Annotated in this window: 96 protein-coding genes and 1 other annotated feature; of the genes, 12 read left to right on the plus strand and 84 right to left on the minus strand. The window is 29.3% G+C overall.

From position 1 onward, the window contains the following. Positions 1-150 precede the first annotated feature (150 nt). The 7 genes from L1S46_RS14765 to sufC form a co-directional block, all read right to left on the minus strand. Positions 151-1,887 (minus strand): S8 family peptidase, encoded by a 1,737-nt coding sequence (locus L1S46_RS14765; protein ID WP_017209645.1) that lies wholly within the window; start codon positions 1,885-1,887, stop codon positions 151-153. Between the two features lie 266 nt (positions 1,888-2,153). Further along, positions 2,154-5,669: a pyruvate:ferredoxin (flavodoxin) oxidoreductase gene (gene nifJ / locus L1S46_RS14770; RefSeq protein WP_238900338.1), complete on the minus strand. Its 3,516-nt coding sequence runs from the start codon at positions 5,667-5,669 to the stop codon at positions 2,154-2,156. A gap of 393 nt (positions 5,670-6,062) precedes the next feature. Next, positions 6,063-6,488 (minus strand): Fe-S cluster assembly sulfur transfer protein SufU, encoded by a 426-nt coding sequence (sufU, locus tag L1S46_RS14775; RefSeq protein ID WP_011969175.1) that lies wholly within the window; start codon positions 6,486-6,488, stop codon positions 6,063-6,065. Positions 6,489-6,493: 5 nt separating this feature from the next. Further along, positions 6,494-7,723, minus strand: a complete 1,230-nt coding sequence (locus L1S46_RS14780) for a cysteine desulfurase (RefSeq protein WP_238900339.1) — start codon at positions 7,721-7,723, stop codon at positions 6,494-6,496. After that, a complete protein-coding gene (gene sufD, locus L1S46_RS14785) occupies positions 7,716-8,813 on the minus strand; it encodes a Fe-S cluster assembly protein SufD (RefSeq protein ID WP_238900340.1) in 1,098 nt (365 codons plus the stop codon). Before sufD ends, L1S46_RS14780 begins: the two co-directional genes overlap by 8 nt. A gap of 9 nt (positions 8,814-8,822) precedes the next feature. Then, entirely contained in the window at positions 8,823-10,232 is a 1,410-nt protein-coding gene (sufB, locus tag L1S46_RS14790; RefSeq protein ID WP_065416574.1) for a Fe-S cluster assembly protein SufB, read from the minus strand. Between the two features lie 15 nt (positions 10,233-10,247). After that, positions 10,248-11,000, minus strand: a complete 753-nt coding sequence (gene sufC, locus L1S46_RS14795; protein WP_011969171.1) for a Fe-S cluster assembly ATPase SufC — start codon at positions 10,998-11,000, stop codon at positions 10,248-10,250. Between the two features lie 245 nt (positions 11,001-11,245). Here sufC and L1S46_RS14800 point away from each other — a divergent pair, with 245 nt between their 5' ends. After that, positions 11,246-11,638: an Rrf2 family transcriptional regulator gene (locus tag L1S46_RS14800; RefSeq protein ID WP_065416573.1), complete on the plus strand. Its 393-nt coding sequence runs from the start codon at positions 11,246-11,248 to the stop codon at positions 11,636-11,638. Between the two features lie 242 nt (positions 11,639-11,880). Here the strand turns inward: L1S46_RS14800 and L1S46_RS14805 are convergent, their stop codons facing one another. The 25 genes from L1S46_RS14805 to L1S46_RS14925 form a co-directional block, all read right to left on the minus strand. Further along, complete coding sequence (locus L1S46_RS14805; protein WP_238900341.1) at positions 11,881-12,432, minus strand: hemerythrin domain-containing protein; 552 nt, start codon at positions 12,430-12,432, stop codon at positions 11,881-11,883. 133 nt (positions 12,433-12,565) lie between these two features. After that, positions 12,566-13,204 carry a hypothetical protein gene (locus L1S46_RS14810; protein WP_238900342.1) on the minus strand — a complete coding sequence of 213 codons (639 nt, stop codon included), beginning with the start codon at positions 13,202-13,204 and terminating at the stop codon, positions 12,566-12,568. A gap of 340 nt (positions 13,205-13,544) precedes the next feature. Then, the gene (locus tag L1S46_RS14815; protein ID WP_077829514.1) at positions 13,545-15,467 is read right to left on the minus strand and encodes a fructose-specific PTS transporter subunit EIIC; all 1,923 of its coding nucleotides are present in this window, start codon (positions 15,465-15,467) and stop codon (positions 13,545-13,547) included. A gap of 124 nt (positions 15,468-15,591) precedes the next feature. Continuing rightward, the gene (gene pfkB, locus L1S46_RS14820) at positions 15,592-16,494 is read right to left on the minus strand and encodes a 1-phosphofructokinase (RefSeq protein WP_017209655.1); all 903 of its coding nucleotides are present in this window, start codon (positions 16,492-16,494) and stop codon (positions 15,592-15,594) included. After that, the gene (locus L1S46_RS14825) at positions 16,487-17,239 is read right to left on the minus strand and encodes a DeoR/GlpR family DNA-binding transcription regulator (protein ID WP_017209656.1); all 753 of its coding nucleotides are present in this window, start codon (positions 17,237-17,239) and stop codon (positions 16,487-16,489) included. The genes pfkB and L1S46_RS14825 overlap by 8 nt, the downstream gene beginning before the upstream one ends. A gap of 118 nt (positions 17,240-17,357) precedes the next feature. Continuing rightward, a complete protein-coding gene (locus tag L1S46_RS14830; protein WP_238900343.1) occupies positions 17,358-18,224 on the minus strand; it encodes a pyridoxamine kinase in 867 nt (288 codons plus the stop codon). A gap of 249 nt (positions 18,225-18,473) precedes the next feature. Next, on the minus strand, positions 18,474-18,965 hold the full coding sequence (locus tag L1S46_RS14835; RefSeq protein ID WP_011969163.1) for a mannose/fructose/sorbose PTS transporter subunit IIB: 492 nt from the start codon (positions 18,963-18,965) through the stop codon (positions 18,474-18,476). A 501-nt stretch (positions 18,966-19,466) separates the two neighbouring features. Next, the gene (locus L1S46_RS14840) at positions 19,467-20,954 is read right to left on the minus strand and encodes an altronate dehydratase family protein (protein WP_238900344.1); all 1,488 of its coding nucleotides are present in this window, start codon (positions 20,952-20,954) and stop codon (positions 19,467-19,469) included. A gap of 92 nt (positions 20,955-21,046) precedes the next feature. Continuing rightward, entirely contained in the window at positions 21,047-22,495 is a 1,449-nt protein-coding gene (locus L1S46_RS14845) for a tagaturonate reductase (RefSeq protein WP_238900345.1), read from the minus strand. A gap of 332 nt (positions 22,496-22,827) precedes the next feature. Continuing rightward, positions 22,828-23,778, minus strand: coding sequence for a sugar kinase (locus L1S46_RS14850; protein WP_238900346.1), 951 nt, complete (start codon positions 23,776-23,778; stop codon positions 22,828-22,830). 1 nt (position 23,779) lies between these two features. Next, positions 23,780-24,427, minus strand: coding sequence for a bifunctional 4-hydroxy-2-oxoglutarate aldolase/2-dehydro-3-deoxy-phosphogluconate aldolase (locus tag L1S46_RS14855; protein WP_011969159.1), 648 nt, complete (start codon positions 24,425-24,427; stop codon positions 23,780-23,782). 668 nt (positions 24,428-25,095) lie between these two features. Beyond that, the gene (locus tag L1S46_RS14860) at positions 25,096-26,502 is read right to left on the minus strand and encodes a glycoside-pentoside-hexuronide (GPH):cation symporter (protein WP_238900347.1); all 1,407 of its coding nucleotides are present in this window, start codon (positions 26,500-26,502) and stop codon (positions 25,096-25,098) included. Between the two features lie 52 nt (positions 26,503-26,554). Next, positions 26,555-26,977, minus strand: a complete 423-nt coding sequence (locus L1S46_RS14865; RefSeq protein WP_077856904.1) for an HIT family protein — start codon at positions 26,975-26,977, stop codon at positions 26,555-26,557. A gap of 85 nt (positions 26,978-27,062) precedes the next feature. Next, positions 27,063-28,511 (minus strand): tagaturonate reductase, encoded by a 1,449-nt coding sequence (locus tag L1S46_RS14870; protein ID WP_238900348.1) that lies wholly within the window; start codon positions 28,509-28,511, stop codon positions 27,063-27,065. 87 nt (positions 28,512-28,598) lie between these two features. Beyond that, positions 28,599-29,999: a glucuronate isomerase gene (gene uxaC, locus L1S46_RS14875; RefSeq protein ID WP_023975092.1), complete on the minus strand. Its 1,401-nt coding sequence runs from the start codon at positions 29,997-29,999 to the stop codon at positions 28,599-28,601. Between the two features lie 195 nt (positions 30,000-30,194). Beyond that, the gene (locus L1S46_RS14880; RefSeq protein WP_023975093.1) at positions 30,195-31,193 is read right to left on the minus strand and encodes a LacI family DNA-binding transcriptional regulator; all 999 of its coding nucleotides are present in this window, start codon (positions 31,191-31,193) and stop codon (positions 30,195-30,197) included. A 176-nt stretch (positions 31,194-31,369) separates the two neighbouring features. Beyond that, a complete protein-coding gene (locus tag L1S46_RS14885) occupies positions 31,370-32,611 on the minus strand; it encodes an NAD(P)-dependent oxidoreductase (protein WP_011969153.1) in 1,242 nt (413 codons plus the stop codon). A gap of 190 nt (positions 32,612-32,801) precedes the next feature. After that, entirely contained in the window at positions 32,802-33,347 is a 546-nt protein-coding gene (locus L1S46_RS14890; protein WP_017210043.1) for a histidine phosphatase family protein, read from the minus strand. 45 nt (positions 33,348-33,392) lie between these two features. Further along, positions 33,393-35,174, minus strand: a complete 1,782-nt coding sequence (locus tag L1S46_RS14895; protein ID WP_077868401.1) for a bifunctional homocysteine S-methyltransferase/methylenetetrahydrofolate reductase — start codon at positions 35,172-35,174, stop codon at positions 33,393-33,395. Positions 35,175-35,364: 190 nt separating this feature from the next. Then, positions 35,365-36,483 (minus strand): anti-sigma factor domain-containing protein, encoded by a 1,119-nt coding sequence (locus L1S46_RS14900; RefSeq protein ID WP_238892645.1) that lies wholly within the window; start codon positions 36,481-36,483, stop codon positions 35,365-35,367. 27 nt (positions 36,484-36,510) lie between these two features. Then, complete coding sequence (gene sigI, locus L1S46_RS14905) at positions 36,511-37,176, minus strand: RNA polymerase sigma factor SigI (protein WP_011969149.1); 666 nt, start codon at positions 37,174-37,176, stop codon at positions 36,511-36,513. Between the two features lie 592 nt (positions 37,177-37,768). Beyond that, the gene (locus tag L1S46_RS14910) at positions 37,769-38,272 is read right to left on the minus strand and encodes a J domain-containing protein (protein ID WP_023975095.1); all 504 of its coding nucleotides are present in this window, start codon (positions 38,270-38,272) and stop codon (positions 37,769-37,771) included. A 121-nt stretch (positions 38,273-38,393) separates the two neighbouring features. Beyond that, entirely contained in the window at positions 38,394-40,844 is a 2,451-nt protein-coding gene (gene recQ, locus L1S46_RS14915) for a DNA helicase RecQ (RefSeq protein WP_023975096.1), read from the minus strand. Between the two features lie 84 nt (positions 40,845-40,928). After that, on the minus strand, positions 40,929-41,798 hold the full coding sequence (locus tag L1S46_RS14920) for a methionyl aminopeptidase (protein ID WP_023975097.1): 870 nt from the start codon (positions 41,796-41,798) through the stop codon (positions 40,929-40,931). Positions 41,799-42,109: 311 nt separating this feature from the next. Further along, complete coding sequence (locus tag L1S46_RS14925; RefSeq protein ID WP_054249134.1) at positions 42,110-43,552, minus strand: DEAD/DEAH box helicase; 1,443 nt, start codon at positions 43,550-43,552, stop codon at positions 42,110-42,112. 316 nt (positions 43,553-43,868) lie between these two features. On the opposite strand from L1S46_RS14925, the gene L1S46_RS14930 reads away from it, so the two are divergent. Then, on the plus strand, positions 43,869-45,077 hold the full coding sequence (locus L1S46_RS14930) for a DEAD/DEAH box helicase (protein ID WP_023976832.1): 1,209 nt from the start codon (positions 43,869-43,871) through the stop codon (positions 45,075-45,077). A 464-nt stretch (positions 45,078-45,541) separates the two neighbouring features. Continuing rightward, on the plus strand, positions 45,542-46,120 hold the full coding sequence (locus L1S46_RS14935) for a hypothetical protein (protein ID WP_023976833.1): 579 nt from the start codon (positions 45,542-45,544) through the stop codon (positions 46,118-46,120). Between the two features lie 136 nt (positions 46,121-46,256). Here the strand turns inward: L1S46_RS14935 and L1S46_RS14940 are convergent, their stop codons facing one another. From L1S46_RS14940 to hisC, 9 genes are all read right to left on the minus strand, one after another. Next, positions 46,257-47,000, minus strand: a complete 744-nt coding sequence (locus L1S46_RS14940) for a membrane protein (RefSeq protein ID WP_023976834.1) — start codon at positions 46,998-47,000, stop codon at positions 46,257-46,259. A gap of 52 nt (positions 47,001-47,052) precedes the next feature. Next, positions 47,053-48,051, minus strand: coding sequence for a permease (locus tag L1S46_RS14945; RefSeq protein ID WP_023976835.1), 999 nt, complete (start codon positions 48,049-48,051; stop codon positions 47,053-47,055). Then, positions 48,048-48,716 carry a GTP-binding protein gene (locus tag L1S46_RS14950; protein ID WP_017210054.1) on the minus strand — a complete coding sequence of 223 codons (669 nt, stop codon included), beginning with the start codon at positions 48,714-48,716 and terminating at the stop codon, positions 48,048-48,050. Before L1S46_RS14950 ends, L1S46_RS14945 begins: the two co-directional genes overlap by 4 nt. Positions 48,717-48,758: 42 nt before the next feature. Then, on the minus strand, positions 48,759-49,721 hold the full coding sequence (locus tag L1S46_RS14955) for a GTP-binding protein (RefSeq protein WP_023976836.1): 963 nt from the start codon (positions 49,719-49,721) through the stop codon (positions 48,759-48,761). A gap of 302 nt (positions 49,722-50,023) precedes the next feature. Then, positions 50,024-51,499, minus strand: a complete 1,476-nt coding sequence (locus tag L1S46_RS14960) for a leucine-rich repeat domain-containing protein (protein ID WP_023976837.1) — start codon at positions 51,497-51,499, stop codon at positions 50,024-50,026. Positions 51,500-51,629: 130 nt separating this feature from the next. Further along, positions 51,630-52,286: an HAD family hydrolase gene (locus L1S46_RS14965; RefSeq protein ID WP_011969137.1), complete on the minus strand. Its 657-nt coding sequence runs from the start codon at positions 52,284-52,286 to the stop codon at positions 51,630-51,632. A gap of 53 nt (positions 52,287-52,339) precedes the next feature. Then, positions 52,340-52,528, minus strand: a complete 189-nt coding sequence (locus tag L1S46_RS14970) for a hypothetical protein (protein WP_017212999.1) — start codon at positions 52,526-52,528, stop codon at positions 52,340-52,342. Between the two features lie 145 nt (positions 52,529-52,673). Next, positions 52,674-53,711 carry a M42 family metallopeptidase gene (locus tag L1S46_RS14975; RefSeq protein WP_017212998.1) on the minus strand — a complete coding sequence of 346 codons (1,038 nt, stop codon included), beginning with the start codon at positions 53,709-53,711 and terminating at the stop codon, positions 52,674-52,676. 229 nt (positions 53,712-53,940) lie between these two features. After that, positions 53,941-55,005, minus strand: a complete 1,065-nt coding sequence (gene hisC, locus L1S46_RS14980; RefSeq protein WP_023975343.1) for a histidinol-phosphate transaminase — start codon at positions 55,003-55,005, stop codon at positions 53,941-53,943. A gap of 229 nt (positions 55,006-55,234) precedes the next feature. On the opposite strand from hisC, the gene L1S46_RS14985 reads away from it, so the two are divergent. After that, on the plus strand, positions 55,235-55,861 hold the full coding sequence (locus L1S46_RS14985; RefSeq protein WP_011969134.1) for a VTT domain-containing protein: 627 nt from the start codon (positions 55,235-55,237) through the stop codon (positions 55,859-55,861). Between the two features lie 385 nt (positions 55,862-56,246). Beyond that, on the plus strand, positions 56,247-56,870 hold the full coding sequence (locus tag L1S46_RS14990; RefSeq protein ID WP_023975342.1) for a manganese efflux pump: 624 nt from the start codon (positions 56,247-56,249) through the stop codon (positions 56,868-56,870). Between the two features lie 93 nt (positions 56,871-56,963). On the opposite strand, the gene L1S46_RS14995 is transcribed toward L1S46_RS14990, so the two are convergent. The 12 genes from L1S46_RS14995 to L1S46_RS15050 all read right to left on the minus strand — a co-directional run bounded on the left by L1S46_RS14995 (position 56,964) and on the right by L1S46_RS15050 (position 68,728). Beyond that, the gene (locus tag L1S46_RS14995; protein ID WP_017212996.1) at positions 56,964-58,457 is read right to left on the minus strand and encodes an ABC transporter permease; all 1,494 of its coding nucleotides are present in this window, start codon (positions 58,455-58,457) and stop codon (positions 56,964-56,966) included. Continuing rightward, positions 58,448-59,185 (minus strand): ABC transporter ATP-binding protein, encoded by a 738-nt coding sequence (locus tag L1S46_RS15000; RefSeq protein WP_020372905.1) that lies wholly within the window; start codon positions 59,183-59,185, stop codon positions 58,448-58,450. The genes L1S46_RS14995 and L1S46_RS15000 overlap by 10 nt, the downstream gene beginning before the upstream one ends. 13 nt (positions 59,186-59,198) lie before the next feature. Further along, complete coding sequence (locus tag L1S46_RS15005) at positions 59,199-60,674, minus strand: efflux RND transporter periplasmic adaptor subunit (RefSeq protein WP_039772385.1); 1,476 nt, start codon at positions 60,672-60,674, stop codon at positions 59,199-59,201. Between the two features lie 2 nt (positions 60,675-60,676). Continuing rightward, positions 60,677-61,921: a TolC family protein gene (locus tag L1S46_RS15010; protein ID WP_017212994.1), complete on the minus strand. Its 1,245-nt coding sequence runs from the start codon at positions 61,919-61,921 to the stop codon at positions 60,677-60,679. A 322-nt stretch (positions 61,922-62,243) separates the two neighbouring features. After that, positions 62,244-62,942 carry a response regulator transcription factor gene (locus tag L1S46_RS15015; RefSeq protein WP_017212993.1) on the minus strand — a complete coding sequence of 233 codons (699 nt, stop codon included), beginning with the start codon at positions 62,940-62,942 and terminating at the stop codon, positions 62,244-62,246. Positions 62,943-62,983: 41 nt separating this feature from the next. Further along, on the minus strand, positions 62,984-64,429 hold the full coding sequence (locus tag L1S46_RS15020; protein WP_041895818.1) for a HAMP domain-containing sensor histidine kinase: 1,446 nt from the start codon (positions 64,427-64,429) through the stop codon (positions 62,984-62,986). Further along, entirely contained in the window at positions 64,426-64,755 is a 330-nt protein-coding gene (locus L1S46_RS15025; RefSeq protein ID WP_238900349.1) for a hypothetical protein, read from the minus strand. The genes L1S46_RS15020 and L1S46_RS15025 overlap by 4 nt, the downstream gene beginning before the upstream one ends. Before the next feature lie 217 nt (positions 64,756-64,972). Beyond that, positions 64,973-65,818 carry an RNA pseudouridine synthase gene (locus tag L1S46_RS15030; RefSeq protein WP_017212991.1) on the minus strand — a complete coding sequence of 282 codons (846 nt, stop codon included), beginning with the start codon at positions 65,816-65,818 and terminating at the stop codon, positions 64,973-64,975. 48 nt (positions 65,819-65,866) lie between these two features. Further along, positions 65,867-66,622: a YdcF family protein gene (locus tag L1S46_RS15035; RefSeq protein WP_238900350.1), complete on the minus strand. Its 756-nt coding sequence runs from the start codon at positions 66,620-66,622 to the stop codon at positions 65,867-65,869. A gap of 140 nt (positions 66,623-66,762) precedes the next feature. Then, the gene (hslO, locus tag L1S46_RS15040; protein ID WP_017212989.1) at positions 66,763-67,644 is read right to left on the minus strand and encodes an Hsp33 family molecular chaperone HslO; all 882 of its coding nucleotides are present in this window, start codon (positions 67,642-67,644) and stop codon (positions 66,763-66,765) included. A gap of 26 nt (positions 67,645-67,670) precedes the next feature. Next, positions 67,671-68,408, minus strand: a complete 738-nt coding sequence (locus L1S46_RS15045) for a class I SAM-dependent methyltransferase (protein WP_039772377.1) — start codon at positions 68,406-68,408, stop codon at positions 67,671-67,673. 101 nt (positions 68,409-68,509) lie between these two features. Next, positions 68,510-68,728 (minus strand): small, acid-soluble spore protein, alpha/beta type, encoded by a 219-nt coding sequence (locus L1S46_RS15050; RefSeq protein WP_039772376.1) that lies wholly within the window; start codon positions 68,726-68,728, stop codon positions 68,510-68,512. Between the two features lie 442 nt (positions 68,729-69,170). Between L1S46_RS15050 and L1S46_RS15055 the strand changes: the two genes are divergently transcribed. The 3 genes from L1S46_RS15055 to dapB are packed head-to-tail and all read left to right on the plus strand — an operon-like array spanning position 69,171 to position 71,836. Next, positions 69,171-70,163 carry an aspartate-semialdehyde dehydrogenase gene (locus tag L1S46_RS15055; protein ID WP_011969120.1) on the plus strand — a complete coding sequence of 331 codons (993 nt, stop codon included), beginning with the start codon at positions 69,171-69,173 and terminating at the stop codon, positions 70,161-70,163. A 29-nt stretch (positions 70,164-70,192) separates the two neighbouring features. After that, positions 70,193-71,071 carry a 4-hydroxy-tetrahydrodipicolinate synthase gene (dapA, locus tag L1S46_RS15060; protein ID WP_087702455.1) on the plus strand — a complete coding sequence of 293 codons (879 nt, stop codon included), beginning with the start codon at positions 70,193-70,195 and terminating at the stop codon, positions 71,069-71,071. A 9-nt stretch (positions 71,072-71,080) separates the two neighbouring features. Beyond that, on the plus strand, positions 71,081-71,836 hold the full coding sequence (dapB, locus tag L1S46_RS15065) for a 4-hydroxy-tetrahydrodipicolinate reductase (RefSeq protein WP_039772374.1): 756 nt from the start codon (positions 71,081-71,083) through the stop codon (positions 71,834-71,836). A 234-nt stretch (positions 71,837-72,070) separates the two neighbouring features. On the opposite strand, the gene L1S46_RS15070 is transcribed toward dapB, so the two are convergent. From L1S46_RS15070 to L1S46_RS15080, 3 genes are all read right to left on the minus strand, one after another. Continuing rightward, positions 72,071-72,379: an MGMT family protein gene (locus tag L1S46_RS15070; RefSeq protein WP_039772373.1), complete on the minus strand. Its 309-nt coding sequence runs from the start codon at positions 72,377-72,379 to the stop codon at positions 72,071-72,073. Between the two features lie 305 nt (positions 72,380-72,684). After that, on the minus strand, positions 72,685-73,002 hold the full coding sequence (locus L1S46_RS15075) for a pyrimidine/purine nucleoside phosphorylase (protein WP_077829202.1): 318 nt from the start codon (positions 73,000-73,002) through the stop codon (positions 72,685-72,687). Positions 73,003-73,086: 84 nt separating this feature from the next. Then, on the minus strand, positions 73,087-74,232 hold the full coding sequence (locus tag L1S46_RS15080) for an aminotransferase class I/II-fold pyridoxal phosphate-dependent enzyme (protein ID WP_011969115.1): 1,146 nt from the start codon (positions 74,230-74,232) through the stop codon (positions 73,087-73,089). Positions 74,233-74,387: 155 nt separating this feature from the next. On the opposite strand from L1S46_RS15080, the gene dapD reads away from it, so the two are divergent. Continuing rightward, the gene (gene dapD, locus L1S46_RS15085; RefSeq protein WP_011969114.1) at positions 74,388-75,098 is read left to right on the plus strand and encodes a 2,3,4,5-tetrahydropyridine-2,6-dicarboxylate N-acetyltransferase; all 711 of its coding nucleotides are present in this window, start codon (positions 74,388-74,390) and stop codon (positions 75,096-75,098) included. A 226-nt stretch (positions 75,099-75,324) separates the two neighbouring features. Here the strand turns inward: dapD and L1S46_RS15090 are convergent, their stop codons facing one another. Together L1S46_RS15090 and L1S46_RS15095 are read right to left on the minus strand one after the other, a co-directional pair. Further along, on the minus strand, positions 75,325-75,975 hold the full coding sequence (locus tag L1S46_RS15090) for a single-stranded DNA-binding protein (RefSeq protein ID WP_011969113.1): 651 nt from the start codon (positions 75,973-75,975) through the stop codon (positions 75,325-75,327). A 195-nt stretch (positions 75,976-76,170) separates the two neighbouring features. After that, the gene (locus L1S46_RS15095; protein ID WP_077829203.1) at positions 76,171-76,956 is read right to left on the minus strand and encodes a polysaccharide deacetylase family protein; all 786 of its coding nucleotides are present in this window, start codon (positions 76,954-76,956) and stop codon (positions 76,171-76,173) included. A 167-nt stretch (positions 76,957-77,123) separates the two neighbouring features. Here L1S46_RS15095 and L1S46_RS15100 point away from each other — a divergent pair, with 167 nt between their 5' ends. Further along, positions 77,124-77,648, plus strand: coding sequence for a DUF4364 family protein (locus L1S46_RS15100; protein ID WP_238900355.1), 525 nt, complete (start codon positions 77,124-77,126; stop codon positions 77,646-77,648). A 243-nt stretch (positions 77,649-77,891) separates the two neighbouring features. Here L1S46_RS15100 and L1S46_RS15105 read toward each other — a convergent pair whose 3' ends face one another. Then, entirely contained in the window at positions 77,892-78,770 is an 879-nt protein-coding gene (locus tag L1S46_RS15105) for a YncE family protein (protein ID WP_039772366.1), read from the minus strand. Between the two features lie 226 nt (positions 78,771-78,996). Between L1S46_RS15105 and L1S46_RS15110 the strand changes: the two genes are divergently transcribed. After that, positions 78,997-79,254, plus strand: a complete 258-nt coding sequence (locus tag L1S46_RS15110; RefSeq protein ID WP_011969109.1) for a TIGR03905 family TSCPD domain-containing protein — start codon at positions 78,997-78,999, stop codon at positions 79,252-79,254. 128 nt (positions 79,255-79,382) lie between these two features. On the opposite strand, the gene L1S46_RS15115 is transcribed toward L1S46_RS15110, so the two are convergent. The 14 genes from L1S46_RS15115 to L1S46_RS15180 form a co-directional block, all read right to left on the minus strand. Next, complete coding sequence (locus tag L1S46_RS15115; RefSeq protein ID WP_039772364.1) at positions 79,383-81,362, minus strand: HIRAN domain-containing protein; 1,980 nt, start codon at positions 81,360-81,362, stop codon at positions 79,383-79,385. A gap of 102 nt (positions 81,363-81,464) precedes the next feature. Beyond that, entirely contained in the window at positions 81,465-82,778 is a 1,314-nt protein-coding gene (locus tag L1S46_RS15120; protein ID WP_238900351.1) for a folylpolyglutamate synthase/dihydrofolate synthase family protein, read from the minus strand. Between the two features lie 216 nt (positions 82,779-82,994). Then, positions 82,995-83,846: a TerC/Alx family metal homeostasis membrane protein gene (locus tag L1S46_RS15125; protein ID WP_238900352.1), complete on the minus strand. Its 852-nt coding sequence runs from the start codon at positions 83,844-83,846 to the stop codon at positions 82,995-82,997. A 266-nt stretch (positions 83,847-84,112) separates the two neighbouring features. After that, positions 84,113-86,758, minus strand: coding sequence for a valine--tRNA ligase (locus L1S46_RS15130; RefSeq protein WP_039772359.1), 2,646 nt, complete (start codon positions 86,756-86,758; stop codon positions 84,113-84,115). Positions 86,759-87,022: 264 nt separating this feature from the next. Then, positions 87,023-87,374: a binding site (T-box leader), on the minus strand. A 379-nt stretch (positions 87,375-87,753) separates the two neighbouring features. Further along, positions 87,754-88,944, minus strand: a complete 1,191-nt coding sequence (locus L1S46_RS15135) for a MalY/PatB family protein (RefSeq protein WP_039772357.1) — start codon at positions 88,942-88,944, stop codon at positions 87,754-87,756. A 40-nt stretch (positions 88,945-88,984) separates the two neighbouring features. Beyond that, complete coding sequence (locus tag L1S46_RS15140) at positions 88,985-89,365, minus strand: VOC family protein (RefSeq protein WP_011969103.1); 381 nt, start codon at positions 89,363-89,365, stop codon at positions 88,985-88,987. 136 nt (positions 89,366-89,501) lie between these two features. After that, positions 89,502-89,879 carry a phage holin family protein gene (locus tag L1S46_RS15145; RefSeq protein ID WP_011969102.1) on the minus strand — a complete coding sequence of 126 codons (378 nt, stop codon included), beginning with the start codon at positions 89,877-89,879 and terminating at the stop codon, positions 89,502-89,504. A 320-nt stretch (positions 89,880-90,199) separates the two neighbouring features. Next, a complete protein-coding gene (locus L1S46_RS15150; RefSeq protein ID WP_011969101.1) occupies positions 90,200-91,048 on the minus strand; it encodes a metallophosphoesterase in 849 nt (282 codons plus the stop codon). Positions 91,049-91,087: 39 nt separating this feature from the next. Next, positions 91,088-92,284 carry an Mbeg1-like protein gene (locus L1S46_RS15155; protein WP_011969100.1) on the minus strand — a complete coding sequence of 399 codons (1,197 nt, stop codon included), beginning with the start codon at positions 92,282-92,284 and terminating at the stop codon, positions 91,088-91,090. Positions 92,285-92,460: 176 nt separating this feature from the next. Beyond that, complete coding sequence (locus tag L1S46_RS15160; protein ID WP_011969099.1) at positions 92,461-93,459, minus strand: inorganic phosphate transporter; 999 nt, start codon at positions 93,457-93,459, stop codon at positions 92,461-92,463. Further along, a complete protein-coding gene (locus L1S46_RS15165; protein WP_011969098.1) occupies positions 93,452-94,075 on the minus strand; it encodes a DUF47 family protein in 624 nt (207 codons plus the stop codon). The genes L1S46_RS15160 and L1S46_RS15165 overlap by 8 nt, the downstream gene beginning before the upstream one ends. A gap of 733 nt (positions 94,076-94,808) precedes the next feature. Next, positions 94,809-96,743 carry a [FeFe] hydrogenase, group A gene (locus tag L1S46_RS15170; RefSeq protein WP_011969097.1) on the minus strand — a complete coding sequence of 645 codons (1,935 nt, stop codon included), beginning with the start codon at positions 96,741-96,743 and terminating at the stop codon, positions 94,809-94,811. A gap of 503 nt (positions 96,744-97,246) precedes the next feature. Further along, on the minus strand, positions 97,247-97,912 hold the full coding sequence (locus L1S46_RS15175) for an HAD family phosphatase (RefSeq protein ID WP_039768405.1): 666 nt from the start codon (positions 97,910-97,912) through the stop codon (positions 97,247-97,249). Between the two features lie 99 nt (positions 97,913-98,011). Continuing rightward, positions 98,012-98,671, minus strand: a complete 660-nt coding sequence (locus L1S46_RS15180; protein ID WP_039768402.1) for a nitrite reductase — start codon at positions 98,669-98,671, stop codon at positions 98,012-98,014. Between the two features lie 343 nt (positions 98,672-99,014). On the opposite strand from L1S46_RS15180, the gene L1S46_RS15185 reads away from it, so the two are divergent. After that, on the plus strand, positions 99,015-100,244 hold the full coding sequence (locus tag L1S46_RS15185) for an MFS transporter (protein WP_039768399.1): 1,230 nt from the start codon (positions 99,015-99,017) through the stop codon (positions 100,242-100,244). Positions 100,245-100,372: 128 nt separating this feature from the next. On the opposite strand, the gene L1S46_RS15190 is transcribed toward L1S46_RS15185, so the two are convergent. The 11 genes from L1S46_RS15190 to gpmA form a co-directional block, all read right to left on the minus strand. Continuing rightward, on the minus strand, positions 100,373-101,911 hold the full coding sequence (locus tag L1S46_RS15190; RefSeq protein WP_039768397.1) for a diguanylate cyclase: 1,539 nt from the start codon (positions 101,909-101,911) through the stop codon (positions 100,373-100,375). Between the two features lie 258 nt (positions 101,912-102,169). Next, positions 102,170-102,562, minus strand: a complete 393-nt coding sequence (locus tag L1S46_RS15195) for a zinc ribbon domain-containing protein (protein ID WP_238900353.1) — start codon at positions 102,560-102,562, stop codon at positions 102,170-102,172. A 165-nt stretch (positions 102,563-102,727) separates the two neighbouring features. Then, positions 102,728-103,891 carry an ABC transporter substrate-binding protein gene (locus tag L1S46_RS15200; RefSeq protein ID WP_011969091.1) on the minus strand — a complete coding sequence of 388 codons (1,164 nt, stop codon included), beginning with the start codon at positions 103,889-103,891 and terminating at the stop codon, positions 102,728-102,730. A gap of 281 nt (positions 103,892-104,172) precedes the next feature. Then, a complete protein-coding gene (locus L1S46_RS15205) occupies positions 104,173-104,886 on the minus strand; it encodes an ABC transporter ATP-binding protein (protein ID WP_011969090.1) in 714 nt (237 codons plus the stop codon). After that, the gene (locus tag L1S46_RS15210) at positions 104,879-105,649 is read right to left on the minus strand and encodes an ABC transporter ATP-binding protein (RefSeq protein WP_017212967.1); all 771 of its coding nucleotides are present in this window, start codon (positions 105,647-105,649) and stop codon (positions 104,879-104,881) included. Before L1S46_RS15210 ends, L1S46_RS15205 begins: the two co-directional genes overlap by 8 nt. After that, entirely contained in the window at positions 105,649-106,707 is a 1,059-nt protein-coding gene (locus tag L1S46_RS15215; RefSeq protein ID WP_011969088.1) for a branched-chain amino acid ABC transporter permease, read from the minus strand. Before L1S46_RS15215 ends, L1S46_RS15210 begins: the two co-directional genes overlap by 1 nt. 2 nt (positions 106,708-106,709) lie before the next feature. Continuing rightward, positions 106,710-107,612, minus strand: coding sequence for a branched-chain amino acid ABC transporter permease (locus L1S46_RS15220; RefSeq protein ID WP_011969087.1), 903 nt, complete (start codon positions 107,610-107,612; stop codon positions 106,710-106,712). Between the two features lie 14 nt (positions 107,613-107,626). Next, complete coding sequence (locus L1S46_RS15225; RefSeq protein ID WP_039768388.1) at positions 107,627-108,793, minus strand: ABC transporter substrate-binding protein; 1,167 nt, start codon at positions 108,791-108,793, stop codon at positions 107,627-107,629. Between the two features lie 586 nt (positions 108,794-109,379). Further along, entirely contained in the window at positions 109,380-110,120 is a 741-nt protein-coding gene (locus tag L1S46_RS15230) for a tetratricopeptide repeat protein (RefSeq protein ID WP_011969085.1), read from the minus strand. Between the two features lie 597 nt (positions 110,121-110,717). Continuing rightward, positions 110,718-112,118, minus strand: a complete 1,401-nt coding sequence (locus tag L1S46_RS15235; protein WP_011969084.1) for an MATE family efflux transporter — start codon at positions 112,116-112,118, stop codon at positions 110,718-110,720. A 312-nt stretch (positions 112,119-112,430) separates the two neighbouring features. Then, on the minus strand, positions 112,431-113,129 hold the full coding sequence (gene gpmA, locus L1S46_RS15240) for a 2,3-diphosphoglycerate-dependent phosphoglycerate mutase (protein ID WP_238900354.1): 699 nt from the start codon (positions 113,127-113,129) through the stop codon (positions 112,431-112,433). Positions 113,130-113,527 lie beyond the last annotated feature (398 nt).

A 113,527-nucleotide genomic window follows, 5' to 3' on the forward strand; every position in this document is an offset into this window, starting at 1 on the left:
TTTCGCGAAATTATTATATCACAAAGGGATGACTTATTTATTTTTTACAAATTCTGTTTATTCAACAACCTATAATAAAATAAAAGACTTACTCAATTAAGAATAAGTCTCTAAAAAGATAATTAAAATATTGCTTTAATTACTCTTTCTCTATGTCATATTTTCAAAAATCCTTGGTACATTCAATATGCCATAACCCCAATATGGATTTGGAGTAATATCTCCACTTCTCGCCATTGCTCCTTTTGCAAGATATGCTTTAATAGTTTGTGCATACATATTAGGTTCATTTCCATTTACAATCCCCCATTGAAATAGCATAGCACAAACTCCAGATACAACAGCCGCTGATACACTAGTTCCGCTTACTACTGCCGTTGTGTTATTCGGGGCAACCGTTAGTGCATTTATTCCACCTGCTGCAACATCTATTCTATCAGTGTAGGATTCTAAAAAGGCCATACCAGAAAAATCAACAATATTGTTATTATTTTGATTATATGCCGCTACAGTTATAGCGTATATTGAGTTTCCTGGATTTGTTATAGTTCCAAATGGATCTGAAAAACTAAATCTCGTATCTCCAACTGTTAGCCCCTTTTGTGGTATCCAAGCATTAAATCTTCCATTAGAAATATAATTCGCCTGTATTCTGATTCTCCATATACCAGGCTGCAAATTATAAAATCTTATCCTTATCAACTCATCTCCAGTTACTTCTTCTGGAAAATAAAAATTAACTCTAATTGAGGTCTTCTCAAAAATAAAAGTATGATTTATGGTGTAATTAATTATTAAACTCAATATCCCAGAACTTTCCCCTGATGGTGAAACTATTTCAACCGTCATTATGTTAGGCAAATCAGCCCATATTTGCACCCATATATTTTTTTGTTCAGGTGACGCTTCTAACTCCGCAACCCCAGCACCAGGTGATTGCACTCCAACAATCTGAGTTACTGAACCAGATGTGTGGCCGCCAGCATCCCTCTGATTTCCAGTACCAGTAACTACCGCTATTCCTCCATTGCTTGATATTGCATCTATAAAGTCTTCCAGTATCCCTTCTCCCTTATGATTTCCTAAACTACTTCCAAGAGGAAAATATATAACCATTGGTTTGTTGGTCGTTAAAGCATATTCATACACATATTGCAATGCTGCAAAAATAGCAGTTATATTAAACACAGGAACTATTACGTCTGGAAACTGGACCTCATACGAAAAATCTCTTATAAGTTTTACTACTACAAAATTACAGTCTGGTGCAACACCCCTTAAATTCGGATTCTTTCCACTAGCTCCAATTATTCCAGCCATATTCGTCCCATGTCCAATTTCATCTCTGCTTGGAACTATATCATCTGGAGATCCTCCCTCCCTACTTGCTCTTATAGCATCATTTATTTTATTTCTATCAAATAATACCCCAAACGGTACAGATTCCGAACCGTTTTCGGCATTACTTATCAATGTTTGATCCCAAATATTTTCAATTCTTGTTTCCCCATTAGCATCCATAAACTCTTCGCTAAGATAATCAATACCCGAATCGATAATTGCTACATTTACACCTTTTCCTGTTAAATTCAATTGAGATCCGGTTTGTAAAAAGCTAGCTTGAGACGCATCTACTGGTGAAATATCTTGTAAAGTATAAAATTCTGCAGGAATAACATATACAATTGATGAAATATATGGTTCATTTCCCATATTGATTTCAACATCTTTTTTAACAGATACAACGGCATATCTATCATTGATTACTGTAACATAGTAATCTGGTATTTTAGAAATCTCAGCTTCAATATCTCCTTGATACTGTACAACATAATTATCATAATTAATATCATGAAAAATTCTTTCCATCAATATATTTTTTTTCATTTAAACTCCTCCATGTATCTCTTCGGAATCCTTATGAACGACTTCTATATATAATATTTTAATGTGTACAATATTCAGTTCTTTTAATTTATACACACTTAACTCCTTTATACTATTTATATTTAATAATATTTACATATATAATAAATTATTCGTAAAGAATATTTATAAAAAAAATAACATATCAACTTCTGATTAAGAAGTTAGTATGTTATTTTCTATTAAATTTAAATTACAACCTTTTGTATTTATTACTTTTTATAAAATTATTGTTGATTTGCTAATGTTTTATAAATTTCTAACCTTTCCTTCGCTTCAGATTCTGTTTTCTCGAATAATTTTTCTGACTCCTCTGGAAATGCTTTAGCAAGGGATGCATATCTTACTTCACCCATTAAGAAGTCTTTAAAATCTTCTTTTGGATCTTTAGAATCTAATATAAATGGATTCTTTTCTCCCTTTAATGCTGGATTATATCTATAAAGATGCCAATATCCACAATCAACTGCTTTCTTTTCTTCCTCTTGAGTATTTGACATTCCTACTTTTATTCCATGATTAATGCATGTAGAATATGCTATTATCAATGAAGGACCATCATATGCTTCTGCTTCTGTTATAGCTTTAATAGTTTGATTCTTATCTGCTCCCATACAAACTTGGGCTACATAAACATATCCATATGTCATTGCCATTCTTCCTAAATCTTTCTTCTTCGTCCTCTTCCCAGATGCAGCAAATTTTGCAATTGCTGCTGTTGGAGTTGATTTTGATGACTGACCACCAGTATTTGAGTAAATTTCTGTATCGAATACTAATATATTTACATTTTCATTCATTGCTATCACTTGATCTAGACCTCCATAGCCTATATCATAAGCCCAACCATCTCCTCCAAATATCCACTGTGACCTTTTTACGAAATATTCTTTATCCTTTAATATCTCTTTAGCAATTTCACTATTTTCTTTTTCAAGAACTTCAACTAACCTTTCTGCCCTTTCTCTTGTTCCATCCCCAATATCCTTATTATCTAACCATTCTTTAAGAACAGTTTCAGTTTCCTCTGACATATTACTTTCAAGGGCGATAGCAACATTATTCGCTATTCTTTCTCTTATTGTTTTAACACCTAAATACATTCCATATCCGAACTCAGCATTATCTTCAAACAATGAATTTGCCCATGCTGGCCCATGACCATGTTCATTAATTGTATATGCCATTTCATATGACCCTGCTGCCCAAATTGATGAGCACCCTGTGGCATTTGCAATCATCATTCTATCACCAAATAATTGTGTCACAAGCCTTGCATATGGAGTTTCACCGCAACCTGCACATGCTCCATTAAACTCAAGTAATGGTCTTTCAAATTGGCTTCCTTTAAGAGTGTATTTATTTAGCGGATTTTTAGGTTTAACTCTTTCCATATAATAATTCCAAGCTTCAATTTGCTCGTGTTGACTATCTTGTGATTTCATTACTAATGCTTTACCTGGTGCTGGACATACTTGTGCGCAATTACCACATCCAGTACAATCAAGCGGAGTAACACCAATTGAGAAATATACCTTTTCATTAACTTTTATTCCTTTTGCATCTAATACTTTTAGGCCTTCGGGAGCCTTTTCTTTTTCATCTTCATTTAGCAAGAATGCTCTAATTGTAGCGTGTGGACATATATATGAACATTGTGTACATTGAATGCAGTTTTCTGGTATCCACTCAGGCACATTTACAGCTATTCCTCTCTTTTCATAAGACGTTGTTCCAGACATAAAAGTACCATCTTGTATTCCTGCTTTTACGAAATGGGACACTGGCATTGAATCGCCCTCTAACCTATTCATTGGCCTAGTAATTTCTTTAATGAATTCTGGAAAATTCTCATCAAGCTCAAGTTTATCGTCTAAATCAGTATTCCAACTATAAGGAACCTTAATTTTAGTTATTCCTTCTAACCCTGCATCTATTGCTGCGTGATTCATATTAACAATTTTTTCGCCTTTATTACCATATGATCTAACAACTGCTTCTTTTAAAAATTTAATAGCATCTTCAACTGGAATTATGTTTGCTATTTTAAAGAATGCAGCTTGCATTATCATGTTTATTCTTCCTCCAAGGCCAACATCTTGAGCGATTCTAACTGCATTTATTATATAAAATTCTATATGATTTTGAGCAATATACCTTTTTATAGATGCTGGTAATCTCTCATCCAATTCTTCGGGCGTCCAAATTGCATTTAATATAAATTTACCATTCTTTTTTAACCCTCTAATTACATGATATTTATACACATAAGATTGATTATGACACGCAACAAAATCCGGTCTATCAATTGGATATCTAGATTTAATTGGCTTATCACCAAATCTTAAATGCGAAACTGTAAGTCCTCCTGATTTTCTAGAATCGTAATCAAAGTATCCTTGAGCATACATATCTGTATTATCTCCGATAATCTTAATTGCACTTTTATTCGCACCAACTGTACCATCTGATCCTAAACCCCAGAATTTGCATGATGTAATTCCATCAGGAGTGGCATCTATATGTTCAAATGTTCTTAAAGATGTATTTGTAACATCATCAATTATTCCAATTGTAAAGTTATTTTTTGGTACATCTAAAAATAGGTTATCATAGACCGCAGCAATATGAGCTGGTGTTGGATCTTTTGATCCAAGTCCAAATCTTCCACCAACAACAATCGGAGCATTATCCATTCCGAAAAATGCTCTTGATACATCTAGATAAAGTGGCTCTCCAACTGACCCTGGTTCTTTCGTTCTATCTAAAACTGCAATTTTTCTTACAGTCTTTGGAATAGCCTTCAATAGTTTATCCACTGAAAACGGCCTATATAACCTCACTTTTACAAGCCCTACTCTTTGTTTATTATTATTTAGAAAATCTACAGTTTCTTCTATAACATCATTTACTGCCCCCATAGAAATTATAATTCTATCAGCATCATGTGCTCCATAATAATCAAAACAATGATATGATCTACCTGTAAGCCTAGTAATCTCAGTCATATATTGTTCAACAATTTCCGGAACATCATCATAATATTTATTTACAGCTTCGCGCATTTGAAAGTAAATATCTTGATTCTGAGCAGTTCCTCTTATAACAGGATGATTTGGATTTAAAGCTCTTTTTCTAAATTCATCAAGCGCCTTATAATCTAGTACCTTAACAAGTTCATCTGGTTCAATTACCTCTATTTTTTGAATTTCATGAGATGTTCTGAATCCATCAAAAAAATTCATAAAAGGTATTCGTGATTTTATAGTAGCTAAATGCGCCACTCCACTTAAATCCATTACTTCTTGAACAGATCCTTCTGCAAGCATTGCAAACCCGGTTTGCCTTGCTGCCATAACATCTTGATGATCTCCAAATATACTCAGTGCTGATGTTGCAATTGCTCTAGCAGCTACATGTATGACACATGGCAGCAATTCTCCTGCTATTTTGTACATATTAGGAATCATTAATAGTAATCCTTGGGATGCTGTATATGTTGTTGTTAATGCACCTGCTTGAAGCGAACCATGCAGTGCACCAGCTGCTCCTGCTTCTGACTGCATTTCAACAACTTTTAACGGTTGCCCAAAAATATTTTTTTTCCCTTGTGCAACCCATTCATCCACATGTTCTGCCATTGGTGATGATGGAGTTATCGGAAAAATCACTGCTGCTTCCGAAAATCCATATGACATATATGCAGCAGCTGTGTTACCATCCATAGTTTTCATTTTTCTCATTGTATTTACCTCATTTTCTCTTTGTTTCTATATTGTTAATTATTAATTCTATCTTCATTTATAGTATTACTAAAAAATTTTGATAGTATGTATTTTTCAATGAAGTAATTCCATGTTCTTCAAATGATAATATGATTTTAGATTAAATAAACAAAAGTTATAATATTCTCACTTATTCGTATGTTTCCAACGGAAATACATGAGAGTATTATAACTTTTAAAATGTTCAAATTTATATTTTTCACATACCACAACTTTCATATTAATAAAAAAATAGGCACTAGCTTTTTATATATTTATATACGAATTTAAAGTTTTTACTTGACTGAAAATAACATTTTACATTTCGTTTGATTTTAAATAAGGTCTAGTTTCTATACTATCTAATAATAATTATTTTTCCAAAGCTTCCTTCAAAGTATGCCATGCTAAAACTGCACATTTAACTCTTGCTGGCATGTTTGAAATATTTTTAAAGGCCATAGCATCTTCTAACGCATATAATTCTTCATCATCTTTAATTTCTCTTTTAATCATTCCAATAAAAGTTTCTGTAAGCTTTAATGCTTCTTCGATATTTTTACCCTTTATCAAATCTATCATAATTGATGTAGATGCTTGAGATATTGCACATCCTTGCCCAGTGAAAGCTAAATCTTCAATAACACCATTGTTTAATTTAAGTTCTAAAGTAATTTCATCTCCACAGCTAGGATTATGACCCTTTTCCTTAATATCTGGGTTATCTAAGTTTCTCTTATTATGCTTAGAAGTGCTGTGCTCCATAATAAGTTCTGTATAAATAGCATTTAAATCCATCTAAATTACCTCCATTTTAAAAACATTTCATATGTTTTCTTTGTTGCTTCTATTAACTTATCTACATCTTCTTTTGTATTATAAAAGTAGAAACTAGCTCTGCAGGTTGCATTTATACCCATATATCTCATTAATGGCTGAGCACAATGATTGCCTGATCTTATTGCAACACCATGAGAATCAAAAACTGAAGCAACATCATGAGGATGAACGCCCTCTATGTCAAAAGAAATAATTCCACCTCTATTGCTTAAATCCTTAGGCCCATATAGCTTTACATAAGGCAGTTCTTGGAATTTTTCAAGTGCATAACTTGTAAGTTCTCTTTCCATTTCATCTATTTTATCTATTCCTATATTTTCTAGATAATCAATAGCTGCTGCAAGCCCTACAGCACCCTCAACGTTTTGAGTACCACCTTCAAACTTAGATGGCAATTCTGCAAAGGTTGCTTCCTGCTCATAAACATATTCAATCATATCTCCACCAACTATATATGGTGGCATGCTTTCCAAAAGCTCCTTCTTGCCGTAAACTACGCCAATTCCCATTGGGCCTAAAAGTTTGTGTCCTGAAAATACTAAAAAATCTGCATCTAAGTCTCTTACACTTACCTTCATATGTGGTACACTTTGTGATCCATCTACAATTACTTTAGCACCTTTTGAATGAGCATACTCTATAATCTCTTTTACTGGATTTATAGTACCAAGTGCATTTGATACCTGTGTTATGCTCACTAGTTTAGTTCTTTCAGTAATCTTCTCTTTAATTTCTTCTTCTGGAATTTCTCCGTTTTCATTTACGTACATATATTTTAATGTTGCTTTTTTGGCTCTAGCTACAATCTGCCATGGAATAAGGTTTGAATGATGCTCTGCAATTGAAATAACAATTTCATCGCCTTCATTAATGTTGTTCATTCCATAAGAGGATGCTATAAGATTAAATCCTTCTGTTGCATTTTTAGTAAAAATAACTTCTTTTGAAAATTCTGCATCAATAAAATTTCTAATCTTTTCTCTTGAATCATCATAGGCTTGAGTTGCATCAATACTTAACTTATAAGCACCTCTATGAGGATTTGCATTACTTACTTTATAGTAGTTTTCAATAGCCTCTAAAACTTGAACAGGCTTTTGAGTTGTAGCACCGCTATCTAAATAAACTAATCTTTCTCCATTTTCGTTTGCCCTCAAAACAGGGAAATCTTTCAAAAAATCTATATTATTCATTTTTAAGTCCCCTGTCTACTTCTTGTAATATTTCTTCTATAACGTCATTATCACCAATTGAATCTATTATTGGATTAAATGCAGCTCTAACAATAACAATCTTAGCTTCATCATAACTTAATCCTCTGGACATCAAATAAAATAACTTGTTTTCATCAATTCTTCCTGAAGATGCTGCATGTTCTCCTGAAACATCATCTTCTGCACATAATAGCACTGGCATTGCTTTAGCTCTAGCCTCTTTTGAAAGGAGCATACAATATTCATCTTCTGCACCAACACTTTTAGATGCACCAGTTTTAAAATCCAAAGTTCCTTTGAAAGACTTTCTAGCTTTTCCTTGAAGTGCTCCTTTAACATTTATATTAGAATTACTTCTTTGACCTTTGTGAGTAATAATGTAATTAATGTCTATAAGTTTATCTTTATTTCCTAAATAAATAGAATTTATATTGGCAGCTGATTTATCACCTATTAAATCTCCATGATAATTGTAAATACTATATTGTCCTCCAAGGTCTACTGATATAAAATCAACCTTTCCATCTTCTTCAATATCTGAAACATTAGAATCGAAATGAACGGTATTTTCATTTAAAAAATTCACTTTAGTCAGTTTAATTTCACTATTCTTCTTTGAATATATAGTACAAATTCCATTATGATAACCAATTGAATCGTCCAAAGATTTATACTTTACTATAATAGAAGCTTTAGAATTTTCTTCTCCAACAATTATTAAATTATCTACTAAAGAGCTGTTATCTTTATCCATATTAAATTCTATAATTATTGGTTCTTCAGTTTTTATATTTCTACCTATTGTTATTACATAACCTTGGTTGAAACCTTCTTTACCTTGGTTTATTAAATCTTCACTGACTCCATATTGAAACTCTCTATATAAAGTTAATATTTTATCATTTTCTAACTTTTGAATATCAACGCCTTCTAAGCCCTTGATTTCTACGTTATCGAACTTTTTAATTTCTCCAATATTTAATTTTCCAAGGCTTATATCATTAATATTAACCCAGCTTTTAGTTCTTATTGGAGTTTTATTTAAATTATTAAATTGTATAGCCTTCATTTCTCTCACCTACCCTATGCTTCCTTCTAATTCTATGTTGATTAAATTGTTCATTTCTACTGCATATTCTAATGGTAATTCTTTTGATATAGGTTCCACAAACCCTCTTACTATCATAGATTTAGCTTCATCTTCACTTATTCCTCTAGTCATAAGGTAGAAAATAGAATCATCACTTATCTTACCTATTTTTGCTTCATGACCAATTTCAACATCATCATTTAATAAATCAATTACTGGAATAGTGTCTGATTTTGATTTATTATCTAACATTAGAGATTCACAGGATACCATAGATTTTGAATTATAGGCGTTTGAATTTACCTTTAACACTCCTCTATAAGTAGCTTTTCCACCGTTTCTTGAAATTGATTTTGAGTTTATAGTAGAAGAAGTGTTTGGTGCGGCATGTATAACCTTTGCTCCAGTATCTAAGTTTTGCCCCTTACCTGCAAAAGATACACCTGTAAATTCTGCTCTTGCTCCTTCGCCCTTTAATATACTCATAGGATATAGCATCGATATTTGTGAACCAAAAGAACCTGATACCCATTCTATTGTTCCATTCTTTTCAACAATTGCTCTCTTAGTGTTTAAGTTAAGCATGTTCTTTGACCAGTTTTCTATTGTACTATATCTTAGTGTTGCGCCTTCTTTTACATAGAGCTCAACACAGCCTGCATGTAAATTTGTAACGCTATACTTTGGAGCTGAGCAACCTTCAATAAAATGAAGCTTTGCTCCTTCATCTACAATAATTAGTGTATGTTCAAATTGTCCTGCTCCAGGTGAATTTAATCTGAAATAAGATTGTAGCGGTATGTCTACATTAACCCCTTTAGGAACATACACAAAAGATCCTCCTGACCAAACAGCTCCATGAAGTGCAACAAATTTATGATCATTAGGTGTAACACACTTCATAAAATATTCTTTAACTAAATCCTCATGTTCTCTTAATGCTGTTTCCATATCAGTATAAATTACGCCTTGTTTTACTAAATCTTCTTTTATACTGTGGTAAACTACTTCTGAGTCATACTGTGCTCCAACTCCAGCAAGTGATTTCTTTTCAGCTTCTGGAATTCCTAGTAAATCAAAAGTTTTCTTTATATCCTCAGGCACTTCATCCCAAGAACCAACTAAGCTGCTCTTTGGCCTTACATAGGTTACAATGTTATCCATATCTAACTCATCCAAGGATGGTCCCCATGTTGGTAATTTCAATTTATTATATATTTCTAAAGATCTTAATCTAAAATCTCTCATCCATTTGGCTTCATTTTTTTCTTCTGAAATAGTTTCAATTATATCTTTTGTTAAGCCTTTTTCAGATTTAAAACTAAAGCTGTCTTCATTTTTAACATCATAGATTCCTCTATCCATTTCATCTATATAAGTCTTCTTTTTGTTTTCCATCTTATTTCACCACCTTTATATAGCTACATTTTCTTTAAAAGATTCATAACCCTTTTCTTCAATTTCATTAGCTAAACTTCCATCTCCGGTTTTAACTATTCTTCCATCTACTAATACATGAACATAATCAGGTTTTAAATTTTCTAATATTTTTGTATTATGAGTAATAATTAAAACTCCATTGTTTTCATTTGAGAACATTTTAATACCTTTAGAAACAATTCTTATAGCGTCAACATCGAGTCCAGAATCTGATTCATCTAAAATTGCCAACTTTGGATTTAAAGTTAACATTTGCAGTATTTCATTTTTCTTCTTTTCTCCACCTGAAAATCCTACATTTAAATATCTGCTTGCATAGCTTTCATCTATTTTTAATTCCTTCATATTGTTCTTTAAATCTAAGTCAAACTTAAAATGTTTTAGCACATTTCCATCTGTAGTTCTCTTAGCATACTTTAAGAAATTCTCTACAGTAATTCCTGGAATTTCTTCTGGGTATTGGAATGATAAAAATAAACCTTTTTTAGCTCTTTCATCAGTCTTTAATTCATTTATGTTTTCACCTTCGAATTCTATATCTCCACTCAATCTTTTATATTTAGGATTATTTAAAAGAGCATTGGCTAGAGTAGATTTACCAGCTCCATTTGGTCCCATTATTACGTGAACTTCACCTTTATTTATTTCAAGATTTAATCCTTTTAAAATCTCTTTATCATCTGCTTCAATTCTTAAATCACACACTTTTAACAAACTCTTATCCATAACAATTCTCCTATCTAACTAATATTTAATTAACTATGTTTTTCACAGAACACCTGTCTAAACTCCATAAATGTAATTCTTATATATAATTTCTTTATATGTATAAATTTTAAAGTGCATTTTAAATACACCTTAATATTAGCACAGGTTTTTTTAATGTGCAATACAAATGCACATTTTATTTTTAACCAATTTACTTTTTTTTATTATAAGGTATAATGAAACTAAAGAAGGGATGTGAAAATTTGAACTTATCTAAGTTTTCAGATTATGCTTTTAGAATTTTAATATATTTAGCTAAGAATCAAGATAAAATATGCACTGTGGAAGAATTGGCATCTAACCTTGAAATATCTGAACATCATTTAAAGAAAATCGTTCATAGGCTAGGTAAAACTGAATATGTAATATCAACTAAAGGAAGAAATGGTGGCTTAAAACTTGGGTTGGAGCCTAAAGACATAAACCTTGGAAAAATATTAATAATTACAGAGGAAAGTATATCTGTATCTGAATGTTTTTCAAGTGCAAAACATACTTGTTCCACTTCAAAATGTAAATTAAAAGCAATATTATCATCATCTATTAATTCTTTTGTTGATGAATTTAGCAAATATACTTTAGAGGATATTTTATAGCAAGATAAAGTTTTTATACTTTATCTTGCTATAATTTTTTATTCAAATTCTATCATTAGAAAAATATTTTTTTGTCTAAAGCCTTATCACAAAAACCATATACTTATAAAAAATCAAGAAAATAATTAGGCTGTACTGATTTCTAAATTACATAAATCAGTATTTTTTATGCACCCATTAAATGTATACTTATATATAAAAATAAAGGTGTTACAGTCGCTTCCCACTATAACACCATTTACTTATGAATTGTATTTTTTCTCCAATTCTTCTAATATTAAAATATTATCTTTTTTTATGTGATTATTTACTTCTTCAAAGTCAATACATTCCTTATTTATACCTGTTAATGTGCCTGCATTTAATTCTCTTTTGGCAAATGTATATACAACTTTATCTTCTTTATCAATATGTCTCTCTAATAAATGCGTATAGGAGATAGCATTAGAAATTACGTCTAAAATAGCTTCTTCATCCCCATTTTTTAGATTTTTAAGTGCAGCTTGAAGTTCACTTATGTGTAGTCTTCCAAGATCATGCTCCACAAGCATACCATGCTTAACTATTTTTTCAGCGGTTGGGCCTATTTCTTCAACCATTCTATTAAAAAGCATTACTTCTTCTTTTTTATGATGATGAGAATCAGCAAAGTTTCTAATAAAACCTATCATAGAATTAAAATCATCATAACTTATTTTTTCACCTTTGTATAATCTAAAACAAGCTTTTCTTACAACGACCAACATTCTTTTTATATACTTATGTTCTTCCATCATTAAATCTATAGCATCCATATCTTTTCCTCCTATTACATATTTTCATTACAAATAATAGTGATAAATTTAATCATCGTATAACCAAAAATATAGCTGGGTACTCTATTATTCTTAAATTATTAACCCATAAAAATTCTTAATTCTAAGGATCTTATTTTCTTCTTATCACCATTATATTATCGCCTTGTTCCACATACTCAAAATTAGAATTGATTGCATTTACAAATTCTTTAACCCATAAACTTCTTAACTTGTAGAAATAATCGACGTCACCTTCTTCTTTATTCCAAATATCACTATGAACGCATACTCTTCTCTTCCATTCAACCATATCTTCTTCTGCTTTAATTACTTCATTGACTCTATCACATGGCATTCCATCTAAAATATAATCATTGATACTGTCAAAAATTTCACCTGCATTTGTAAGTTCCATTCCTTTTTCTTTAACTTCGCTGGCAGCTTTAATCCCTTGGCTAGAATAAATCTCTTCTAATTTTGTAGTGACACCTTTATTATTATTTACAAGTTTTGTTGTCCACGCAGCCATTCTTCCCTCTGCTGAATGAATTTTTCCTTGTAACCATCCATGGATATTACTTGTGTCTATCATTTCTTCTAGTGGAAGATTCGGAGTTGGCTCACCATACTTTTCATTAATTTCTTTACGTAACTCTTCTACATTCAAACCATCTTCTTTTGCAAGGTTTATTATCTCACCTTCTAATTTTTCAAACCATAAAATCTTATTAAATAACCAATAATGTATCCTTCCTAAAAATAAACTCATATTTTTTCTCCTCCTATAGCAAAAGTATTTAACTAGAAAATAAAACCTTTATTATTTTTAAACTTAAAACAATTTAAAGATCTATATTTATTTACTTCAAATACTTATTTATATTATGTTTTATTTGTAAATTTATAATACCATATTATTTTATATTTTTACGTAACATATGATACAAATCCATAAAAAAGATATATAAGAAAATCCTATATTTTATCCTTTTTTATAGAAATATTTTTCATTTTATTTTAGAAGTCAATAAAAGAAGCAGTGGCTGTTTTTAACTTCCACTGCTTCCTATACCCTTATATTAACTTACCCTCTTATTTTCCCATAAATCTTATTTTTGTACTGGTTTCTTTATTATTCCTAATATTATTGCCCCAACTACTGCACCAATGATTATTGATGCTAAGTATTGAAGTGGATTAGTTACTATTGCAATAACAAATATTCCACCGTGAGGTGCTCTTAATGCACATCCAAATGCCATTGAAAGAGCTCCAGCAACTGCTGAACCAATTATACAAGATGGTAGTACTCTTATTGGATCTGCTGCTGCAAAAGGAATCGCACCTTCTGAAATAAATGATAATCCCATTATATAGTTTACAAGACCTGCTTGCCTATCTTTTTCAGTAAATTTATTTCTAAATACTGTAGTACATATTGCAATTGCAAGTGGTGGAACCATACCACCAGCCATAACAGCTGCCATTATATCAAAGTTTCCACTAGCAAGTGATGCTGTACCAAAAAGATAAGCTGCTTTGTTAACTGGACCACCCATATCAACTGACATCATACCACCTAAAACAATACCTAAAAGAATCTTACTTGTACCACCCATTGAGTTAAGTGCACCAGTGATACCTGTATTTATTGATCCCATTATTGGGTTTATGAATAACATTATAACACCGATTAAAAATGTTCCTAGTAAAGGATATAAAAATACTGGTTTTATACCTTCTAAACTGTTTGGTAAACCTGCAAATAACTTCTTAAGACCAACAACTAAATATCCAGCAATGAAACCTGCAAGTAATGCCCCTAAGAAACCACCAGAAACTGCTGGAACCTTTGGATCAAAAGCGCTTGCAAAAGTAATACCGGCACTAGCTAAAGCACCACCAACAAAACCTACTGAAAGAGCTGGTCTATCTCCAATACTCATTGCAATAAATCCAGCAAGAACTGGTAACATAAATCCAAATGCAGTACCACCAATCTTCATCAATACGGCTGCAATAGGTGTACCTGAACCAAAACCACTTGGATTAGCCGGATTGAATGTATCAAATAAGAATGCTAATGCTATTAATATACCACCACCAATTACAAACGGTAACATATGTGATACACCATTCATAAGATGCTTATAAATTTGGCGTCCAACTGATTCGTTTGAAACATCTTCGCTGCTATCGGCACCTCCAGCATGATGATATATTGGAGCATTTCCACTTATAGCTTCCTCAATCAATTGTGCTGACTTGTGTATTCCATCTGCAACCTTGGTTTTAATTACTCTCTTACCATCAAATCTAGCCATTTCTACATTTTTATCAGCTGCTATAATTATACATTCTGCATTTGCTATTTCTTCTTTTGTTAAAACGTTTTTAGCGCCGCCAGAACCATTTGTCTCAACTTTTATTGAGACCCCCATATCTTTCCCCTTACTTTCAAGACTTTCAGCTGCCATGTAAGTATGTGCAATTCCTGTTGGGCATGCAGTTACTGCTAATACTCTATAACCACTTTTATTCATCTCTATTTCCCCCTTTACCTCTTCAGGAAACTTTTCCATTTCCTTCTTATCTATTAACCTTAAAAACTCCTCTTTATCAGAACAGTCGATTAAGCTTGTTCTAAATGCTTCATCCATTAATATAGTAGATAATCTTGCCAATACTTCTAAGTGTAAATTATCATTATTATCTGGTACAGCAATCATGAAGAAAAGATGTGCTGGTTGACCATCTAATGAATCATAATCAACACCCTTTTTACAAATTGCAGCTGCAAGAGATGCTTTCTTTACTGCACTCGTTTTTCCATGTGGAATCGCTATTCCATCCCCTATCCCAGTTGTACTTAATTCTTCCCTGGCTAATATTGCTTTTTTATATTCTTCCTTATTATTTAAATTTCCTGTTTTATCCATTAAATCAACTAATTCATTTATACATTGTTCTTTTGTATTTGGATTAAAATTTAAGTTTATGCCTTGTTTGTGTAATAAATCTACAATCCTCATTGTTAGCCTCCTAAAATTTAAATATATTTTTATTCTTTTGTAAAAATCATAATACTAGTTAAACTACTCTTGTCAAAACTTTAAAATATAATAAGATTCAACTCATACTAGCATAAATTCACTATTAAATTTGCTTTAATAATTCATATACTTGTTCTTTAGTTGCCAATTCTTCTGAGAAAGCACTTGCACTTCCTGTAGCAATTCCCATTTTGAACGCTTCTTCTATATTTTTATTTTTCAAATATCCACATAAGAAACCAGCCACCATTGAATCTCCAGCCCCAACTGAATTTTTAAGTATTCCTTTTGGAACAGCTCTTTTTATCGGATCTCCATTTTCAGGTAGTAGAATTGCTCCATCACCTGCCATTGAAATAAGAACATTTTTTGCTCCCATTTCTTGAAGTTTTCTACCATATTTAATTATGTCTTCATCATCTTTTAATTCTACATTAAACATTTCTGCAAGTTCATGATGATTTGGTTTTATCAAAAACGGTTTATATTTTAATACCTTTAATAGCAAATCTTTTGTTGCATCAACTATGAACTCTACACCCTTATCCAATAAGCTGTTCATAATGCTTTCATATATATTATCTGGCACACTATTTGGTATACTCCCTGATAATATTAAATAATCGCCTTTTGTTAGATGTGAAAGTTTTTCATGTAAGAGGTTTAACTCTTCATCAGTTATTGCTGGTCCAGATCCATTAATTTCTGTTTCTCCATCACTTTTAAGTTTCACGTTTATTCTAGAAAATCCACTTTTTAATTTTATAAAATCACAGTTTACGCCATGGCTTTGTATTTGTCTTAGAATTTCATCTCCAGTAAATCCAGCAACATATCCAAGAGCTGTATTAGCTACCCCTAGATTTTTAAGAACTATGGATACGTTAATTCCTTTACCACCCGCATAAATATTTTCTTCTTCAGTTCTATTTAATGAATCAACCTTAAATGAATCAACTTTAACAATATAATCTAAAGAAGGATTAAGAGTTATTGTATTAATCATTTTTTACCACCTCTATTACATTAGTATCATAACTAATATTATTATCAATTTTTGTTGTTATTAATGTTGAATCTGCTATTGCTCCGAAAGTTATAAAACTAACTTTTTCTAATTTAGATTGATCTGCCAATACATATGATTCTCTGCACATTTTCATTGCTTGAGCTTTAACCATTGCTTCATTCATATCTGGAGTTGTATAACCGCTCTCGTTGCTTACGCCATTTACTCCAAAGAAACCTTTTGAGAAATTATATTTTTTCAAATCTTCTACAACAGTACTTCCTACTATTGCTTCAGTTATAGCTTTAACTTCGCCTCCAACAATAAAAGTCTTAAAACCTCTTTCCAAAAGCTTTTTTGCATGAACTATTCCATTAGTTACAACTATTATTTCGTTGGCTTCAATAAAATCTATTAAGATCTCAGTTGTTGTTCCAGCATCCAAGTAGAGTATATCCCCATCTTCAATTAATGCAGCAGCATGCTTTGCTATTTCAGATTTTTCATCTACATTCAAAGATTGTCTAACATTAACTTTATAATCGTGCTTGGATGTACTCTCACCTATTGCAATTGCACCTCCATGAATTTTCTTCAAAAGCCCCTCACTATCAAGTGTATTTAGATCTCTTCTAACTGTAGATTCCGAAGCATCCAGTAATTTTACTAAATCAGTAACAGATACTATTCCTTTTACCTTCAACTCCTGAAGAATGATATTAAACCTTTCTTCTGTAAACATTATCATCACTCCTCTGATATAATAATAACTTATATTTCAATAAAAATCAACCATTTTATTTCAAAAAAAATCACTTTTTTCATGCTTATTGATTTTTATTGATTGTTTTTATTCATATTTAAATATTTTGTTCTTCTGTTGACCGTTTCAAGTTATTTAACTTATACAATATTGGTTCTAAAAGTAATCCTTCTCTTGCCGGGTAATCATAAGAACTGCTTTCTTTAATACAATCTTCAACGAATTTGCATGATTCTTCAACGCTCTTTTCTAATGAGTTACCATCCATAATTAATCCAATCAAAACTGATGTAAAAACATCTCCAGTTCCTGGATAAGATCTTTCTATCCTATCCCTAATTATTAATTTGAAAGAATCGTTTTCTCCATTATATACAGCTATCCCAATCTTCTTTTTATTTGCGACAGGTGCACTTGTGATTATTACGTTTTCACATCCAAAACTATATAATTTTCTAGAAAGCGCTAATAGCTTTTCTTCATTTACTTCATCTACGATCTTTTCATCACATAGAATACATGCTTCCGTAAAGTTAGGTGTAATGATATGCGAGTATCTTATTATCCTTTTTAAGCTATCTGAATATTCCTTATTAAAATTACTATAATATGAACCATTATCAGCGAAAATAGGATCGAGTACTACCAATGATTCATTCTTGTTTACAGATTCTAATAAAAGTAAAGTTTCTTCAATATTATTAGTACTTCCTAAGTATCCAACAAATATACTTTCAAAATTCATGTTCAATTCAAGATAGTGTTGAACTGCCTTACTTATATATCCATCCAATCTTTCTATGTTTGGTCTAAAACCTCCAGTATGACTTGTTAATATCATAGTAGGTATTGGACAAACCTCCACCCCCAAAGTTGATAGAATAGGAATTACATTGGTTAAAGCCGCTTTTCCTATTCCGCATAAATCATGTAAAACAGCTGCTCTTTTTATAGGCTTTATCATAGATTTCTCCTCTCTAAAACATTTTTACATTTAGTTCTTTAATTCTTCGTCATATTCAATAGAAATATAACTTCTTTGTAAAAAATTATAGTATTAATACCTAAATCAGGCAAATTAATTACCATAAAATTGTATTGCATTTGAACTTTTACTTTGTTCTTATTATATTTATCTAATAATTTTAACCTTTAATAAAAAAATGCTATATCCCTATCTATTAAAGGTTATATAGCACTTCACTGTTATTATCTATAAGAATTTCAATTCTTTTAACCTGTCAATTAAATTAATCTTGTTATCTTTCGCTACCTGCCTTATCTCTAGTTCAATGCCTTTCTCGTAAAGTTTCTTGAAACATTCTATATCTTGATTATTTACGGATATAGCACCAGTGATTTGTTTTTTTCCATCCTTATAGCACATTCCTCCAACATTTACAGATTTAATATCAACTCCACCTTCAATCATTCGAAGCACATCTGCTGGATTAGTAAACAAAAATAAAGTTTTAAAATTTTTATATTTAGGATCCTTATAAGCTTTGATAGCGGTTTCTATTGGTATTACATAAGCTTTAATTCCTTTTAATGCTACTTGAAGTAACAACTGTTTTCTCAAATCATCTTTAGCAACTTCATCACTACACGCCATAATTCTGTTACACCCACTTGCTTTTGACCATATGGTTGCAATCTGTCCATGTATTAATCTGTCATCAATTCTTACAAAGCTAATTTCCATGATTTCAAAACCCCTTCAAATTTTATACTATAAAATATTTTATATTAATTCTATATTTATCATGTACATTTAAACGCAGCTATCCCCAACGCTACATTTCATTTTTAAAATTTGTAATTATAATATCACAAAATGTATTCATTTTCAATCACAACAATTCACTTTCCTTCAAACAAAATCGTGATAATCCCACTTAAAGCTCAAAATAAGATTTTCTTTATATTATTATTTATTAAAAAATTAAGCTATAATCATTTACTCTTATTTATGTTATGTTGAAATTTAGTTTCTGCATCCTAGCCTTAATTAATCATTTAACTTGCTAGAATTTTAAATATAGATTTATCTTTGAAGGATTTATACTTAAATTACTCAATTAAATTCATTATATTCAGTAAAATACAAATTATAATTTTTATAACAAAAATAGCATATTAAAGTAATTTTAATATGCTAAATTGTTTATATTTTTTACTCAAGTATACTTTCTTATGCTGAATTTTATAAAGTAACACCTTGTTTTAAAATAGCTAACTCTTTAAATTTATTAATTTCATTATTTACATATTTTCCATTAGCCACTTCAACCACATATTTTATAAATTCTTCTGTTACTTCACTCAAAGTCTTATCTTCAACTAAAGTTCCTGCATTAAAGTCCATCCAATGTGGCTTTAAATTGTATAATGGAGTATTTGTTGATATCTTCATTGTTGGAACAAATGTACCAAACGGTGTTCCTCTACCTGTTGTAAATAAAACCATATGACAACCAGCTGCCGCTAAAGCTGAGGCTGCAACTAAATCATTTCCTGGTCCACTTAAAAGATTTAATCCATTAGTTTTTAAAGTTTCACCATATTTTAATACACCTACAACTGTTGAATCTCCTGATTTTTGTGTACAGCCTAAAGATTTATCCTCTAATGTTGTAATTCCACCAGCTTTATTTCCTGGAGAAGGATTTTCATATATAGGCTGATTATAAGCCATGAAATATTCTTTGAAATCATTTATTAAATGTACAGTTTTATCAAAAGTTTCATTATCTTTAGATCTATTCATAAGAATTGTTTCAGCACCAAACATCTCAGGAACTTCTGTAAGTATTGTTGTTCCACCTTGTGCAACTAAGAAATCTGAAAAACTACCTACAAGAGGATTTGCAGTTATTCCTGAGAATCCATCTGAACCACCGCACTTCAATCCAACTTTTAAATTTGATAGAGATACTGATTCTCTCTTATCATCTTTCATATTTTCATAAAGCTCACGTAATATCTTTGCACCCTCTTCTATTTCGTTAGAAACTTCCTGTGATACTAGAAATTTAATTCTAGTTGAATCATATTCTCCCAATGACTCAATAAATTCAGCCATTGTATTATTTTCGCAACCAAGTCCAAGTACTAACACGCCTCCAGCATTAGGATGCTTTACTAAATTTCCAAGCATAGTTCTTGTATTTGCATGATCATCTCCCAATTGAGAACATCCATAATTATGTTTAAAAATTTCAACACTATCGATCCCAACAGGTTTTACATCTTCTTTGAATTTTTCGATTATTCTTTCACCAATTCCATTAACGCACCCAACAGTTGGCACTATCCAAAGTTCATTTCTTATACCGACATTACCATTTGCTCTTTTATATCCATCAAAAGTAAGATTTCTATTTTCTATAGAAACTTGTTTTAGCTGTTGATTAAAATTATATTCCATAATTCCATCTAAATTTGTTTTAATATTATGTGTGTGAATCCATTCTCCTATTGATATATCTTTAATAGCATGTCCTATTGGATATCCATACTTTATTACATTGTCGTTAACCTTAAAGTCTGATATAGCTACTTTGTGGCCTCTCTTTATATCTTCTTTTATCTCTATTTTTTTATTTTCAACTTCTATAATTTCACTTTTAGACAAATCTCTAAGTGCTACTACAACATTGTCTTTTTCATTTATTTTTATAATTTCTTTCATTGCTCTCTACCTACTTCCATTAAATTATTGTTCACAACTTTAAATTTAACAGCCATATGAATATTCTATAATAATAATTTATAATCTTATTTCTAAATAACTTCTTTTATAGCTTCCTTCATTCCTACTTTTTCAATTATTTCTAAATATCTTGAAACTTCATCAGCTAGATTAGGAATTTCATTCAAATTGCTTCCCCAATTCTTTTCATATGCAAGAATAGAAGTTACAATTTTGTTTAGGCCTTCTTTTGTTCCATCATATTTTTCCCATAATTCCTTGAATAATTCTAATATATCCTCATCATCAGCTAGTTGAATATCTTCGTCTCCTCTTTTTCCTTTGTAGAATTCTATTAAAGATGCAAGGGAGAATACTAATTTCTTAGGAAGTGTACCCTTTCTCTTTAGATATTCAGTCAAACTTGGTAAATCTCTTGTTTTGTATTTAGATAATGAATTTAATGCTATGCTCATTAGATAGTGCTTTACATATGGATTTTGGAATCTTTCTATAATCGCATCTGCAAATTCCACTAATTCTTCGTGAGGCAAATCTAAAGTTTCTATAATTTCATCATATATTACATCATGGACGTATCTTCCTATAACCTCATGATCAACAGCTTCTCCTACAGTTTCTAAACCATAAAGGTATGCTACTGGAACCATTGCTGTATGAGGTCCATTTAAAATTCTAACTTTTCTTGTTCTATATGGTGTCATATCATCTACAACTTTTACATTAAGTCCAGCTTTTTCTATTGGTAATTCATCTTTTATAGACTGAGGCCCTTCAATTACCCATAGGTGGAATATTTCCCCTACATCTACTAAATTATCATCATATCCAAGTTCTTCTCTAACTTCATCAATTGTATCTCTTGGATATCCTGGAACTATTCTATCAACTAAACTACAGCAAAAAGTATTAGCATCATTTATCCAATTCACAAAATCTTGTCCTAAATTCCACATTTCTGCATATCTTAATACTATTTCTTTAAGTTTTTCACCATTTCTATCAATAAGCTCACATGGAATTATAATAAAACCTTTACTATTGTCACCATTAAACACCATAAATCTACGGAACAAAAATGCGGTTAACTTACCCGGAAAACTTTTTTGACATCCTTCATTTAACTTATCATTCTCATCAAAAGCGATTCCTGCTTCTGTTGTATTTGACACTATGAACCTTAATTCTGGATTTTCTGCAACTTTTAAATATTCATTATAATCTGTATATGGATTAATTCCTCTACTTATACTATTGATTATTTTATGTGTTTTTATAGCTCTTTTTCCTTGAACTCCTTGAAGATAAAGTGTAAATAAGCCATCTTGTTCATTTAGCATATTAACTAGTCCACCTTCTTGAGGCTGAACGACTACGACACTTCCATTGAAACCTGCTTCTTCATTCATTTTGTCAATTTGCCAATCAACAAATGCTCTTAGGAAATTTCCTTCCCCAAATTGTAGCACTTTTTCAGGGTAAGTCTTAAATTCTTTATATATTTTCTTATTTAATTTCATTAGTTATTCCTCCTAAGTTTTTTCATTAAAAATATCTTAAACTAATTTCAATGGACAATTAACAATGCAAATGCTATCATTTTAATATTTCATATCTCTTCAATTACCAATATCAACTTTGATATATACATTGTTAAAGATAAGTAAAAGTTTATTTTAAATATTATTTGAAGTTTATAATTTAGAGATAGAATACACTTAAAATTTAATTATCAAAATAATCCTCTTTACTTATCCTTAAATGTAATTAAAATTTTATATGAAGAAAATACTTTTAATAGCGCTAACATTTTCAATTGTTAGAAATATAGTAATATCTATTTCAGAAAATTCTATCTTTCAACGCATTGTCTCTTTCCTATGAATTCCATCAGTTGATCATAATATGGATAACCTTCCATATCTCCTTGTACCAATGTTGCCATAGCTCCAACACCGTTAGCATATTGTCCAATTTCGTTTAGTGATAATTTTTCTAAATATCCAGCTAAAAATCCAGCTGCAAAACCATCGCCTGCCCCAGCTGTATCTTGAATTAAATCTGATACATTATATCCTGCGACCTTGACTCCTTCTTTTTTATCTTTTATATAGCAGCCTTCTGACCCTAATTTTACTGCGACTATTTTCGCTTCCTTATTTAAGAAAAAATCTGCCACATCATCTTTATTAGTTAATCCTAATAAAAGTTCCGCTTCATCTAATCCAGGCATTACAATATCTGCCTTACTAGCAATATCCACCAAGATCTTTCTAGCTTCATCAACCGTCCACAATTTAAGCCTGATATTAGGATCGAATGATACTAATATCTTGTTTTCTTTAGCTATTTCTATTGCTCTGTATACTGCTCTTCTACAACTTTCCGATAAAGCTGGCGTTATACCTGTAATATGAAGAATTTTAGCTTGCTTAATATATTCTTCATCAATATCCTCTGGCGATAAGCTACTAGCAGCAGAATTCTTTCTATAATAATATACATTCGGATTGCTTCGTTGATAACGTTCCTTAAAAAGCAATCCTGTAGGCCTTTCTTTATCAATTATTACTCTTGATGTATCTACTCCCTCTGCTTTTATAGAACTTATAACAAATCTTCCGAATTCATCATCCGAAACTTTTGAGAACCAGCCCGCACTATGATTTAATTTTGCCAGGGCAGTAGCGACATTTGATTCGGCACCACCGAGTGACTTGGAAAAAGTATGAACATGTCTCAAAGGGCCATTAATATTAGGGCTAAATACGACCATTGATTCTCCAAAAGTTAAAACATCCATTTTAGATTCTCTCCTTCGCTTTTCTGTATGCATCCATAAATTCTTTAGCAGTCCTTTGAACTAGATCATAATCGCCTGTTTTTGCACCTTTAGTTAAATCTCCTCCTGTTCCTACTACGAAGGCTCCTGCTTCTATCCACTCATGTAAGTTAGCTATACTAACACCACCTGTTGGCATAAAGTCTCCTTGAGGGAGCGGCCCCTTAAATGATTTAATTACTGATGGCCCATATAGATTGGCTGGGAATATTTTAACCACATCAACTCCATACTCAAAAGCTGTAATAGCATCCTTAACGGTCATTACTCCTGGCATAACCAGAATCTTATACCTATTACAAAGCTTTAAAGTATCAATATCTAAACTTGGGCTTACAATAAATTGTGCCCCTGCTAAAATACAAGCTCTTGCCGTTTCACTGTCTAATACAGTTCCCGCCCCAACAATTACATCGGTATCCTTATATTTTTCAGCAACTTCTTTAATAACTTCAACTGGATTTGGAACAGTCATTGTAAGTTCCATCACTTTTATTCCGCCTTTTGAAACAGCATCTACAATTTTAAGAGCTTCTTCTTTTGAGTCTCCCCTCACAACTGCGACAACACCTGCTTCTTTTATATTTTTCAAAACTTCTTCTCTTCTCATATTACACCTCAAATTCTTTCTTAATTAATATCTTCATAATGAATATATATACAGGTTTTAGATAATAAAATTATTCTTTAGAATATCCATTAGTTTAAAATTCATAGTCTTTCAAACTAATTTTTCAGAATATATATTATAATTTCAAACATTTATTTTTTAACAAATCTATTTTGTGCTATCACTATTAATTAAATACACAGTTCTTAAAATGGTTAACTTAAAATATGATTAATAAATTATAGTATGAAAATTATAGGTTTGAAGAATTCTATATTATTTATTTTCGTATTTTTAAGAACTGTGTTATATATTAAATAAGTTTATAGCTTATTTATATATCAAAACATTTTTTCTTTGATTATCACATCTAAAATATTTATAAATATTTTAATTTAATAAATAACTTTCGTTCACGTTAACAATTAGAGGTCGAACAATTGTTAACGTGAACAATTTTAGTTAAAAATTATTTAAGTTATATTTATATTATAATATCAAACAAAAGAATATGCAATACTTTTTTGTGAACGTTAACAGTTTTTTACAAGTATATCTTTTTTTATTTACTCAATATATAAAGATAAAACACTATCAACTCTCAAAATACAAAGCTGATAGCGCCTTATTCTTCTTAGCTAAACAATAATGATTTATTTATAACATTATTATTCTAAAATTCCTTTTTCCCATTTTCCTTCTTGTAAGTCTTGAGCAACTTTTCTGTACTTGTCATCTGGTAGATTATGTAATATACCTACTACAAGAGCAGCTAAAGCTAAAGCTACTGCTGGATACAATGTCATTGCTCCCTTAATTCCTAGTAATGTTTCTGCACTTTGTTGTGCGTTTGCAACATACCCAGTCATACCTAATACTGCTGCACTAACAAGGGCTGCCATAGATTGTGCAATTTTTCTTGAAAAGTTAAATGCAGCATAAGTTACACCTTCTTTTCTTATTCCAGTATGCCAATGTCCATAGTCAATTGCATCCGTTACGAATGCCCAAGTAACTCCATTTGGAATAGCTAAAGCTACATATCCTATTGTAACAAGAACTGTGAAAGTAGTAGCATTTGTTGGTATTATAAAGTTTAATCCATTAGCAACAATTCCAATCAATAGTCCTGCAATCGCAGTTTTCTTTTTACCAAAATGTTTTACTAAGAATGGAATAGCGAATATACCTATTACAGAACATCCAATCATTATACCATTAACTTTTGGTTGAAGTGCAATATCTCCTAAGTTATATTGGCAGAAGAAAATCATCATTTGATTATTAGTATTCATAGCTGATATTGTAAATAATTGCATAAGAATTAAACATAATAATGGTCTATTTGTAAATACAACCTTGAAATAATCTTTAGCAGATGCCTTTTCTGATTTACCTTCTCTATTAATTACAACATGTTCTTTTGTGTTTGCAAAACAGATAAAGAATGAAATGATCCCTATAACGGCCATAACTGCAGCTGCAACTGGATAACCAACTTTTTTATCACTAAACATCATAAGAATAGGTACAAAAGCTACTCCAGTTATTAATTGTGCTCCTAATGAACCAGCCTGTCTAAATGTAGCCAACTGACTTCTATCCTCTACGTCTCTTGTCATAACTGATGCTAATGATCCATAAGGAACATTAGTGAATGAGTATACAAGACCCCAAATCATATATGTTGCATAACCATATATAATTTTAGATGAAAGTGGCATCTCAGGCATAGTAAAGGTAATAATTGTAAGTAGTGCAAGAATTATACTTGAAATCATCATTACAGGTCTAAACTTTCCTGATTTACCTGCTTTTCTGCTATCTATCAACGATCCTGCTAATGGATCCATGAATGCATCGAATATCTTTGTAAATGCAAATATACCACCAACTGCTCCAGCACTAATTCCACATGTATCTATAAAAAACTTTGTAAGATATGATTGACCTAAGTCAAACATGAATCCATTACCAAAATCTCCAAAACCATAAGAAATTTTTTCTCTTAAACTTAATTTAACGTTTCCATTATTAGCATTAGTTGATGCGTTTTTGTCAACAGAATTTAACATTCTTTTTCCTCCGTATCTTTAATTTAGTTAATTTTTATTCATTAATTCAATACTATAAATTATCTTTTATTTTACAAATTAGGTTTTGGTATTCATCATCGCTTAAATATACTTTTTGTGGATTCATCTCAAAAGTTTTCCCCCAAGATGGACCTCCTTCATATTTAGGTACAATATGAAGATGAAGATGTTTCATCGTATCAGCAAATGCTCCATAATTTACTTTATCAGGGTTAAACGCTTTATGGATTGCTTTAGCTACCTTTCTAGCATCATTTATGAAAGCTGCTGCTTCCTCTTCAGTCAAATCCCCTATTTCACTTTTATGTTCCTTATAAACAACGTTACATCTTCCACTATAAGTTTGTTCCTTAAACAAATATACTGTTGATACATCCAAATCACAAATCTTAATCATTAAAGAATCTAAATCTTGATTCTTCGAACAATAAAAACAATTTTCATCAAAACTCATTTATTTACCTCCTTATTATTCATATTTTATATATATTTATTTATCATGCAATTAAGAAAATTTAATTGCATGATAATAAATTCCATTATAAGACTTCTTTGACAGCGTCTTTCATTCCTACTTTTTCAATTATTTCTAGGTATCTTGAAACTTCATCAGTTAAATTAGGAATTTCATTTAAATTGCTTCCCCAATTCTTTTCATATGCAAGAACAGAAGTTACAATTTTGTTTAGTCCTTCTTTTGTTCCATCATATTTTTCCCATAATTTCTTAAATAATTCTAATATATCCTCATCATCAGCTAATTGAATATCTTCGTCTCCTCTTTTTCCTTTGTAGAATTCTATTAAAGATGCAAGGGAGAATACTAATTTCTTAGGAAGCGTACCTTTTCTCTTTAGATATTCAGTCAAACTTGGTAAATCTCTTGTTTTGTATTTAGACAATGAATTTAATGCTATACTCATTAAATAGTGCTTTACATATGGATTTTGAAATCTTTCTATAATCGCATCTGCAAATTCTACTAGCTCTTCGTGAGGCAAATCTAAAGTTTCTATGATTTCATCATATATTACATCGTGGACATATCTTCCTATAACTTCATGATCAACCGCTTCCCCTACAGTTTCTAAACCGTAAAGGTACGCTACTGGAACCATTGCTGTATGAGGTCCATTTAAAATTCTAACTTTTCTTGTTCTATATGGTGTCATATCATCTACAACTTTTACATTAAGTCCAGCTTTTTCTATTGGTAATTCATCTTTTATAGACTGAGGGCCTTCTATTACCCATAAGTGAAATATTTCACCTACATCTACTAAATTATCATCATATCCAAGCTCTTCTCTAACTTCATCAATTGTATCTCTTGGATATCCTGGAACTATTCTATCAACTAAACTACAACAAAAAGTATTAGCATTGTTTATCCAATCAATAAAGTCTTGTCCTAAGTTCCATACTTCTGCATACTTTAATACTATTTCTTTAAGTTTTTCACCATTTCTATCAATAAGCTCGCATGGAATTATAATAAATCCCTTACTGTCATCTCCATTAAATGCATTAAATCTGTGATATAAAAATGCTGTTAGCTTACCTGGATAACTTTTTTGACATCCTCCATTTAAAGTATCGTTTTCATCAAATGCAATTCCTGCCTCTGTTGTATTTGACACTATAAATCTTAAATCTGGATTTTCTGCAACTTTTAAATATTCATTATAGTCTCTGTAAGGATTAATTCCCCTACTTATACTATTGATTACTTTATGAGTTTTTGATGCTTGCCCATTTTGGACCCCTTGTAAATATAAAGTGTATAAACAATCTTGATCATTAAGCATGTCCACAAGACCATTTTCTAATGGCTGAACAACTACAACGCTTCCATTGAAATCTGCTTCATCATTCATTTTATCTATTTGCCAATCAACAAAAGCTCTCAAAAAGTTACCTTCTCCAAATTGCAATACTTTTTCTGGATATGTTTTAAATTCTTTATATGATTCCTTATTTAATTTCACAGCTATTCCTCCTAAATCTTCACTTCATCTGTATCTTTGCATTATTGTATGAAAATAAGCATCTCACTTATTTTCATACATAAAAGATTACATATTAAAGTATTTGTCTGCGTTATTATAACTAATGTCAGCTACAATTTGTCCTAAATGTTCAATGTCGTTAGGTAACTCGCCATTTTCTACCCATTCTCCAATTACGTTGCAAAGTATTCTTCTAAAATATTCATGTCTTGTGTAAGATAAAAAGCTTCTAGAGTCTGTTAACATTCCAACAAATGTGCTTAGCATACCTAAATTAGCTAAAGTTCTAATTTGATCTTGCATACCAATCTTGTGATCATTAAACCACCAAGCTGATCCAAATTGTATTTTGCCCTTAATTCCGTCTCCTTGGAAGCATCCAAGTAATGTTCCTATTGTAGAATTATCATTTGGATTTAAACTATATATAATAGTCTTAGGTAAAGCTTTTTCACTATTTAACGAATCTAATAACCTTGACAGTGGAATTGCAACTTCTGTATCATTAAGTGAATCAAATCCTGTATCAGGTCCTAATTTTTCGAACATTACTTTGTTATTATCTCTAACGCAATTCATGTGAAATTGCATTACCCATCCTAGATCGTGATATAATTTTCCAAAGAACTTTAATATATATACTCTTAATTTATTTTCATCTTCAAAAGATACTTGTCCATTTTTAAGTACGTTTGCAAAAATTTCTCTAACTTCTTCTAAAGAAGCATTGCCTACTGGAACAAAATCCAATGCATTATCTGACACTCTACATCCAGCTTCATGAAAATATTCCACTCTCTTTTTTAATGCTTCTAAATATTCATCAAAGTTTGAAATTTTAGAACCAACTACTTCTTCTAGTTTGTTAAACCAATCTTTAAATGTTTCTTTATTAACTCCTAGAGCTTTATCAGGTCTAAAAGCTGGTAATACTTTCACATCAAAGCTTTTATCTTCTTTTATTGCTAAATGATATTCTAATGAATCTATAGGATCATCTGTTGTACATATCACTTTTACATTTGATTTCTTTATAAGATTTCTTACTGTAAAATCATCGCTATTTAACAGCTTATTAACTTTTTCCCAAATAGCAGGTGCACTTTTTTCATTTAAAACTTCATCTATTCCAAAGAATCTCTTAAGTTCTAAGTGTGTCCAATGATAAAGTGGATTTCCGATAGCAAATGATATAGTCTTTGCCCAAGCTAAGAACTTTTCATAATCACTTCCATCTCCTGTAATATATTTTTCATCTATGCCCAAAGTTCTCATCTGTCTCCATTTATAATGATCACCATAAAGCCATACTTGAGTTATATTTTCAAACTTTTTGTCTTCTAATATTTCCTTCGGATTAATGTGGCAATGATAATCAATAATTGGCATTTTTTCTGAATAATTATGATATAATTTTTCAGATGCTTCGTTGCTTAATAAAAAATTTTCATCCATAAACTTTTTCATATCAAAATCCTCTTTTCTTTTTTGTTCACGTGAACAAAAATACGTGCAAATCCCTGTTCACGTGAACATTTTCTTGTATCTACTTGATAACTTTATTATAATATCATATTTCAAATAACGCAACACTTTTTTGTGAACGTTAACAACTTTTTTTAATAATTAGTGCTTAAATTCACTAATTATTAAAATCCATTATTAAAGTTTTTTTACTGATTTTCTTACCACAAGCTGAGATTGTATATAAACTTTTTCTTTATCTACTTCTTTATTCTTTATAAGATTTAATAAGTTTCTTCCGCCATATTCGCTCATCGCCAAAGAATCCTTCCTTACACTTGTCAACGGAGGAGTTACATAGTTACAAAAGTTGCTATCATCAAACCCTATAATTGAGATATCTTCTGGAACTTTTAACCCAGCTTCAAATATTGCTTTCATAGCACCCACCCCAATATCATCATTAGCGCAAAATACTGCTGTTGGAACATTCTCTAATTTAAGTAACTTTTTCATATTTTCATATCCACTTTTCAGATCATATCTACCACTTAAAATATATTCCTCATTAATTGGAATATTATTATCCTCCAACGCTCTTATATATCCTCTTTTTCTATATACTGTTGATTCAAATTCCTTATTTCCTTGCAATAATGCTATTTTTCTATGATCGTTCTCTATAAAATAAGTAACTGCATCGTAAACTCCTTTTGTATCATCTGACATTATGTTTACTAATCCTTCATTTTCAATGTATCTATTTATAACTACAGTTGGTATATTTTTTTCTAGAATAGTCTGTATGAATTCATCATCATTTTTACTTTGACTTACAACAATTATTCCATCAAAATTTCTGTTATCAATTAAATGGGAGTATTGATAATCATCTATACCTCTTACAACTAAATTATATTCTTTATCTATGACATTATTGACTCCTCTTATAATTTCGTGAAAGAATGTATCTGATGTTCCTTCGCTAATCGATGAAAAAAATACACCTATAACGTATGATTTTAATAAAACAAGACTCTTAGCACTATAATTTGGTACATAATTCAATTCTTTTGCTAAAGCTATAATTTTAACCTTGGTTTCTTCATTAATATACGGACTATTATTAAGTGCTCTAGACACTGTTGTATGAGAAACATTAGCTAATTTTGCAATATCCTTTATAGTGACACTCATATTTTCTTTACACTCCTTATTAAGTAAACTTTTTTCACCATATACGATAATCACAGTATATAAAAAAGCTTAATCTACTTCTAATAATATTTTAATAATTAAAATTCATTTTTGCAACCTATACGATTTTAATTGTTTTTCCTTAATTTATCAATATTATATTTAATTTTTATTATTTAGTTGTTTTCACAGTAATCTTCAATGGTTTGAGCAACTATTTTGGCTTGCACTACTGCTTCTACTACAGTTTTAGCACCAGTAACAACATCACCTGACGCGAATGTACCTTTTTTAGTTGTATTTCCTTTATCATCTGTTATTAACAATCCCCATTTATTGGTATCTAATTTTGTTGTATTTGAAACTATATTAGTTCTAGGGGTTTGACTTACAGCTACAATTATTGAATCACATTTGAAAAATTCTTCTTTTTCTTCAATAAGTTTGTTTTGAACTTTTCCATCTGACTCTACTACATTCTCAGTATTAACTAACTTTACTCCCTCTTCTGTTATTTCTAATGGCGATTTAAATAATTCAAAATTAATTTTATCTTCCTTAGCTTCTTTTATCTCCTGCTTTGTTGCAGACATTTGATCAAAACCTTTTCTATATATTATTGTAACATCCTCAACTCCATTTCTTTTTGCACTTCTTGCGGCATCCATGGCTACATTACCAGCTCCGATAACAGCTACTTTATTACCTAGCTTATAGTTCTCTGGTGATTTTAAATAATCAATAGCAAAATGTACATTTCCTAAAGTTTCACCTTTAATATTTAATGTTTTTGGATTCCATACTCCGGTACCAATAAACACTGCTTTATAACCATCTTCAAATAGTCTATCTAATGTTATTACAGGACCGATAAGAGTATTAGGCCTAACTTTTACACCAAGTTCTATTAATCTTTCTTCAATGGAATCTACTAATTTTTTTGGAAGTCTATATTCTGGTATTCCATACCTTAGTACTCCACCTATCTTCTCGTGCGCATCAAAAATAGTAATATTATATCCTTTCCTAGCTAGTATAAATGCAATAGTAATTCCTGCTGGACCACCACCAATTATAGCAATTCTGTCTTTCTTTTTAGAAACAGCTTTAAACCTAGTTTCTTCTATGTATCTTTGAGATATTTCCTGTTCTATATCATGAAATCGTATTGGTTCCCCTTTAATCCCTCTTATACAATTTCCTTTGCATTGGTCTTCATGAATACATACTAATGAACATACTGCTGAAAGCGGATTATTTTCAAATAATATTTCTCCTGCTTCTTCAATTTTTCCTTCCTTATACATATTTATAATATCAGGTATAGGTGTTTCTACTGGGCAATTAGACTTACAAGCTGGTTTCTTACATAGCAAGCATCTATTTGCTTCACCAATCAAATTATTATTATTTATCATATTTGTCTTCCTCCTTATCATCATTTGTATATAAAGTATACTAACTTAATTTAGTATTTATTTCAATAATATATATCAAAAAATATGCTATACTTTTTATCATAAAATATAGCATATTTTATTGACTCTGTCCTTATATTTCTTTATATTACATAAAGTTTTGTTCAAACATAAATTTATAGTTATTCTATTATTTTTTATATAAATATAGGATTCCATTTTTAGGGCTGTATATTAACTTGCCTGTAAAGCTCCTCTTCTTCAATTCTTTCTGAAGACTATACATAAAAAAACCATGCGTAACAATTAAAATGTTTTCTGTACCTTCTTTTCTCGCTTCATTTAATAATAAATCAACAAACTTCTCAGCTTTCTCTCTTGTAATAATCTTATTTTCTTGTTGAGATTTATGGTTGAAATACCACGCTATTCTTCCACTAATCGCCCAAAACCAATACGGAAGCTTTAAATTACTTTTAAATATTGGATCAATGATAGTTTCTCTAATTAGATCATTTTGAATTATATCATCCTTATATACATGTTGTGCTGTCGTTATTGCTCTTATAAGCGTACTAGAATAACATTTATCCCAATTTATCCCCATAAGCTCTACATCTTTTCTAATCACACCACTTATATTGTAATTTTCTTCCCAATTTTTAAATTCTTTTGATGTCATAAAAAAACTTTTACGGTAATCAACTTTAAAATGTCTGATAAGACCAACATTCATAAAAATCCCTCTTGTCTTTTATTATTCATATAAGAACTATAATGATTAGGCATTAATCTGCTTAATAATTTCAATTAACATATTAACCCTATTAAAAGGAGTAATGAAATATAATCCATCTGCAATACCTTTTAGTTTCTTTCCTATTTCCACAGTAATTTTTACACCGATTTCTTGTGCCTCTTCTTTGCTCATATTTTCTGAAAACATTTGTACATATTTATCTGGTATAGTTACTCCAGGAAGCTCATTATTTAAAAACATTGCGTTTCTATAACTTACAACGGGAAGTAATCCCGCTAAAATCTTTACATTAGTCCTCTCTTTAATCATTTTCAAGAACTCTATAGCATTGTCATCATAGATAGGTTGCGTTAAAAAAAACTTTGCACCTTTTTCTATCTTCTTCATCATTCTATTATATTCTACTTCTTTATTTAAAACATTCAAATTCAAAGCACCACCTACATAAATACTATCTTCTTTGAATATTTCTTCATTCATGCTTTCTATTAATTCTATTAGCCTAAATGAATTTAAATTAAATACGCTTTTTGTTTCAACTTTACTAGCATCAGATATAGGGTCACCAGTAATTGCAAGGATATTTCTTATATTTTCAATATGAGATCCTATCAGACTTGACCTTATTGCATTAGTATTTTTATCTCTACAGCAAACATGAGGCATAGCTTCAATTCCTATTTCTCTCTTGATTTTAGACGATATAATAGTTGAATCTGCTCTAACCTTCGACATTGGTGAATCCGGAACTGTTACTAAATCAATATTGTTTTCTTTACATATCTTAGCTCCATCTATGATTCTTGATATATCGGTATCAATTGGTGCCGATAATTCTATAGCTACAACAAACTCACCATTTTCGAGCTTATCTTTAAAAGTATTCTTAGCCTTTTTCTCAAAACTTTTAACTTTTGGCTCAGCCTTAGTATTAGCATTGATTACTTTAGAATTCTCATTAATTATTTTGGTTAATTGTTTAATATAGCTTGGATTTGTTCCACAGCATCCCCCTATAATTGAAACCCCAAAAGACCTTATTTCACTAACTTTTTTCGCAAAATATACGGGATTGTTTGGATAAACTGTTCTTTCGTGAATTATCTCTGGATAACCTGCATTAGGCAGTACCGAAACAATTTCATTTTCTATATTAATTTTTTTAACCATTTCCAATATATGTGCTGGTCCAGAACCACAGTTAAACCCAAATGCATCTATATATTCTGTATTTCGTACTTCTTTAATCAATTTAGCCGCACTTATCCCATCTCTTGTAAATCCATCTGGCTTAACAGCAAACTGAGTAAGTATGAAACTATCTATATTCTTGTACTTAATATACTCGCTTATTTTTTTCAGGTAATTATAGTTGCTAAAAGTTTCGAATATAAAAATATCTATACCATTTTTTAAAAAGCAATCTACTATGTATTTATATTCTTCTAAAACTTCATTGCTAAATTCATCTAAATTATCTGTTTTAATAGGTCCAATACTTGCACCTATTAAAACAGAAGTATTTCTTGTTACTTCTTTAGCTAAGTTTATTCCTGACTTAATTATGTCCATTAATGTTTCTAACGATACTCCAAGATCATATGTATTAGCAGAAAAAGTATTTGTTCTAATTAGTTTAGCCCCTGCTTCAATATACTCTTTATGTATTCTTTTTATAGTTTCTTTATCATTTAAGTTACCAAATTCACAATAGGATACATCATTACCTGTTACTTCTGAATAATATGTTCCCATTGCTCCATCACATATTAGTATATCATTTTTTAATATCTCTTTTATCATTTTTAATCTCCCCAAATCCTTGTTAATAATGCTTACTAGTAAGTATACTATAATTTTTTATTCTAGTCCTCTTTTTTAATACGATTTTCCTATTGATAAATTTATTTTTTAGCCAAATTGCATGTAAAAATAAAAAGTAGATCTATCTTTGATACTATGCATCTAGATAAATCTACTCTTAAATAACTCATTAATTTTTAACAGTCTTATTAGCTGTATTCTCGTCAGTTTTTGGTACTTGTATAGTCTTATTAGGATCTTCCTGAATTTTTCCTGACGTAGGATTATTTACAATAGTTCCGTTATCTGGACCTATATTAATAGTATTGTCATCCTTTGCAGGACTTGTCACTGGTGTATTTCCCTTGTTATCATTCTCATTTTGTGCAGGAACCTCTGGTTGTAAATTTAACACACCATCATCCTTTTGTTCTTTTTTAGGGTTATCTGTAGCTTTCCCCGAATCCACATTAGGTAATGAATTGTCAGCTGCTCCATTTATTACAGGCTTATCTACAGTTGTTTTTTCAGGTTTTGCATCTGAATTTGAATTAGTAGCTGGAGTAACGACATCACTATTTTTTTCATCTTTTGCATCCCACTGAGTTACATTTTCTTTATCTTTTATACTTGCAGTAATTTCTTTTACTGGTGCTACATCTATTTTATTCTTTGTACTCTCATCTACCACTAGAGATGCTTCATATCTTCCTAAGCTTATTCCTTTTGTCTTAGCTTCATCAACATCTTCCTTATCACCTTTAACATAAGTAACTTTTTCTGTATTAAAGGTAGATTGAATAACATCCTTTATATCTTTCTCATAAGCACTGTTATCTTCATTTTTTATAAATGCAAATCCAACCAATACTTCCCTATTAGTATCTAAATATTTTTTTTCTATAAGTTTTTCCTTTATTTTTTGTATTCCTTCATCAAGAGATATACCTTTAACATCTGTAAAATCTATATTCTTTCCATCATTGTTTACACCTTCAACTCTAATAATCTTCAATTTATTATCAGCTTCTATTTGTATACTAGGATTAATATCTAAACTAACAACTGCATATGCTGTATCAGATTTCATAGTATGAAAGAAGGTGAATACTATTAAAAACAACGCTGCAATTGCTCCAATTGACTTAATAAAGTTATTATACCTATAAGTCCCACTATTACTAGCCTTAATGAGATCATCTTCAAAATAAAATATTTTTTGCCCTATTTTCATATCTTTCTTAGGTTCAATCTTTTCCATTATGCCATTATCATTTAAAGCTATAGCATAACTTTTTTTAATTTCCATTATTATTCCCCTATTCATTCTTTTCACCTACTTTCTGATCCAATTTTTTAAAGCACTGAGATTTTTATCAATTATTATTACAACAGAAATTATAAATTTTTTGCTTCTTTTTATTACCTTTTCTGTAACTGAAAACTTTAAAACAATCCTTTTGATTGGTAATCTTTTCTTTAAATACATAAAAGATAAAAATTCTTCATCCTTTGATATTTCTTCTGATAAATTAATTGCATTCTTTCTCGTTGCTTGTTGTTTGGGAGCTTCATTCACCAAATCTTCCAAAGTAAAACCAAACGAACTTATTTCATTCTTTAAGGCAGTTATTTCTTCCAGCAACATGCTATTATCTTCCTTAGGCTCAAAATATTCATCTCTAAAATCCAAACCTTTGTCCACTAATTCGTCCAAAGATGAATGATTATGCTTATTTTCACCTTTTAAGTAATTCTTTATTCTACTTCCAATTACTAATTTTGCAAAAGATAAAAAATGTCCCTTCTCATTATCATATCTTTCAATTGCCTCATGAAAACCAAGTAATCCAACGCTAAGTTCTTCATCATTTTCGCAAGATACATAGCGACCTGTCACATCTGAAATACTTTTTATTATAAAAGGCATATGATTTTCAATAAGTTCATTTATACTTGTGTTCTTATCAACATTTAAATCTATTAAAACACATTCGAGCATGACATACGCTCCCTTCTCCGGTCATTATTATATACAAAAAAAAATATAGGTTTTGGTACTTTTTATTAAACAAATGTAAAACTTTAATTTCTAGGCTTAATTTAACATTTAATTGAAAATACTTTCGTAAAATCTAAAGTGATATTTACTATTATATCATGTATTAAATATATTTTTAACTTTGTTGGTTGAAAAATATATTTATAGAACTTTTTTTCTCTTATCAATGTAACTTCTAACACTTTTTTATTAATTTGACAAAAGATATCATTCACATACTTATATTATTAAAACATAAATTTGATTTTTAATTTAATTACAGCTTATTTTACTAAAACAAAAAGGAGCTTAGAGACCGGCGAAGGACACTCTAAGCTCCACATTAGCACTTTACGTACCAACTGCTTATTTAGAATAACATAAATATTTCAAAATTTCAACACAAATTATAAACTTTATCTATATATGTTAAATTTAAAATCCTAATATAGATATATATATATGTTTTAATAAATAAATTTACATTTAAAACTCTAGTAAGCAAAACGCTAAATTAAGAGTAGAATCTTGAAATTTGATTACAACATATATACTAACACATTCCCCCGTTACCACTACTATTATTATCTCCACCGCAAGCATTCATACTATTAGAATTAGGTTTAACATTTTTATTTGCATATTTTTTCATATAATCAATAACTCTTGCCTGCAATTTGTTTAAGCTGTCCAAATATTCATGGTTATTAGGATCTAATTCTACAGCTTTTTTCAAGTAATTAAGCCCACTGTCAAACCATCCCTTTTGAACAGATATAAAACCTTGAAGATAATTCCATTCTGCTGAATTCGCATTATTTATTAAGTTCAATTTTGCTTCAGCCTCAGAAAAGTTTTTATTATCAACTAAATCACGAATTTCTTTATATAGATTACCATTAATAATGAGCTCATATGCCGCACTAAGAGCCAAAACTTTTTGTTTAGTGGTCTCATTTTGATTTTGTGTATATTCTTCTAAAATATCTTTGAATTTATTTTTTATTTCTTCTTCAGAAGCTGTTTTTTCAATGCCTAAAACCTCGTATGGATCCAATTTAATTACACCTCTTTACTCTATCTTCTATTCTACTATTAAATATATTTAATAAAAATTAGTAATATTCTTACATGTAATTAATTTGGTCCAAAATAACCTAATAGATTTTATTAATTGACTACAAATAGTACTTTTTTAAAATTACAGCTCTTATGCTTTCATATTTTATATGTGAAGGTAGTTCTTTTTTTAGTACATTTATCTTATCATATCCATGCTTTTGGCATGCATCTATTATTAGCTTTTCATCTTCTTTATTATAAAATTCTTCCAAATTTATATGAAATGCATTTTCTCCAAACTCTTTTATATAATCTGTTACATATCCTAGGATAGTTGAAATTGAGATCTCTAATTTTTGAGATACTTCATGTATAGTTATGTTCTGCTTAAGCATATCTATTGAGATTTGATCATTCTCCCTAGTCTCTCCATCAATTATAACCTTTCTTCTTTTTCTTTCAATCCATTCTACTTTTCTATCATTTTCTGACAAATATTCGTTTACTATATTTATTATCTTTTCTCCATACAAACTTATTTTCTTAGGTCCCATGCCTGTTATATCTTTTAATTCATCTAAAGAACTCGGGCATCTTCCACTTATTTCCTTCAGAGTATTCATTGTCAGTATTGCTTGGGGTAATGCTCTTTCTTCTTTAGCGAATTCTTTTCTTGCATTGTCTAGTCTCTCGTATAATTCTAAGTCTGTTTTAACTTCTATTCTAGATTCTTCATCTTTATTTATACTCTTTTGTTCGTCTAGCAAGCCTTCATCATGATCAGATATAGCAATTTCATGTTCTTCTACAAAATTCCGTATTACATCTTCAAATACTTTTCCGTATTTATTATATTTAACTTCTCCAACTCCAGAAACTTTAAGCATTTCATATTTTGATATCGGATAATTTACAGTCATTTCTTTTAGTGTAACGTCACCGAATATTATATATGGTGGAACATTGTTTTCCTTTGCCAGTTCTTGTCTTAAATTTCTAAGAATCTCAAAAAGTTCATTTTCTTCACTAGCTTTCTTTTCTACTCTAAACTCTTTTAATTGAACTTTTTCTTGAGATGTTAATACTCTTCTTGATCTATCATTTAAACTCAACACTGGATATGTACCTTCAACCACATTAATATATCCATGAGAAATCAATGTATTAATAAAGTTTTTGAGATCTTCTGCTGAATATTCTTTCATTAATCCATAAGTAGAAAGCTCGTTAAAATGAAATTGAATAACTTTTTTATTTTTAGATCCTCTAAGCACATCTACAAGCATTCCAATTCCAAATTTAACTTTCATCCTGTATATACATGAAAGAACTTTTTGCGCTTCTATTGTCTTATCAACAAACTCTCCTTCACTCAAACAATTACTGCAATTATCACATTGCCCATTATATGTTTCTCCAAAATACTCCAAAACGTATTTTCTATAGCAATAATTGCTATATACAAAATCCATCATTTGTTGAAGCTTTCTATATTGATTGTTCTTTCTCTCTACATCTTCTATTGAGTTTTCTATTAAATACTTTTGGACCTGAACATCTTGAGGCGAAAATAATAATACGCATTCGCTCTTTTCTCCATCTCTTCCTGCTCTTCCAATCTCTTGATAGTAACTTTCAATATTTCTTGGCATATTATAGTGTACAACATATCTTATATTAGGTTTGTCTATCCCCATTCCAAAAGCATTGGTTGCTATCATAATACCAGCTCTATCATATATAAAATTTTCTTGATTTTCTTTTCTAGTATTTTCAGATAATCCCGCATGATAGCAAGTCACATTATACCCTTTCGCTTGCAAAGATTCATATAAATTATTGACTTCTTTCCTAGTTGCAGCATATATAATGCCTGAAACTTCTTTATTGTTTTCTATATATTTATATAAATATTCCTTTTTGTTACCACTTTTAATCACGCTGATAGATAAGTTTTCTCTATCAAAACCTGTTATAAAGACTTTTGGATTATTCAATTTAAGAAGATTTATTATATCTTCTCTCACTTCCTGTGATGCAGTTGCAGTAAATGCTGTTATTATAGGTCTCTTTTGAAGTAAACTTATAAAATTTGATATTTTTCTATAACTTCCCCTAAAATCATGTCCCCATTGAGAAATACAATGAGCTTCATCTATAGCTATTTGAGAAATATTACATTTAGAAATAACACTCAAAAACTCAAAAGATTCTAATCTTTCAGGAGCTATATAAAGAATCTTTATTTCACTATTTTCCAAATTGTTTATTACTTCTTTTTCTTCTATAGCACTCAATGTACTATTTATTAAAGCGCCTTTTATCCCCATATCTTTTAGCGTATCTACTTGATCTTTCATTAGGGATATTAGAGGAGAAATTACTATTGTTATTCCTTCTAGCATCAATGCTGGTATCTGATAACAAATTGACTTTCCTCCTCCAGTTGGCATTATAGCAAGTACATCTTCTCCATTTATTATTTTACTTATTATGTCTTCTTGCCCTTTTCTAAATGACTTATATCCATAATATTTCTCCAAATAATTTAAAGCTACATTATCCATTTAATAATACTCCTTAGATTAATACTTCCATTAAACAAGGTAGTCAAAATTGATTTAAAAACCACTTTTAACTACCTTAATATATTACTTAGCTAAAATTTCTATTCCAGTCTCAGTTATCAACACTGTATGCTCCCACTGCGCTGATAATTTATCATCGGCTGTATAAATAGTCCATTCATTTTCTTCATCAACAAAAACATCATAAGTTCCTTGATTAACCATTGGTTCAACGGTAAGAATCATTCCGGGAACAAGCAACATTCCAGTTCCTTTCTCCCCTATATGAGGAACAAATGGATCTTCATGAAATTCATTACCTATTCCATGTCCACCTAATGCTCTTACTATTGTATATCCATTTTTATGAGCATGTTCCTGACACGCTGCACCTATATCTCCTAAGAATCCCCAAGGTTTTATAGCTTCAATTCCTTTTATCATACATTCCCTAGCTACTTCTACTAATCTTTTAGCTTCTTCACTAACATTGCCAATCATAAACATTCTAGATGCATCTGAATAATATCCATCTAAAATCGTAGAAACATCTACATTTATAATATCTCCATCTTTGATTATAATATTTTCATCTGGGATTCCATGGCACACTTCATTATTTATTGATGTACATAAACTCTTTGGGAAACCTTCAAAATTCAATGGTGCTGGAATCGCCCCATGTTCTATAGTATAATCATATACTAATTTATCTATATCAGCAGTGCTCATCCCTGCTTTAATTTTACTTGCAACTAAGTCTAAAACCCCATCATTAATCTTAGCGCTTCTTTTGATTCCTTCTATATCTTTTTGGCTTTTTATAATATCTCTTGGTGGGACTATATGGCCTTTTCTTTTAAAGCTTTCAATTTTTTCATCAAATTCTAAATGACATTTTTTATATTTCAACCCACTGCCACACCAACATTTTTCATTTCTATCTAAGATCATTGTTTTTATAACACCTCTTTATAATACATTATTATTTATTAATATTTTAGTTTTTTGTCATCAAATATTCAGCTATATATATAATACACCTAAATCAATTTAAATGCTCATCTATATTCTTTCTCTGCCAAAATTTTAACATCTTAAGCTAGCTTCCTTTAAGTAATATGGCATTTATAATTTTATAATGCAACAGACTAGTAATCAATTTACTTTTATTTCCTATATTTAATAAGATTTCATATTCACTATCTATAATACCACTTAATATTATTTATGTTAACATTATTTAAAATTTTATATTAACATACTTACTTTTTTGCTTTTTCAGCTTTAATAATTTTACCTTTTATAGTTATATTTTTTAACTCTTCTATAACTCTTTTTCCTTTTCCATTTAATATATCAACATAGGATACCGAATCCTGGACATCTATTATTCCAATATCTTCAGATCTAATGCCCTCTATTTTACAAATAGCCCCAACTATATCTCCGGCACGAATCTTCTTTTTTTTACCTCCATTTAAATAAATTTTTGTTATATTGTTATTTATGGCTTTTGATTTTTCTTCTTTTCTTTTCGGTTTACTTTTAAGTGTTTTAACCCCTTCATTTTTTTCCTTTTCAACCATTATTTTCTCAGGCAAATTATAGACAGGAATTTTGAATCCAATAAACTCTTCAATTTCACTTAAAAGCTTATCTTTTTCATTAACACAAAAGCTTATTGCCTTCCCTTTTTCCCCTGCTCTTCCTGTTCGGCCTATTCTATGTACATATGCTTCCTTCTCTACGGGAAGATCATAATTTATTACGTGAGTAATTCCTTTAACATCAATGCCTCTTGAAGCTAGATCTGTTGATACAAGTATTCTAAAATCGCCCAATCTAAATCCATCCATAATGCTTAATCTTTCTTTTTGAAGCATTCCTCCATGTATTCTATTAACAGAGTACCCCTTAGATTTTAACCATTGAAACACTGTATCTACATTCTCTTTAGTTTTTGCAAATATAACTACTGTTTCAGGTTTCTCAATTATTAAAATATCATTTAGTTTTTCTATCTTCTCTTCATAATTAGTATAATATAAATTATGATCTATATTTTCGTTAATAAGTTTTTGATTATTAATACTTATATCTACAGGCTTATTCATGTATTTATCACATAATACCTTTATTTCCTCTGGTATTGTTGCTGAAAATAACATAGTAACTTTCTTCTTTGGAAGTCTTCTAATAATTCCTTCAACTTGCCCTATAAATCCCATATTAAGCATTTCATCAGCCTCATCTATAACAAAATATTTAATTTGAGCTAAATTAAGACTTCCTCTATCTATATGATCTAGAATTCTCCCTGGAGTTCCAACCACTACATGCGTCTTCTGTTTCAATTTTCTCTCCTGCTCTGAGATAGGTTCTTTACCAAAAATCGAAACAGATTTTATTCTTTTAAACCTTCCTATATTAGTTATATCTTCACTTACTTGAACAGCGAGTTCTCTCGTAGGTGTTAATACTAAAATTTGTGGGATATTTTCATTCCAATCCACTTTCTCACATAAAGGAATCCCAAAAGCTGCCGTCTTTCCACTTCCCGTTTGTGATTTAACTATGATATCTTTATTTAAAAGTATCTCTGGGATAACTTTTTCTTGAACTTTTGATGGATTTTTATAACCAAGTCCCTCGATTGATTTTAGGATTTCATCACTTATTTTAAATTTAGTGAATTCATTATTCATATATTAAATTTTCACCTCAATTATTTTATTAAATTATATTAATCAGAAATTATATAAATCTTTCTTATTATACCATTCTTATCTATTTTTCAAACACTATTTGTTTGTTTATTTTTTCATTGTTTTAATGCAATTTATACTTTAAATCTAAATTTTGCTTTAGAGAGTAGTTTTTTTACATAAATATATAATCATTCTATATCAGATAATATATCTGTGGGATTATGTAACTTTAACTAGAAAAATGCACATAATAAGGATATAATTAATTAGCAATATATATAGAAAAATTATTCAACTATAAAAGGAGAAATTAATGATTAACTCATTTAGTGATTTAAATTTAAATTCAAGTATAATAGAAGGACTACAAAAACAAGGAATTAATATACCAACTTCAATTCAAGCCAACTCTATTTTACCTGCTCTTGAGGGCAAAGATATAATTGGTGAAGCCTTTACAGGAAGCGGTAAAACATTAGCTTATCTATTGCCTCTTTTTCATAAAATAGATACATCAAAGAGAGAAATGCAAGGATTAATATTGGCTCCAACACATGAACTTGCTAAACAAATAGAAGATCAAATTAAGCTTCTTGCTGAGAACTCATCATTCCCTATAACTTCACTATCTATTATTGGTGATGTTAATATAAATAACCAAATAAAGAAACTCAAAGAAATAAAACCTCACATAATTGTTGGGTCAACAGGTAGAATTCTAGATCTAATTCGAAAGAAAAAAATAACTGCTCATACTATAAAAACAATAGTAATTGATGAGGGAGATAATTTATTAGATCCGAAGAGATCTAACGTTACTAAAGACATTGTTAAATCAACAATGAGGGATAGACAGCTTATGCTATTTTCAGCATCTATAAAACCTGAAACATTGGAAACTGCGAAGTCTCTAATGAAGGAACCAATAATAATAAAAAGTGAAGATAAGCCTTTAATAAATCCTAATATTGAGCATATGTTTATCTTATGTGAAAGACGTGATAAGTTTGAAACCTTAAGAAAAGTTCTTGTGGCTGCAAAACCAGAAAAAGCAATCATCTTTGTTAATAACAATGAGGATATTGAATTAACAACAGCCAAACTTAATTATCATAGCAAAGATTGTTTTGCTATGACCGGAAAGATTTCTAAGGAAGATAGAAAACTTGCAATTGAAAGCTTTAGGACAGGTAAAATAAAAATACTAGTCTCATCAGATGTTACAGCTCGTGGTCTTGATGTTGCTGATATAACTCACGTTTTCCATTTGGATTTGCCATTAAAATTAAATGAATATCTCCATAGATCTGGAAGAACTGCTAGAGGAAACGCTCATGGTACTTCTATATGTATTTTAACTGCTCAACAGCTTAATATAATAAAAAAATATGAGAGAGAATTTAATATACAATTTAAAGAAAAGAAAGTTTTTGGCGGAGTTTTAGAAGATGCTAATTATAACTCTAGTTCAAAGCAATATGAGCAAAAAAATAAATCTTATAGTAGCAAATTTAACAAATAAAATTTTATTATAGTACTTAATAAAACTTAAGCAAATTAGTATTAGGGATACTTATTTTTTCACCCAAATGATTAAAATGAGTATCCTTTCATTTTTATAATAAACTTAAATCTCTGCACACTCTTTTATATCTAATCTAATTATTCTCTATATAACAATTAGTTAATTATTTAATTATTGATGTGCCTTCACTTTAATTTATGATTTTCTTCCATTAATTTTATTAACGATAATAGTTAATAATAACTTATTATTTTATTAAAGTTTTCTTAAGTAAACAATTACCCAACTTAATCGGTGCTATAATCGGTAGTGATGTAACGGTATATATGTTCTAAGAAGTTCAATTCATAAATGTTTATCATAAACTTATCAGGTATTTATAGAACAATGAACTATATTATTTAGGACTTGTATCCAAAAAACTCACTAAAATATACACATAATGTTGGAGGAAAATTTTTATGAAAAAGAAAATCATTAGTCTATTGTTAATTGCAGCAGTTAGTTCAACTGCATTAATATCTTGTGGAAAAACTAAAGATTCTGCAAATTTGAATAATGAAAATACAACGGAGCAGTCTTCCACAACATCTACAACTGAACAATCACCTCAAAGTAATTCTAAGATAGTTGGCGAAAATAACAAACCCACTGTAGAAGTTAAACAAATTGCTTCTTTGACTGATTTTAAAGATAAAGACAAAAGTGAAATTGAAAAACTTTTAGGAAAAGCTATTAGCGAGGAAGATGATAAGGCTACCTATGAAAAAGATGATTATAGTTTTGAAATAAAATATAAAGATTCAAAATGTAATGAAATTAAGATAATTCCTAAGTCAGAAATGAAATTCCCAGCTGATGGAACTAACATCTTAAAATTAGTAGGAATAAACGCAGATGATTCGGATTCTACAATATCTCCAGCTGGACTTGAATGGAATAATAAATTTGATACATTTAAGATCAATGTAGTTTCTAATAATGAACCAAATGGTAAAATTTCTTATGTAACAATTATTTTATCAGATCCTTCTAAATAATGATAAGAGTTTGTGGATTTTGTATATAAAATACTACAGTATTAAAATTTAAACCAAACCATATTAAACGTATATTCATACTTTTTTACCTAACAAATTACTTTTGTTAGTGATTTCCATGAATATACGTTTAACTTTAATTTTCTATCTCTAATTTTTCTATTTTTATAGATGGTATTTTATGCTCTACATTGCTTTCATCTTTAATCACCGAGCTACCTACTTCCCCTATAACTTTAATCTTATCATTTTCTTTTAGTTGATACGATTTATCATAATCTCCAACTATTCCAACGATTTTTGAATCAGCAGCACAGCATGTCATTATAATCCTTCCTATAATTATTTGATCTTTATTTAAGTAATTTTCTTTACATACAAATCCATGTATTTCTAACTTTTTCCCTATATATTTTTCTGGATTAATCCGTATATCATCAAGCATTGTAGGATTATGTTCGTCAATTCTTATAGTTTCTTCATTGTTTCTTATGTTGCTCTTATTAAAATTATACTCAAATTCATGTTCATATAATGACTTTCTATCAATAACACTTGTTTTGTTTTCTAAAATTTCTAAATTCAGCTCTGAATGTTTAAATGTTTGCTGCTTATTAATAGATATGAAACCTATTATTAAGGCTAGTATTATTGGAAACAATTTTATTTTAATATTCATGCTGCCTTTAGGTGTAAATATATTTTTTATTTGAAAAACAGTCATTATACTTATCATTATTATAGTAATATAAAAATATTTAATCATATTACTACCTATATAAAAACCTATACTTCCAGTAGATATTAAATATATTATAGAGAAATCTAACAATATAAGAACAATAAACCATAAAAACTCATCAAAATTAAATCTTTTCACTTATTTTTCAGCTCCTTTTTATATTTAAATTGCTATCATTTAAAGTGCATCTTTATATTCCGCACATCATGAATAAAAAGGAGATTATAAATACAACAACTATTGTACTTATACTTAATTTAAGTACAAAACTTTTTTTAAAGGCTCCAATAATCATAATAAGATTTTTCAAATCAAGCATTGGACCTAAAATTAAAAATGCTGTAACTCCACTAAGTGAATAGTTAGTTAAAAAACTTTTTCCTACGAATGCATCCACTTCTGAACAAAGAGATAAAAAGAATCCAAGCAACATCATTGCAACTATTCCTAGAATCTTATTATTAGAAATAAAGTTTATTTCTCCATGAGATACTGCCACTTGAAATACGCTAGATATAAATGTCCCAAGTATCAAGTATCCCATTATATCCAAGAACTCTCTATTTGTATGTTCAATTATTCCTCTTAATTTGTTTTGATTTTCCACATATGAATTACATCCGCAGTTACAATAGCTATCATTATCTATAAAATCTATCACTAATCCTTTCTTATCTTTTTCAAGCGAATTTACTATCATTCCAATTAGAATTGCAGCTATAAATCCTCCAACTATTCTAAGAAGCACCATAATTTTTTTATCGTAAAATGCATAGTAAGTAGACATTATTACAACAGGGTTAATTATAGGTACAGCAAGCATAAATGTTACTCCGAACCCAACAGGTACACCTTTCTTTATAAGCCGTCTTGTTATAGGAACAATTGCGCATTCACAAACCGGAAAAATAAGACCTATCAAAGCAGCTCCTAAATATCCTAAAATATTTGCTTTAGGTATTATCTTAGCAATAATCCTTTCTGATATACATGTTTGAATTATAGCAGATATGAGAGATCCTATTATGATAAATGGCATTGCCTCAAGAATTATACTTGTAAATATACTTGCAAAATCTCCTATAACTTCAATATATATAAGGGTTGGATATTTATTGTAAATATATATTGATAGTATTACTACACTTATAATAAAGAAAGCTTTAACCTTCTTCTTATAAAGATTCATACATTTTCCTCATTTCCCTCATATTTTATGTTAGTACTTTTTTTGTAGTTTATCATTTTAATTTTTATCTTTTTTAAACACCCATTGTCCAATACCCTTGCTTCCCTAAGTGTAGAATTCAAAATATACTTATTACTAACTCGTAAAATAAATGCTTTAGGATTTATATTCTTAACTTTTTTAAAACCTTCATTTAAAATTTCTTTTTTGCAATAATCTATATTATTAATAACAATCATATTGGCGTTTTGTATAAAAGGTATTATAAAGCCTCCCATATTGTCAATATATTGCTTTAATGTCTTACCATCTGCAACAAAGAATATAGTCGTAATCTTACTACATTCTCTATAAATTCTTTCATTCAATATATCGAATAATTCTTTTAAATCAGAGGTTCCATTATATTCAATTATTATTCTGTTAGGTTTATATTTTTTTATTGAGTATATCATTTTTTCTTTTAAATCTTTAATATCTAAAGCATCCTGGATTCTTACAAAATTACTTATGTTACTAGAATGTACAATATTTTTTTCTCCTTGCTCTAATTGAAAAACCAGTACTTTTTCTCCATCAACTAAACTTTCTTTTAAAAGTGAATTTATAAATGACGTTTTTCCAGCTCCTAAAAAACCTGTCACAATCTCAATATGTATTTTCATAATTCCACCACCTCTCTACAAAGTTTTAATAATTAATAATTCTTATATTTGCCTAATAAATAGACGTTCTAATTCCCTTTTATTTAACTCACTACCAATTATTGAAACCACTTTCTTATTTGACCATCTAATTTTCCTGCTTTTAAATTCATTAGGTACATAATCAAATTGATAATATTCTCCATCGTTTGCTTTAAAAACACCTTTAGCTCTTATTATTCTTCCGAACTTATCATTAGTTGAAATAAATTCGAATTTTTTTTGAATTTCAAGCATACTTATATTTTCTTCAAGATCTATAGGATAGCTTTCAAAAATTTCATTTGCACTATGATTTACTTCTCTTCTCATCTGCTTACTTGCGCTAGAGCTAATACTAGAATTTGCAGCAAAAATTTTTCTTTTTTCATTTATTACATTTGTACTAAGAAAATCACTTCCTTTTAATAACTCCCATGGTTTATATATTATTTTAGCTTTCAAATTTAACTTTCTTATAGAATCTATAGTTGTATCAATTTTTTTATTATCTACAAGTTGACTTCTGCTTAAAACTATAGTTTTTGCTCTTTTTATTTGATTCTCATAAAATTCCTTAAAATTTTTCAAATACATATCATAATTTCTAATATCAATTAAAGTAAAAATATTTCTAATTTCGAGCTCATGCTGAAACTTCTTTTCTTGGAGAATATTTAATATCTCACTTAATTTTGCTACTCCTGAGGGTTCAATTATTATATTGTTCGGATTATACTTACCTATAACTTCTAAAACAGCTTCTCCAAAATTTCCAGATACCTGACAACAAATGCATCCAGAATTTATTTCCTTAATTTCAATATTACTTTCTTTTAATATGTCTCCGTCTATTCCAACTTCTCCGAACTCATTTTCTATAATAACCGTATTGCTATCATAAACCTTTTCTGACAATAACTTTTTGATTAACATTGTCTTTCCAGCACCTAAAAAACCTGAAAATATATCAACTTGAACTTTCATCAAACTTTTCTCCTTCCATTGCAACCATACATTATATTCATATTTTTATTTATACTATAATTGCTCAATATATATGAATAAAATTTATTTACAATTTTTCATAACAAAAAGGTCCTTATAATTAATAAAAAGTTATTAATTATAAGGACCCTCGTTATAGCCTAAGCTAAATGAAATAATTAAATATGTTATGCTACTATTTTATTTAGATATATACTTTAACTTATAGCTATAAATTTATCTAGCATTTATAAAAATCCAAGAAAAATTCACATATATTTCTATTCATATTAACAACAGAATTAATATGGATAGTAGAAGAAATGAGTAGCTCTATCTGTTGTCGCAGTATCTTGAAGAATAAGCCTTTTATGTAATACCGAATTTCCAAAGCTTGTCCTTTGGTTATCTACAATATAAGCATATCCATCTTTATCCCAACCCATAAAAATATAAACATGAGTATAATTATTTGTAAATACAATATCTCCTGGTTTAATCTGAGAGAAATCATAACTATAAACAAATCCCATATTCTTTAATATGTTCTCTAACTGATATGTATTTGCTGTTGAAGTTGGTATATTAACACCTATTCTTCTTAACGCTTCAGATGTAAAGTATACGCAGTTATTACTAGTAATTCCGTCATGCAATGCAACAGCAGTACTATCTACGCTTAATTGATTATTCACATTAGTCATATATTTAAACAATTGATAATTTGTACTTGAATGCGAATAATTAGAGGAAGTATTCACTGTTTCACCTCTAGGATTAACGTATGTATAATTATCTAGCCACACATTCTTAATTAATGAACCATCACTGGAAAATCTATATTTTTTACCGTTTATAACCGTATCCCCTGATGCCATTATACCTGACGTCCCATCCAGATAGTATATCTTATCATTTAAAGTTAACCATCCATATTGCATTGCTCCTGATCCTGAAAAATAATAATAGCTATTGTCTATCTTTATCCATCCAATCGCCATTGAGCCATTATCATTGAAGAAATATTTAATGCCTTTTATTGTTTGCAATCCTTTTTCCATTTTTCCATCTTTATCAAAATAGTACCAAATTCCAGATATCTGTTTCCAGTCATTCTTTATTGCACCGTTCATTCTGTCATAATAGTACCAATTCTTATCCTTATCGCTTTCCCAACCATCTTTTACATTACCATCGTCATTGAACTGATATTCCTTACCATCGATAGTTTCAGTTCCTTTAAGCCTATTTCCATTTCTATCCAGATAGCACCATTTACCCTTTAAAAAATACCACCCCTTATCTAACCTAAACTTATTTCCTTCAACATCGCAATAAGTATAAGTACCATTTACTATTTTTTGAGTTATATTTTTAGGTAATCTCTTTAATTGATTATTTCCTAAATCTAAATAAGTTAATCTAGGTAAATCTCCTAAATAATCAGGAATATCTTCATATATATAGCAAGAATTTAAGTTTAGATACTCTAGATTCTTTAACATCTTTATTTCTTCCGGTATATTATTACCAACTCTCTTATGGCTTAAATCAATTTTTTTGATATTCAAAAAATCTGCTTCTGTTAAGTTGTCCACTTTTTTACTTAACTGCTTGGCCACTTCTTCTGTAAGCCAGTTGTCATTAATTTCAACACCACTCTTTTCTACAACTTCCCCACTAATCCTTGCGTCTTTTGCATAAGTTATTACTGGAATACTATTAATACATAAAAATACTGCTAATATTGCTATTTTTTTTACTCTATTGCGTCGCATCTAATCGTCTCCCTTGATTTTTTTCATATAAATTATACCATTTTAGACGTATAATCTCAAATAATTTTAAAAAAATCAATTTTAGGAAATTTAATAGTATCTGCTTTTTTCTCACTTATTCTATATACTTTTAAATTATATGATTTTCTAGAATATTACTTAAATCTATATCTCGAATTGAGTTAACAATCATATCTGCTTTAGATAAATCTTGATTTCCAGAGTTAATATTTTTAAATCCTATACAATTCATTTTAGCATCTTTTGCAGCAAATACTCCATTCCTAGAATCTTCAATAACGACACATTCTTTTGGCGATATTCCCAATTTTTTTGATGTTTCAATATAAATATCTGGTGATGGTTTCCCTCTTTCAACTTCTTCTCCGCTTATAATATATTTAAAGTATTCTTGTAATTTAAACTTTGATACAACTATATCAATTAAATCTTTAGGTGATGATGATGCTATTGCAGCAGGAATATTTCTATTCTTTAATTCTATTAACAATTCTTTGATTCCATCTATTGGCTCTAAATGAGATTCAATAATCTTCATTTTAGTCAATTCTACTTTATAGTCTATTATTTCTTCCAGTGATTTTTTTATATTGTAATTTTCCTTTATATCCGTATACATATATTCATTTGTTGATCCTACGTATTTTTCCAATTCTTTTTCTGAAATATCACAACCTAATTCTCTTATTGTTTGCATATCCACCTCAAAATGAATTGGTTCACTATCAATAATTACTCCATCCATATCAAATATAAATGCTTTCATAATATACCTCCAAATTAATAAAATACATAAACTTTACATCGCTTTAGAATTTGCTATAATGATCTAAACAATTCCTCAAACGTATCGAATTCAACTATACCTTCATCACTAATCTTATCTTTTTCGCATGCTGTATAAATATATCTAAATGAACTAATTCCACTTAATATCTCATTAAATTCTTCTATTTTCTTTTTAAAAAACTCGCTTGCATTTTTAAATTCTCTATATCCATAATCCATCCCCTCCTTTTGCATAATAGAATTATGCAAAAGTTACTAAAATCGTTTCTTAAATGTATCTATATCACTTATCTTTTATCTCAAAAGCTACTTTATATAACATACATTTAATTTTGCAATCCTACTAATAGATTATGATTATTTTTTAATTAGTTAAGTAAGAATATAATAATTTAATAGTATTTTCAAAAGCACTATAATGAGTCCTTTCCATGCCATGAGATGCGTGGACGCCTGGTCCTATCAACGCTCCGCGTATATCATTTCCACCTCTTAAAGCAGCCCCTACGTCTGAGCCGTACATTGGATAAATATCTACAGCATATTTAAGCTCATTATCCTTTGCAAGATTAATTAGTTTTGTTACCATATTATAATCATATGGTCCTCCTGAATCTTTGGCGCATATTGATACATCATATTCACTGCAAGTTAAATCATCGCCAATACATCCCATATCTACTGCTATCATCTCAACTATATCGCTTGGTATATATGATGCTCCATGTCCAACTTCTTCATAAGTTGAAATTAATATCTTGGTAGTATATTTAGGAACTATTTTTTCTCTATTAAATAATTCCAATAAACCCATTAAACAAGAAACACTACCTTTATCATCAATAAATCTTGACTTTATAAACCCACTCTCAGTAATTGTTGTTTTAGGATCAATAAATATAAAATCTCCTACACAAATACCCAACTTTTGAACATCACTTTTTGAATGAACCTCTTCATCAATTCTTATTTCCATATTTTTTGGATCTCTTGTTTTACTTGAGCTATCCTCAAAAACATGGGCTGCAGGACTTGTGCTTAAGAATGTTCCTGTATATTTCTTTCCTTCCCTTGTTCGTATTGTACAATATTCGCTGTCTAAAGTCGGAACAATTGGTCCTCCAAGTAAGGTAAACTTTATTTTTCCATCTGAAGTTATTGATCTAACCATGGCTCCTAACGTATCTACGTGCGCAGATAATCCTAATATTTTTTCATCCGATTTACCCTTTATAGTTATTATTCCACAACCTTTATTGGTAGTTTCAAAACTATATCCTAGTTCTTTAACTATATCTCTTATTTTATCAATTATCTCAAAGCAGAAGCCAGTTGGACTATCAAATTCTAATATCTCCTTTGCAACATCTAAAACGTATTCTTTATTAACACATAATTCCATAAAATCAACCTTCCTTCAAAAATTAAAATCTCTTTGTTAATTTCAAAAATGCCTAATCATAAATTCAGACAAAAATTTCATTATATCAATATCCTTAACTCTTACTCTATATGACTAATAACATTCTCTAATAAGTAAAATTAGATACAATTCACTAAATAGGATTTCCAAAAGTAATCCTATTTAGCGCATTGCATCCAACTTTGCTATACTTTTATCATAATTCTTTTTAATTATTACTCAAAATAAATCTTAATTTTCCAATTAAAATATCCATTTCTTCATCGGTTCCTATTGTTATTCTCAAAAAATTATCTATTCTTTCTTTATCAAAATATCTTACTAGTATTCCTTGACATTTCAAATTCTCATAAATAAACTTCCCAGAAGCACTGTTATGACTAGCAAAAACAAAATTTGATTTTGACTTTAAAACTCTAAAATCTAATTTTTCTAATTCCTTGACCACTTTTTCTCTTGTTTTTACTATTTTCTTAGTTATTTCCTCAAAATATTTACTATCTTGAATAGCTGCTTTAGCCCCAGCTAAAGCCACTCTATCTATAGTATAAGAATTTATGCTATTTTTAATTCTGTTTAATCCCTCTATTAAATCTTTATGACCTAGCGCAAATCCAACTCTTAATCCTGCTAATGAACGTGATTTTGATAATGTTTGAATTACTAAAAGATTATCATATTCATGTATATATTTAACCATTGACTGGCCACCAAAATCTATATAAGCTTCATCAATAATTACTACTCTATCTTTATTAGCTTCAATTAAACTTTTTAAGCTTTCTGTATTTATATATTTTCCTGTTGGAGCATTAGGATTTGGTATTATTACTCCACCATTTGTCTTTTTTAGCTCTTCCAATGGTATATCAAAATTATCGTCTAATTTTACTAATTCATAATTTAAATCAAAAAGTTCAGCATAAACCTTATAGAAAGTATAACTTATATCTGGAAATAATATTTTTTTGTTCTTTGAAAAGAAAGTCATAAACGAAAATGCCAAAATCTCATCCGAACCATTTCCTATAAATATTTCATTCTCATCTAACTTATAATAATTAGCTATTTCACTTATTAACTCACTACATGTTGGATCTGGATAAAGTTTCAAGTCATCATTAACCGCGTTCCTCATGGCTTCTAAAACTTTATCTGATGGTGGATACGGATTCTCATTCGTATTTAGTTTTATGTACTTTCTATCCTTAGGCTGCTCCCCAGGCACATAAGGCTCTATTTCTCTAACTTTATCATTCCAATATTTACTCATACAACTGCCCCCTAGTATGTTATGTTTTTACTATATTATACCCTAAGTCTAAAATATCTTCTATTACTTTATTATTATTAATAATTCTTAAAATAAACGAAAGATTTCCAATTTTTTAACATTTTCTTATAATTTATTGGTAAAATGGTTTATAGTAAGGTGGAAATATGAGTATTATAAGCTTTTTTTCTACGTCTCTAAGTTCAATATGAAAGGAGTGGTAAATTTAATGAGTAAGCTATTCAAGGGTATTGTTATTATATTTTGGATATCTATCTTATTTGTTTTTCTTAAATATCAATTATATAGTGATGGAGTTAATAAGATAATATTTTTTTTAAATACATATGGAAAATTCAGTGCAATTTTATTTTTCATAATTGCATCACTAAGAATTTTCACACTAATTCCTTGTACAATTTTTATAATTATTGGCGGAATATTATTTAATCCATATGAAGCATTTATTTTAACTGCAACAGCGAATTTATTAAGTGAAATTCTATTATTTTTCTTTGCAAGACTTACGTTTGGAATGAGTTACCAGAATAAAATAGTAAATAAATATCCCAAAATATACAACATGATAAAAAAAAATAATGTGCAACTTCTAGCTTTAGGGGTATCTTCACCAGTTGTTCCCACCGACATTATTTGTTTTTTTTCTGTATTAGCTGAAATTAGCTTTATTAAATATACTTTAACAATATTTTTTGCAGATACACCAATAATTTTGCTTTATACATTTTTAGGAATTAGTATAAAGTATTCGTTATACGTATTTGCTGTTATGCTTTTTATTATCATACTAGTTAATTATTTTAATTTCAAAAAATGGAGTAATCAAACTAATTAAACAAAGATAGCTATTGATTATGTTATTATATTTACATAATCAATAGCTATTATTAATATTTATCAAATTCTATCGTTTATATATGGATCTTACTTAAGCACATCTATAGGCGAATTTCCTATACCTTTATAATCTTACATATAGCCCTTAAACACAACTGAATTTTTACGACAAATCCATTTCTTTATATGTTTGTTGCATCACCTAATATCAAACCTTTATGTTTATAAAATATTAAGCGAAATTTACAACACGACTTTTAATATTTAAATATCTCATTCTTTTTTCAATCAAATACAAAAAATATCTTATAAATTTATCATATTACAATCTTTTTTTAAATAAAATGAATATATTATACTAAAATAATTTTTAGGAGTTCCATATGATTCTTATATCACCTCTTTTACTAGCTATTTCAACAAATATAGTAACATTATCATTTTTTTTATCTTATGGAATTAAGAAAATACATTTATCTAAATCAAATAGTATTTTACTTGCAATAGTAACTTCTGCTAGTACATTTGTTTCTATGTATATTGGTAAATTAATTCTGCCCTTAATAGATCCTAAGGTCAGTAATATATTTGGTGCTATTCTTTTAAGTTATATTGGTATTTCTTTTATAGTTGAGAATATTCGCTTAGAAAAAAAACGTCTTGGTTACGATACTTCCTTTTATTATGAAAGTTCTTTTAAATATAAAAACCTCTTGGAGGATTCTTATATTCTAAATTTAGATAACTCTCATAATATAAATCTAAGAAAATGTTTAGCTCTTTCCATCTCACTATCTGTAAACAATATTTGTACAAATTTTGCTGCAAGTATAACAGGTGTTAATCTTAGTATAAGTGTATTTTTAAATTTTATTATTTCTATCTTATTTGTATATATAGGCTACTTTAATCGAAATATCAATTTTTCAAAATATTTGATTAGATATTCAAATTTTATTTCTGGAATTGTATTAATCGCTTTCGGAATTTATGAAATATTTGTTTAATAATAATATAATAATGCCATGGAGTAGTAATGCAGAATATATCCATGGCATTAAAAATTATTTTTAGAACATTAGCTTATTCTAAAATCCATTCTATTCGTATCTAAGTGCTTCTATAGGATCTAGTTCAGCTGCTTTCTTTGCTGGATAATATCCAAAGAATACTCCAATAAACATTGAAAATGAAAAACTTACTAAAATAACTAATGGCGATACTGTAGTTGCATATCCCATAGCTTTTGAACCAATTGCTCCTGCACCTAAACCAAGTAATATTCCTAAAATACCACCAATGGAGCATATTATAATTGATTCAACTATAAATTGCATCTTTATATGACTGCTTTTAGCTCCAAGTGCCTTTCTAGTTCCTATCTCTCTTGTTCTTTCTGTAACAGATACTAGCATTATATTCATAACTCCAATTCCGCCAACCACTAGCGAAATTCCTGCAATAGCAGATATAGCCACTGCAACTGTAGTCATCATTGATGTCATTGATTCAAGCATACTTTCCATATTGCTTGCTTGAGCTTCAAACTTTGCATTTTTTGCATAAAGCTTAGATAAGTAGTCTGATAATTCATTAGTAAATGACTGAACATTTACTTCATCTTTTGCTTTTATTTGAAATGTCTGGTAATTTTTATTAGTTGCTGTCTTCTTTGTTACAGTAACAGGAATATATAGGTCAGTAGTTAAATTTTCATCAGATGTTGTTCTATTTCCTCCCGAAGCCTTATATTTATATACTCCAACTATTGTGTATGTGTAAATTGCATTTGATGTATAAACTTTTATATCTTGATTTATGGGATCTACATTTGTTCCAAATATCTTGGATACTAATTTATCTGAAACTACTGCAACATCTTTTGCTCCATCAATATCATTTTGTGAAATATATCTACCTTCGGCCATTTCCAAATTTTTAACATCTTTATATCCAACATTTGTCCCTACTGTGCTTACATTAGAATACGTTGAATCATTTTTAACTTTACCTGAGCTACCACTTTCAGATACACTTATAGAACTTATTTCGTCACTAAAGTTTTCCTGTAAATCATTTATCTGTTCCATTGTCATAAGGTCAATATCTTTTGCAGTGCTACTTGATTTTCCTTGTCTTCCTGAACCTCCTGGAGGCATTCCTCCTCCGCTTGCTGCTTTCATTGCACCTGCACCTGGCACTCCACCCCCACCTTGTGGTGCGCCACCGCCTGACTTTGCGCCTCCACTATTATTTGGTGAATTGCCATTTGAGTTTTTCGAGTTTGAACTATTAGAATTTTTCGAACCTGAATTTTTTGAATTCGAATTATTTTTGTCCTTTAAATTCGAATTATCGGAATTCAACGAATTTAATGTACTTGTAGTACTTTTTTCTTGCACGTTAACTGTAATATTAGTTGCACCCATTGAAGACATTGAACTTGTTAAAGAAGAGGTCATTGCATTTCCTACTGAAACAACACCAATTACTGACGCTATCCCTATTATTATTCCAAGCATTGTAAGTAACGCTCTCATTTTATTGGATTTAAGCCCCGCAACTGCAAGCATTATATTTTCTTTTATAAACATACTTTGTCCTCTTTTGGAAATCTTCTGTAGTACATATCATTCTTTTTTTCAGATATTATATTTCCATCCTTCAAAGTTATAATTCTTTCTGTTTCCTCCGCAAGTTCGCTATTATGGGTTATAAATACAATGGTTTTGCCTTCCTGTTCATGAACTTTATGAAACAAATCCATAACCAATCTTCCAGTTGTTGAATCAAGTGCACCTGTAGGCTCATCCGCAAGTATTATACTTGGATCATTAGCTAATGCTCTAGCAATAGCCACTCTCTGCTTTTGTCCTCCTGACAGTTCATTGGGTTGATGAGACATTCTATCTTTCATTCCAACAAGATCTAAAAGTTCTTCTGCACGTATTCTTCTATCTTTTTTACTCATTCCATAGTAAAGCATTGGCAATTCCACATTTTTCAAAGCTGAACTTCTTGGAATTAGATTATATGTCTGAAATACAAAACCTATTTGTTTATTTCTTACTTCAGATAAACCATTATCAGATATTTCATTGATATTTGTACCATCTAAAATATAGTTCCCAGAAGTTGCTCTATCAAGTGCTCCTATAATATTCATTAATGTACTTTTTCCAGAACCAGATGAACCAACTATTGCTACAAATTCTCCTTCTTTTACACTAATATCAATTCCTTTTAAAATATTTAATTGATTTGGAGTTCCAATATAGAAGCTTTTTGTAATGTCTTTCATTTCTATTATATTTTTACTCAAAGACACTCACCCCCTACTTTGTTTTTCTAGAATTTATTTCTACTGGATCACCAACTTTATAGCTTGTTGGTTCATTAAGTATAATCATTCCATCTGATAGATCAGAACCATCAATTTCAACATTTGCATTTGATTCTATACCTTTAGTTACTGGAATCTCCTTAACGATATATTTCCCACCCTGTTCAACTGCTGCATAAACCTCGTTTTGTCCACTGTTATTAATTACTGCTCCATATGGTACTGAATAAATATCATCTTTTTCATCTGTGATAATATTTACTACTGAATTCATACCTACTTTCACCTTATCATTTTTACCGGTTAACTGTACCTTAACTGTGAAAGATACATCACTGCTTGTCGTATTACTAGTGCTACTAGTACTAGTGCTAGTTTTACCGTTACTACTACTAGTTGTACTTGTACTCGCACTGGCAGTACTAGAAACTGGTTCAACACTTAAAACTTCTGCATCAATAATATCAGAACCTGAAGCATCCGTTGTTATTTGAGCTTTTTGTCCCACTTTTACTTTTGCGACATCTGTTTCATCAACACTCGCATTAACAATTAAATTGTCTAAATCCTGAATTACAAATAATGCCCCAGATGCTTGTATACCTACTACAGCATTTACATTAGTTACTGTCCCATCTACAGTCGCTACAACCTGAGCATCTTGCAATTTCTTTTTCTTGTCTTCATATGCAAGTCTATTACTCTTATCATTAGCTGCTGCTTGAGCAGATTCATAAGCTGTTTTTGCTTCAGATAATGCTTGATCAGAATTAACTTTTGCTGCTTCTAATGCAACTGTTGATTTATCATAAACTCCTTTGGAATTTTCATAATTGGTTTTTGCTGTATTTAGATCTTGCTGAGAGATTTCGCCATTTTGAAACATGACCTTATCATATTCATAAACTTTACTCTTATCTTCCATATCGAGTTTTGCACTATCAACAGATTTTTCTGCATTTATTATATCAGTTTGTAAGTTATTATCATGTAAATACTGCAAATTGTCATATTTTTGTTTTGCACTTGTTAATGATAACTGATTTTTTTGCTCATTTGCATTTAGAGTTTGTTCTGCCTCAGCAAGTTGTTCTTGAAGAGTTGATGTATCTATTGTTGCAAGCACATCCCCTTTTTTTACTACATCTCCAACTGAAACATTAATTGATGCAACATTATATTCTAAATTTGAATATATATTAGTTGAATCTCCACTCTTTATAGCGCCTGATGAACTAATTGTTGTAGCAATATTTGTTTTCTTAAGAGTTGTATACTTAACGCTGCTTTGTGTTACTTTCGTTTTAGCAAATTTAACCTTATAAATACCTGCTCCTATTGCTAAAACAACTAATATCGCAACTAAACTTATAACTTTCTTTTTAGTTAAAAATTTTTTCTTGCTTGCTTCAGTTGTTTCCATAATTTCTTTATTAGCTAAAGTTTTTTTATTAAATAAAAGCTTCAATTTTAGTAACCCTCTTTCATTTCAATGTACTTTAAATAAGACAAATAGCATTGATTTCTTTTATTTATAAAATCCGCATTATCATTATCTAGAGTCAATTTCGCAGCATCTACATCATTTTTTGAAACAAATCCATAATCATATTTTGTTTGCTCAATTTCATATTCTTTTTGTTTCTGGTTTATTACATCATAACTGCTTTTTATTGAATTGTAAGAAGTCATTAAATCATTATATTGTTTTTTAAAGCTTGTCTCAGTACTATTCATTAGCGACTTTAATTTGTTATTTGCTTCTTCAACTTTATTATCATAAATATCTTTATTATCATAATCATCTTCAGCATCATCTAAATCATCAATCTCATCATTTTGAAGTTTTATATCAATATTATTTTCAAGCATTTTGCTCAAATCATCTTCATAATTAATTTTAGATATAACATCAAAATTTTTATCTATATCATTTTCAAATGTAACTTTACTCTCAGAACTTATTCCAAGTAAGTTAAATAGCTTAAGTTTATCAAGCTCTGCTGTATTCTTTGACGAATCCAAGTCGTCAACTGAAGTATTTCCTTGTAATAATTCAGTATATTTATTTTTAGATATAAAGCCACTATCATATTGAAGTTTATATATTTGTTCTTTCTTAGTATTAATATTCACTGTATCTTCTTTTATTTTTTCATTTGGTAAATCAGACAAATAAGTTATGTATGCCTGTTGAGCTGCGTAAACTTGATCTTCAATTTCCTTGTTATAATCATCCCTGGCTGTTTTAAAAGCATCTCGCTTTGTCGTTAAAGTTGTATCAGCATTATCATAAGCATTTTTCGCATCATAAGCTGCTTTGGCATTATCATAAGCTACTTTAAGAGTTTCTTTTTGAGCGTCATCTGTACAATTTTCATAAGCATTTTTTGCCGATTCATAGTTTGACTCGATATTCTCCTTATCACTATAAGCATCATATGAGCTCTTTGCACTACCATAATCATCTAATGCATCATGATATTCCTCTTGTGCTATTTTTAAATTATTCTGTTTAATCTTAATATCTAAATTATTTTCAGTCATGATATCTCTTATGTTTTCTAATGATACTTTAATCGTACCACTATCAGACACTTCGTTAACTGCACTATTATCAGTCGTAGCAGCATATGCACCTGGTATATTAAGAATTGATATGCCACCAGAAACCACTAAAGTTCCAATTAAAAAACTTATAAATGTCTTTCTCAATCTTGTCTCCTCCTCGATTTGTCATTTAGTAATATTATTCTATTTTAAATTTATTTTCTAATTATAATAAAGGATTGTAACATCTCTATTACACATATATAAACAGAATATAAACAAATGTTAAATTCATGTTAAATTTAATATTATAAATTAAAACTAGAGGTGCAAGTAACTTTTGCATTTTCTTACAAAAGTTACTTGCACCTCTAGCCAACATTTCATAATTTCATTATTTTCCCATGTGGTTTTTAAAATTTATAGTATAAACTCAAACCATTATCAAAATAAACATATTTTTATTCAATATGAAATAATTATTAGTTTATAAGTTAAATCTATATCCAGCTCCCCACACAGTTTCAATATACTCAGGATTACTGCTATCTAACTCAATCTTCTCTCTTATTCTATTAATATGTACAGTTACAGTAGAACTATCTCCTAAAGATTCTTCTCCCCATATCCTGTCTAGCAATGTATCTTTTGAAAATACGATATTAGGGTTTGAAGCTAAGAACATTAAAAGTTCAAATTCCTTGTTAGCAAATTTAACTTCATTTTTCCCTATATAAACTCTTCTTGCTTTAAGTAAAATTTTAATACGCCCAATAGTTATTGAACTTTTTTCATTATCGCTATTTTTTTCAATGGTTGTGAGACGTTCATATCTAGAAATATGTGCATTTACTCTTGCTACAAGTTCGCTTGGACTAAATGGCTTTACAATATAGTCATCAGCACCTATGCCGAGTCCTTGTATTTTATAGATATCTTCTTTTTTAGCAGTTACCATCAAAATGGGTATTTCTTTAACAGCTCTTATCTCCTGACAAACTTTAAATCCATCCTTTCCTGGCAGCATAACATCTAAAAGGATCAAATCAAATTCTTCATTTAGCGCAAGATCTAGTCCTTTATATCCATCTTGAGCAATTTCTGTTTTAAATCCAGTTATCTCCAGATAATCTCTTTCTAATTCAGCTATACTTTCATCATCTTCTATTATCAATATCTTTTTCATTGACTATCCTCCCTACCTTATAATATATATCTGTTTTACAATTATCTTTTAGGTAATGTTATTCTTATTGTAAGTCCATCATTATTAAAAGCTTCAATCTCTCCATCATGCGCTTCTATTATATGTTTTGCTATAGCTAATCCAAGTCCACTTCCTTCATTAGGCTTTGTTCGTGAAACATCTCCTCTATAAAAACTTAGAAATAACTTTGAAAGCTCTTCATCAGGAACCCCTGAACCATTATCACTAATTTCTAATATTGCAAATTCCTCATCTTCATACAATTTAATTTTTATTTTAACTAAATTCTTTTGCTTATATTTAACACTATTATCCAATATATTCAGAAGAACTCTATTTATTTCATTATAATCGAGTTTCACTAATGTTGAATTCTCACATTTACTTTCAAATGAAATTTCAACGTTTTTTCCATAAAACTCTTTCTTAGCACACCTGTAAAATCTCTCTATATATTCCCTAATGCTTACTACATCAAATTTAAATGGAAATCGGCCTGTATCTAATTTAGAAAAAAGGAACAGACTATCAACTAATACATCCATATCACAAGCCTTAGTATAAATTGTGTCTAAATACTTTTTTTGTTTTTCAGGAGTATTTGCTACCCCATCACGTAATCCTTCCACATAACCTTTAATTGCAGTTAATGGTGTTCTTAGATCATGGGATATTCCTACCACTAGTTGCTTTCTATCTTCTTCATATTTTAGCTGCATATCGACCGAATGTTTTAATCTTAATCTCATTTCATCAAAATCACCACAAACTTGTCCAAATTCATCATCACTTTCATAATTCATTTCAAAATCCAGATTTCCGTTTTTTATCTGTTCAGCTCCATAGCTTAAAAGTTCTAAAGGGCGAATCAATTTCTTATAAATCTTACTGGATAGTATAACATTAGTTATCGTAACAACAATTAGCGAAATTATAATAACTATTATTATATAGCTTATTACCAAAGTTGACATTTCATTTTTTATGTCAATCCTTACAGGTTTATATGATGGATTTATTGCAATAATATTTACTACTTTATTATCCTTAACAAAGCTATTTTTAACTAAAGATATGGAGTTCATCTCTAAAACTAATGAATTAGATTTGAAAAGTACATCATCTCCTATCATCGAAATAGCTTCTTTATCCTTATCTTCAATATTTGATGACACAATTTCCCCATCATATGTTATTATTAGATGATATCCCTTAGGATCAAGAAATTTCTGTAATTGCTCTGGAAATTTATCTAAATCATTTTTATTTTCTATATTTCTCATATCTGGTTTTAAACTTTGTTGAATGAAATAAGCATTCTGATCATGCTCCCTATAACCTTCAAATTTATTTTCATAAGCCTTTGAAAATGGAATATTCATTATAAATGCAATAATAAATATGATAATTACAGGTATAATTAACATGAATATATTTGAAATGGTTAGACGTTTCTTTATTTTCATAATAGTTCCTCAACCAAATTCTTAATAACATATAAACTTGATAAATTTATTTTATCTGGATTCGTCAACAGGGAATAATCCTTTATCCATAAATTACCCTGAACTATTTTGCACTCTTTTATTTCTTCCGTTGGATCTTCATCATAAACTTCTTCCAATTCCTTTGTCTTAGTAAGTACAACAATTCTTCTGCATGCCTCTTCATGCTCATCGTAAATATTAAAAAAGCTGTTATATGAATCGTAGCTTCTAACTGATGTCACTACCTTTAAAAATAAATTATATCTTTCTGCTGCATCAATTGCTTTTATCAATTCTTTTTTCATACTATCTCTCCATGTGAATCAAAATATTTCTTCAAAACTATAGTGGTTTATATAATAAAAAGGCTAAATATCCCTATATTATAGAATTTACTTATAATTTTAACTATAACTTTACTATATTTAATTTAATTATCTCATAGGGATATATCCTTTTCAATAAAGTTTACTTATATACTTATCAATATTAGCCTAAAATTGATGTTAACTAAAATATTTTTTACCTAAGCAACTCATTTTTAAGGCTTTTTATTTCATTTTCCTCTAAGTACCTCCATTTTCCTATCTCCAGATTATTAAGCTTTATATTCATTATTCTAATTCTTTCAAGTTTAATAACCTTATAACCTAAAGCTCCGCTCATCTTACGAATTTGTTTATTCATCCCCTGAGTTAGTATAATTTTAAATGTATTATCATCTACCCTTTCTACTCGACATGGTCTTGTTTTAACAAACTTATTTTTTTCACGTTCTATATTTTTCAATTCTTTCAACTGTACTATGGATGAGTCACCTATATTTTCTTCCCCTAGTGGATTTTCTTTATCTTCTATTTTATTATATAAACCTAATTTATCACTTATCCTTCTAACACCAGAACTTTTATTCCCTGTAATCTCCACTCCATCAGACATCCTCTTTAAAAATTCATCATCAAAGTTTTTATTTACTTGAACTAAATATTCTTTTTCATGCATATTATCGCTTTCTAAAATCCTATTAGCAACTTCACCATCATTAGTCATTAAAATAAGCCCTTGCGAGTCTTTATCTAATCTGCCAACTGGAAATATATAGTGTGGATATTTCATATAGGAAATTATATTATCACTAACTTTATTCTCTGCAGTACAAGTAATTCCAACTGGTTTATTCAAAACAATATATACTTTTTCCACCGTAGAAATTGGTTTGCCGTCAAATATTATTTCATCCGAATCATTTACCCATTGTCCCTCAACACAATATCTTCCATTTATAATAATTCTCTTTTCTTCAATCAATCTATTTGTTTCCTTTCGAGAACAAATTCCATAGTTACTAAATAATTTATTTATCCTCATTGTTTACGCTATCCTTTCAAGCTACTAAAATTCAATTGTATATTAATATTAATCAAATATTATACTTTTAACAATAGCAAAAGCTTCTCTTGTATATGTTATAGGAATTAAATACCATACAGTGCGACTAGAATAATTGCTATAATTTACATATCCGTTTCTCTTTGCTAAGATACTGCTTCTAAGAGCATGAAAATCGCTTGTTACTATTTTAATATTAAGTTTATCTAGAGATTTTCCACTATTTTCTTCTATTTTTGCTTTTGAAAATTTAAGATTCTCATCTGTATTCCTTGAATTATCTTCAATTATTACTTTTTCCTCATCAACTCCTCTATTTAATAAATATTTTTTCATTGCATGTGATTCTGGCAGCTTCTCGTCAGATCCTTGTCCTCCTGATAAAACAATGAATCTACAATTATCTTCTTTTATGTATTCTAAAGCTGCATCCAACCTTCCTTGAAGGATTAAACTTGGGTTAGAGTTAGTATCAAGTCCTGCTCCCAAAACAATAATATAATCTGCATTCCCCTTATTATATTTAGGATAATTAATTATAAAAATTTCTATTCCTAAAAAAAATATACCTCCTATGCAAATTAGTACTTTTAAAACTTTAAAATACCTATATATAAACTTATTATTTTCTATTCCCCTCTTAATAAAATAATATATTATTAAAGTAACTCCTAAAATAAAAATAGGAATACTAAATGAGATTTTAGAGCTGCTTATAATATTTATTACTGCAATATATACTATAATAATCATGCCAAAGATAATATCCAAATTTTTTTTCATAACATGCACTCCTTAATTAAAATAAAAAATATTCTGTTATAATATTTATGCACGAAAAAAGAGAATAATCTGCTTTTTCATAGTTTTCCAAATTATTCTCTGTATCTTTTTATTATTTTTATTCTATAATTTTAGTATGTTTATCTACTATTATTTAATAATTCTCCTATTTCATCATTAGTAAATTCATATTTAGTATTGCAAAAGTTACATACTATTTCCTCATTCTTTTTGTCATCATATATCTCTTGAAGAGTTTCCTTTCCAATAGATATTAAGGCTTTTTCAACTCTTTCTCTAGAACAATCACATTTATATTCTGGAGTTAAAGAATCTAATACTTTTAAATCCATTCCATCAAAAATATACTCCAAAATTTCTTCTATTGTTTTTCCTTCACTTATTAATGTAGTTATTGGTGGAATTTCTTCTAATCTATATGTTATAACATCTGCAAGAAGTTCATCTGCGCCAGGCATCATTTGCACTATAAATCCACCTGCCGCCTTTATAGATAAATCTCTATCAACCAATACACCAAGTGATACCGCTGATGGTGTTTGCTCAGATGCTGTGAAATAATATGCAAAATCTTCTGCTATTTCTCCAGTTTGTATAGGCACTTGTCCAATATATGGATCTCTAAGCCCTAAATCCTTTATTACATATAAAATACCATCTGTTCCAATAGCTCCTCCAACATCTAATTTTCCTTTTTCATTAAGAGGCCTATCAACATATGGATTTCCAATAAACCCTTTAACAGATGCATCACTATGTGCAGTTACTGTTATTCCATTTATTTCCCCATTACCATTTATTTTTAAAGTTACAACTTCTTTTTCACTTTTTAGTGTAGTTCCTATAAGTGTACCTGCAGTTAACATTCTTCCTAAAGCTGCTGAAGCTACAGGCGTACATTCATGTATTTTACAGCCCTCATTTACTAAATTAGTAGTAATCCCTGCTATTATTCTAACCATTCCATCCTTAGCTGTTGCTCTAACTATTTTATCTTGCATTTTTATCTCATCTCCTATTTCACGTCTTATTTACTTACTATGTAAAGTATTCTTTCACTATTTTCATTTACTTCCTCATCAGAATATCCTGAAAATTTATTTATTATTCTAAAGTTACATTTTTTTAATATATCTTCTATATAGCTTTCTTTATAAGCTCTCTCAAAATGCTCTTCTTCAAATTTTTTATATAGTTCATTTTCGGTTTTTACGAAGAATGTTAAAAACATATTTAATACATCATCTTCAAATGAATTTTCCCACGTATAAAAAATTTCTTCAGAACTGTAAGTGTATATATTATTTCCGAGAACGGTAGAAAGTTTATAATACGAATTTATATCAAAAATAAATATACCATTTTCTTTTAAATGTTCATATACACTTGAGAAATAATCAAGCAAATCTTCATCCTCAGTTATATAATTAGTTGAGTCAAGAACAGAAGTTATAAGATCAAATCTTTTATTTAAACTTAACTCACACATATCTTGACAAATTACTTTTGCTTTAATTTTATTCTTTTTAAATTTATCAAAAGCTACATTTAACATATCATCTGACAAATCTACTGCATAAACAGTTTTAAAGTATTTTGCTACATTAATCGAAACATTTCCAGTTCCACATGCTAAATCCAAATAATCTTCAAACTTTAACTTATTTTTTCTACATATATTTATAATCTTATCTGCAACTTTATCATAATTAATATCTTCATATATTAATTCATCATATATATTGGCAAACTCTTTATAAGCCATCTGCTTTATCACGCCCTTAACGTAAATTTACTAATTCATCTAGTATATTATATCGTAATTATTTACTTAGTCAAATTAGTAAAAATATAGAAGCTTGTCATTTACTTTGGCACTTTTTTTCTTTTAGCCATTATTCCGCCTATTCTTCCGGTCTCTCCAGAAGATAGTCCGCCCCATCCTTCTTTATTAACTTTATCGATTAAACCAAGTTCTTCTGCAATTTCATATTTAACTTTTTCTCTCATTTTTTCAGCTTCAGTAAGCTCTTTATTTGCTTTAAGTTTTGCTTTTATTGTCTTTTTTACAGATTTATTACTCATTCTTTATCCCTACCAATCTTAATAATTAGTTTTTTATTGATATTTCTTTATTTATGAAAAGAATAAAAGAAATAAAAAAATTCTAAGTTACTTGAATTACACTATAAAAATAAATTGTAAAGTTTATCTTTTCATCCAATATTATTTCCTTCTATCACTTTACTATTCTATAAAAATATATTTTTACAAAAATTACATTTAATTTATAATATTTTATAAGATTTATACGACATAATAGCTGCTAATAATTATTTCAACTTCTTGTATATATATGCATAAATATACACATTATTTCATTACTCCCCTAATTAATGGAATAAATAATTCTTTATGAATAGTTTTTTTCAACTTATTTTGCTCATTGACTTGATATTTAATCAATATTTAACTATAGTAATTGTATGTATAAAAATATTAATAAATAAATTTAGGAGGGATTATTGTGTATAATATTGCAATAGTTGGGGCTACTGGAAATGTAGGTAGAAAATTTTTAGAAATCTTAGAAGAAAGAAACTTTCCAGTAAATAATTTATATCTTTTTGCATCAAAGCGATCTGAAGGAAGTACTCTATCATTTAGAGGAAAGGATTATGTAGTTGAAGAAACTTGTGAAAAGAATATAAAAGATAAAAAAATAGATTATGCACTATTTTCAGCTGGCGGAGATGCTAGTACAGAATTTGCACCTATTTTTGCGCAATATGGGGCAGTAGTAATTGACAATAGCAGTGCATGGAGAATGGACCCTGAGGTGCCACTTGTAGTACCAGAAGTTAATCCAGAAGATATCAAACTTCATAAAGGAATAATTGCAAATCCAAATTGTTCAACAATCCAAGCAATGCCTATAATGAAAGCTTTACATGACAAATATGGAATTAAGAGAATAGTTTATTCAACATACCAAGCAGTATCTGGAGCTGGTGTCCAAGGTATAAGAGATTTAGAAGATGGTGTTAAGGGTGTTGCACCTAAGAAGTTCCCTTATCCTATCGCTGGTAATGTTTTACCTCATATAGATGTATTTTTAGAAGATGGTTACACTAAAGAAGAAGAAAAGATGATTAAAGAAACTAGAAAAATTCTTCATGAACCAGATTTAAGAGTAACTGCTACTACAGCTAGAGTTCCAGTACTTAATGGGCATAGTGAAAGCATCAATGTTGAACTTAATTCTGAATTTGATATAAAAGATATTTTCGAATTATTTGGAAACACTCAAGGTGTAACTGTATATGATAAAGTAGACGAATTGAAATATCCAACTGCTCTTGAAGTTTCAGGAAAAGACGACGTTTATGTTGGAAGAATCAGAAGAGATTTTAGTGTGGATAATGGTTTAAACCTATGGGTTGTTGGTGATAACATAAGAAAAGGTGCAGCACTTAATGCTATTCAAATTGCTGAAATAATGATAAAAGATAATAAATAGTTCTTAGTAATTAAGTTGGAGGAATCTGAATGTCAATATTTCAAGGCTCAGCTGTAGCTATAGTTACGCCATTTAATGAAAATGGAATAAACTTCGAATCACTTAAAAATTTATTAGAATGGCACGTTAAAGAAGGTACTGATGCCATTGTAATTTGTGGTACTACAGGTGAAGCTACTACGATGACAGAAAAAGAGAAAAAAGATGCAATTAAATTTACAGTTGATGTAATAAACAAAAGAATTCCTGTAATTGCAGGAACCGGTTCAAACAATACTGCTGCTGCTATTTCAATGAGTAAATATGCTGAAAGCGTTGGAGTAGATGGACTTCTTGTTATTACACCATATTACAATAAAACTACTCAAAATGGTTTGATAAAACATTTTAAAGCTATAAATGATGAGGTTAATACTCCTATTGTACTTTATAACGTACCGAGTAGGACAGGTGTTAATATTGCACCTAAAACTTTAGCTAAGATTGCTCAATTAAGCAATGTTGTTGCGATAAAAGAAGCTAGCGGAAATATCAGCCAAATACTTCAAATGAAGGCGCTTTGCAGAGGTTCTATAGATATTTATTCTGGTAATGATGATCAAATTGTATCTATAATGTCTATTGGAGGTATAGGCGTAATTTCAGTTTTAGCTAATATAATTCCAAGTAAAGTTCATGAAATAGCTGAAAAATGTTTAGCTAATAAATTTAAGGAAGCTTTAGATATTCAATTAGACACATTATCTTTAGCTAATACTTTATTTTTAGAAACGAATCCAATCCCAGTTAAAACAGCCATGAATCTTATGGGCCTCGATGTTGGTCCTTTAAGGCTTCCACTTTGTGAAATGGATAATAACAATGAGGAAATACTAAAAGCTGCTTTGCTAGATTATAAATTGATATAAGGTGATAATATGATAAAAATAGTATTAAATGGTTGCTCAGGTAAGATGGGTAAGATGATTACAGAGTGCGCTGATAAATTTAAGAACTTAGAGATTGTTGCTGGAATTGATAAATTTCCAAGTAATGCTCCATATCCTATCTTTGAAAGCACTGAGGATTTAAACATCCAATATGATGTTTTATTAGATTTTTCAAGAGCTGATGCTCTTCATAGTCTATTAGAAATAACAGAAAAAACTAACAAACCATTAGTAATATGTTCAACTGGCTTTACACCAGAAGATTTATCTTTAATAGATGAAAAGAGTACTACTCTTAAGCTATTTAGATCAGGTAACATGTCTTTTGGTATTAATTTAATTAATTCTCTTTTAAAGAAAGTAACTCCTCTACTCTATGGAAACTATGATATTGAAATAGTTGAAAAGCATCATAATCAAAAGGTGGATGCTCCAAGTGGAACTGCAATTATGCTTGCTGATTCCATAAAAGACTCTATAGAAGATACAACAAAGTACATCTATGGAAGAGAAGGAAATTCCAAAAGAGAAGAAAATGAAATTGGTATACATGCAGTTAGAGGTGGTGGTATAATTGGAGACCACGATGTTATCTTTGCCGGAACTGGTGAAGTAATAGAATTAACTCATAAAGCAATTTCAAGAGAAGTTTTCGCAGTTGGTGCTCTAAAAGCGTGTGAATATATGGCTTCTGTATCTCAACCTGGATTATATGACATGAGTGATGTTATAGGAATTCAATAAATTAGTTACTAATTAAAATAAATAACTGTACTATAGTTTCTAGGAATTTAGATGGATGATTCTAAGAATAATAACCATCTAAATTCCACTGAAACATATTATAAATGCTTATATTACTTATTTTAAGTGATATAAGCATTTATAATATTACATCTACTTGTATTATTAAATATTCTATATAAAGGGAATCAATAGAATTTAAATAATTCTGTTCATTCATCTTGCATCTCCACCCTAATATTCCCACTTATTTTTCTTCATATCAACATGATTACTATTTTTAAAGGATACACCTTCTTCTAATAGCAGAAATCGTTGTTCATCCCACCCTGGTACCAATCTTCCAGCATGATTTACCACGCGATGACATGGATATTGCCCATAAAATTCTGCCTGACTAAGAATCTTCCCAACAAGCCGTGCATTTTTGTCTCTGCCAATAAGAATAGCAATTTGTCCATATGTAGCTACTTTCCCTTCAGGGATTTCTTCTACAACTGAAAGTACTTCATAAATTAATTGTTCATTCATTATCTTTTTCATACATTCACCTTTTATAATAATCCTTGCTTGAAGACATTGCGATATTTTGCACCATATTTTAATATTTAATCTTCTGTTTTGATGATATAATACTAACAAAAAAATAAATATTGTGTCAACGTAACACAGTGAAAAGTAGTTATAATGAATTACCTGTTAAATTTACTTAAGCCTATTTCGGATAGTTATTGAGTTTTTTACTTTGTTTAGCAAGTTCCCACGCTCGGCATACCATGAAGAAAAAAGCACCTGTAAAAACAGATGCTTTCATATCTATATCTTTATAAGTATTTTTAATACCTTAACTATTCTTTAATATAAGAGCAACAGTAATCTGCCACTTCTTTTACTATTAGACTGAATTTAGAATTTGCAGGTACTATAAAAGTATCTCCTTCTTTGTATGTAACAAATTTATCTGAACCTGGTAATTTTACATCCATTGAACCTCCTAGGATCTCCATTGCCTCTTTATCTCCAGTTCCAAATTCGTAATCTCCAGGTAACATTATCCCCAAAGTTTTTCTTTCACCATCTTCAAATATGATGGTTCTGCTAGTTACATTTCCATCGAAATATACATTTGCTTTTTTTACTGCTGTAACATTTTTAAATTCGCTCATTGTTATGCCCCCTATTTTTATTTATTATTTATATTAAAGAGTTCATTAAATAATATCTTATCTTATTGTTTCTAAAACTTTTAATTAGCAATTTGTGAAATTTGATTTTAAAAATCTTTCAAATCTATCAAATGCCTCTTTTAAAATTTCATCACTATAGCAATATGAAATTCTCATATATCCTTCCCCTAAATCACCAAAGGCTGTACCTGGTACGCAAGCAAGCTTTCCTTCATTTAATAACTTTTCACAGAACTCTTCAGAAGACATATTGAACTTTTTAATTGAAGGAAATATATAAAATGCTCCCTTAGGTTCTGCAACTTCCAAATTAAGATCCCTTAATCTATTCAAACAGTAGTCTTTTCTTCTTTCAAAGGTCTTTCTCATATTTTCTACATCATTTAAAGATTTTTTTAGCCCTTCAAGAACTCCATATTGTGCAATAGAAGGTGCACACGAAACACCATATTGATGTACTTTCATTATTTCTTTCATGTACTGTTCACAGCATGCAACATAACCTATTCTAAGCCCTGTCATAGAAAATATTTTAGAGAACCCACTTACATATATAACTTTATCTTTTATTTCTTTTGCTTGCGCTATTGAATAATAATCATCGAAAATTATAGATGAGTACATTTCATCTGTTATTACTATGATATCTTTATCTTTTATTAATTGAACAAGTTCATTTCTTTGCTCGTTAGATAAAATTGCACCTGTAGGATTTGATGGAAATGACAACATTAATACTTTAATATTTTCACTATCTAATTTTTCTTTAATTTTATCTATGTCTAATGTGAAATCTTCATTTAGAGGATATGTTACTACATCTGCCCCTATCATTATAGAAATATTTTCATAAGCTGGATAAGCAGGTCCAGGTATTAATATTTTATCTCCTGAATTCATAACAGCAAATAATACTGAATATAATCCTTCACTTCCACCAACTGTTATGCATATTTCATCTTTATTATATTCAATATCAAATGTTCTTAAGTAATTACAAATTTCTTCTCTAAGTTCGTCAACACCTGCATTTGATGTATAAACTGTTTTATTATCTCTTATAGCCTGAATCATAGCCTCAGATATATCTATTGGCACAGGAAAATCTGGCTGTCCGATGGTTAGTGATATTGCTCCTTCAACTTTCTTAACTTTCTCGGCAAATCTTCTTATTCCCGAGATTTGTATTTTCTCTACTTGTTTATTCATAATTTATGCGCCCCCGTTTTGCAATATAAACTTATTTTACCTCATTAATAAAATTGATTCAAACTATTTGTGTTTTTTTACTTATTCCCCTTTTAATTGCGTTCAATCTTTATTATAATAAGGATGATTGCGAAAATAATGGAAAGGGTGATATAATGTCATATAATTTAACGGATCCTTATGAAATTGCTAGATTTATTAAGGAATCAAAAAAATCTACTCCAGTAAAAGTCTATGTTAATGGAGATTTAAGCAATGCTGAAATGAATGATGTAGAGTGGTACGGTTCTAACGGATTTTATATACTAATGGGAGAATCTGATTCTATAACTAAAATAGTTTTAGATAATAAACATCTTATAAAACACTTTAGAATAGAAAATGATAGAAGAAATTCTGCTATTCCAATGCTAGATTTACTTGAAGTTGACGCTAGAATTGAGCCAGGTGCTATCATCAGAGATAAGGTTACTATTGGTAAAAATGCAGTAATAATGATGGGTGCAGTAATAAACATTGGTGCTGAAATCGGAGATGGAACTATGGTTGACATGAATGCTGTAGTTGGTGCTCGTGGGCAATTAGGTAAGAATGTTCATCTAGGTGCTGGTGCTGTTGTTGCTGGAGTATTAGAACCACCAAGCAAAGAACCATGTATGATTGGCGATAATGCCTTAATTGGTGCTAATTCTGTAATCCTTGAAGGCGTTAAGATAGGTGCAGGTAGCGTTGTAGCTGCTGGTTCTGTTGTTACAGAAGATGTTCCAGACAACGTTGTTGTAGCTGGTTCTCCTGCTAAGATAATCAAGGCAGTAGATGACAAGACAAAAGATAAAACTCAAATATTAGATGACTTAAGAAAGTAATTATTTTTTATTAGAAATTCAAAATTACATAATATATTATTGAGAAAGTACCTATCAGATGTATAAAGTTAATATACTGGTTATTTCTCATAATTAAATAAAAGGTTTCAATAAATCTATATTAATTGAAACCTTTTTATTTACCAAAAAAAATACTATATTTATGTTACATAATGCTTATAGCTTTTTCGAATTTAGAATATTTATTTTAATTAAATAAACAATTCTATACTGCGCCCTCTTCTCCAGTGCTCTCTTCCTTATTAGCTCTTTCCATTTTTGAGATTGATACCTCATATGCAATCTTTTTCACAACTTCACTATCAGATACCTTTTTTTGATATTCTCTGCTTTGAAGTCTTCCCCATACCTTAATATTATCTCCAACATTTAAAGTTTGACAGAATCTTGAGTTTCTTCCCCAGGCAATAGTTGGAATATAATCTGATTTATTGTATGCTCTATTTACGGCAAGTAATACATCTGCAATCTCACGTCCAAATGGTGTAGTTCTATAAATAGGCTCCTTACAAATGTATCCATCTAAAAATATTTCATTGGGATTTTTACTTCTTTCTAGACATGGTTCAATGTTTCTTGCAAAAACAGTAAGTATTAGCTTGTTAGATCCATCAATAAACTTGTTATAAGATCTAAGTTGACCTTCAACAATTATTTCCACACCCTCATCAAGCTTTATGTCACTTAGTAATCTTTCTGAAACAGTAATATTTAATTTATCTACTGAATCACTTAATCTCATTACATCTAAATCAAAAGTGTAGAAACCCTCCCCATACATTTCATGACTAAACTCTAATCCAGATGTTACCTTGCCTTCAAGGTAAATTTTGTTATTTAACATCAAATTATCCATTGTAATCCCTCTCTCCATCGGAAATTATTTTATTTTGTGTAATATATGCTCCCACTAGCATATATTACCATTATAATACAAAAACTAGTTTATTTTCAATAAATATTAATTATTTTTATCCGATGACTAACTGCCCTTAGTAAATCACAATTTTAAAGATAGTAGTAAGTGGCACTAGTCCCTGGATAAGTTCGTCTAAGATTCAGCCCCAGCTGAATCAAGTTTCACTTTATGTTGAATCCCTTGATTGTCTACGCTATAGTTATCTGAATATATCATTTGACCTACTGATTTAAACTCATATCCTTTATCCTTTAGTTCTTTAATAATTCTATCTAAATTATTTGGAGTATACTTTGCATTATTATGAAAAAGAAGTATAGATCCTGGTTTAACGTTTTTCATAACTCTGTTATATTCAGTTTCTTCAGATATCTCTTTCCAATCTACAGAATCAACACTCCATTGAATTGGTACATATCCTAGGTTTCTTACTTTTGAAAAAGCCTCTTTATTATAATCTCCACTTGGAAACCTAAATAGCTTAGGTCTTTCACCTGTATATTTTTCAATTGTATCATTAGTCTTTTCTATCTCCTCTTTCATTCTATCTGCTCCTATTTTAGTGAACATAGGATGTTTGTAGCTATGATTACCTATTTCATGCCCCCTCTCCTTTATTGCCTTAAGCTTCTCCACATTGTCCTCGCTGTAATTTACCCATCCCCCCATTATGAAGAATGTTCCTTTTACATTATATTTGTCCAATATGTCTAATATTACATTCAAATTATCTTTTTCTGCCCAATTTATATCAAATGTTAAACTAATAACTTTTTCATTAGTATCAACACAATATATAGGATCTTCTTCCTGAATATTACCCATTGCCTGTATCGCTTTGCTAATCCCTATAGATATAAATACCAAAAAGATAATCAAAAATATGTCAATACCGATTCTCTTTTTCTTCCACGTCACTTTCCATGCTCCTTTTAACTTTATATTTTATATTTAAACTATATGCATTACATATTTTTTTATGCTATTAAGTAAACTTAAACTTATAAATTATGATATACTCCTATTCACTAAAAAAAAATTTGTGTTATAATAAAAGGAGATTTTCATCAATTATGGAGGTAATTATGTACGAAAGTTCATCAGAATTAGCAGAAAATAAGTTATTAATGTTATATGTTTTAAAATCAATAAAAAATCCTATATCAAATACTCAGCTTACTGAAATAATTCTTGAAAATAACTTTATTAATTATTTTACATTCCAGCAATATTTATCAGAGCTTGAGGAATCTAAATTCGTTGAATATCATGATGTAAATGATAAAAAATTATTGATATTAACAGAAAAAGGAGATAATGTTCTCTCTTTATTTAAAGATAGAATATCCCCTTCAAAAATATCTACTATTAATGACTATATAAAAGAAAAAATAGAGTCTATAAAAAAGGAATTAACTATACATTCTGATTACACATTAGGTGCAAACGATAGTTTTATTGTTAACCTTAAAGCTGTAGAAAACGACTCGTTATTAATGGAATTAAAATTATCAGTTCCATCCAAAAATCAAGCTACTTCAATTTGTGCTAAATGGAAAGAAAATCCTTCCGAAATTTATACCAATATAATAAGTTTATTAATTAATTAAAGTTACTTTTATCGATTTAAGACATAATCAAAAAAATAATATTTCCATCGGCCACGCCTATTTTCCACAATTGGAAGTTTGACTCGCATGCGCTCACTGAGTAAGCGATTCACACCAAATCATAGATTTGGGTTCTCTGTTTATCAGCGGAATGCCCTAATAGCAGGCTATGAGGCCATTCTACTTCCTTGCCTGATAAAAAATAATCATGGTATTTTGGACTTGTTATTTTCTTTCATATGTCTAAGTTAAAGTCATACCATTGGGTTCATTTCCTATTGGTATGGTTTTTATTCTCCTATTTTTCATATCTATTATCTTCAGTACTCCATTCAAAAAATCTCCAACAAATATGTTATCTCTAGATTTCACTATTCCTCTAGGCATTCCGCCAATGTCAATTTTTTCCTCTTCTTTAAGTTCATTTAAATTTACAATACTTATAGAACCATCACATAAATTAGAAACATATAGGAAGCTGTCTTCTTCAAATAAATCTACTGGCGAGTGTCCAACTTGAATTTTATTTATTAATTCAAGAGTATTTAAATCTATTATTCCAACACTACCATTTTTATCACGCCCAAGATAACTCATACATACGTATAAATATTTTTTATTTTGTGATACGCTTATCTTTGCAGGAGTATTTTCTACTTTAATTCGTTTTATCTCCTTATTATTTATATAGTCAATTATAGATATACTGTCATCTCCCATATTACTTATAAAAACTAAATTTCTATCTTTTAATAATGTGATATTATGAGGAAATCTTCCTGTTGGTATTTCGAAATTAATCCTATCATTTAGCAAATCGTATATTATTAAAGAGTCAGATTCTCCGCACGAAACATAAGCAATATCATTATAAGCCACTATATCATTTGGATGCGCTCCTACATATATATTGCCTTCTTCTTTAAAACTATTAAAATCTATCAACGATATGCTATTATTATAGTTATTTGCAACTAATAGCTTATTTTTATATAATGATAATCCATGAGGGCCAAATGGACCTTCACCAATAGATAAAACTATATTTTGAGTATTTAGATTCTCAGTGTTTATTTTATTCAAACTATCTGAACCAGTATTGCATAAAACAATATAACTCACTCCATTCCCCCCTTTTAAGATAATCATTCTACTATCTATAATATATTCTGAATATATATTATTGGTACAACTTATTAACTTCATTATCTTTATTTATTGACAAATTTCTTGTATAATAAAGTGAGCTTAACTAATTACATTTTCAAAGTAAGTAATTTGGGAAAATTCTTTATAGCTGCTTACTTTTCATGTATATAGTTATATTTTATCTTAAGGAGTGTGTGGAATGTTTTCATATAAAACAACTGGTGTTTGTTCATCTACAATAAATCTTGAAATTGAGAATAATATTCTTAAAAATGTAGAATTCGTTGGAGGATGTGCTGGAAACTTATTAGGCATTGGTCAATTAGTTAAAGGTATGCCTGTGGATGATATAATAAAAAGATTAGGTGGAATAGATTGCAGAAATAAAGGAACATCTTGTCCTGATCAGCTATCAAAAGCACTATTAGCTTGGAAGAAAGAAAATTCTATAAACTAAAAATAGATTATAAATTTCTAGCAATAATTTATTCAATTTTGCTAACATAAAAACCATGCATAAGTAAAGAAACTCTTCTTTCTTATGCATGGTTTTTATGTTTTATTGAACTTCAATCCGTACTATTTTTATTGCAAATAGTCTTCTCTCTCCCCAGATAGTAATGATAAAGTATTTGTTATTTCCTCAATTACATCTTTATAACTTAGATATATTTGAATTTTTATAACACTATAATCTTCACTTATCTCTTCTACTTTTCCATAAAGATATTTACCTTTATCTATTAAATTCTTTAATATTAAATTATTGTCTCTTGGAACATACCCCATTACAAATCCTTCTGTTGTTATAACTTCAATCGCATTTTTATCATATTCATTATCAAAATCTCTTTTTAAATATACAATATCCTCTTCCAATAATTTATTGTATATTTCACTCATATCAAAGTAGCTTGTTCCAGCAATGTTTACACTGGTTAAATATATATCTTTAACATGAGCATCAATATGCATATTCTCATCTATTTGGACATATTTTTTATTCTTTTTGCTACTTGATTTAATCAAAAGTGAATTTAATGCTCTTCGTACATCACTAACAATCTCTGTGCTAATAGCGTCCTTAATAGTTTCTTTATCCAATGAATCAAACTCGTCTTTAAATCTTTGAAGATTTGCAGCCGCTTGAATTCTAGTCTCAATTAAAGGTGATTTTAGCGCCTGAAAGTTAATATCCTTATACTCATCTATAAAATCTTCATATTGTGCATATTTTATAATTATAAAGAAACAAATTTGTGCTATATCCTCATAAAGTAAATTTTCTATTTTTAATTCATCCTGTCCGCTTAATATTTCAGTCATTGGTAATTTTCCCAACCCTAATTTAAAAGCACATTTTTTTATAGCCTTATTTCCAATGGAAAATGCATATTTATATAAAAGTGCATTTGTATAATCTCTTTTTATAATTAATTCAAATTCACTTTTCTTTAATCTGTACTTCGTTCTATCTGCACAACTTATTAATATACTACTTTCAATTTCTATATTGTGAACTTCATTCGCAATTACATTATGCCACAACTCTTTCTTGCAAATTTTTTTACAATTATCTACTATTTCTTTATAATCATTATTTAACTTATACGAATTTGAATTTCCTTTATTCTTATATTCATCAATAATAATAGCTTCTATTGAATATAAAATTGAAACTACAGCATATAACGAATATATGCCACCACTTATATTATCAATAATTTCTAATAACTTATTGCAAACTTTTGTTGAATACTTAATATCATCCAAACTATAGTCTGAAAGCAATGTACTGAAAGATTTTGCAAAAACTTCAATCTCTTCTTTTGAAAATTTTGTATCCTCCAAATAGCTCAGAAGATCTAATGAAAGCATAGTGTAAGATAATAATTCCGTAATGCCAACACTATTATCACAACCTTTTTCAATCATCCATTTTTTTATCTCATAAGTTGTAGGAGTAAGATTCATTATACAAAATATCTTCCCATATCCTTTAGATCTTTTTGAAATCTCAAAAATTATATTATTACAACTTCCAATATATTCATATGACTTGATTGTATAGAAAATATATTCATTATGAATAGAAAACACATTTAATATATCCTTCAAGTTTTTAATGCTGCATATAGGCGAAAGTAATATCCCTAATTTCACCGCTTCTGAATACGAACTCTCTTTAAGTAAATTATTTACTCTCTTGCTCATTGCTTGTAACATCTCTTTATTATTCTCCATCGAATCTTTGAAGATTTTAATCAAGTTTTCATAATAACCGATGATTGGATTTAACGTAATATAATCATGGACACTTGATAATTTTTCTTCATCCAAAGCATAATTACATAAATGTCCTACTAGCTCACTAGCTAGCCTATTCTTTTCATAATCCTGAAGTTTACGAACTTTGTTCGTAATAATCTTAAATTCCCTTCTTCCAGCCACTTCAAAGTCTTGATAGCTATATAGTGTATCTGGATTTCTATCACGAAATTCTTTTAAATCATAATAGATTGAGTTCTTATTATTGATGTAATTTTCTATTTCTATCTTAACCATATAACTTTCACTACTCCTTTTAATCAAAATTCCGAAGCTTGCCTCGGAATCTTTTGATTTATATTCTTTTAGACTAATTCGGAAAATATATGTGCCCCAATTCTACTTATTAGGAAATTTATTTCTTATAATTTTTCTCATATCTCCAATCATGTATAATGATCCACTAACTACAATTAAATCCTCTTCCTTAGCTTCTTTTAACGCTAGAGAAAAAGCCTCCTCATAACTTTCTAATGCAATAGTATTTGAATTATAGTTTAATATTTCCTCTTTCAAATTTTCACTAAGTTCAGCTCTTTCACTATGTGGTGTAAGTGCATAAACTTTTTCAGCTAATGGTGTTATTTCCTGTACCATTTCTTTTACTTGCTTATCTGCTAAAATACCAAGCAATAAGTATAATTTATTATATTTAAAATACTTTTCTATATTTTTTCTAAGAGCTTTAATTCCATCTATATTGTGTGCCCCATCAATTACTATCGTAGGTTTCTTTTTTAAGACCTCGAGTCTTCCTATCCATACAACTTCCTGTAAAGCTTTCTCAATTAAGCTTGTATTTAATTCTATTTTTTCATTCTCGCATAATACCTCTATTGCACTTAAAGCAACTCCCAAATTTAATATTTGATGTTCTCCAAGCAAAGGAAATTTAATCTTATATATATTTTTAATACTTTTAACAACTACATTTTGATAAAAATCATCATAATTGATATCAAGCAATTTTCCATTTTGTTCATTCACAAAATATACTTTTGATTTTTTTTCTTCCGCTATCTTTAACATTACTTCTTCTGCCTCTTTTTTTTGAGGATAGAGTACAACCGGTATATTTTCTTTTATAATTCCGGCCTTTTCTTTTGCGATATCTTTTAAATTATCACCCAATATATTTATATGATCTAAACTTACTGATGTTATTACACTAACCTTAGGCGTTAATACATTGGTAGAATCTAATCTTCCACCAAGACCAACTTCAATTACTCCATAATCTATTTTTTCTCTATAGAAATGCAAAAACATTAATGCAGTTATGATTTCAAACTCAGTAGGATGTTCATATCCTTCTTCAATTACTTTATTAACTACTAATTTAATTTCTTTTACTAAGTCTACTAATGATTTTTTGCTAATATTACTTCCATTTATTTGAATTCTTTCTTCAAATTCTTCTAAATATGGGGATGTATACATTCCGACTTTATATCCCATTCCAATTAATATTTTTGATATCATAGCTGTAGTTGATCCCTTGCCATTAGTCCCTGCAATATGGATAAGTTTGAGTTTTTCATGAGGATTTCCAAGTAACTCTAAAATTCTAAAAGTTCTTTCAAGTCCATAATTAGATCCAAACTTCCCCACGCTTGTAATATAATCCATTGCTTCTTTATAAGTCATGCTCATTTTTCTTACCTCTTTGTCTTTTATGTTTTTCTATAAATGCAAAATCTAAATAGTATGTATTTACTTTACATTATATCTTAATTCTAGTGAAATGACTAATTAAAAGCTAAACAAAAACATCTCTGTACTAAATTTATTCCATAATTCTTCAAGAAGAAACTCGAAGGCGACTGTGGTTAAATTCCGTATTGTGCCTTTGCGCCCTTTTCATAATATCTATAATCTTCTTTTACACCAATTTCTAAACTTATCAAATTCACTTAATAATAGAGATATTAATATACTAGCTAATAAAATAGACAATATAATCAACACAGAATTTGTAACTGAAATTTCAATTTCCCAAAACAATATTACTAACTTTATTCCCGTAAAAATTAATATACATCCAACTCCATATTTCATGAACTTGAACATATTATTCATCTTTTCTAATATATAGTACATACTTCTAAGTCCTAAAATCGCAAAAATATTAGATGTATAAACTATGAAAGTATCCGTTGTTATAGAAAAAATAGCTGGGATTGAATCTATTGCAAAAATAATATCTGAAAATTCTATTATTAAAAGTGCTATAAAAAGAGGTGTAGCATAAATGATCTTATTCTGCCTAACAAAAAATTTATTTCCATGCAAAACATTTGTTATAGGCATTATCCTTCTTAAAATCTTAACTGCCAAATTATCATGAAATTGAATATTATCATCTTCCCTAAGAAATATTTTTGCACCACTAAGTAGCAATAATACTCCAAAGATAGATAATATAAAACTAAATTTATTTACCATAGCTACGCCAAGTAAAATGAAAATTAACCTTAATACCATCGCCCCTATAACGCCATATAGAAGTATCCTTTCCTGGTATTCTTCCTGTATTCTAAAACTTGAAAATATCATCAGAAATAAAAATAAATTATCTAAACTTAACGACATTTCTACTATGTAACCACCAAAGTATTCTATTGCTGATGTTTCACCTCGTGTGTAATATATAATAATATTAAATAAGATTGATAAGGATATCCAAAAAATTAAGTTAAGTAAATGCCTTCTCGCTTTCAAAATTCAAACGCCTCCATATATATTATTCTAGAATTATATATATTAATAATCCTCCTATTATATCCTTACCTTTCAAAAATTTTTAACTTTTTTCATTTTACTAACTATATAATAATTGAAATTATTATGATGATAATAATTTAATGCATGTTTGTTTATATGCTATAATAGCTCCCTTATCTTTTAGAGTAAAACTTTTAAAAAATAAAAAGATATTACCAAGCTCCAAGGAACTTAGTAATATCTTTTACTGAATTTCATTAAAATTATTTTAAAGCTTCAATTCTAACTTTAACAGCTTCTAACATTTCAACATACTTAACTCTCTTTTCTTTTTCAGCGTCAACAACTGCTGCTGGTGCTTTAGCAACAAAACCTTGATTTCCTAGCTTTTTATCTATTCTATCAATTTCTCCTTCTAGTTTCTTTGCTTCTTTATTTAATCTGTCTAATTCCTTATCTTTGTCTACTAAGTCAAGTAGCGGCATAAATAATTCTCCGCCTTTAACAACTAGAGATACAGCATTTGCAGGAACATTAGCCTTATCACTAATAAATTCTACTTCTGATGCAGACGCTAACTTTTCAATGTATGCTACACCTGAGTTAAATGCTTTTTTAGCATCCTCAGCTATATAGCAGATTACTTTTGCCTTTCTTGAAGGTGGTACGTTCATTTCAGCTCTAACATTTCTTAAACCTTTTATAGCTTCAATTACAAATGCCATATCATCTTCTGCTTCTTTATTTACTAAAGCTTCGTCAAATTCAGGCCAAGCTGAAGTTGTTATAGTTTCCTCATCACTTAAGTGAGTGAATATTTCTTCTGTTATAAATGGCATAGCTGGGTGTAATAATTTTAATCCTGTAATTAAAACTGTATTTAATACGTTGTAAACTATTCCCTTAGCTTTCTCATCTTCTCCATAGAATACAGGTTTAACAAGTTCTATATACCAATCACAGAATTCAGTCCACATAAAGTCATAAACTTTTTGCATAGCAATTCCAAGTTCATATTTTTCCATGTTTTCTGTTACTTCTTTTATTAAAGTATTCATTTCTGATAATATCCACTTATCAGCTAAAGAATATTCTTTGCAGCCTTTATATTTGTTCATTACTTCTTTATCAAGGTTCATCATTACAAATCTTGAAGCATTCCAAATCTTATTTGCAAAGTTTCTTGATGATTCAACTCTTTCAGGATAATATCTCATATCATTTCCTGGAGCATTACCAGTAGCTATCATAAATCTTAAGGCATCAGCACCATAAGTTTCAATTACTTCTAGTGGATCAACACCATTTCCTAAAGATTTACTCATCTTTCTACCTTGAGAATCTCTAATTAAACCATGAATAAGAACTGTATTAAATGGAGTTTCTCCCATGCAGTGAAGTCCTGAGAATATCATTCTTGCAACCCAGAAGAAGATAATATCATGTCCTGTAACTAATGTACTTGTTGGATAGAAGTATTCTAAGTCTTCTGTTTTGTTTGGCCAGCCAAGTGTTGAGAATGGCCATAATGCTGAAGAGAACCATGTATCAAGTACATCATTATCTTGTTTAATATTGGAGCTTCCGCATTTAGTACATGCCTTTGGAGCATCTTCAAGTACCATCATTTCTCCGCAATCTTGACAATAATATACTGGAATTCTATGTCCCCACCATAATTGTCTTGAAATACACCAGTCTTGGATATTTTCCATCCAGTTGAAGTATATCTTATCAAATCTTTCAGGAACAAATTTAGTTTTGCCATTCTTAACTACTTCTACTGCTGGCTTTGCAAGACTTTCCATCTTAACATACCATTGTTTTGAGATTATAGGTTCTACCGTAGTTCCGCATCTATCATGAGTTCCAACATTATGAGCGTGATCTTTTATCTTAACTAAGAGACCTGCTTCTTCTAAATCCTTAACTATAGCTTTTCTTGCTTCATATCTATCTAGACCTTTATATTTACCACCTTTTTCATTGATAATTCCCTTATCATCCATTACTCTTATGATTTCTAAGTTGTGTCTTTTACCAACTTCAAAGTCGTTAGGATCATGAGCTGGAGTCATCTTAACTGCACCAGTTCCAAATTCTAAATCTACATATTCATCGCCAACTATAGGAATCTCTCTATTAACTAGAGGAAGTATTACAGTTTTACCTATAAGGTGTTTATATCTTTCATCATTAGGATTTACAGCTACACCACTATCTCCAAGCAATGTTTCAGGTCTAGTTGTTGCTATTTCAATAACCCCGCTTCCATCAGCTAATGGATAATTGATATGCCAGAAATGTCCTGCTTGTTCTTCATATTCAATTTCTGCATCTGATAATGCTGTTTGACAGTGTGTACACCAGTTAGTTATTCTATTCCCTTGATAAATCAAACCTTCATTATAAAGCTTAACAAATACATGTTTTACAGCAGCACTAAGGTTTTCATCCATTGTAAATGCTTCTCTTGTAAAGTCTGCAGATACCCCAAGCTTTTTAACTTGGTTTCTTATTGTAGCTCTATACTTGTCACTCCATTCCCAAACTTTTTCAAGGAATGCTTCTCTTCCCATTTCTTTTTTATCATAACCTTGTTCTGCTAACTGATTTGCGACTTTAACTTCTGTCGCAATTGACGCATGGTCTTCTCCAGGTAACCATAATGTACAATATCCTTGCATTCTCTTAAATCTAATAAGCATATCTTGAAGAGTATCATCAAATGCATGCCCTAAGTGAAGTTGACCTGTTATATTTGGTGGTGGCATGATTATTGTATATGGTTTTTTATTCTTATCGATTACTGGAGTAAAGTATCCCTTCTCCTCCCAATTTTTATAGATCCTATCTTCAAATTCTTTTGGATCATATGTAGTTGATATATTTTTTATTTCTTCTGACATTTTAATTCCTCCAAACTTAGTTAAACTAACAATTAACTTGTTAAATTTTTATATTCTAAACAATAAATATTGTAAAGAATATTTATTCCTAAGAATATATATTCTTTAGAATATGCACTGCAATTGCTGTGTCTTAATAAGTTAAATCCGACTCACATTCAGTCTCTTTTGCCTTTCGAATAAGCGAATATAAAATACAGACTGTGAAAGTTCCAAGAAGCAAATATAAAATTTTGATTCTCAACGCAAAAAGAGCCTTCATCACAAAAGGACGAAAGCTCGCGGTACCACCTTTATTTCCACATATACAGAATTACTGCATTAATGGACTCTTAATTTAAATAACGATTCAGACAAACCGTCTTTAGCTACTATTATTTCACTAAAGAAGCTCAAAAGCTACCTTCAAAATTTCTTGCATAAGGGTTTTCAGCGCCTCCCTCTCTCTTCCTAGTTCTTGCTAGTTCTTTCTAAATCTATGATTTAGCTAAAGAACTGTACTCCTCAGCTCGTCTGAGTGAGTTTCCTTGCTAAAAGAACCGTACTCCTAAACTCTCCTGAGTTAGTTTCCTTTTAATGCTCAAAAATTTCTACTCCTCTTTTTCATTGCTTTTATATATTATATTATTACTTTAACTCACATAAACTTCATGATTAACTTTAAAGTGTTAATCATGAAATTTGAACTCTCACTTATGATATCTTATAGTATAATTTTTGTCAATAATAGTTTTCCAGTACTTTTTCTATGATAGTCTTCCTTATAATACTTTTTCAAGACCATTGTAAGTTTTATCCTATTTAACCCGCATTATTCCTATAAATATTTATATATGTTCCTATGTATATAGAAACATATTTTTCTATATACATAGATAAATTTAATCATATATTACTTTAAAACTATATTTCTATAAATAATTGTTCATATAAATATAGTTTCATTTTTATTGAATTTAAATAAGATAATTACTTAAGGATGATATTTAGCATGTCTATCTGTAGCACCTTTCTACAGCTTCTAATAGTCTATCCAATGCTTCTTTAAGCACCTTTGTTGGACATGCTAAATTTATTCTCTCGAATCCTTTACCCTCATCGCCAAAAACATAACCTTCATCTAAGAAAAACATCGCTTCTGTTGTCATAAATTTTTCTAATACCTTATGATCCTTCTCCAATGTTCTAAAATCTAGCCATTGCAAATAAGTTCCTTCTAGGTTTATTATATTGACCTCAGGAATATTACTCCTAAAAAAGTCTTCTACAACTTTTCTATTCTTATTTATAGTCTGTATAAGTTCCTCAAGCCATTGCTCGCATTCATTATAAGCAATTTCACATGCTTTGTATCCAAAAATATTAAGACCTAAATTTCCTGTAAACTTTCTACGTTCATACCTGACTTTATCTCTTATTTTTTTATTTTTAATAACAATATTAGAAACTTGAAGACCTGCTAAGTTAAAAGTCTTACTTGGTGCTGTACAAATAACTGAATTATTCGCAAATTCTTCAGATATATTTGCAAAAACTGTATGTTTAAACCCTGGCATTATTAGATCAAAATGAATTTCATCAGATACTACAATAACATTATTATCACAACATATTCTACCAATATTTTTTAACTCCTCTTCACTCCAAACTCGTCCGACTGGATTATGCGGATTACATAAAATTAGTAATTTGGTCTCCTCTAATTTGGCTTTCTCTTCGAAATCTTCAAAATTTATTTCATAATGATCTTCATTAAGTATTAATTCACTTTTTATTATCTTTCTATTATTATCTGTAATTGCTTTATAAAAAGGATAATATACAGGTGTCATCACTAAAACATTATCTTCCTCTTTAGTAAGCGCTCTAACAATTGTATATAGTGCTGGCACAACACCTGAGAATTCAGTAATCCATTCTTTCTCTATATTCCATGTATGTCTTCTTTCCATCCAATTGCATACTGCTTTATAATACTTATATGTAGCTTCTGTATATCCCATAATACTAGAGTCTATATATTCTTTAAGCCCTTCAATAATTTCTGGTGGATTTTTAAATTCCATGTCTGCAACAGAAAAAGGCACTATAGATTCACTAACATCATTATTAATTTTTCTCATCAAATTCCATTTACTTGCACCTACATTATTTCGAGATACTAGTGTTTCAAAATCATACTTCATTAAAAATACCCTCCTTAATAATTTTTATTGCCTCATGTGCTTATTCATGTAATTCTAAGGGCAGACCATCTGGATCACTAAAAAAAGTAAATTTCCTATTTGTATATTCATCTATTCTAATTGGCTCTGTTTCAATCCCTTTTTCATTTAACTCTCTTATTACTTCTTCAATATCTTTTACATGAAAAGCTAAATGTCTCAGTCCACATGCTTCTGGATATGATGGTCTCTTAGGCGCATTTGGCATAGAGAAAAGTTCAATTTCACTACTTCCTATCTTTAAATCCAGTTTATATGAATCCCTATCTTTCCTATAATTTTCTCGTATTATTTCAAATCCTAATATATTTACATAAAAATTTTTTGATACTTCATAATTAGACGCAATTATCGCAATATGATGTATATGATTTATATCCATAAAATTCTCCTTTTTAAGCACTAAATTATATAAAATTATATATTTATGTTTTATAAAAAACAAGATGCAAAATTATAGGGATGATTATAAAATAATCATCCCTAATATTGTGAAAATATTATTACTTATTAAATACTTACATTACTTTCCCGGGCAATATTGCATCTAATATTCCAATAACTAAAGCAGCTAAAATTGCTCCAATGATAGATACTGCCATAGTTGGAACAAAAAATTGAGCCACATATAATATTATTGCTGCTATGAAAAATCCTTTTATACCTCTTCCAAAAGGTGATGCATCAACACCCATGAACGCCTCTACTAGATAATCTATTACACTTATTACCACCGCAGCTATTAAAAATGACCACATTCCTGTAATAGTAAAGCCAGGTGTTAAGAAAGATGTTATGCCTAAAACTACAACTGTTAAAACCAATCTTATAATCCATCCACCTATGCTCCTGTTATTAGAACCCTCTTTTGCTGAATGTTCTTTATCATGTACCATAAATAATTACCTCCTTAAATTAAAAAATTAATTTTATTTGGGTGTAATTATATTGTTCCCACCTTATAAAAATATATTATGTTTTTTATATGTAATATTAATTAGTATATAAATGATACTTCCAATACTGTATAAATAATCAAATTAAACAAATTTTCCTTGCTCAGGTCTTGCAATTTCATAAAAATTATCTATGAGATATTTTAGATGTTCTCTCAATTCGCTCCCTTCCATGGGCTTTCCATAACTTGGAATTTCCAAATTAGGTTTTAACTCCCAAAGTAAAATAACTAAGTTTATTTTAAAAAAACTTTAAATTTCTAGGATTCATTTCTTAAAGTTATACTTAAGATTTCTGGCATATTAAATAATCTTATACCGGGTTTACTATGTCCCATTCCTCTACTTACAATAAGCTTTTTCGTATCTATTGTATAAATTCCACTGTTATACTTAGGGAAAAATTTTCTTTCTGGAGAAAGTATTCCACCTATAAATGGTAATCTAATCATTCCTCCATGAACATGTCCTGATAAAACTAAATCTATGTCAAATTTTGTATATTCTTTAAAATATAGTGGATTATGAGCTAATAATATATTATATTCTTTGGAATCGCACCTCTTTAATACTTTCCCAATTACTTCTTCTATATTTGAAGGCCTATTTCTTGTTTTATAAAATGAAAGAGGGATATTTATGCCATAAATATTAAGACAACTACCCTTTTCTTGAATAGTGAGTTTTTCATCATTTAGTATAGTTATATTAAATTCACTCAGCCTTTTTGTAATAAAATCTAAATCGTGTTTTTTTAATCTCTGTTCATGGTTACCTATAATATAATATATTTTATAACTTTTACTCAAAGTTTCTGCTAGCTTAAAAAAAACGCTAAAATCTTTATCATATTTATTAACCATGTCTCCAGTCATAACGATAATGTTTGGAGCTTCAGTATCAATTTTTTTAATCACCTGGAAATTATCTTTTCCGATAAAATTATAGTTATGAAAATCTGATAAATGAATTATCTTAAATTTATTAAATTCTTTTGGAATCTTATTACTTTTTATTTCATATTTAGATAATTTTATAATTTTATTATCTAAATATATTAATGCAGAGATTAAAGCAAAACCTGATAATGTCAATAAATTTTTAATCATTTATTTACTCCATTTCTTTCAATACTATTTTTTATACCTCTAAATCTCATTCTCAATCCTATATATCAGCTCATCAACTGCACTTGATATGCTCTGTATTAAATCTATTTGGCTCTTATCTATTATTTGTAATTTTTTTATCGACATACTTTCCAATAACTTCATTCTTACTACTACATTATTAAGCAATTCCTTTGAATTGCTTTCCTCTACAATAACAAAATCCTTCCAAAACAATAATGGTAAGATCAATATCTCTGATACAGCATATCCTATACTAAAAAATTCTTTATAGTTAGAACAACCATCATGGCAAAACATTATTAAATACTCGCCTAATGATTTAAATAGATTATCCTTACCATCAGTCCTGCACAACATGAGCTCTATTACATTTACAATGCCATCTATCACTAAATATCTTAAATTATCGGGTAAATTTGATATTATGCTGGAAGAAAAGTAATTAATTATTTTTGAAAATTCAGCTTCATTTGTCTCATCTCTTAAATTGCCATTTCCGTCTAAAAGCACACTTGCCTTGTGGTAATCAAATGGATTAATCTGGATTTCAGTTTTTATATATATATTCTTTTCTGATATCAAATTAAATAAACAATTTACATAATCGTATTTTGCATTTATAGATATAATTTTTTCCTTGTTTTTACTAATCTCTTCTCCATATCTACTGATAAATTCTTTCGAAAATCCCTGTCCATCAATAGAAACACATTTGCTTACCTTAGGAGAGAATATTGATACATATTGAGCCTTGTTCCCGCCCTTAGAATGGCCTGATACCGTAATATCACTATATTCAAGGTTATTTATATATTTTAAGGCCTCTATTTGTTCAAGTGTATCATATTCATAAGCACCTTTACCATTGTCATTCCATTCTTTTGTTGTAGCTGTTCCTCTAAAAATTACTGTTGCATTCCCCTCCTCGTTTACAAAGCAGGCATATTCCATTCCATTATTATAATCATTTATATTCTTAATTCTTAGATTACTTAAATTTGGTTTAACTTTTATTTGATTTAATATCATTATCCATTCTTTTGTATCCATTCTTATTATACAATCTCCAATGGCTTCCATAAGATAGTCAAAATTCTCACTTTTTAATAAATTATCTACAAGATTTATAAGTTTTTCGTTTTCTTTTATATCCCATTTTAAATATATCAGATTATCTAGAAGTATCAACTCTTCATAAGTCAAACTGTTCATTCTTCCTCCATATAACATTAGATTGATTATCTTTATATTAATAAATTATTCATATAATATAAAAATAAACCTATAAATCTCAGTTATATGAAATCTATAGGTTTATTATTTTAAAATATCATCTATTGCATATATAAGATCTTAACATAAGTTTCTCGAACTTATTACTTAAATACCTAAATAAATAGCTTAGCTATAAATATAATAAATGCTGAAAGAGCTGCTGTTATTGGAATAGTTAAAATCCAAGCCCAAACTATATTTTGAGCAACTCCCCATTTTACAGATTTAATTCTTTTAGAAGCTCCTACTCCCATTACAGTTGTTGAAATAATGTGAGTTGTACTTACTGGGGCGTGAAATAGTGTTGCTAAAAATATTACAGCTGCGCCTCCTGTTTGAGCCGCAAATCCATTTACTGGTGTAAGTTTTGCCATCCCGCTTCCCATTGTTTTGATAATTTTTTTTCCTCCAGATGCTGTTCCAAGAGCCATAGCTATAGCACAACATGCTATAACCCATGTTGGCACTTCAAATGTACTGATAAGTCCACCACTTAATAATGCCATAGTTATTAATCCCATAGACTTTTGAGCATCATTACTTCCATGATTTAATGCCATAAGTGAACCAGCAACAACTTGTAATTTCAAAAAGATTTTATTTATTATTCCAGGCTTAAATGGTTTTAATATCCAATTTAATAATATCATTAATATGTATCCCACTGTAAAACCAATAATTGGTGCAATAAATATCCATATTACAACATCATGAAAAAGATTATACCAATTTACTACATCAAATTTCAAATTATAAGCTATTCCGCCACCAACTAGTGCACCTATTAACGCATGAGATGAACTACTTGGAATACCAAAATACCATGTTATTATGTTCCATATTATTGCTGAAATTAAAACTCCTAATATAACCCATTGAGGCATAGAATTATGACTTACTATGTTTTCTCCTACAGTTTTTGCAACCGCTGTTCCTGAGAATGCACCAATGAAATTAAAAATTGCACATATTACTATAGCTGTTTGCGGTTTAAGCGCTCTTGTTGTAATAGAAGTAGCTACCGCTGTTGCTGTATCATGGAATCCATTGATAAAGTCAAATATTAATACTGTAATTACTATTAATACTGTTATAGTCATAGTACTAAACATTCTTAATGACAACTCCCTCTACAATATTTGCAATTTTTTCACACTTATCAATAGTGTTTTCTAATATTTGATATATTTCTTTCCATTTTATAATTTCTATAGGATCTTTTTCATTTCTAAACAAGTCACCTACTGTATTTCTAAATAAACGATCTACTTCACTTTCTATTTGGTTTATTGTTACTATCTTTTCATTTATATTATTTTTACCAGCTATTAAATGAAGTTCATCCATTAATTCAGATATGAGTTTTGTAGATTTTATTATCATATCAGCTAAATATTTTGCTGGTTCTGTACTTTCAGTAACGTTAAACATTACAAATCTATGTATTGTTGAGTTGATTAAATCTAAAATGTCATCTAATCTTTTAATCAATAAGTACATGTCTTCTCTATCAAAAGGAGTTATAAATGAATCATTTAATTCTTTAACCATAACATTTACTAATCTATCACCGTTATGTTCTAATTCTTCGATCTTGCTAACATTAAGTTCAATATTGGATAATGAGTTTAGGCTTTCTCTTAATACTTTTGCACCTTCCTCTACATTTTGTGCAGCTTCTATAAACATTTTATAGAATTTATCTTCTTTTGGATTTAAATTAAACATATTATCACATCTCCCTATAAAATATAAATATTCGACATATTGTTAAATATCATAATCCAGTAACAAGTATATTCTATTTTGTAACATTTTTAAACTCTTTTTAAAAAACTTAACCTAATTTTAATATTACTCACCTTATTTTAACAATTGTAGTATTTCTTGAATCACTTCAAATTATGTTATCTTACTACTAAAAAATTAATAGCCAACATCTACTCCTTTATCAATTGATAATAATCATATGATATCTTTTATTAATTTCAAGTAAAATTTAATAATAATATTATCATTACTTGATCAATTTATTAGGTGATAAAGTATTAATATTACTTGGCTTAAATAAGTAAATTAAAATATTTAAAGATAATATAAACGAACACTATTCTTTATGCTATAACTTGCATAATTTCATTATACGGAATATAAATGTATTATATATAATTGAATCCGATTTTCCCTCAAAATATATTAATAGAAAATACTTATTAAATATATAATAAAATTTAACATTACATAAAGAATATTTAAATATACTCATAATCATATGAAAAAACACGTATACATTCATTTTATAAATTTCAATTGCATATGTAAAGAAAATTATAAAAATACTCTTCCAAATAATAAACTGTAAAAATTATATTATTCTATATTTTAATATAATTCCAAGAAAAACCTCGATATTTAACATCGAGGTTTTTCTATAATTTTAAATCACACTCAAATTAATGTTCTAATCTTTTTTTACTCTTGGGAAATATACTGTATGAAGTAACTCATGAGCTTTATTACTTAATGGATGATCTAAATATTTTTCATATATAGCAAGTACTTCTGGATTTTCATTTGATCTTCTAAGTGTCTTTGATCTATCTATATTATTCAATCCTTCTGCTCTTTTTTGCAATGCTGCCTGCTTATTTCCCTTTGTTTTAGGTTGACCACCACCGCCGATGCATCCACCTACACACGCCATTATTTCTATTGCATGGAAGAATTCTTCTCCTGATCTTATTTTATCTAACATCTTAGCTGCTTCCCTAAGTCCATGAGCAACACCTATTCTTAATTTTATATCTCCAGCTTCAAGTTCGCAAACTCTGAATCCATCCCAACCTCTAAGGCCTTCAAATTCTATATTATCGAATCTTTCTCCAGTCATCTTTTCAAGAGCTGTTCTTGTAGCTGCTTCTATAACTCCACCTGTTCTACCAAATATAATTCCAGCTCCAGTGTATTCTCCCATAACTGTATCTATTTCTTCATCTTCAATTTCTTTTAAGTTTATTCCTGAATTTTCAAATATTTTAATAAGTTCTCTTGTTGTGATTACATAATCAACATCATAGTTCATATCTACTGAAAATTCTGCTCTTGAAGCTTCATACTTCTTTGCAATACATGGCATAATAGCAACTGAAGTAACTTCATCTCTTGAAAGCCCCTTCTCTTTTGCCCATATTTCCTTAGCCACTATAGCAAACATCTCCATTGGAGATTTAGCTGAAGAAGGAACATCTAACATATCTCCATAATTCTGCTCTATAAATTTAATCCATGAAGGACAGCATGAAGTAAGAATTGGAAGTTTTACACTCTCATCCCCAGCTAGATGTCTTTCAAGTCTTTCTTGAAGTTCTGCAGCTTCTTCCATTATTGTTAAATCAGCTCCCCAGCTCGTATCAAACACATAATCTACTCCTAGTTTTCTAAGACCTGCTGCTATTTTCTTTTCAACATTCTCTCCTGGTTCAAAGCCAAAAGCTTCACCTATCGCAACTCTAACTGCTGGTGCCATCTGAGTAATTACAACCTTATTAGGTGTTGCTAAATCTCTAAGAAATAACATAGTATTATCTCCTGCACTTATTGCATCAACAGGACATGCAGAGACACATGCTCCACAATGTGTACATCTATTATAATCTATTTCATGTTTCTTTTTTAATTCTCCATTTATGCAATCAACAGGACATGCTCTTTTACAAGCTCCGCATCCAATACATTTTTTAGTAATTGTTAATTTTACTAAATGGTTACATTGTGATGTATAACACTTCTTTTCCTCTATATGTTCTTCAATTTCTTCATAGAATTTGTCTATTATTTCTTCCATGATATTATGCTTTTGGTTCATCTTACTTTTCACTGTCACTGCAAGATTTCTCAAAAGATAAATCTCACGCATATTAGACACACCTTTACTTATTCTGTTTAATATATTAAACATTTCAGTTATGTCCTCTTTAACAACTTCATAGTTCTTATAAGATCCATCTTTAATTTTTGCTAGTAAATATTCTATATAAAATTTTTCAAATTGAATAATACAGTCTTCTTGTGATAAAACAATAATTGTTCGTGCAATATTTTCATAAAATAGTCCAAAATCAAATTCTTTATCTAAGCTGTCCTCTGTTAAAAAACCACCGAAAGGAAGTCCTATTTGAGCTGCTTTAAAGTTACTTTTGTTTATAAGCCCACCACATAATTGTATTATTTCATTAAGTGTAGCCCCTTCCGGAACTTCTATTATCCCTGGATTGTTAACTTTTCCACATATAGCAATTTTTCTGCCGTTTGACAGTTCTTTTAATTCCTCTTCGCTAAAAACAGAAAAAACTGAACCTAATGCACTTTGTATAAAAGATTTTTTATTATCTCCCATAATATTCACTCCTTAACATTTTGTCTTCTTTTTATTTTCAAATCTAATCATATAAAATATATATTATTTAGTATAATTGTTTATTATTTTTAACAAAACCGTCGCATAATAATCTATTGTATCTATTAACGCACTATTTTAATAAAGAAAATCCATATATATGATACACCATATTTCGAGAATTTTTCAAGTTAATAAAACTTTCTTAACACGTTTAATAATAAACTTATTATCCTCCCCCTTAAGTTAATAACGAGATAAATACGAAGCTCTCAATTTTATGCATCGCCAGTCTATTATAACATATATTTATAGAAAATTATTAAATATTATATGATTATTTTATAAAAAAAGACAACAAATTTATTAATAATAAATTTGTTGTCTAAAATAAGTATTATTTTAGAATAATCTCCAAGCTATGTACCGCATTTTATCAAAATAGTAAGATAATAAATATTTATAAAAACACAATTTAACGTAAATTCTGAATATATTAATTATTACCTATCAATATTCTTACTTAAATACTCCTTAATATCTAGTAAATTCTCAAAGCTTTTATGACAATACTTTAGTATATCATTGTCGGCTTTCTTAAGATCTTCTACATGTATTCCTATCATTTTAGCTTTATATGCTCCTTCAATACCTGCAGCAGAATCCTCTATAACAATACAATCTTCAGGATTTACACAAAGCTTTTTAGCGGCCTTTAGAAATATTTCTGGATCTGGTTTGGCTTTTACTACATCATCACCATAAACCATAACATCAAAATCTTCTTTGATATCAGTATTTCTAAACTGAATATTAGCTCGTTCTATTTTAGCTGATGTCGCAAGAGCTATTCTATATCCTCTCTCTTTTAGAAACTCTAAAATTTCCTTCGCCCCTTCTTTAATAGCAATTTGACCACTTTCTACTGCCTTCTTTAATTCCTTATCTTTTTCTTCATACATTTGTGTTATAGGCAAGTTTTCTCCATATAACTCTAAAAATTTCTTGATTACGTTTTTCCGTCCTCTTCCCATTACAGAAATATAGACATCATCACTCATATCATATCCATACTTCTTAAAAATCTTTCTCCAAGTCTCTAGGTATACTCTCTCTGTATCGAATATAACTCCATCCATGTCAAATAACACCGCTTTTATTTTTTTCATTATTCCCCCGTGAATTAATTTTTTATTTAATCAAAATTCTCTCTTTTTTAAAGACCTTTTAGATATCATTTATATAACTCCAAATTATGTATAAGGAATCTATATATCTATACCCTTTAAAACATCTTGATTAAATTTCTCAATTCCGATTCTATCAATAAAAAATCCCAGCTTTTCTCCTGCCTCTGCATTTTCTATATAATATTCAAAAATATTATCAACTAAACTCAATGCTTGGCTTTCTGTTATATCTTTAGCAATAATATCTGCCATTCTTGGGTTATAACCTCCTGATCCTCCTGCTGCAACAATAAAACCGGTTTTATCGGCTATCACTCCAATATCTTTACTATAAACGCTTCCACAAGCATTTCTACAGCCTGCTACTCCTATTTTAGTCCTACATGGCATTTCCATCCATTGATATTTTCTTGAAAGTTTCATTCCAGTCCCAATTGTGTTATATTTAGATCTTTTACAGTATCCAGCTGGACACATTTCAACATTCTTAACTGAATTTTGTGTTTTAACTGCTGGTTCCATTCCAAGTTCATTCCAAACATTTTCCAAGTCTTCTTGCTTAAGATTAGTTATTAATATTCTTTGTCCTGAAGTTATTTTTAATATACCATTATATTTTTTTGCTATATCCACAATTTTTTGCATAGTTTCTATAGTAATAAAACCGCCTGGAATATGCGGAGTTATTCCAAAAGTTCTCTTTCCATTACTTATCTTCTGAAGATTTCCAAAACTCATATTATATCCTCCTCTTATGTGTATTAATAATATTTAATACTAGATTAATGTTTATTTTATCATATTTTTAACATAAATAATTATTTACAGTTGATAAATTCTTCTTCAAAATAACTTTTTAATATTAGTAACAAAGCTATTTATTGTGTCCAAAATAGTTTTTGCTAATAACTGTATCCGCAATTCTAAAAGAAAATAATTCCATTATTAACTTGATACGCGTTCTTCACCAGTATATACTATTAATAATGCTATTTAATATATTATAAACCTATAAGTTACTTATGTTTATGAATATTTATTTAGCCATAATACTCTATATACAGAAAGGTTCTGAAATATAATGATTTCAACTAAAGACAATTCTTCTTTGCTTAAAAACAAATCATTAAGACTATTAATGACAGCACGTGTATCCACTAATTTCGCATATCAAATGATTACAGTTGCTATTGGATGGCAAATGTATTCCTTAACTCATTCAGCATTTTATCTAGGTCTTGTTGGACTAGTTCAGTTTTTACCAATGCTTTTTCTCTCCCTTTTTGTTGGACACATATCAGATAGATATGATCGCAGAAAAATAGTAACCTTAAGTCAAGTAACTCAAAGTGTGTTTATTTTTATTATGGCTTTTGGGAATTATAATGAGTTAATTACTAAAGAGCGATTTTTAATTCTCATTTTCTTTATAGCGGTAGCTCATTCTTTTGAAGGTCCACCAATGCAAGCCTTATTGCCTAATATCGTTAGTAAGGAGATTTTCCCGCGAGCTTCTGCTTTAATGTCTTCAGTTTCAGAATTTGCAGTTATTATAGGACCAGCTGTTGGCGGAATTTTATATACGTTTGGCACAACACTAGTTTTTTTATTAACTGGCATCTTATATTTAATATCAGGTATTCTTATATATCATATTTCAATTGAGAAAGAAATTTTTAAATCTGAGCCAACTAGCATAAAATCTTTATTCGCAGGAATATCTTTTATAAAGAGTAGACCTATAATACTTGGAGCAATATCACTAGATTTATTTGCAGTATTATTTGGTGGCGCAACTGCCTTACTTCCAATATACGCAAGTAGCATTCTAATGATAGGTTCTTTTGGTTTAGGCATACTAAGATCTGCTCCTGCCGTTGGAGCATTATTAATGTCTGCTTATCTTGCAAGGAAACCATTAAAGCACAATGTAGGGAAGACAATGTTCATAGCTGTTATATTCTTCGGTTTATCTACTATAGCTTTTGCAATATCTAGATCTGTTATAATATCTTTCATTGCTCTTTTGATTTTAGGTGCTTCCGATGTAATTAGCGTTGTTATACGATCTACGCTTGTTCAACTTAATACTCCAGATTATATGAGAGGAAGAGTTAGCTCTGTAAATATGATATTCATAGGAACTTCTAATCAGCTTGGTGAATTTGAATCAGGAATTACAGCGTCTTTATTCGGGACTGTTCCCGCTGCTCTTATTGGAGGCATTGGAACTATAGCAGTTGTAATGTTATGGATGAAATTATTTCCTTCTATATTGCATGTTGATAGATTTGAAGCAAGCAAAAACTAAAAATGTATTTTTATTTCATGAATTTTTTAATTAAATATTTTAAATAAAAAAACTTTAAATAGTATTATAGTAACTATTTAAAGTTTTTTACTTTGTAATAATAAATGCGCTACACCATTTATTATAGTCTAACTATTTCCCATTTTTATAGAAACCCTATTTCTCCCTAAACTCTTCGCTTCATACAAAGCTTTATCTGCAAATTTAATCATATTTTCCAAATCTCGTTCTCTAACTGATGTAAATATCCCAAAAGAAGATGTTATCTTTATGCATTTATTGTCATGGAGTATTTCCAAATTTTCAATCCTTCTTCTTATTGTTTCACCAATCTCTAAAGCTTTTTCTGAATTAGCATTATCTAGTAGAATTAAAAATTCCTCTCCCCCATATCTTCCTATATAATATTTTTTTCCCAATAATTCTTTACAAATATTCATTACCTTTTTTAGAACAATATCACCTGTAGGATGCCCATAAGTATCATTAATAATTTTAAATTTATCTATATCCATCATTAATAGAGACATATGTTTCTTATCCGAACAAGCTTCAATTTTTTCTTTTGCAATTTTATAGAAATACTTTCTATTATATACCCCTGTCAAAACGTCAGTGATGCCATAGTACTCAAGTTTCTTAATCATTAAAACCTGTTCAGTATTATCACTCAAAACAATAACTTTACCCTTCCCTCTGTTATTATTAATTAGTGTAAGCTTTCCTTTAAAATAATAGAGTTTGTTCTTGATTTTAATTTCACAGTTGAAACTCGTTTCTTTTTCTTCATATATATATTTGATAATTTCCTGATACTCTTTAAACTCTGTGCATACGTCTTGTCCTATTGCTAGCTTTGATTTTATATTAAAAATTTTCTCTGCTATATTATTCATATCTATTATTTTGTTTTCTTGGTCTAATACTAATATTGCTTCAGAAATATTGTCAAAAACAACATGTCTAGCAATAGTAGCTGTTTCAAAGATATTTGATTTAAACAAAGCGTATGTATATATCAAACAAAATACTCCCATAAAAATTGGAACTATATCTATTCTTATAGACGTAATCCTTGACATGTATATCCAATATCCAATCCAAGGAATAAATGATGTAAGCATGATTTTAAAGCTTCTCTTTTTATATAAACTGTTTTCTTTTCTATAAAAAATTAAATACAGGCTATTCCCTACTATGAAGCATACATTTACAAAAATTACGCATATAACATATACAATGCCTGGTTTAAGATTTGCAATATATAGATTATCTGCAATGTCAACTGTGTAACTTTTATAAAAAAGATGATGATAGTCATTAGTAATATTTAATGCCACTAATACCATAGGCAACGAAAATAACAACATATAGAGCTTTTTAGTGATATACCTACTTTTATTAGTATATTCTAGGGCCATGATGACCCAAAAAGCCGGAATGGATGCTATTCCTATATACTCTATTCCAGTAAACAATTTCATAAAGGTTAAATTAGGACATATTAACTCAAAAGAATAAAATAAACTATATATAAAAACACATAAAATAACACCTAAAAGACCGTTTAAATGTATTCTTCTTTTTTTATAAAATAAAAATATGCATAATTGCGCCGAAACAAATGCCGTTAAAAACATTGCAAGAAATATTATATAATTAAACATCTAATATCCTCTTTCATAATCACTAATTCTTTAATAAATTATTATCCTAAAGCCAATTTTAACTTTTGGAATCAGAAACCTATTCTATCATTATATATTATAAAACCCACGTTATTCCATTTCAATAACTATTACAATATATTTCTGTAATTAAAGATTTCTTTATCAATTTTTACTCGAATCAACGTGATTTTGTGAAACTTTTAATTAACGAAAAAAAATCAAGTAGCTACAACGGCTACTTGATTTTTTTTAAATTCAAAATTTAATCCTATTCCCACAATGAGGACAAAATTGAAAACTTGGGTCAACTTCCATACCACAGTTCCTGCATATACCACTATTATAATTATCTCTATAATTACTGCTTTCTAGCTCATCAAGATCCCAATAAGTTATATTCACAGGTTCGTTATTCTCAATGGCTTTTCCTTTGTCTACTGAAATACTAAAGTTAGTTCTACATCCATCACATATTATATAATATTTTATATTCCACCTAAAAAGCGGAATAAAGAAAAAATGAAAATAATTAAAATTTTTTATCAGCTTTCCACGAAAAACTTTATTACATTTTTTACAGTTTAAATTGTCTAAAATCTTTATTTCTTTATTTTTATTTTCAATGCCAAATATACCTATAAAAAACATACAACCATTTACCTCTATCTATAAATATTATTATCATATATATCTGTAAATACTAAGTATACATTTAGAATCCTTATAAATCAAGTTATCCAATTAGGGCCACAATATTGGAACTTAATTGTAACATACATTATCCATTTTATTAAAGTATTCACATTTTTAATTCTATTCAGGCTTTATTGTATCTAGATAAGTAAACTTGCCATCTTTAACTATCTTTAAAACAGCTTCTTTTACTGCATTATTGTTTTCATCAATTGTTATTACTCCTGCTGCACCAGGAAAATCTTTTGTTTTTGCTATTTCATCTCTAATTTTAACTGGATCTGCAGAATTAGCTCTCTTAATCGCATCTAAAATTACTAGATATGCATCATACCCTAATGCTGTAGCTGCTGCTGGCTCCTTATTATATTGTTTTCTATATTCATCAAGAAAAATTTTAGATTCTTCAGTTATAGGTGTCTCAGTTGCAAAAAATGTTGAAAATACAGTTCCTTCAACATCCTCTTTACCTATATCTAAAAATTCCGGTGTCTCCCAGGTATCAGCTCCAATTATTGGTGCTGTAATTCCAAGTTGCCTTGCCTGCTTTATTATCATTGCTCCTTCAGTAAAATTCCCTGGAGCAAATATTACATCAGGATTGCTTCCTTTAATATTTGTAAGCTGTGCTGAGAAATCCTGATCTCCTGTGTTATAATTTGCTTTTGCTACAACAGCATTATTATCCTCAGTTAGCTTTTTAAATTCATCAGTAAAGAATTTGCAGATTCCAACTGAGTAATCACTTGAGACCTCTTGAAGAATTGCTACCTTTTTAGCCTTTAGCTTATTAGCTGCGTATTTTGCCATAACAGTTCCTTGAAAAGGATCAATAAAGCAAACTCTAAAGTAATAATCATTTCCTGCGGTTACTAAAGGGTTTGTACAAGTTACCCCTACAGCTGGAACCTTAGCTTCCTGTACTATATCCCCTGCTGCCATAGAGAAACCACTTCCATAGCTTCCTATAATAGCATTAACATGCTCCTGCTCAATAAGGTTTGCAGCTGCACTAGCTGCTTCAACTTTATCAGATTTATTATCTGCAAAAACCAGTTCAACTTTTTTACCAAGAACAGTTGGATAAATCTTGTTTGCAAGTTTTGCACCTTCTGTTTCTAATTGTCCACCTGCTGCATTTGCACCTGTCATTGGTTCAAACACACCTATTTTTATTACATCACTATCCTCATTGGCTTTTGTGCCTGATTTTGAATTACAACCTCCTAAAGTAAAAGAAGTCATCATAGCTATAACCAAAAGCAATGAAATTTTTCTTTTCATATATATATCCCCCTAATATCTAAGTATTAATTTAATCTTATTGACGTATAAAATAAGAGCAACAAAATAGTAACTCAAAAAATTCTAATATCCCAGCATTTATTTCTTATAATATACATCTCTTAGTTCAATTAAAATTATCTTTTTCTAAAAACTTATATTTTAATTTAATGTATTGTAATAATAAAGGCAAAATAAATTCCTTAAATAAAAAAATAACAAGTCAGTATTTTTCTATTTTCTGACTTGCTATTTCTCCTCTAAATACGAAAATTCTCATATTACAAAGCTTCACCAAGATAAGCTTTTTTAATTTCATCATTAGAAAGTAATTCTTGCCCTGAGCCACTTAGTGTTATTCTTCCAGTTTCCATAATATAGCCAATATCAGCTATTTTTAAAGCTGCATTTGCATTTTGCTCAATTAGTAGAACTGTCATGCCTTCTTCATTAATTTTCTTTATAATTCCAAATAATTCTTTTACAATTATTGGTGCAAGTCCTAAAGAAGGCTCATCCATCATTATTAACTTTGGTCTTGACATAAGTGCTCTTCCTATTGCAAGCATTTGTTGCTCACCTCCTGAAAGAGTTCCCGATAATTGCCAAGTTCTCTCCTTAAGTCTTGGAAAAAGTGAATATACCTTTTCCAAGTCTTCTTGAATACCTGATTTATCCTTTCTTGTATAAGCACCTATTTTTAAATTTTCCAGTACTGTAAGATCTGAAAAGACTTTTCTTCCTTCTGGAACTAATGCTATTCCTTTTTTCACCATAAGTTCTGTATTAAGCTTAGTTAAATCAGTTCCATCATCCAAATTTATAGTTCCACTCTTTGGTTTAACAAGACCTACTATAGATTTTAATGTAGTACTTTTTCCTGCTCCGTTAGCACCAACTAAAGTTACGATCTTCCCCTCTGGTACCTCTAAGCTTATTCCCTTTAACGCTTCAATTCCACCATAGGCGACTACTAAATTATCAATTTTAATCATCTTCAGCTACCCCCAAATATGCATCTATAACCTTTTTATCGTTTTGTATTTCAGAAGGTGTACCTTCAGCTATAGTAATTCCATATTCAAAAACCTGTATTCTATCTGATAACCCCATAACCATATTCATATGATGCTCTATCATAAATATAGTTAAATCAAATTTATCCTTAATTTCTCTAACAAAATCTGTAAGTTCATCAGTTTCTGTAGGATTCATTCCTGCTGCTGGTTCATCAAGAAGAAGAAGCTTCGGATTAGTAGCAAGCGCTCTTGCTATTTCAAGTTTTCTCTGCATACCGTATGGAAGAGAACTTGCTTTCTCATTTTTTAACTTTTCAAGACCTACTTCTTTTAAAAGCTCTAAAGATTTCTCAACCATTTCTTTTTCTTCTCTTTTATATCTAGGAAGCTTTAACATAGCTTCAATACAGTTTGACTTAATATGAACATGATTTCCTATTAAAACATTGTCAAGTACACTCAAATCTTTAAAAAGTCTTATGTTTTGAAATGTTCTTGCTATACCAGTTTGAGTTATTTTATCTTGTCTCATTCCAGTAATATTAGTATCATTAAAGATTATTTTTCCTCTTGTAGGAGTATACACATTAGTGATCATATTAAAGGCTGTAGTTTTACCAGCCCCATTAGGTCCAATTAAGGAAATTATTTCTCCTTGATTAATTTGAAGGTTAAAGTCTTTTACAGCCGTAAGTCCTCCAAACTGCATAGTCGCATTTTGTACGTTTAATAATGCCATTACTTGTCCCCTCCTTCTTCTAGAGGTTTGTTATTAGAATATTTAAATATTGATTTCCACGAAAATTCTTTTGTGCCCATTATTCCATGTCTAAAGAATAATACTATTATCATAAGCAAAATTGAGAAAATAACCATTCTAAGTCCTGGTATCCCTGAAAAACTAAAGATTCCTAAATCAAATTGCTTTTCCATATCCAAAAATCTTAAAGCTTCTCCAAGTATTGTTACGATGAAAGCTGATATAACTGTTCCTGTAACGCTTCCCATTCCTCCAATAACTATTATAAGGAGTATATTGAACGTAAGGCTGAACTTAAACATATTAGGATCAATTGTTCCCATTAAGTTCCCAAGTAATCCACCTCCAACTCCGGCAAAAAAAGCACCAATAGCGAATCCTATTACTTTGTGTTTGAATAAACTTATCCCCATACTTTCAGCCGCAATCTCATCTTCTCTAATTGATTTTAGAGCTCTTCCATAGGAACTATTTATAAGCGACAGCAATATTATTATTGTCACAATTGCTACTCCAAAGCTCCAATATAGGTTTGTCATATGAGGAATACCACGAAGACCCAAAGCTCCATTGGTTAAACCTTGTATATTAGTAATAACTATTCTTATAATTTCTGCAAATCCTAAAGTAACAATAGCCAAATAGTCACCCTTAAGTCTTAAAGCCGGAGCACCTATTAAAACTGCTATAAATGCGGATAAAAGACCAGCTATTAACAATGCTACAATAAACGGTACCGATATATGATTAAAAGGCGCCATTAATGGTTCCATAAAGAAATTTTGATTTTTAACTTTTTCACTCATTGTAAGCAATGCAGTTGTATAAGCACCTACTGCTACAAAGCCTGCATGTCCTAATGAAAACAATCCTGTAAATCCATTTATTAGATTTAAGCTTAATCCAAGAACTGTATATATTGCACATAAATTTAAAATTCTAATTTTATAAGAGTCTAAGCTATTATTTGCAACAAATAAGAGTAAAAATACAATTGCAATAAGAGCTATATTTAAAAATTTATTTTTATTGTTCATTTTTACACCTTCTCTGTTAAATTTTTGCCCATTATTCCTGTAGGCTTAAATAGCAATATTACGATTAATAGTATAAATGCTAAAGCATCCCTATACCCTGTAAGTCCAGGGAAAAATCCAATTAACATAATTTCAGCTAGTCCAAGTATAAAACCACCAATAACTGCTCCCTTAATATCTCCTATACCACCAATTACAGCGGCTATAAAACATTTAAGACCTGGCATCATTCCCATAAGTGCAACTATTTGTGGATATTTTACACACCACATCATAGAACCTACTGCAGCTAATCCCGATCCAATAGCGAAAGTAAATGATATTGTCTTATTTACATTTATCCCCATAAGTCTTGCAGTTTCAACATCTTTTGAAGCTGCTCTCATTGCCATACCAATATTCGTATTATTAACTAAGTGTAATAAAACAAATAGTATTACTATTGTAACAACTGGAATTATAAAAGTAAGTCTTTGAATTGAAATTCCACCTATAACTATTACATCTGTAAATAGCTTCACATCTGGAAATGCTTTAGGTCTTCCTCCAAATAAAACAACCGCTAAATTTTCAAGTAAGAAGGATACACCAATAGCTGAAATCAAAGCTGAAATCTTAGGTGCATTTCTTAACGGTCTATAAGCAGTGAATTCAATTCCCATTCCAAGGAATGCTGTTATAACCACTGCGATTATAAAAGCAAAGTACCAAGGTAGTCCAAATGTTGCAACTCCGAAAAATCCGAAATATGCAGCCATCATAAATATATCTCCATGCGCAAAATTTATAAGTTTTAATATTCCATAGACCATAGTATATCCTATGGCTATAAGTGCGTATAAACTTCCTAGTGAGATACCATTTGCTAAATTTTGCATAAATGTGCTTAAATTCATTAAAGTCATATTTTCACCCCTAATTAATTTTCTTCAGGTTTTATTGTATCAAGATAAGTAAATTTACCATCTTTAACTATCTTTAAAACTGCATCTTTTACTGCATTGTTATTTTGATCTATAGTTATTACTCCTGCAGCACCAGGAAAATTCTTGGTTTTTGCAATTTCATCTCTAATCTTTACTGGATCTATCGAATTAGCTCTCTTAATTGCATCTAAAATTACTAGATATGCATCATATGATAAAGCTGAAACCGCTGCTGGTTCTTTATTATATTCTTTTCTATATTCATCAAGAAAGACTTTTGATTCGTTAGTTATAGGAGTCTCACTTGCAAAAAAAGTAGAAAATACTGTTCCATCAACATCTTCTTTACCTATATCTAAAAATTCTGGAGTTTCCCAAGTATCTCCTCCAATTATTGGAGTAGTTATTCCAAGCTGTCTTGCTTGTTTTATTATCATAGCTCCTTCTGTAAAATTACCTGGAGCAAAAATCACATCTGGATTACTGCTCTTTATATTTGTTAGTTGAGCTGTAAAATCCTGATCACCTGTATTATAGTTAGCTTTAGCTATAATTGCATCTTTATCTCCTGTAATCTTTATAAATTCATCAGTAAAGAACTTACAAATTCCAACTGAGTAATCACTTGAAACCTCTTGAAGTAAAGCTACTTTTTTAGCTTGCAATTTATTTGCTGCATATTTTGCCATAACAGTTCCTTGAAAAGGATCTATAAAACAAACTCTAAAGTAATAATCATTACCAGCTGTTACAAGAGGATTTGTAGCTGAGGCTGCAACTGCTGGAACCTTGGCATCTTGTACAACATCTCCTGCCGCCATAGAATTTCCACTTCCCCAGCTTCCTATAATTGCATTAACTTGTTCCTGCTCCACAAGATTAGATGCTGCACTAGCCGCTTCAACTTTGTCTGATTTATTATCTGCAAAAACCAGTTCAACTTTTTTACCATTAACTGTTGGATAGAGCTTGTTCGCAAGTTTTACGCCTTCTACTTCTAGCTGTCCCCCAGCTGCGTTAGCACCAGTCATTGGCTCAAATACACCAATTTTTATAACATCGCTGTCTATATTTGCTTTAGTATTTGATTTTGAACATCCCGCCAGCGTAAATGTAGTTGTCATAGCCAGCGCCAAAATCAAAGAAATTTTTTTCTTCATAAAATAAGCCCCCTAGTATTAGTTTTATTTTCTCAAGGTGTACTCTGCAAAAAAATAATAATTTGATAATAAGATTTACAAAAAACATAGAAAATAATTAACCAGCTATTCATTGTTTAAATATTACTATTCTTTTTAATATTTCTATTGAAATTGTTTATATAAAGTAATCCTTAAAGTATAAATTTATTAATTTATTAATTTATTCCGACGATTATTAACAAATTATATATTATCCTATATCCGCCCATCTGTCAACCCACGAAAGACATTTGTATTCTCTACAAATATAAATTTTAGAACTATATTATCAAAAAACGTTCGTTGTGTAGAAATGTTATGATAGTTTTTACAAGTTAATTTATAAATTTATATATATCAGTTATGTATTTCCTAGTCTCTATCTCTTTTAATTAATTCTAGAAAGATATTTTCACTTTACTTTTCAGAATATGCTTAATTGATTTATATACAGTATTTTAACGTTGTTTACCTTTGGCTTATTAAACCTTATAAAAATACAAAAAAGCTTAATGTTACTAAAATATAACATTAAGCTTTTTTATCTATACAATTTTCTTATAGACTAAAATCCTGCTGGCTCTGATTTAGCACCAGCTTCATGCATTTCTTTGATTGCTTCTACATACATGCTTTTATCTTCTACAATCTTAGCAGCTTGCTCATAGCAATATAATGCTTTATTTAAATCTTCAAGATGATAATAACATGCAGCTAATCTATTGATTAAATCAGGATTTTTCCTGTTTATTTTTAGTGCCATTTTATAATATCTTACCGCACTTTTATAGTTCATACTATATTTATCTCTCTCATTAAATTCTACTATATTTTCTTTACTTAAATATATATTTCCTATACACTCATAAGTTGCACAGATTAATAATTTATGATCTTCCTTTTCATTTTTTGAGATGTTCTTTTCGCCTTTTCTAAGATGATCTAATGCATTTTCTATGTTTCCTAATTCTGCATACGAAAGTCCCATATATATGTGGGTTAATGAATCATCAGAGTCTTTACAATATACATTAAATGCTTCAATCGCATCTTCATTTTTCCCTAACTTTCTACATACTAGACCTTTTATAAAATATGAATAATAATTTTCTTTATTAAATTCAGCTGCTTTTTCTGTGAAATATAATGCCTTATCTAGCTTTCCTTTTTTAAAATCTCCCATTGCAAGATCATTTAAAACAAGTGATAATTGCTTTTCACTTGTTATAGTTCCACCTTTAACATTTATCCTATTCTCTTCTAAAAAACTTTTTATTTTGTCTTGTATATTTTGATTATCTTCCATTTTGTTCCTCACTTTTTATCTTTATTTTAATAACAAATGCCAAAAATGTTAATATTAATTCTAGCATTTTTATTTTCATATATATTTATATATTATTTTTCATTTTATTACAATAAATACTTTATTAAATTTTTAATTTATATCCACTTTATAAAAATGTATGTTTATCTTAATATAATTATCAAAATATATTAAGTATTTTTAATTCATTGTAACTAAAGTCCTCCACTTTCCCCCATAATTATTACGATTATATCCTTATGCCACTTTATCACTGATTCTCCATCCATAATCTCACTCCCGATCTTCTAATTATATCATTTATATAAAACTCATTTTATATTCTCAGTATATATATTACAAATTTTATATATTCAGTATTTTACATTCAAATATTTGTAAAATTCTTTCAACAATATTATATAAATTCAATATTCAATTTCAAATTACTCTATTAGATGTATCGATTTAAACACAATTAAAATAATCAAAAAATGTAATAAGGAATGAACTAAGATTATTGGTGTTAAATAATCCTATTTCATTCCTTATCACATAAATCATACGACAATACAAAGTTACTATATAAACTAACTTTTACTTACTTATATAATTGCATGCATCTATATCTGATTCATACAAACAGCTTTTCTTTTTTGAGTATTCTATATCTATTCTCCTGATGCTAATATAGTATGCACTTATAAGTGGAATACATGCTCCAAGCCATGCTAATGGATTAGCCATACACACGCCTAAAAAACCTAACGGTCGTGATAATATAATTGCAGCGAACGTCCTCATCAACAATTCCATAATTCCTGCTACTGTTGGAATAAAACTTTGCCCTAATCCTTGAAGCGTATATCTATATATAAACAGTAGTGAAAGTAAAAAATAATTTAATCCGTTTGAAGTTAAATATATTTGTGACAACCTAATAACTTCTTTTTGATCATATCCAACAAAAATTCCTGTAAGAAAATAACCTGCAAAAGTATTTATAAGGCCCACTATAATACTAAATGCTACTGATATAAAAACGCATTTCTTTACGCCTTCTTTAATTCTATCAATTTTTTCCGCACCAAAATTTTGTGCTGTGTATGTGGCCATTGTTATACCAAATGACATCATCGGTTGAGTAGCGAGAGTATCTATTTTCTGAGCGGCAGTATATGCAGCTACAGAAGTAGCCCCAAGGCTATTTAATGCGAATTGTAATATAATAGCACCAATTGCTATTATAGATGCCTGAAATCCCATTGGTAGAGAAATTTTAATGTGTTCTAAAAAAGTTTCTTTGGATAACTTTAAGTCACTCTTCTTTAACTTAAGTATGGGCAAATTTCTCTTTATGTACCACATACACAATAACGCCGATACTCCCTGTGCTATAACAGTTGCACAAGCTGCTCCAGTTACTCCCATCTTGAATATTAATATAAATGCAAATTCTAAAATTATATTTAAAATACACGCTACCACTAAGTATATTAATGGCGTTTTGCTATCTCCCAAGGCTCTAATAATATTTGAAAAAAAATTAAAAAACATCGATGCTATTATTCCAATAAATATTACTACTACAAAATTATATGCATCATCAATAATTTCTACAGGTGTATTCATTAGTTCTAATATAGGTCTAGCTAGAATCGTACTTATAGTTGTAAGAATTATAGTTATTATCATGCTAATAACTATGCCTGTGAAGTAACTTTTCTTAACCCCTTCCTTATCATCTGCACCAAATTTTTGCGCAGTAATGATTGAAAGTCCCGATGTTAAACCTTGAGCAAACCCTAAAATTAAAAACATTATGCTTCCTGTACATCCTACCGCTGCTAAAGCATTTACGCCTATTGTACGGCCAACAATAAATGTATCTGCTATATTGTAAAATTGTTGAAATATATTTCCTATTAATAAAGGAATAGTAAACAGCAATATCAATTTTGCCGGATTTCCTTTTGTTAAATTTCTAGTTATTATCATTTAATGTCTCCCCCTTAAAGATATTAGTAAAAATTAATTTATATTAGTCAAACATTTAATACGATATCACAAAAATATCCTATTTCAATTCTGAACTCCACAACTATGTAATTATACGCTTTATATTAATAGAAATATATAAACAAAAAATACAAAATTTTATATTTAATTTGAATAAAATCACAAAAACAGTAAATCTATATAATTTAAAATTTTAAAAGATTTACTGTTTTTGCAATAAATTATATTTCTTTGTTATAATTATTGTAATTTTTTCTTAAATTCAGATTTTACACCAACTTATCCTATCACTTATTCCTTATCTGATAGGTAATAATGAGTAATTGGCTTTAACTTTTCATCCAATTCATATACTAAAGGTATTCCTGTTGGAATATTCAAATTAGCTACATTATCAGCTGGAATGTCGTCTAAATATTTAACTAAAGCTCTTAATGTATTTCCATGAGCAGATATTATCACTCTTTTACCTTCTTTCAAATCTTCAGCTATATTTCCTCTCCATTCCTCTAACACACGTCTTTCAGTATCAGCAAGGTTTTCTGTTAAAGGTATTTGTTCTTCATTTAAATCCTTGTACTTATATTCATTCCCAGGGTATCTGGTATCCTCTTTAGTCAATTCTGGAGGTTTTACATTTACAAATCTTCTCCATTTATGAACTTGCTCTCCTCCATATTTTTTAGCAGTTTCTGCTTTATTTAATCCTTGTAAAGCTCCATAATGTCTCTCGTTTAGTCTCCATGATTTAAAAACAGGAATCCATGCCAAATCCATCTCATATAATATTCTCCATAATGTTCTTATCGCTCTTTTTAGAACTGATGTATAAGCTACATCAAATACAAAACCATTTTTCTTAAGTATTTTTCCTGCTCTTCTTGCTTCCTTTAATCCATTCTCTGACAAATCCACATCTGTCCATCCCGTAAATCTATTTTCTAAGTTCCAAAGACTTTCTCCATGCCTTACTAGTACTAATTTAATCATAATCTCACCTTCTAAAGTAATTTATCACAATCACAATTTAATGATAATTAGAAAATTCTTAAACAGTCTCAGATAATGAAATCTAAATATAAAAAATTGTGCATAGAAATAAATTTCAATATATATGCTTATCTCTATTAATACCAGTATAGTCGTGTCCCAAAAATTAGTTACACGTTGTATAAGTAGTTATTGCAAATCCTTAAATCTGAATTTTTATATTTAAGGATTCTTTAATTATTATTTTAAATCAAAAAACTTTATAATAAAAAATATGCTCAGATGATAAGTTATCATCTGAGCATATTTTTTATTACCTCGCAATGTCCTACTCTGCCACACAGTCTCCCATGCAGTACCATCGGCGCTATAGACCTTAACTTTCCTGTTCGGAATGG

This window comes from Clostridium sp. YIM B02500 (assembly GCF_022324665.1).
In the GTDB taxonomy this organism is placed as follows: domain Bacteria; phylum Bacillota; class Clostridia; order Clostridiales; family Clostridiaceae; genus Clostridium; species Clostridium beijerinckii.

Excerpts from the sequence above, each read along its gene's own strand:
- L1S46_RS14765 (WP_017209645.1), bottom strand. The coding sequence starts at position 1,887 with ATGAAAAAAAATATATTGATGGAAAGAATTTTTCATGATATTAATTAT.
- nifJ (WP_238900338.1), bottom strand. The coding sequence starts at position 5,669 with ATGAGAAAAATGAAAACTATGGATGGTAACACAGCTGCTGCATATATG.
- sufU (WP_011969175.1), bottom strand. The coding sequence starts at position 6,488 with ATGGATTTAAATGCTATTTATACAGAACTTATTATGGAGCACAGCACT.
- L1S46_RS14780 (WP_238900339.1), bottom strand. The coding sequence starts at position 7,723 with ATGAATAATATAGATTTTTTGAAAGATTTCCCTGTTTTGAGGGCAAAC.
- sufD (WP_238900340.1), bottom strand. The coding sequence starts at position 8,813 with ATGAAGGCTATACAATTTAATAATTTAAATAAAACTCCAATAAGAACT.
- sufB (WP_065416574.1), bottom strand. The coding sequence starts at position 10,232 with ATGGAAAACAAAAAGAAGACTTATATAGATGAAATGGATAGAGGAATC.
- sufC (WP_011969171.1), bottom strand. The coding sequence starts at position 11,000 with ATGGATAAGAGTTTGTTAAAAGTGTGTGATTTAAGAATTGAAGCAGAT.
- L1S46_RS14805 (WP_238900341.1), bottom strand. The coding sequence starts at position 12,432 with ATGGATGCTATAGATTTAATGATGGAAGAACATAAGTATATAAAAAGA.
- L1S46_RS14810 (WP_238900342.1), bottom strand. The coding sequence starts at position 13,204 with ATGAGTTTATTTTTAGGAAGGATACATTATTGGTTATTTAATAAGATT.
- L1S46_RS14815 (WP_077829514.1), bottom strand. The coding sequence starts at position 15,467 with ATGAGGATTGTAGATTTATTACACAAACAAGGCATAAACTTAAATTTT.
- pfkB (WP_017209655.1), bottom strand. The coding sequence starts at position 16,494 with ATGATTAATACAATAACTCTTAATCCTTCTTTAGATTATATTGTTAAA.
- L1S46_RS14825 (WP_017209656.1), bottom strand. The coding sequence starts at position 17,239 with ATGTTTACAGAAGAAAGGTTTAATATCATTCTTCAGGAGTTGAAGGTA.
- L1S46_RS14830 (WP_238900343.1), bottom strand. The coding sequence starts at position 18,224 with ATGATAAAGCCTATAAAAAGAGCAGCTGTTTTACATGATTTATGCGGA.
- L1S46_RS14835 (WP_011969163.1), bottom strand. The coding sequence starts at position 18,965 with ATGGAAATTAGCTTTGTAAGAATTGATGACAGATTAATACATGGACAG.
- L1S46_RS14840 (WP_238900344.1), bottom strand. The coding sequence starts at position 20,954 with ATGAAAGAAATTATAAAAATAAATGAAAAAGACAATGTTGTAGTAGCA.
- L1S46_RS14845 (WP_238900345.1), bottom strand. The coding sequence starts at position 22,495 with ATGAAATTAAATAAGAAAATATATAAAGAATTTAAGACTTACCCTGAA.
- L1S46_RS14850 (WP_238900346.1), bottom strand. The coding sequence starts at position 23,778 with ATGGATGTTTTAACTTTTGGAGAATCAATGGTCGTATTTAGCCCTAAT.
- L1S46_RS14855 (WP_011969159.1), bottom strand. The coding sequence starts at position 24,427 with ATGAGAAGAGAAGAAGTTTTGAAAAATATAAAAGAAGCAGGTGTTGTC.
- L1S46_RS14860 (WP_238900347.1), bottom strand. The coding sequence starts at position 26,502 with ATGTTAAATTCTGTTGACAAAAACGCATCAACTAATGCTAATAATGGA.
- L1S46_RS14865 (WP_077856904.1), bottom strand. The coding sequence starts at position 26,977 with ATGAGTTTTGATGAAAATTGTTTTTATTGTTCGAAGAATCAAGATTTA.
- uxaC (WP_023975092.1), bottom strand. The coding sequence starts at position 29,999 with ATGAAAAAGTTTATGGATGAAAATTTTTTATTAAGCAACGAAGCATCT.
- L1S46_RS14880 (WP_023975093.1), bottom strand. The coding sequence starts at position 31,193 with ATGAGTGTCACTATAAAGGATATTGCAAAATTAGCTAATGTTTCTCAT.
- L1S46_RS14885 (WP_011969153.1), bottom strand. The coding sequence starts at position 32,611 with ATGATAAATAATAATAATTTGATTGGTGAAGCAAATAGATGCTTGCTA.
- L1S46_RS14890 (WP_017210043.1), bottom strand. The coding sequence starts at position 33,347 with ATGAATGTTGGTCTTATCAGACATTTTAAAGTTGATTACCGTAAAAGT.
- L1S46_RS14895 (WP_077868401.1), bottom strand. The coding sequence starts at position 35,174 with ATGATAAAAGAGATATTAAAAAATGATATACTAATATGTGATGGAGCA.
- L1S46_RS14900 (WP_238892645.1), bottom strand. The coding sequence starts at position 36,483 with ATGGAAATTAAAAAAAGTTATGCTATAGCTTTAAATGATAATGGCATA.
- sigI (WP_011969149.1), bottom strand. The coding sequence starts at position 37,176 with ATGCTCGAATGTGTTTTAATAGATTTAAATGTTGATAAGAACACAAGT.
- recQ (WP_023975096.1), bottom strand. The coding sequence starts at position 40,844 with ATGGATAATGTAGCTTTAAATTATTTGGAGAAATATTATGGATATAAG.
- L1S46_RS14920 (WP_023975097.1), bottom strand. The coding sequence starts at position 41,798 with ATGATCTTAGATAGAAATGAAAAATGTTGGTGTGGCAGTGGGTTGAAA.
- L1S46_RS14925 (WP_054249134.1), bottom strand. The coding sequence starts at position 43,552 with ATGAATAATGAATTCACTAAATTTAAAATAAGTGATGAAATCCTAAAA.
- L1S46_RS14930 (WP_023976832.1), top strand. The coding sequence starts at position 43,869 with ATGATTAACTCATTTAGTGATTTAAATTTAAATTCAAGTATAATAGAA.
- L1S46_RS14935 (WP_023976833.1), top strand. The coding sequence starts at position 45,542 with ATGAAAAAGAAAATCATTAGTCTATTGTTAATTGCAGCAGTTAGTTCA.
- L1S46_RS14945 (WP_023976835.1), bottom strand. The coding sequence starts at position 48,051 with ATGAATCTTTATAAGAAGAAGGTTAAAGCTTTCTTTATTATAAGTGTA.
- L1S46_RS14950 (WP_017210054.1), bottom strand. The coding sequence starts at position 48,716 with ATGAAAATACATATTGAGATTGTGACAGGTTTTTTAGGAGCTGGAAAA.
- L1S46_RS14955 (WP_023976836.1), bottom strand. The coding sequence starts at position 49,721 with ATGAAAGTTCAAGTTGATATATTTTCAGGTTTTTTAGGTGCTGGAAAG.
- L1S46_RS14960 (WP_023976837.1), bottom strand. The coding sequence starts at position 51,499 with ATGCGACGCAATAGAGTAAAAAAAATAGCAATATTAGCAGTATTTTTA.
- L1S46_RS14965 (WP_011969137.1), bottom strand. The coding sequence starts at position 52,286 with ATGAAAGCATTTATATTTGATATGGATGGAGTAATTATTGATAGTGAA.
- L1S46_RS14970 (WP_017212999.1), bottom strand. The coding sequence starts at position 52,528 with ATGGATTATGGATATAGAGAATTTAAAAATGCAAGCGAGTTTTTTAAA.
- L1S46_RS14975 (WP_017212998.1), bottom strand. The coding sequence starts at position 53,711 with ATGGAATTATGTGTTAATAAAGAATACGTTTTAGATGTTGCAAAGGAG.
- hisC (WP_023975343.1), bottom strand. The coding sequence starts at position 55,005 with ATGAGTAAATATTGGAATGATAAAGTTAGAGAAATAGAGCCTTATGTG.
- L1S46_RS14985 (WP_011969134.1), top strand. The coding sequence starts at position 55,235 with ATGAGTAAGCTATTCAAGGGTATTGTTATTATATTTTGGATATCTATC.
- L1S46_RS14990 (WP_023975342.1), top strand. The coding sequence starts at position 56,247 with ATGATTCTTATATCACCTCTTTTACTAGCTATTTCAACAAATATAGTA.
- L1S46_RS14995 (WP_017212996.1), bottom strand. The coding sequence starts at position 58,457 with ATGTTTATAAAAGAAAATATAATGCTTGCAGTTGCGGGGCTTAAATCC.
- L1S46_RS15015 (WP_017212993.1), bottom strand. The coding sequence starts at position 62,942 with ATGAAAAAGATATTGATAATAGAAGATGATGAAAGTATAGCTGAATTA.
- L1S46_RS15020 (WP_041895818.1), bottom strand. The coding sequence starts at position 64,429 with ATGAAAATAAAGAAACGTCTAACCATTTCAAATATATTCATGTTAATT.
- L1S46_RS15025 (WP_238900349.1), bottom strand. The coding sequence starts at position 64,755 with ATGAAAAAAGAATTGATAAAAGCAATTGATGCAGCAGAAAGATATAAT.
- L1S46_RS15030 (WP_017212991.1), bottom strand. The coding sequence starts at position 65,818 with ATGAGGATAAATAAATTATTTAGTAACTATGGAATTTGTTCTCGAAAG.
- L1S46_RS15035 (WP_238900350.1), bottom strand. The coding sequence starts at position 66,622 with ATGAAAAAAAATTTGGATATTATCTTTGGCATGATTATTATAGTATAT.
- hslO (WP_017212989.1), bottom strand. The coding sequence starts at position 67,644 with ATGCAAGATAAAATAGTTAGAGCAACAGCTAAGGATGGAATGGTTAGA.
- L1S46_RS15045 (WP_039772377.1), bottom strand. The coding sequence starts at position 68,408 with ATGGCTTATAAAGAGTTTGCCAATATATATGATGAATTAATATATGAA.
- L1S46_RS15050 (WP_039772376.1), bottom strand. The coding sequence starts at position 68,728 with ATGAGTAATAAATCTGTAAAAAAGACAATAAAAGCAAAACTTAAAGCA.
- dapA (WP_087702455.1), top strand. The coding sequence starts at position 70,193 with ATGTCAATATTTCAAGGCTCAGCTGTAGCTATAGTTACGCCATTTAAT.
- dapB (WP_039772374.1), top strand. The coding sequence starts at position 71,081 with ATGATAAAAATAGTATTAAATGGTTGCTCAGGTAAGATGGGTAAGATG.
- L1S46_RS15070 (WP_039772373.1), bottom strand. The coding sequence starts at position 72,379 with ATGAAAAAGATAATGAATGAACAATTAATTTATGAAGTACTTTCAGTT.
- L1S46_RS15075 (WP_077829202.1), bottom strand. The coding sequence starts at position 73,002 with ATGAGCGAATTTAAAAATGTTACAGCAGTAAAAAAAGCAAATGTATAT.
- L1S46_RS15080 (WP_011969115.1), bottom strand. The coding sequence starts at position 74,232 with ATGAATAAACAAGTAGAGAAAATACAAATCTCGGGAATAAGAAGATTT.
- dapD (WP_011969114.1), top strand. The coding sequence starts at position 74,388 with ATGTCATATAATTTAACGGATCCTTATGAAATTGCTAGATTTATTAAG.
- L1S46_RS15090 (WP_011969113.1), bottom strand. The coding sequence starts at position 75,975 with ATGGATAATTTGATGTTAAATAACAAAATTTACCTTGAAGGCAAGGTA.
- L1S46_RS15100 (WP_238900355.1), top strand. The coding sequence starts at position 77,124 with ATGTACGAAAGTTCATCAGAATTAGCAGAAAATAAGTTATTAATGTTA.
- L1S46_RS15110 (WP_011969109.1), top strand. The coding sequence starts at position 78,997 with ATGTTTTCATATAAAACAACTGGTGTTTGTTCATCTACAATAAATCTT.
- L1S46_RS15115 (WP_039772364.1), bottom strand. The coding sequence starts at position 81,362 with ATGGTTAAGATAGAAATAGAAAATTACATCAATAATAAGAACTCAATC.
- L1S46_RS15120 (WP_238900351.1), bottom strand. The coding sequence starts at position 82,778 with ATGAGCATGACTTATAAAGAAGCAATGGATTATATTACAAGCGTGGGG.
- L1S46_RS15130 (WP_039772359.1), bottom strand. The coding sequence starts at position 86,758 with ATGTCAGAAGAAATAAAAAATATATCAACTACATATGATCCAAAAGAA.
- L1S46_RS15135 (WP_039772357.1), bottom strand. The coding sequence starts at position 88,944 with ATGAAGTATGATTTTGAAACACTAGTATCTCGAAATAATGTAGGTGCA.
- L1S46_RS15140 (WP_011969103.1), bottom strand. The coding sequence starts at position 89,365 with ATGGATATAAATCATATACATCATATTGCGATAATTGCGTCTAATTAT.
- L1S46_RS15145 (WP_011969102.1), bottom strand. The coding sequence starts at position 89,879 with ATGGTACATGATAAAGAACATTCAGCAAAAGAGGGTTCTAATAACAGG.
- L1S46_RS15150 (WP_011969101.1), bottom strand. The coding sequence starts at position 91,048 with ATGATTAAAAATTTATTGACATTATCAGGTTTTGCTTTAATCTCTGCA.
- L1S46_RS15155 (WP_011969100.1), bottom strand. The coding sequence starts at position 92,284 with ATGAACAGTTTGACTTATGAAGAGTTGATACTTCTAGATAATCTGATA.
- L1S46_RS15160 (WP_011969099.1), bottom strand. The coding sequence starts at position 93,459 with ATGTTTAGTACTATGACTATAACAGTATTAATAGTAATTACAGTATTA.
- L1S46_RS15165 (WP_011969098.1), bottom strand. The coding sequence starts at position 94,075 with ATGTTTAATTTAAATCCAAAAGAAGATAAATTCTATAAAATGTTTATA.
- L1S46_RS15170 (WP_011969097.1), bottom strand. The coding sequence starts at position 96,743 with ATGGGAGATAATAAAAAATCTTTTATACAAAGTGCATTAGGTTCAGTT.
- L1S46_RS15175 (WP_039768405.1), bottom strand. The coding sequence starts at position 97,912 with ATGAAAAAAATAAAAGCGGTGTTATTTGACATGGATGGAGTTATATTC.
- L1S46_RS15180 (WP_039768402.1), bottom strand. The coding sequence starts at position 98,671 with ATGAGTTTTGGAAATCTTCAGAAGATAAGTAATGGAAAGAGAACTTTT.
- L1S46_RS15185 (WP_039768399.1), top strand. The coding sequence starts at position 99,015 with ATGATTTCAACTAAAGACAATTCTTCTTTGCTTAAAAACAAATCATTA.
- L1S46_RS15190 (WP_039768397.1), bottom strand. The coding sequence starts at position 101,911 with ATGTTTAATTATATAATATTTCTTGCAATGTTTTTAACGGCATTTGTT.
- L1S46_RS15195 (WP_238900353.1), bottom strand. The coding sequence starts at position 102,562 with ATGTTTTTTATAGGTATATTTGGCATTGAAAATAAAAATAAAGAAATA.
- L1S46_RS15200 (WP_011969091.1), bottom strand. The coding sequence starts at position 103,891 with ATGAAAAGAAAAATTTCATTGCTTTTGGTTATAGCTATGATGACTTCT.
- L1S46_RS15205 (WP_011969090.1), bottom strand. The coding sequence starts at position 104,886 with ATGATTAAAATTGATAATTTAGTAGTCGCCTATGGTGGAATTGAAGCG.
- L1S46_RS15210 (WP_017212967.1), bottom strand. The coding sequence starts at position 105,649 with ATGGCATTATTAAACGTACAAAATGCGACTATGCAGTTTGGAGGACTT.
- L1S46_RS15215 (WP_011969088.1), bottom strand. The coding sequence starts at position 106,707 with ATGAACAATAAAAATAAATTTTTAAATATAGCTCTTATTGCAATTGTA.
- L1S46_RS15220 (WP_011969087.1), bottom strand. The coding sequence starts at position 107,612 with ATGACTTTAATGAATTTAAGCACATTTATGCAAAATTTAGCAAATGGT.
- L1S46_RS15225 (WP_039768388.1), bottom strand. The coding sequence starts at position 108,793 with ATGAAGAAAAAAATTTCTTTGATTTTGGCGCTGGCTATGACAACTACA.
- L1S46_RS15230 (WP_011969085.1), bottom strand. The coding sequence starts at position 110,120 with ATGGAAGATAATCAAAATATACAAGACAAAATAAAAAGTTTTTTAGAA.
- L1S46_RS15235 (WP_011969084.1), bottom strand. The coding sequence starts at position 112,118 with ATGATAATAACTAGAAATTTAACAAAAGGAAATCCGGCAAAATTGATA.
- gpmA (WP_238900354.1), bottom strand. The coding sequence starts at position 113,129 with ATGATTAAATTAGTACTAGTAAGGCATGGAGAAAGTCTTTGGAACTTA.